This is a genomic window from Janthinobacterium sp. YR213 (assembly GCF_900099875.1).
GTDB classification, from domain to species: domain Bacteria; phylum Pseudomonadota; class Gammaproteobacteria; order Burkholderiales; family Burkholderiaceae_D; genus Janthinobacterium; species Janthinobacterium lividum.
Map to the genome: position 1 here is coordinate 1,719,261 of NZ_FNDA01000001.1, position 115,343 is coordinate 1,834,603.

Below are 115,343 nucleotides of genomic sequence, written 5' to 3' on the forward strand. Positions count from 1 at the left end.
GCGGCCGCTTCCGGACGGTCCACCGTCAGGCGCACCAACTCCGAACCGGCACGCGCCAGTTCCTTGATCTGGATCGCCGTGCCGATGGCGTCGGCCGTATCCGTGTTCGTCATCGACTGCACCACCACGGGGGCGTCGCCGCCCACCCAGATCTGGCGCTGGCCGTGCGCGATCAGCACCTTGCGGCTGTCGCGACGGCCGGATGGACCGGAGCCGATCGCTGTTTTCGAGGTAGCCATAATATTATCTTCTGAGTTTGCTTGAACGGTTACTGCAATTATTTGATGCTGACACGGGAAATCGTGCCGCCGGCAACGGTCGGCAGATCCAGCTTGGCGCCGCGCAAAGTTGCCTGCACGACACCCGGCTTGCCTACCACCAGGGTGGCCGGTCCCGTGATATCGAACGTTTCCGTGCTGCCCGCCTTGACCATGCGCGAAATCAGCGGCGTGCTGCCGGGGCGGCGGATTTCCACCCAGGAATCCTGCTCGACCTTCAGCACCAGCGCATTCGCGCCCACGGCAGCCGCAGCCGCGGGCGGCGTGACGGCAGGCGTCGCCGCTGGAGCGGGCGCGGGCACGGCGGCTGGCGGCACTACGGCAGCGGCCGGCGCCGAAGCGACGGCGGCCGGTGCGCCCGTCTGCGTATCGTTGCCTGGCGGCGGCGGCACGGAAATCAGGGGCACGGACGGCGACTGCACGGGCGTCAAGTCCTGGCCCGGCTTGATCAGGGTCGTTTCCACGGGGCCCACTTCCGCATGCGCCGTTTCTTTCCCGGCCTGCGAGGACAGCAGGCCGGCCGGCACATAACCGAGTTTATACGCGCCAAAGGCGGCCGCCACGACGACAGCCACGGCGCCGGCGATCCAGAGGGGAGTCTGGTTCGACGAGCGCTGCGTCATCGACGGGAAGCGCGATTCGGAAAACGTGGCGGAAATTTCACGCCGCACGGGCGCGGCCGGGTCCTGCTGCGTCGGCGCCGGATGGACTTCGATCATGGCCACCAGCGGCGCCGCGTCGAGACGCACCACCTTGGCGTAGGCGCGCACGAAACCGCGCACCACGGCCAGATTCGGCAAAGCCGCCATGTCGCCCTCTTCCAGCGCGATCACCTGGCGCGGCGCCAGCTTGAGCTGGTCGGCCACCTGCTCCACCGGCCAGCCCAGCGCTTCGCGCTGCGCTTTCAACTGTGCGCCTGCCAACGCAAGATTGCCCTGGGGCTGCTGCTGAGGCGTTTCTGCCCACTCTGAATTCATTGGTATCCCTGTCTCACTCATCAAACGCCCCATTTTGATAAGCAGCATATTCGGGGGAGCCGGAATGGTGGTTGCGCAACAGCGCCCCCAGGCCAGCTTCCGCACCCGCATCCCCGAGCTTATGCTGCACCTTGATCCCGAGCCACAGCACATCGGCCGTCTGGCCCTCCATTGTCGCTACTTTACCGAGCCGCTCAAGGTAATGAGCCGCTTGCCGGTAGTCTTGCTGTTGGTAATACACGCGCACCAGGCCGGCATAGGTAATTGCCGCGCCAGGTGCGATGCGCTCCGCCTTGAGCCAGTAGCCGGCGGCGCGCGAGTAATCTTTCATGACCAGGCTGCACGCCGCCGCATTATGCAGCGCCAGTTCAGGCGTGCCATAGGCGACATCTTGCAATGCGGCATCAAAATACGCCAACGACTGCGCCGCGCGCCCGGTCTGGCACAGAAACAGGCCATAATTATTGCTCAACTCGGGATTGTGGGGCGCAAGGCGCAATGCGTAAAGAAAATCTTTTTCAGCAGCCACGGGTTGGCGCATAGCAGCAAAAATCAGGGCGCGCATGCCGCGCACCTGGGCGTTGCCCGGTACCAGCTGCACCGCCTGCTCCGCTTCCGCCAACGCCACCACAAACTGGTCTTGCATATAATAGGCGCTGGCCAACTGCAAGCGCAAGGCGGCGCGCTGCTCGACAGATGCAGCCTGCTCCTTGTCTGCGGTGGAAGCACAGCCGGCCAGCAGCACGCCCAGGCTGACAACAGCCACGGCAAGTACGCCAGGATAAGCCATGCTTCCCCGCATCAGGAGCGGATCTCCACGATCTTGCCGAAATTGGCGCCAAATTTCTGTTGATACTCAGTCATCTTTTCCATGCGCTCCTGCACCCGGGTGCGGTCCTTGACTTCGCCGGCCAGCTGGCCGCAAGCCGCATCGATATCGTCGCCGCGCGTCTTGCGCACGGTGGTGATGATGCCGCCATCCATGAGCACCTGGGCAAACGCCTTGATGCGCGGATTTTTCGAGCGGAACAGGCCCGACTCGGGGAAAGGATTGAACGGGATCAGGTTGAACTTGCAGTTCACGCCGAACTCGCGGTCTTGCACCAGCGCCAGCAATTCGCGCGCATGCTCGTCGCTGTCGTTGACGCCGTCCAGCATGCAGTATTCGAAGGTGATGAAGTCGCGCGGGGCAAATTCCAGGTAGCGCTTGCAGGCCGCCATCAATTCCTTCAGCGGGTATTTCTTGTTCAGTGGAATCAGCCCGTCGCGCAAGGCGTCGTTCGAGGCGTGCAGCGAGACGGCCAGGGCCACCGGCACTTCCTGCGACAGCTTGTCCATCATCGGCACCACGCCCGACGTCGACAGGGTCACGCGGCGGCGCGACAGGCCGTAGGCGTTGTCGTCAAGCATCAATTTCAGGGCAGTGACGGTCGGCTCAAAGTTCAGCAGGGGCTCGCCCATGCCCATCATCACCACGTTGGTGATCTGGCGCTCGCCTTTCGGGCCCGGTTCGATGCCCTTGGTGCGGCGCAATTCGAACTCCGCCATCCACAGCTGGCCGATGATTTCGCCCACGGACAGGTTGCGGTTGAAGCCTTGCTTGCCCGTCGAGCAGAAACGGCAGTTCACGGCGCAGCCGGCCTGGGTCGAGATGCACAGGGTGCCGCGGTTTTCTTCCGGAATGAACACGGTTTCCACGGCATTGCCATTGCCCACGTCGACCAGCCACTTGCGCGTGCCATCCGTCGACGTGTGGTCGCTGATGATGGCCGGGGCGCGCACTTCGGCGCGCGTGGCCAGCTTGTCGCGCAGCGACTTGGCCAGGTCCGTCATGGCGTCGAAATCGGAAGCGCCGAACTGGTGTATCCAACGTTGCAATTGTTTCGCACGAAACGGTTTCTCTCCCAACTCGGCGCAGTAGGCGATGAGTTGCGCGGGATCGAGGTCCAGCAAGTTGGTGAGGGTCGTCGTATTCATGATCTTGTCTATTCTAAAAATCCGTCCCCGCGCGCATCCAGAGCGAAAACTCCACAGCGCAGCGGGAACAGGGGGGTGATAAGTTATTTCACAGATAACGCCAGGAAATAACGTTATCTAAGGCAATTAAGCCTTCAGTTCTGGGAAGAAGTAAGCGATTTCCACTTTAGCAGCTTCGACAGCGTCGGAACCGTGTACGGCGTTAGCGTCGATCGAATCGGCGAAATCGGCGCGGATCGTGCCTTTTTCTGCTTTCTTCGGATCGGTCGCGCCCATCAGGTCACGGTGGGCCAGAACGGCGTTTTCGCCTTCCAGGGCTTGGATCATGACTGGACCGGAAACCATGAAGTCGACCAGATCCTTGAAGAAGCCGCGTTCTTTGTGCGCTGCGTAGAAGCCTTCAGCTTGTTCGCGTGACAGTTGGGTCATGCGTGCTGCAACGATTTTCAGGCCAGCGTTTTCAAAACGGGAGTAGATTTGACCGATTACGTTTTTTGCAACTGCGTCTGGTTTGATGATCGACAGGGTGCGTTCGATTGCCATGTGTGAAAACTCCAATAAAAAGTAAGGTTTAAAACGGTAAATTGATAACTCAATCAACCTTTGATTTTACCATACTCCACCCCATATCACCCAGACAGGCAGGGGGCATCTTGCCACCCTGCCCCCGTTTAATGAAATCTTAAGCTGCTTTTTTGGCAAATTCCGGCCCTCATGCTATCCTTGGGTAAAGCAGTAATTTGAATTGACAACACGGAGGCACTATGAATCAGAACATGCAACGCACCTTTGACCTGTCGGGGGGCATGCAGCAAGTCCGCCATCAGGTCTTGCGCAACACTTACTGGCTGCTGGCGCTGTCCATGATCCCGACCGTGCTGGGCGCCTTCATCGGCGTGCAGATGCATTTGCCGATGCTGACCGGCGGCATGGGTTTCATCATCTTCATGGCCGTCGCTTTCGGCTTCATGTACGCGATTGAGAAGACCAAGAACTCGGGCCTCGGCGTCGCCGTCCTGCTCGGCTTTACCTTCTTCATGGGCCTGATGCTCACGCCTATCCTGACGCGCACGCTCGGCTACTCGAATGGCGGCATGCTGATCATGACGGCATTCGGCGGCACGGCCACCATCCTGGCCGTGATGGCCACGATCGCCACGGTTTCGAAGCGCGACTTCTCGGCCATGGGCAAATGGCTGTTCGCCGGCGTGATCGTGCTGATCCTGGCATCGGTAGCGAACATTTTCCTGGGCCTGTCGGCACTGTCGATCGTGATCTCCATGGTCGCCATCGCCATCTTCTCGGCCTACATCCTGTATGACGTGCAGCAAATCATCAACGGCGGCGAGACCAACTACATCTCGGCCACCCTGCGCATCTACCTGGACGTGTACAACATCTTCACCAGCCTGTTGTCGTTGTTAGGATTTGCAGGCGGCAGCCGCGACTAAGCATTGCGCTTATACGCATGAAAATAAAAGCCGACCCTCGGGTCGGCTTTTTTACGTCTGCAGCTTCACTTCACCTTTTCCGCCACCTCCAGCAGGCAGGCGCGGGCGCGGTCCAGCGTCGGGTTGTCGCGCTGAGCCGCATACACGGCGTAGGCGGAATGCGAGAATTCGGGCGCGTCGCGCACGCGGTGCAGCAAACCCGCATCGAGATAGGGTTGCGCGCTGCCGATACGGAAGTAACTGGCGCCGCCCACGTCCAGCAGATACACGAGGGCCAGCGGCCCCAGCGAGATCGAAACGGGCGGGCTGCTCAGCTCCGGGTAGGCCGCCTGGTGATTGGCCGCGAAGCTGGGGCCCCAGTCCACATACACATACGTGTCGGCATGCATCTGCCCATCAGCGCGCGTGGTCACCATCACCAGCTTTTCCTCGGCCAGCAATTCGCTGGCCAGGCCCGGGCGCTGCGGCGGGTTGTACAGCACGGCCAGGTCCAGCGAGCCGTCATGCACGGCGTCGAGCAGGCGCGCGGGGCTGTCGACTTCCGCGCGCAAGGCGATCTGGGGACAGTCGCGGCTCATGCGTATCAGCCAGTCGCCGAGCAGCGGCTGCCACAGGCTCAGCTCGCAGCCGATGCTGACGGCGTCGTCGCGCCCCGGCGGCAAGGCCACCTGGTGGCGCGCCCGCTCCCACACCTGCACCATGGTGGCCGCATGGCGCATGAAGCGCTCGCCGGCCGACGTCAGGCGCGCGCCCGCCTTGTTGCGCACGAAGAGCTGGCGCCCCAGTTGCTGCTCCAGCGAGCGGATGCGGGCGCTGACGGCCGTCTGCGTCACGTGCATGCGTTCAGCCGCCATGATGAAACTGCCGCAGGACGCCACTTCCAGGAAGGTACGCGCTTGATTGATATCCATCAATCCATCATATCAGTTGCCGCACATCTCAACTGACACGCTCGTAGCCGCCCAGCACGCCCTGCTTGGCCAGCACCCATTGCCACAGCTGCAGGTCGCGCGCGCGGAAGGCGCCGGCGCAGGACAGCAGATAGTAGGACCACATGCGGTGGAAGCGCTCGCCCAGCTGGGCGGCAAAGCGCGGCCACGCCTGCTCGAAATTCGCATGCCAGGCCATCAGGGTCCTGTCGTAGTCGGCGCCGAAGTTATGCAAGTCCTCGGCCACGAACAGATCATCGATGGCGTCGCCGATCTGGCCGAGCGACGGCAAGTCGCCATTCGGGAAGATGTATTTGTCGATCCACGGATCGCACGTGGAATGGCGCTTGTTCTTGCCGATCGTGTGCAGCAGGAACAGGCCGTCGTCTTCCAGGCAGCGGTGCGCCACTTCCATGAAGGTGCGGTGGTTCTTGTGCCCCACGTGCTCGAACATGCCGATGCTGACGATGCGGTCGAATTTTTCATCAGTGTCGCGGTAGTCCTGCAGGCGGAAGTCCAGGTGCTCGCCACCCGGCATGCCGCGCGCATACGCCGCCTGCTCCTTCGAGATCGTCACGCCCACGCACCGCACCTGGTATTTCTCCGCCGCATAGCGCATGAAGCTGCCCCAGCCGCAGCCGATATCGAGCACGCACATGCCCGGTTCCAGGCGCAGCTTGCGGCAGATCAGATCGAGCTTGGCTTCCTGCGCCTCGGCCAGGTTGCCGGCATTCTTCCAGTAGCCGCAGGTATACGTCATGCGCGGATCGAGCATGGCCGCATAGAAGGCATTGCCCAGGTCGTAGTGCTCCTTGCCCACCATCCAGGCGCGGCGCTCCGTCTGCAGGTTGAACAGGCGCGCAGTCAGCGCATGGAAGGCCAGGCGCATGGGGCGCACGTCGTCGGCCACCCTGGCGCGCAGCAAATGGCAAAAGAATTCGTCAAGCTGGTTCGCGTCCCAGTCGCCATCCATGTACGCTTCGCCGAGGCCCAGGTTACCGCTGGCGAAGGCGCGCTCCGGTACGCCCGGCTTGCGCAGCTGCATGTCCCAGGCGGCGCGACCATTCAAATGGATGTCGGCCTTCGCCAGCAGCTCGGCCGCTTCGCGCGTCAGCCGCGTGTCCACGGTGATTTTCGGTGTTTGCTGCAACTGCATTGCTGCTTGTGTCGTGTGCTGCGTGTTCATGCCCTGCCGCCTCCAGATGGTTGTCGGTGCTGGCGCGCCGGCAAGTCCACTCCGCGGCCCGGCGCCGCGCCAGCCATAAAATTATCCGCCCGCCATCGCCATCTGGATAATGAAACATCATGGCCATTCATATCAAAATATTTGCTGTGAAATGATTTGAATCAATTTTTTCATCGAAATATTTTTTGCACGAAACGCTCTGAAGCATGAAAAAAGCCGCCTGTTCGGCGGCTGTTCGCGGCAGCTTAGCCCACGATCAAAAGTCGTGATTCGGCGGATACTTGCTGTAAAAATCGTTATCCCATTTGAAATTGGTAAACGCCACCGTCATCGATATGTCGAGCGCTTCGACGAAATGCCAGCAGCCGACGGGCAGGAACAGGATATCGCCCGGCGCCAGCACGCATTCGCGCACCTGCACGTCCGCCATCAGCGGATAGCGCTGCAGGTCGATATCGCGCCCGTCGACGGGCGTAAAACAGTGGCGCTGGTTGTACACCCGCGCCACCTCGCAGGCGGCCATGATGCGCAGCCGCTTGCGCCCTTGCACCTGCGCCATGAAGTTGTTCGTCAGGTCGTGGTGGAATGGCGTCACCGTGCCGGCCGGGCCAAACCATAAAAACCCCGTGGGGCCGCCACTCTGCTCCAGGTATTCGGGCAGCTGGCCGATATCGTCCCACAGCTCGCGCAGCGCCTGCCGGTTCTGCGAATTGTTATTCGCCGTCATGTAGAAATCGTTGGTCGCGCCGCTGCCCTCGACCAGGCTGGCGTACTCGCCAAACGCCATCTTGCGCTTGTGGGCCACGCTGTTCATTTCGTACTGCGCATCCGCCTCGCGGCCGAACTGCACTTCCACTTCGCGCTGCGCGTAATGCTCGCGGAAATAGGCCGGGCTCCACTTGGCCATGGCGGGCCAGTCGTCCATCATGCCCGTGATGATCACGGGCTGGTTGGTGGAATAGAACTCCGTCAGGAACTCGTGCGCCGTCAGTTTCTCGCGGCGGGGAATCTCGGGTGGACGCAACTGGTTCAGCTTGCGCTGGATGTCGATCACCCAGTCGCGCTTGGCCAGCCGGTTCGACAGGCGCACGGCGCCGGCCAGGTAGGGACTCTGCAGCGCCAGCTCCACTTCGCGGCGCGCCAGGGGCTCCGTAATGCCTGCCTTTTGCAGCACCGGCATCAACGCCGACGGGTGGCTGCCCAGCATGAGGTTTTCCGCGATCCAGCTGCGCCATTCGCGGCTCAGCTCCTGTTCCGGCTGCTGTTCTTTCTGCTTGACTCCGAATGTCGATACCGCCGCCATCGCCCGTCTCCTGTTTTTTATGTGAACAAGCGGCCGGGCAGCGTATGCCGCCCGGCCGCCTCCTGCTCTAGCGCAGTATTACCGCACCTTCCACACCTCGGTTGCCAGCACGCCATTCGCGTCGCCATCGAGTTCCCACGAGAACGCGCCGCGCAAACCCTGGTCCTTCACATATTTCACCTTGGTGCCGATGACGGTCGGGTCATCATAGCTCCACCACTGGCCGCCCGCCCCCGTGTACAGGTACAGCTGCTTGGTCACGGGATGGTAGTAGCGCGTGCCAGCCTTGGCCACGAGGATTTTATAGTCCTCGATACCCGACTCGTACGTGCCCGGCGCCGTGCCCGTGGCAGCCTGGTACAGGCCATCGCCATTCGGCCCCGGCGCCACGCCCGTCCAGCCGCGGCCATAGAACGGTATGCCCAGCAGCAGCTTGTCTCGCGGCACGCCGGCGGCAATCATGTACTGCACCGCCTTGTCACCCACGTATTCACGCGCCATGCCCGTCGACGGATCGGCAGGGTCGGCAAACAGCTGGGCGTTGAAGTTGGTGCTGTTTTCCCAGCCGCCGTGGAAGTCGTAGGTCATCAGGTTGATCCAATCCATGTACTGCGAGTACAGGGCCGGCTCCGTGTTGTCGATCTTGTCCTTGCCGGCACCGACAGCGGCCGTCAACAGGTAGCGCTTGCCGTTGGCTGCACCGAGCGCATCGAGCTGGCTGCGGAATTCCGCCATCAGCAAGGTGAAGTTGCGCTTGTCGTTGGGGCTGACCGTGTTGTACGGCTGGCCGCCGCCGACCGGATATTCCCAGTCGATGTCGATGCCGTCAAAGATGTTGGCCGCCGCGCCCACGCCACCGCGACCGCCCTGCACCGGCAGGTTGCCCTTGATGTAGATATCGATGCAGGAACGCACCATCTGCTTGCGCAGCGCATCGGTGGCCGAACCGACGGAGAAGTTCTTCGACCAGCTCCAGCCGCCCAGCGAGATGAACAATTTCAGGTTCGGGTGCGCCGCCTTGAGTTTTCTCAGCTGCAGGAAGTTGCCCGACAACGGTGCATCCCAAGGAATCGCCTGGCCATCAACGGTGCGCTTCGGCGTGCGGATGTAGTCGGCCTCGGCATCGCCGCCCGTGCCCGCATCCGGCGAATTCGGATTCGTCGCCCCCGGCTCCGTCTTGGTGATCATGGCGCATTCATAGCCGCCGTTTTTCGGATAGATGTTGCCGAAGGCATAGTTGATGAAGGTCAGCTTGTCGGCCACGCCGCTCGTGTGCACGTTCGCCACTTCATAGTCGCGGCCATACACGCCCCACTGCGCAAAATAGGAGCCGACTTCGCGGCCCGTTGGCGTTGGCGTTGGTGTCGGAGTAGGTGTTGGAGTCGGCGTCGGCGTCGGTGTTGGAGTAGGCGTCGGCGTCGGCGTCGGCGTCGGCGTCGGCGTCGGGGTTGGAGTAGGTGTCGGCGTGGTACTGCAGATCTCCAGGCTGGTCCACGGCTTGCCCGTGCCGGCGGCGCCGCTGCTGGTCGACGGATTGTCGCCCTGCGTCCAGTAGTTGGCGCGGTAATTCGTGCCCGCATAGCTAACGGTGGCGCCCGCGCTGTAAGCCGTGCCGGCCACCCACGCCAGCGCGCAGGTGCCGCCGGTAGGCGTTGGCGTCGGAGTGGGCGTCGGGTTCGGCGTAGGCGCCGGGGTCGGGGTTGGCGTGGGAGTTGGAGTCGGCGTTGGGGTGGGAGTCGGCGTCGGCGTGGTGCCGCCGTCGCAGGTGCCGCCGGCGCTCCACAGGCTCGGCGTGGAAACAGGATTCCAACCCGAGCCCACGTGATCCGTCTGCGTCACCAGGGCCGTGTAATTGGCGCCCAGGTAGGTGACCACCGTGCCCGCGTTATACGTGCCGCCCTCTTGCCACGGCACGCAAGCGACCACCGTACTGGCCGCCAGCAATTGCGACCCAGCCGGAGCGCCGGCGTCACCGCCGCCACCGCCGCATGCCGCCAGCACGCCACCGCTGGCCAGACATACCATCATGTTCCTGATCGTTTTTTTGAGTATTAAATTTTCCACGTTGTCTCCTGTTCAGGTTTGCGGAAATACTACTTTGCTTCAATGAAGAGCTACCCTGTGATTTTGTTTTTTGCAGTTGCAAGAACAGCATGCTGCTGAAAAAATAGGCGGTCAAGTGGTTTTGAAGTGGCCTCAAAGTGGGCAATACCACTTTGCGCAAGAAGCGCAGCGGCGGAGGCAAATGGCGTGTTGTCCTACTGGACAATGAAAAAACGGCAGAGGAAGGATGTAAAAAGACGCTGGATCGGGAAAATACAGACCAGTTTTATAACACGCTGTAAGTGGTATGGGTGTGGAGGCAGGAGAAAAAGCGGAACCTGTGCCAGCGGCCGGGATACCCTCGGCGCGCCTGAAAAACGTTCAGAGCAAGGCGCCTTGCCGAAGACAGTACGAATAGTACGGCTAGGCAAGGCAACGCAGCTATGGACGTTTTATCAGGTGTGCCATCAGAGCAGATCAAAGACCGCCATGGACTCCACGTGGGAAGTGTGCGGGAACATGTTCACCACGCCCGCCTTGCTCAGCACATAGCCTGCTTCCAGCGCCAGGATGCCGGCGTCGCGCGCCAGGGTCGACGGGCTGCACGAGACGTAGACGATGCGTTTCGGCAGCAGATCCGGACGCACTTGCGACAGGCCGACCAGCGCCTGGCACAGGGCCATGGCGCCATCGCGCGGCGGGTCGACGAGGATGCGGTCGAACTTGCCCAGCGCGATCAGGTCGTCCGTCGTCACTTCGAACAGGTTGCGCGTCGAGAACGAGGTTTTTTCCGCCAGGCCATTGGCCAGCGCGTTTTCCAGCGCCCGCTCCGTCAGGGTGGTGCTGCCTTCGATACCGACCACTTCGCTGCCCTGCGTGGCCAGCGGCAAGGTGAAATTGCCCAGGCCGCAGAACAGGTCGGCCACGCGGTCTGTCGGCTGCACTTCCAGCAAACGCAGGGCTTTCGACACCAGCACGCGGTTGATGTGGTGGTTCACCTGCGTAAAATCGACGGGCTTGAACGGCATCTTGACGCCGAATTCCGGCAGCAGGTAATGCAATTGCTTGTCCAGCGGATAGAACGGCACGGCCGTTTCCGGCCCCTTGACTTGCAGCCACCATTGCACGCCATACTCGTCGGCAAAGGCCTTCAGTTTCGTTTCATCGTCCGCCGTCAAGGGCGCCATGATCCGCAAGACCATGGCGGTCACGTCTTCGCCCACGGCCAGTTCGATCTGCGGCATCTGGTCGAAGATCGACAGCGAAGCAATCAATCCGCGCAGCGGCAGCAGCATGGCCGAGATGTGTGGCGGCAAGATCTCGCAGCTATCCATGTCGGCAACGAAAGCCGATTTCTTTTCATGGAAGCCCACCAGCACGGCGTCCTTCTTCTTGACGTGGCGCACGGACAGGCGCGCGCGGTAGCGGTAGCCCCAGGTCGGGCCATACATGGGGCGCATGATGCTTTGCGGACGCACCTTGCCGATATGCCACAGATTATCTTCCAGCACGCGCTGCTTGATCGCCACCTGCGCCGACGGCTCCAGATGCTGCATCGAGCAACCGCCGCAATTGTCGAAATGCTTGCACTTGGGCGTCACGCGCATAGACGATTCGCGGTGCAGCGCCGTCATCCGGGCCATTTCCCAGTTCTTCTTTTTCTTGAACGTCACAAAGCTGACGCGCTCGCCCGGCAATGCGCCTTCGACAAACACGACCTTGCCCGGCGAGCCGTCTTCGTTCTCAATATGGCCAACGCCACGGGCGTCCATGTCGAGCGATTTGATTTCGATGATATTTTCTTGCATAGCGATCAATAGGTAAGAGTGGGCCAGGACGCAGGGCCGCGCTGGAACTTGAAAGAATGGGGAAAGGTCAGGCGCCGCGAGCGGGGCGTATGATAGCAGATGCGGCCCCGGAAATACCGGGACCGGACGCCTTAGAGCAGGGAGTCGCGCACGACGCCGCGTGCGGCCATAGCCCGTTTGAGCTTGATCAAGGCCTCTTGCTGGATCTGGCGCACGCGCTCGCGCGTCACGCCCATTTCCTCGGCCAGGGTTTCCAGGGTGGCCGGATCGTCGTTGTCGAGGCCGAAACGGCGCATGATGACCACGCGCTGCTTGTCGGGCAGCTTGGTCAGCCAGTCGCGCACCAGCACCGTCATTTCATGGTGCTCCGCGCGCGCGTCAGGACCGTCTTCGCTGGCGCCGGGCAACATGTCCATCAGCGACGATTGCGGGTCGTTGTCGAGCGGCGCGTCGAGCGAAGTGGCGTGCTCGGAAAGGGCCAGGATATCCTGCACCTCTTCCACGGGTCGGCCCACCAGGTGGGCGATGTCTTCCGCCGTGGCATCCTTGCCATCGTGGTGCTGGGCTTCCAGGTGGTACTTGCCGCGCAGAATTTGATTCAGTTCGCGCACCATGTGCACGGGCAGGCGCACCGTGCGCGCCTGGTTCATGATGGCGCGCTCGATGCTCTGGCGTATCCACCAGGTGGCGTAGGTGGAAAAACGGAAACCGCGCTCGGGCTCGAACTTGTCGATGGCCCGCATCAGGCCGATGTTGCCCTCCTCGATCATGTCGAGCAACACCACGCCGCGGTTGATGTAATGCTTGGCGATCGACACGACCAGGCGCAGGTTGTGCTCGATCATGGTTTGCCGGGCTTCGAAATTGCCCTGCTTGGCGAGGGTAGCGTAATGCACTTCTTGCGCCGCCGTCAGCAGGGGCCGCGTGCCGATCTGGTTCAGATAGTGCTGCGTGGTATCGGTCGACAGCTCGGCCGCCAGCACTTTTTTCAGTTCATCGACACTTTCGACCAGCACGCTGACGCTGGCCACCTCGCCGCCCTCGCCCGCGTCGACGGCGTCAATGCCGTCGAGTTCGCCGGCATCGTCCGTCACGACTTCGTCTGCCCCGTCTTCCGGGGGGTCCGGGTCATCGTCCAGCTGATCGTGCGGCGCGTGTGTCATTGCTTTACCTAACGGTTAGGCAGGAATTTCGAAGGGTCGACAGGCTTGCCCTGCTGGCGGATTTCAAAGTGCAGCTTCACGCGGTCGGCATCGGAATCACCCATTTCGGCGATGGCCTGGCCTTTGTTGACGTTCTGCCCTTCCTTCACCAGGATGCTGCGGTTATGCGCATACGCCGACAATAAACTATTACTGTGCTTCACGATGACAAGATTACCATAACCACGGATTCCGCTCCCGGCATACATGACTTTTCCCGCGCCGGCGGCCACCACCTGCTGGCCCGCCTTGCCGGCGATATCCACGCCCTTGTTCTTGCCTTCGTCGAAAGTGCCGATGACCTTGCCTTCGGAAGGCCACATCCAGCTGATTTTCTCGTCGCCGGGCGCCGATGCCGCAGGGGCTGCCGCGGCGGCGGCCGGTGCGGTGGCGACGGCTGCCGCCGGGGCCGGCGCAGGCTTGACGTCGCTGCTGCCGCCATCGGCGCGCAATTCGGCCAGGGTGGCGTCGGAATACGCGCGCTTCTCGCCGCGCGGACCGGTTTTCTTCGGCACGACAGGCGCGGCCGGCTTGACTTCCGTCACCGGCGGCATGACGATGGCCGACGTTTGCGCGCCGCCCGTGTCGCCATTTGGCGGCAACACGCGCAGCACCTGGTCGACCTTGATGTCGTTCGGGTTGCTCAAGTCATTCCAGGCCACCAGGTCGCGGTAATTCTGCCCGTGCTCGAGGGCGATACGCAACAGGGTGTCGCCACGCTTGACCGTGTAGTAAGCCGGGTCGCGGTCGCGCGGATCGCTGGCTGCGGCGCTGCTGCTCGATGGCTGGCGCTCCACGACGGGCGCCTGGACGCCCGTGGTGCCGCAACCGCTCAACAGCGCGGCCAAGGTGATGCTACATAGAAGTATGTTACTTTTCTTAATCATTCGCATGTAATTGTATGTCCTGCTTGCTAGCTGATCCGGGGATCATATGGTGCCCGGGCGCAAAGGTACGAAATGGCAATCTTCCAGGGTTTGGCTAGTCCATTCCATTTTCCCCACCCGGGTAATGAGTTGTAAGTGTTGCAATTTAGCCCCCACCGGCGCAACCAGACGCCCGCCGGGCGCCAGCTGTTCCAGCAGGGCTTGCGGGACTTCCAGGCCGGCTGCGGCAAGGATGATCCCGTCAAAGGGTGCCGCCTGCGGCAGGCCAAGCATACCATCTCCGTACTGCAAGCGCAGATTTGACACGCGCAGCGGACGCAGATTGGCCTTCGCCAGCTCGTGCAGGGGCCGGATGCGCTCGATCGAATACACCTCTTTCGCCACCAGCGACAGCACTGCCGCCTGGTAGCCGCAGCCCGTGCCGATTTCCAGCACGCGCTGCAGGCTGCAGCCCTGGCGCATCACTTCGATCATGCGCGCCACGATGTACGGCTGCGAAATGGTCTGGTGGTGGCCGATGGGCAAGGAGGCGTCGATATACGCCTGCGACGCCAGCGCCTCGTCCATGAACATATGGCGCGGCACGGCTTGCAGGGCGTCGAGCACCACCTGGTCCTTGACGCCCTGCTTCGCCACGCGGGCTACCATGGCCCGGCGCACGGCCTCCGAGACGAGCGGGTTTTGTCGCGGCGGCGATACCACCGCAGGCTGCGCCCGCTCATTGGCGATGGCCTGGGCGCGCGACGGCGCGATGGCCGCGTGCGTGCCGTACGGCTGCGCCACGCCCCGCGCCGCGTTTTGCGCCGCATTCTGCGTGGCCGTCTGCGGCGTGGCGATCCTGGACTGGGCCAGCGACTGTCCCCCGCCCTGCCTGGCGGGCTTGCCGGCCAGCGAATCGAGGGACAGGGGGAAGGTACGCGGCTTATCGGTCATAGTGAGCGGTCATGCCAGGCCTTTTGCCAGTGCATCGAGTTGAGTGGTATGGGTCAGGTCGATCTGCAGCGGCGTGATCGATACTTGTCCATGCTCAACGGCATGGAAGTCCGTGCCCGGACCGCCTTCCTTGGCCGCGCCGGCAGGACCGATCCAGAAGATTTCACGGCCACGGGGGTCGAGCGCGCGGATCACGGGCTCGGCCGAATGGCGCTTGCCCAGGCGCGTGGCCACCACGCCTTGCATTTGCTCGTAAGGGATGGCCGGGATGTTCACGTTCAGCAGATACGGTTTCTGCAGGGCGTCAAACTGGCGCTCGACGATTTCCCTGGCCACGCGGGCGGCCGCGTCCAGGTTGGCCCAGCCGAACTGCGACTGGGAAAAGGCGATGGCGGGAATGCCGAACAGATAGCCTTCCGTGGCGGCCGCCACGGTACCCGAATACAGGGTGTCGTCGCCCATGTTGGGGCCGTTGTTGATGCCGGAGACCACCAGGTCGGGGCGCTCGATGAGCATGCCCGTCAGCGCCACGTGCACGCAATCGGTGGGCGTGCCGTTGACGAAGTAAAAGCCGTTGGCGGCCTTGTGCACGGACAGGGGCCGGTCCAGGGACAGCGAATTGGATGCGCCCGAACGGTTGCTGTCGGGCGCCACCACGACGATGTCGGCAATGGGTGCGAGCGCGTCGGCCAGGGCCGCCAGGCCTGGCGCCAGGTAACCGTCGTCGTTACTGATAAGAATTCTCATAACGGGATTTTACCCGAAGCGATGCCAACACTGCGCATGCCGCACGCCGATAGACAGCATTATTTGTGCTGCCGCGCGGACATGGCGCGCCGCATCAGCGCTGCTCGATGCGCGCTTCCGACAACGCCCCTTCCAGCGCCTGCACTTCATCCTCCTGCAAGGCCAGCAAGGCATTCAGGTCGCCTTGCAATTTGTACATTCTTTTCAGCTGCGCCATGCCGCGCCTGCGCAGCTTGCCCGGTACGCCCGGGCGCAGCAGGCAGGACTTCAGATGTTCGGCCAGTTCGCCCGCCTGCGCATACTGTTCGCGTTCTATCATGCCTTGCAACATCGAGATCATGCTGGCCAGGGTATCCGGCTCGGCCCCTTCGTGCCCGTTGGCGCGGCCGGCCAGGATGGTTTCCTGCAAATGCCGCGCGCCGTCCAGCACGCTGTCCGCATGCCCCGTGACGGGCGCGTTCAAGAGCCGGTCGCTGCCGCTGAGCACGGCGTCTTCCAGCAGGCGCGCGGCCGCGCTGTCACCCTGCTGCTGCAGGGTGCCGGCCAATTGCGTCTTGCTGTGCAAGGTATCGAGGTGGTCTTCGCCCAGCAGGCGCGCATGCACTTCCAGCACCTGCTCCTGCACGCTGCGCGCCGCATCGAGTTCACCGCGCCGCAGCAGCGCCTCGGCCAGCTTGCGCTGGCTCATCAGGGTTTCCGGATGGTCGAGCCCGCGCGTGCGCTCGCGCGCCGCCACCTGGTCTTCATGCAACTGGCGCGCGCCGGCCCAGTCACCCTGCCCGGCCACGATATCGGCCAGCAAATCGCGCGTGGCCAGGGTCGCCGCATGGTCGCTGCCCAGGCGCCGCTCCTGCGCCTGCAGCACGGCAGCGAACAGGCGCCGCGCCCCTTCCAGGTCGCCTTCGCGCCCCAAGGCCTGCGCCAGGGCCAGCTTGCTGCGCAAGGTATCGCCATGCTCGGCGCCAAACAGGCGCTCGCGCGCCGCCACCACCGTGGACAGCACTTGCTGCGCCTGCGCCAGCCGGCCCATGCGCAGCAAGGTGGCGGCGCGGCCATCCATCGCTTCCAGGGTCAGCGGATGCTCGCCGCCCAGCTGGCGCGCATGGCTTGCCAGCACTGCATCCTGCAGCAGCAGCGCCGCCGCCAGCTCCCCCTGCAGCAACAGGGTTTTCGCCAGGCAGGCGCGGGCAGCCAAGGTGTCGGGATGCTCGCTGCCCAGCACGCGCTCGCGCACATCGAGCACGTCCTCTTCCAGGAAGCGGGCTTCATCGAGCTTGCCCAGCTGGCGCAGCAGGCGCGCCATGCCGCTCTTGCACGCCAGGCTGTCGGGATGCTCCTCGCCCAGCAGGCGCACGCGGATCTCGACGCTCTGGCGGAAGGCGTCGAGCGCCTGCCCGCTGCGTCCATCCTTGCGGTACAGCTCGCCCAGACGGGCCAGGTCGCGCGCCAGCGGCAGGGCCACGGCGCGGCCCGGTTCGGCCAGCAAGGCCTGGCGCGCTTCGCTGATGGCGCCCAGCAAGGCGATTTCACGGCTCGATTGCCAGGGGAAGTAGCCGCCCGTCAGCCAGTGCAAAAACGCTTCGAAGGTGCGCGTGAGGGAAAAGCGGTCGCCGCCCTGGTCGATGCGCACGGCCAGCTGCTCGCCGTAGGCAAAGGTTTTCGTCTGCTGCAGCTGGACTTCGTCGAAATAGCTGTCGAGGGCGATCTGCGGCAAGCCGTAGGAAGCGCGCAGCAGGCGCTCGAACATGGGCTGGAAGCCGGCGATGCCCTTGTGCGCGTCGCCGCGGCGCCACTCGGCGCGCTGCGCGCCATCGCCCATTTCTATGCGCGAGGGCAAGGGGTAGACGAGCAGCGGACGCTGTTCGTCTTCATGGCTGCGGCGGTACTCGATGGCCCGCGTGACGAGCGCATCGACGCCTTCCAGGCTTTGCCGGTTCGGCGTGAAGACCACCACGAGCTTTTTCGGCAGCAAGGTGGTGCAGATGCCGGCGCTGTCCGTGCGTCCCGTGCGCGAATCGACCAGCACATAGCGGAAATGCTGGGCCAGGGTATCGGCGAAGCAGCGGAACAGGGCCGGGCACGTGTCGAACAGCTGATCCCAGCGCATCTGCGCCAGGCGCTCGCTGTAGCTGGCGTCGAAGCGCCCCGCGCGCATCAGGTACAGCGGGCTGCCCTGGTCGACGCGCACCACGTACTGCTGCCAGTCGATGGCGTCGAGCACGCGCTGGGCCAGCGCCGCGTCCTCGCGCCCCCCATCTTCACGCCCCCTGGCCTGCCCGCCGGCGCGACCGCCCGCCGTTTCCAGGCTGATGCGCTCAAGCTGCTGGCGGCACGCTTCGAAGAACTCGAGCACGCCCGGCCGCTCCTCGTGCTGCTCGAAATAATGGTGCAGGCCCGGCGCTTCCATGTCCCAGTCCAGCATCAGCACGGGCACGCTGGCGTTCTCACGGCGCGCCAGCAGGACGGCGATGTTCGACAGGGCCATGGTGCGGCCGGTACCGCCCTTGTAGGAATAGAAGGTGACGACTTCGCCAGGGGCGCTCAAAGGCGGCAGGGAGAGGCGTTGGCATTCCATGACAGGACCTTTTACGTGATTAACGCGGAAAGTGGGGAGGTGGAATGGCGCGCCATTCCGGTGGAATATCGGGCAACACGAAACGGCTGCAATCGTGGCCGGGCGGTGTTGACCGCTTGAGCAAGTGGTAATGCGTGGCGATGCGCTGCACGATGCGTTCGATGTCGGGCAGGTATTGCGGATTCGATTTCAGGTCGCCGCTGGCCAGGGTGTAGCCGGAAAAATCGACGTACAGGCCCGACTCCGTGATTTGCGGCGGCAAGCCGTCCGGATGGCGCGTCATGATGATGGGGATGATCAAGTGGCTGGGCAGTTCATACCAGGCGCGCCGCTCCTGTTCGATCAGCTGCATGGCGGCAAATTCGCGCCGCGTATAGCCGTGCGCTTCATATTTGGGCGTGTACAGCACGATCATGCAGACGCTCTGGCACATGGCGCGCGCCACGCGCAGGTCGATATCGTCGCCGCCACCCAGCTGCTCGCTGTCGATGAACAGGACTTCCTCGCGGTCCAGGTGCGGCTCCAGATAGCACGCCAGCGCCTCGATGAGGTCATTCTTGAACTTGTTCATGAACGCATACTGGCCGTGCGCGTAGCTCAAGAAACAGCCGTAGCGGATCTCCATGGCATCCCCCTGTTCCCCGTGCGGCCTGCCATCGCCGCGCCTTGATCCTGCAAGGCATGAGCTCACTGTAGACCGCTCGGCAACAAGCCTGTTTGCGCTGGCACAAAGATGTGTCTGGCGTCCTGGACATGCAGAAAAAAGCCAGAAACTGGCATGATCGCGCCGATTTCTGGCATGCCAGGCGCGCAAGGCGGCGCCGCGCATAAAACGCTACTCGCTTGATAACAAAGGGAAATACGCCGGCGCGCGGACGGCGCCGGCAAGCAGAGCTTAAGCGAGGGCTTAAGCGAGGGCTTAAGCGCCCTTGGCGGGCAGGCTGCGGAAGAACTCCACCACTTCGGCGGTGTCGCGCGTGCGCTTGAACGGCGGCAGGCTTTGCCAGATGCGCTTGCCGTACGGCTTGGAAATGAGGCGCGGATCGCAGATCATCAGCACGCCACGGTCGCCCTCGTCGCGGATCAAACGGCCCGCGCCCTGCTTCAGGTTGATGATGGCCTCCGGCAGCGAGTGGTGCATGAATCCATTCTTGCCCTGTTTTTCCATCACTTCGATGCGCGCGGCCAGCACGGGATCGTCGGGCGGCGCGAACGGCAGCTTGTCGATGATCACCAGGGATAAGGCATCGCCGCGCACGTCGACGCCTTCCCAGAAGCTCTGGCTACCGATCAGCACGCCATTGCCGGCCGCGCGGAACTGGTCCAGCAATTCCGTGCGGCCCTTTTCTCCCTGTACGAACAGGGGGAAGTTCAGACCGCGCTGCTTGAATTCGTCGGCCAGGCGCTCGGCGGCCCGCTTGACGGCGCGCAAGGTGGTGCACAGGAAGAAGGTGCGCCCACCCGCCGCCTCGATGATGGGCAGCGCGCAGTCGATGACGGCATCCGTGTAGCCCAGCGAATTCGGTTGCGGCAGGTTTTGCGGCACGAACAGCAAGCCTTGCTGGCCATAGTCGAACGGACTCGGCCACGTGTGCGACGGTTCGCCCGTCAAACCCATCTGTTCGGAAAAATGCTTGAAATCGTTTTTCACGGCCAGGGTGGCGGACGTGAAAATCCAGCTGCGCGGCGTGCCTTCGCGCTGGTTATTGAAGATCGGCGCGATCGACAATGGCGTTTTATGCAACTGCAAGGAACTGGAAAACGCTTCCACCCAGAACACGGCTTCTTCGCCAGCCGCTACCTTGGCCTTCGGATCGAACTTCCAGCCGCTCAGCTGCTGCGCCAGTTCGACGCCGCGCACCCTGCACTGTTCCAGGGTTTCCGCCCGTTCCGCCTGGGTTTCCAGCACGGCCACCATGCCGTCAAGCTCATCCTTGAGGGTGTCGAGCGCGGGGAAGAAATCGCTCGACGGGGCGATCTGCGGCAGGGACAGGCGCACGATATCCTGCGGGAAGGTCAAACGCAGATCGCGCGCCGCCTTTTCCACCACCGTGACCGTCTTGGCCCAGTCGATGCCGCGCGCATGCGCCAACCCTTCGGCCAGCACGTCGCGGCACAGTTCCAGGATTTGCGAGGTCGATACCGTATTACCGAAGAACAAGGTTGCCGTATCGGGCAGCTGGTGCGCTTCATCGAAGATGATGGTGTTGGCCGATGGCAGCAATTCCGCCACGCCCGTGTCCTTCAGGGCCACGTCGGCAAAGAACAGGTGGTGGTTGACCACCACCACGTCGGCCTGCTGGGCTTCCTTGCGGGCCTTCATGACGAAACAATCCTGGTAATACTGGCACTCGGCGCCCATGCAGGTGTCGCGCGTGGACGTCACCAGGTTCCAGATCATGGCGTTTTCCGGCACCTTGGTCAGTTCCGCCTTGTCGCCCGAGCTGGTCATCTTGATGAAGCGCGAGATTTCGCGCAGATGGCCCACGTCGTCGCGCGACGTCATGCGGCCGTTTTGCAGGGTGCGTTCCAGGTGGTAATGGCAGACGTAGTTCGAGCGGCCTTTCAGCAAGGCGACGGAAACGGGGGCCTGCAGCGCGGCGCGCACGGTGGGTATATCGCGCAGGAATAATTGATCCTGCAAGTTCTTGGTACCGGTGGATACAATGGTCTTGCCGCCCCACATCAGGGCCGGCACCAGGTAGGCGAAGGTCTTGCCGGTGCCCGTGCCGGCCTCGGCGATCAGGGTCGTCTGGCTGTCGATGGCGCTGGCGATGGCTTTCGCCATCTCCGTTTGCGAACGGCGCGGCTTGTAGCTGCCCACCGCCGGACCGAGCGGGCCGCCGGCGCCAAACAGGCGCTCGATGTCGGCATCATGCTTGCCAGGCGCCGCCTGGGGTTCGGCTGGCAGACTGACTGGCAGATCGGCAGGCTGGCCATCTGGACTTGCGGGCAATAAATTGTGATCGGTCAAAATATACTTAGGTGAAGGCTGGACTGGACGCTACTGGCGCCCCTCAGGCGGGAACGTCGGGCACCAACTGCATTTTCAGCAAGGTGATGTGATCCTTCAATTGCAATTTGCGCTTTTTCAGGCGGCGCAGCTGCAGCTCGTCATGGTGGCCATCGAGTATCAGCAACTCGATGACGGCATCGAGGTCGCGGTGTTCCACGTTGAGTTCAATCAGGCGCCGCTCTATTTGCTGTGCATCGCTCATGTGTTGCGTTCCAGGCAGTGTTGGTAACAGTAATGGGAAACCGGCGCGCGCAGCGTACACAGGCAGCCATGGTGCGTAGTTTAACCTGCCGCGCGCGTTAGGGCACGCCATTTCCGGCATGCCCCCTGCGCGACAGGTCTTATTTGGCAGGCGGCACAGGCACAGCCACGGCCGGCGTGCTGGCAGCGGCGGCAGCCGCCTTCGCAGCCTTGGCCTGCGCTTCGGCCTGTCGCTCGGCCAGGCGTTGCGCCACGCGTTTCTGGCGTGCCACGGCATCCGCCTGTTTTTTCGCATACTGCGCTTCACGGGCCGCGCGGCGCGGCGCTTCGGCGGCATCGGCGGCAGCCTGTTTCGCCATCTTCGCCGCGTGCTCGGCTTCGCGTTCGGCCACGCTCTTGCCTTGCGCCTTCGGTGGCGCCGGCTCGGGTGCGACCACTTTCACGGGCTTGGGCACGGCCGCGGCGCGCTGCTCGGCATCGAGGCGCGCACTTTCCTGCGTCCGGGCCAGGTCGATATCGCGCAGGCGCACGGATTCGGCCCGCTTGAAGTAATTCGCTTCCGCGTCGACGGCACGCAGGCGCACGAGGATCAGGCGGCGCTTTTCCTTGGCCTGGTCCAGGCAGTTATTCACGAAAAACTTGTTGTAGCACTCGAGTTCGCGCGCGGCAAACTCATTTTCCGCCGCCTCGCGCTCGCTGGCCGACTGCTTCAGCTTGGCGTCCGCTTCTTCCACCGACAAGGTTGCGGGCACCTGCGGCGCGCCGACCTCATCCAATGCTGCGCTACCCTGATGCGCGCAGGCGGACAACGCCAAAGCAAGGCCCAGCGCCGCGCCCAGCTTGTATAGTGTATTTGCCATCATGTTCCTTATCCCTGCCTCAAACGATCGCGTCGGCCGCGCCGCGCTGTTCTTTTTCCATGTATTCGCGCGATTGCATCTCGATGATACGCGAAACGGTGCGGTGAAACTCATTGGCCAGCATGCCGTTCGTGTACAGCTCATCCGGCGGCACTTCGGCTGACATGATCAGCTTGACCTTCTGGTCATAAAACACGTCGATCAGCCAGGTAAAGCGGCGCGCTTCGGACGACTGCGCCGCCGACATGGCCGGTATGCCGGACAATATCACCGTATGGAAGCGGCTGGCGATTTCCAGGTAATCATTTTGCGAGCGGGGACCGCCGCACAGGGTGGCGAAATCGAACCAGATGATGCCGCCGGCGCGGCGCAGGCAATGGATTTCGCGGCTCTCGATGCGGATGCGCGCATCTTCGTCGGCCGTCTCGGCGATGCGCGTGTAAGCGTCGCGCAGGGCCTTGTCGGTATCCGCGCCGAGCGGCGTGTAGTAGCTTTCCACCTGTTCCAGCGCGCGGCCGCGGTAATCGACGCCGGCGTCCACGTTCATCACGTCGAGCTTGTCCTTGAGCAGCGCGATGGTCGGCAGCATGCGGTCGCGGTGCAGGCCGTCCGGATACAGCAGGTCCGGGTCGTAATTCGAGGTCATGATGAAGGACACGCCGTTGGCGAACAGGGCCGACAGCAGGTTGTACAGGATCATCGCGTCGGCGATGTCGGAGACGTGGAATTCATCGAAACAGATCAAACGGTATTTCTTGGCGATGCGCTTGGCCACCTCGTCGAGCGGGTCGGCCACGCCTTTCAATTCATCGAGCTGCTGGTGCACGCCGCGCATGAATTCGTGGAAGTGCAATCGCGTCTTGCGCACCAGGGGCACGACCGAGTAAAAACTGTCCATCAGGAACGATTTACCGCGCCCCACCCCACCCCACATATACACGCCTTTCGGCACGGCAGGACGGTTCAGCAGGCGCTTGAAGGTGCTCGAGCGCTGGCCCTTGTAGGCCACCCACTCGTCATAGCACAGCTGCAGGCGGTCGACCGCGCGCCGCTGGGCGGCATCGGCCTTGAAATCACGCTTCTGCAGCGCGTGCTGGTAAAACTCTTCTACGTTCATGGGATTCGCTTTAACGCACAAGGGCGCCGGCGGAAAAAATCCGCGAGCGCCCCTGTAGGACTAACTACAATTAAAAGTTCAACGTGCGCTTGTCAACCGCCAGTGCCGCTTCCTTGGTCGCTTCCGACAGGGATGGGTGAGCGTGGCAGATGCGCGCGATGTCTTCGGCCGAGGCCTTGAATTCCATCGCCACGACGGCTTCGGAAATCAGCTCGGACGCCATCGGGCCGACGATGTGCACGCCGAGGATTTCATCGGTGGTCGCATCGGCCAGGAATTTCACCATGCCCGAGGTGTCGCCCAGCGCGCGCGCACGGCCGTTGGCCATGAACGGGAAGGTGCCGGCCTTGTAGGCAATGCCTTCGGCCTTCAGGGTTTGCTCGGTCTTGCCGACCCACGCGATTTCCGGCGAGGTGTAGATCACCCAGGGAATCGTATTGAAGTTGGTGTGGCCATGCTGGCCGGCGATACGTTCGGCCACGGCAACGCCTTCTTCTTCCGCCTTGTGCGCCAGCATCGGGCCGCGCACGACGTCGCCCACTGCCCATACGTTCGGCAGGTTGGTCTTGCAGTCGCCGTCGACGGCGATGAAGCCGCGCTCGTCCAGCTGCAGGCCGACCTTGTCGGCACCCAGGCCATTCGTGTTCGGCGTGCGGCCGATCGAGATGATCAGTTTATCGAACACGGCTTTTTGCGCTTCGCCCTTGGCGTCCACGAATTCCACGGTGACGTCTTTCTTGCCCGGCGTGATCGCACCGATCTTGCAACCGAGGTTGATCTTCAAGCCTTGCTTGGTGAACAGCTTCGACGCTTCCTTGGCGATCTGCTCGTCCACGGCGCCCAGGAAGACCGGCAGGCCTTCCAGCACGGTGACGTCGGAACCCAGGCGGCGCCAGACGCTGCCCATTTCCAGGCCGATCACGCCGGCGCCGATGACGCCCAGCTTGGCTGGTACGGCGTCGATGGCCAGTGCGCCCGTGTTCGACAGGATCAGTTTCTCGTCGAATGGTGCGCCCGGCAGTTCGCGCGCGTTCGAACCCGTGGCGATGACCACGTGCTTGGCCGTCAGGGTTTCGTTGGCTTCGCCCGTCACGCTGATCTCGTACGTGCCAGCGGCGGCGGCAGCAAAAGCGGCGCGGCCGTGGAAGAAGGCGATCTTGTTCTTCTTGAACAGGTACAGGATGCCATCGTTGTTTTGCTTGACGACGGTGTCCTTGCGCTTGAGCATCTGGCCCAGGTTCAGCTTCAGGCCGGCGACATCGATGCCGTGCTCGGCGAAGCTGTGGCCCGCGTGTTCGAAATGCTCGGACGATTGCAGCAGCGCTTTCGACGGGATGCAGCCGACGTTGGTGCAGGTACCGCCAGGAGCGGCGCCGCCCTTGGCGTTCGACCATTCGTCGACGCAGGCGACGGAAAAGCCCAGCTGCGCTGCGCGGATGGCGGCGACGTAGCCGCCAGGGCCCGCACCGATGACAACTACGTCAAATTGTTTAGTACTCATGTTTTGTTATTCCAATCTCTTCGTCTGGTACGAAAATCCACAATAGAAGGTAAATCACCACGCCGAAGCCGAAGGTCAATGTAAACAGGACGAAGACGAGGCGCCAGATCCACGCTTCCATGCCGGAAGCGCGGCCCAGGCCGCCGCAGACGCCGCCAAGCCAGCGGTCGTTGCGCGAACGGCGCAGGCGGTTGAATTCCTGCACCAGGTCGTTCGCCGGGCCGGCCGCCGCATCGGCGCCGGCACCGGACGTGCTGTCCGGCTTGTCCAGGTTGATATTGCTCAGGAGCTTGGCTTTCGCTTGCGCGAATTCCGCGTCGCTCAGGGCGCCCGCCAGGTGCAACTCGTGCAGACGCTTGATTTCTTCAGAGACGTTCATGGGAATCCTCTTTCATTGAGATCAGCCAGCTGCGTCTTCTGGCAAGGGGTATCAGCTACATTGCCCCGGCGGCGACGCCGGGGGACTACGGTGCTTACAGGTCCAGCAGCAGGCGTGCAGGATCTTCCAGCGCTTCTTTCATCGCCACCAGGCCCAGGACGGCTTCGCGGCCGTCGATGATGCGGTGGTCGTAGGACATGGCCAGGTAGTTCATCGGACGTACCACGATCTGGCCGTTTTCCACGACAGCGCGGTCCTTGGTCGCATGCACGCCCAGGATGGCCGATTGTGGCGGGTTGATGATCGGGGTCGACAGCATGGAGCCGAAGGTGCCGCCGTTCGAGATCGAGAACGTGCCGCCCGTCAGGTCGTCCAGGGTCAGCTTGCCTTCCTTGGCTTTCGCGCCGAATTCACCGATTTTTTTCTCGATGTCGGCGATCGACAGCTGGTCCGCGTTGCGGATGATAGGCACGACCAGGCCGCGTGGCGAACCGACAGCGATACCGATGTCGAAGTAGCCGTGGTAGACGATGTCGTTGCCGTCAACGGAGGCATTGATGATCGGGTACTTTTTCAGGGCGGCGACGGCGGCCTTGACGAAGAAGGACATGAAGCCCAGCTTGACGCCGTGCTCTTTCTCGAACTTGTCCTTGTACTTGTTGCGCAGGTCGATGACCGGCTGCATGTTCACTTCATTGAACGTGGTCAGGATGGCGTTCGTCGATTGCGATTGCAGCAGGCGCTCGGCGATACGTGCGCGCAGGCGGCTCATCGGCACGCGCTCTTCAGGACGGTCGCCAAGGCTGGCGGCCGACGGCGTGGCAACTTGTTGCAGCGCTGGCTTGGCAGCGGCTGGCGCCAGTGGCGCGACAGCTGGCTTGGCGGAAGCGGCCAGGGCGTCGCCCTTGGTCACGCGGCCGTCTTTGCCGGAACCGGCGACGTCGCCAGCGGACAGGCCTTTTTCGGACAGTATCTTGGCAGCGGCAGGCATGGCGACATCGCCTTTGGTCGCAGCGGCTGGCGCCGTAGCGTTAGCGGTGTCTTGCGCTGCGGCAGCCAGGGCTGGCGCGGCAACGGCCGACACTTCCATCGGGCTGACCTTGGCCGAGCCGTCGGTGTCGATGATGGCGATGACTTCGCCGGCGACGACGGTAGCGCCGTTATCCTTGATGATCTGCACGATCACGCCAGCGGCAGGCGCCGGCAGTTCCAGCACCACTTTATCGGTTTCGATATCGATCATGTTTTCGTCGCGCGCAACTGGTTCGCCGACTTTCTTGTGCCATGCCAGCAGGGTCGCTTCTGCAACCGATTCCGACAACTGGGGAACTTTGACTTCGATTTGTGCCATGTAAAACTCCGTTTATTTTGTTATTGCGGCGCCGCCCCTGCTTAGCAAGGGCGGCGCTCCGTCACGATGTATGCGAACAGGCGCCATGCATGCGCATGGAACCCGCTATCCTGCCACTTACTTGGTCAGGATAAAACCCTTCAGCTTCGAGAATGCCGTTTCCAGCAGATCTTTTTGCTGGGCGTAGTGCTTGTCATAGTAACCGACAGCAGGCGACGCCGAAGCAGGACGGCCGGCGTAGGCCAGACGCTGACCCGATTCCAGGCCTTCGAAGATGTTGTGCTGGATCTGGAACCAGGCGCCCTGGTTTTGCGGCTCGTCCTGCGCCCAGACGACTTCGACCAGGTTCGGGAACTTCTTCAGTTCAGCAGCGAACGACTTGTGCGGGAACGGATACAGCTGTTCCAGGCGCACGATGGCCGTGTCGGTCTGGCCACGGGTCTTGCGTGCGTTGACCAGGTCGTAGTAGACCTTGCCCGAGCAGGCGACCACGCGCTTGACTTTCTTGGCGTCGATTTTGTCGTCGACTTCGCCGATGACGGTCTGGAAACCACCCTTGGCCAGGTCGGTCAGCGGCGAACCGGCATCCTTGTTGCGCAACAGCGACTTCGGCGTCAGGATGACCAGCGGCTTGCGGAACTGGCGCACCATCTGGCGGCGCAGCAAATGGAAGATCTGCGAAGCCGTCGTCGGCTGCACCACTTGCATGTTGTTGTCTGCGCACAGCTGCAGGAAGCGTTCCGGACGCGCGGACGAGTGCTCAGGACCCTGGCCTTCGTAACCGTGCGGCAGCATCATGACCAGGCCCGAAGCGCGGCCCCACTTCACTTCGCCGGAGCTGATGAATTGGTCGATCACCACTTGCGCGCCGTTGGCGAAGTCGCCGAACTGGGCTTCCCAGATCGTCAGGGTGTTCGGTTCAGCGGTCGAGTAGCCGTATTCGAAGGCCAGTACGGCTTCTTCGGACAGCACCGAGTCGATGACGGTGAACGGCGCCTGGTTGTCCGACACGTTTTGCAGCGGAATGTAGGTACCTGCATCCCAACGCTCGCGGTTCTGGTCATGCAAGACGGCGTGGCGGTGCACGAAGGTGCCGCGGCCGGCATCCTGGCCCGTCAGGCGGATGGCGTAGCCGGACGATACCAGCGATGCGTAGGCCAGGTGTTCGCCCATGCCCCAGTCCAGGTTCATTTCGCCACGGCCCATGGTGCCACGGTCGCCCAGCACTTTTTCCACCAGCGAGTGGACCTTGAAGTCTTCCGGCACGGTGGTGATGCGGGTGGCCAGGCGTTTCAGTTCCGTCATCGGCACGGCGGTATCGGCCGAATCGGTCCATTTCTTGTTCAGGAACGGCAGCCAGTCGACGGCGTACTTGTTCTTGAAGTTCGAGATGACCGGATCGACGGTATGCTTGCCGGCGTCCATGGCGTCGCGGAATGCGGCCACCATCTTGTCGCCGCCATCGGCAGGGATCACGCCTTGCGCTACCAGCTTGTCCGCGTACAGCTTGCGGGTGCCTGGATGCTGGCCGATCTTCTTGTACATCAGTGGCTGCGTCAGTGCCGGCGTATCCTGCTCGTTGTGGCCAAGCTTGCGGTAGCAGATGATGTCGAGGACGATGTCCTTCTTGAATTCCATGCGGTAGTCGAGCGCGATCTGCGTCGCCAGCACCACGGCTTCCGGATCATCGGCGTTGATGTGCAGGACCGGTGCTTCGATCATCTTGACGACGTCCGAGCAGTACAGGGTCGAGCGGGCATCGCGCGGATCCGAGGTGGTGAAACCGATCTGGTTGTTGATCACGATATGCACCGTGCCGCCCGTATGGTAGCCACGGGTTTGCGCCAGATTCAGCGTTTCCATGACCACGCCCTGGCCGGCGAAAGCTGCATCGCCGTGCACCAGGATAGGCAGCACTTGCGCGCCCTGCGCGTCGCCGCGGCGATCCATGCGGGCCTTGACGGAACCTTCGACCACAGGGTTGACGATTTCCAGGTGCGACGGGTTGAACGCCAGCGACAGGTGGACCGGGCCGCCCGCGGTGGAGATGTCCGACGAGAAGCCTTGATGGTACTTCACGTCGCCGGCAGGCAGGTCGTCGCCATGCTTGCCTTCGAATTCTTCGAACAGTTCCTGCGGCGCCTTGCCCAGGGTGTTCACCAGCACGTTCAGGCGGCCGCGGTGGGCCATGCCGATAACGATTTCCTGCACGCCTTTTTCGCCGGCGCGCTGGATGGTTTCATCCATCGAGGCGATGAAGGTTTCGCCGCCTTCCAGGGAGAAGCGCTTCTGGCCCACGTAGCGGGTGTGCAGATAGCGTTCCAGGCCTTCAGCCGCGGTCAGGCGGTCGAGGATGTGGATTTTTTTCTCTGGGGTGAAATTCGGGGTGGAGCGGATCGCTTCCAGTTTCTCTTGCAGCCAGCGCTTTTCGGCCGGGTCGGAGATGTACATGAATTCGGCGCCGATCGAACGCGTGTAGGTATCGCGCAGATAGTTCAGCAGATCGCGCAGGGTCGCGGTCTCGGGGCCAAAATAGGTATTGCTGATGTTGAACACGGTGTCCATGTCCGCGTCGGTGAAGCCGTAGAAGCTCGGTTCCAGTTCCGGGATCATCGGACGTTCCTGGCGTTGCAGCGGATCCAGGTTGGCCCAGTGCGAACCGAGGTAGCGGTAAGCGGCGATCAGCTGCGTGGCGGCGACGCGCTTGCGGCCCATTTCAGCATCGAAGGAAGCGGTCACTGTGCGGATAGGACCTGCTTTTGCGCGCTCGGCGAACGAGGCGACGACGGAGGCATGCGCCACGTCAGGCTTGTTGGTGCCATCGACGGCAGGCACGTGCTGCATTGCGTCGAAGTAGGAACGCCAGTTGTCGGGTACCGAGCCTGGATTGTTCAGATACGCCTCGTACAGGTCTTCCACGTACGGAGCATTCCCACCGAACAGGTAGGAGTTGGTCGTTAATTGCTGCATATATTGCTCACCTTTCTTCGCGCTTCGCGAGGAATTAGCGGGTTAATCTAACCTTCCGCGACACGGCCTGACCGGTTAGCGGATTGCACATCAAGTTGTGGGGAAGGGCTTTTTTATTGCACCAGCATTCTGCATACCGTCATTTAGAATAGCACGCGGTATTGTAACGCAACAACGCCTAGTTGAATTTTATTTGGCAAGCAAATGTAAGCTGTGTTGTTGATTTTCCCGGGCTTGCAAGCCTGTCACTGTTATGCTTACAACACATCGGCGGCCCTGCCGGCGTGCCGCTTGCGTCCAACTGGTCTGCCCGGCAACGGCGCCGCCGCGATGGCCGCCAGCCAATCGGGATCGCCGGCAAACCACTCCACCAGGAAGTCGAGCATGGTGCGCAGCAGGGGCGACATGTGCTGGCGCGAGGTGTAGACGCCGTAGATGCCCATGTCCTGCGGCTGGTACGCGGGCAAGAGCTCCACCAGCTGCCCGCTGGCGATCAGCGGCGTGGCCGAAAAGCGCGGCTGCATGGCGATGCCCGCCCCCGCCACCGTGGCCACCAGCAGGACCAGCGATTCATTCGCCGACAGGCGGCCGCTGACGGGGACAGTGAGCGCTTCCCCGTCATGCGTAAACTGCCACAGGCTCTTGCCGAAATACGTGTACGTCAGGCAGTTGTGCAGGGCCAGGTCTTGCGCCCGGCGCGGCGTGCCGTGCGCCGCCAGGTACGATGGTGCGGCGCACACCACCGAGGCGCAGCTGGCCAGCTGGCGCGCGATCAGGTTAGGCTCGAGCGCGTTGGTGATGCGGATCGCCAGGTCGATGCGCTGCTCCACCAGGTTGACGGCGCGGTTCTCCATCTGCAGGTCGACGGCGGCGCGCGGGTAGCGCCGCAGGTAAGCGGTTACTGCGCCAGCCAGCGCCGTCTGCGCCAGGGATTGCGAACAGGTGATGCGCAACAAGCCGTGCGGCGTATCGAGGCCCTCGGGCGAAGTGACGGCCATGGCGCCAGCCACTTCCAGCATCTGCCGGCAGCGCGCCAGGGTGGCATCGCCCGCATCCGTCAGGCTCAGCCGGCGCGTGGTGCGATGCAACAGCCGCGCGCCCGCCCATTGCTCCATTTCGGCCAAGTAGCGCGTCACCATGGCGCGCGACATGTCGAGCGCTTCGCTGGCGGCCACCATGCTGCCACGCTCGGCGATGGCGACGAATACTTGTGCGGCGGTGATGCGGTCCATGCGGTGCTCCCTTGATTCGTCCGATCCATGCAACTAAGTATTGCAATCTACCCTATTTCTCGCGCCTGGTCGAAAGGATAATATGCGACAAGAGCATCCAATGCAGAAAGAATAATATGTTTGCACGCGCCGCCCGCCCCTCCCGCACGCTGGAGACCTTCCGCCTGGATGTGCTGGGCCGCGCACCGTCCACTTCGCTGCTGCTGAGCGGCATGGCGGACGCCATCCTCGTCAACACCCAGTTCCTGCGCGGCGATGCGGCGCAGTTAGCGCACACCATCGCCGCCAGCGGCAAGCGCCTGACCACCATCTATATCAGCGCGGCCGAACCGCAAGCCTATTTCGGCCTGGGCGTGCTGCAGCAAGCCTTTCCGCAGGCCCGCATCCTCGCCAGCGGCGCCACGGTCGAGGCGATTCGCCGCCAGGCCGGCGCCAGGGTCGCCCACTGGGGCGGCATCCTCAAGCACAATACCCCGCACCGCATCGTCATGCCCCAGCCCTATGAAGGCGACAGCCTGCAACTGGAAGGCCGGCACGTCGCCCTGCGCCAGCTAGAAGCGGCCTTCAACTGACACGATGCAAGCCTGCCCTACAACGCACCCAGGAAGCGCTCGTATTCTTGCGCGCTGCGCGCCAGCCGCTCGGCATAGCCCGTTTCCTTCGGCCCGTCTTCCGCCCCATAGAAGGCAAAGAAGCGGCGGTTGTCGGCGCCGATATACGCCAGGGTGACATCGAACGGCGCCAGCAGCTGCGCCAGGGTGACGTTCCACCTGCCTTCCGGCGTGAAATCCTCCTCGCGGATGCCTGCCGTGACGGCCAGCGCCACTTTACGGCCCCTGAAGGCATCGCCGCCCATGCCGTAAGCCCAGCCATATGCCAGCACCTCGTCGAGCCACCGCTTCAGCAAGGGCGGGCAGTTGAACCAGTACATGGGGAATTGCAGGACCACATTGGCGTGCGCCTCCACCAGCGCCTGCTCGCGCGCCACATCGATGTTTCCATCCGGATAAGCCTGCTGTACGTCGTGGATGGTGTAGCGGTCCGGATACTGCGCCAGTTCCTGCAGCCAGCGCTTGTTGGCGACCGACGTGTCGATGGCGGGATGGAAGACGATAACGAGGGTTTTCATCATGCTGCTTTCCTGAAAATGGGATGGACGCACCAGCCCGCCTGCACAGGAAAGCAGGCAAGCCGGTACCCTGCCCCGTGGCACGCGGCATGTGGCCGCGCGCCTGCAGGGGCAAAAACAGCATAACCATGGCGAGTACTTTTCACAAGTACGCACATTGACTGCCCATACAGTATAAAAAGTAAGTTACTTGACCGCAGAAATACCCTTTGCCAGGCATTTCCGGATCAGGCAGGCTGGTGCCGTTCGCCCCACGCGCACAAGGTATGCAGCACGGGGATCAGCGAGGCGCCCTTGCTGGAAAGCGAATATTCCACCTTGGGCGGCACTTGCGGATATTCCTTGCGGACGATCAGCCCATCGGCTTCCAGCTCCTTCAGCACGACGCTGAGGGTCTTGAAAGCGATGCCACCGAGATGGCGCTTGAGTTCGTTATGCCGCAGCACGGTGTTTTCCGCCAGCGCATACAGGATCAGCATCTTGTATTTGCCGCCGATCAACGACAAGGTATAACCAAATGCCGTATCACCCAGGGCCACGCCACTGGGGGCGCAGATTTCTTCATTCATCGCGTTGTACTTCCTGTTGAACCAGGATCCGAGCATAACAGCACGGCGGCCCTGGATTGCATCGAACACGCACATAAAAAAACGGGCCGAAGCCCGTTTTTTGTCTGCTTGATACCGCTCTGGATTAACGCTTGTCCAGTGGCGGTACTTCGCGCGTGGTCGAACCGACGAACAGCTGGCGCGGACGGCCGATTTTTTGCTCTGGGTCGGCGATCATTTCGTTCCACTGGGCGATCCAGCCGATCGTACGGGCCATAGCGAAGATACCGGTGAACAGCGACACAGGGATGCCCAGCGCCGATTGCACGATGCCCGAGTAGAAGTCGACGTTCGGGTACAGTTTGCGCGAAACGAAGTATTCGTCGTTCAGTGCAATCTTTTCCAGTTCCATCGCCAGCTTGAACAGCGGATCGTCTTGCAGACCCAGTTCTTGCAGCACTTCGTAGCAGGTTTCACGCATCAGCTTGGCGCGTGGATCGAAGTTCTTGTACACGCGGTGGCCAAAGCCCATCAGCTTGACGCCGGAGTTCTTGTCCTTGACTTGCTCGATGAAGGCAGGGATGTTCTCGACGGTGCCGATTTCCTTCAGCATGTTGAGTGCCGCTTCGTTGGCGCCGCCGTGGGCAGGGCCCCACAGGCAGGCGATACCGGCAGCGATACAGGCGAACGGGTTGGCGCCCGACGAACCGGCCAGACGGACGGTCGATGTCGATGCGTTTTGCTCGTGGTCCGCGTGCAGGATCAGGATGCGGTCCAGGGCGCGCACCAGCACGTCGTTGACCTTGTACTCTTCGCACGGGTTGGCGAACATCATGTGCATGAAGTTGGCGCTGTACGACAGGTCGTTGCGTGGGTACACGAACGGCTGGCCGACCGAGTACTTGTAGGTCATGGCGACCAGGGTTGGCATCTTGGCGATCAGGCGGATGGCCGACACTTCGCGGTGACGCGGGTCGTTGATGTCCAGCGAGTCATGGTAGAACGATGCCAGCGCGCCGACGGTGCCCACCAGGACCGACATCGGATGCGCGTCGCGGCGGAAGCCACGGAAGAAGAATTGCATCTGTTCGTGCACCATCGTGTGCTTGGTGACGGTGTCGACGAACTTGGCTTTTTGCGCCGCGTTCGGCAATTCGCCGTTCAGCAGCAGGTAGCACGATTCCATGAAGTCGGCGTTGACGGCCAACTGTTCGATCGGGTAACCGCGGTACAGCAGCTCGCCCTTGTCGCCGTCGATGTAGGTGATCGACGAGTTGCAGGCGGCCGTCGACATAAAGCCTGGGTCGTAGGTGAACTTGCCGCTACCGGCGTACAGTTTGCGGATGTCGATGACGTCCGGGCCAACCGTGCCTTTGTAGATTGGAAATTCAAGCGATGGGCTGCCATCGGAGAACGACAGGGTAGCTTTTGTGTCAGAGATATTCATGGGCTCTTCCTTCTCGGGAGTGAGTCGAAATTAAAATCAAAAATTCTGGCTGCAATTCGCACCGCAATTCGGCAGTGCTACAGCGCGCCACTCGCACCGTTTGCAATATATCGCCCAGGCGTCTAGGCAATGCGCAGTCGTTGCAGCAGTGCGCGCACATGCGGCAGATCGACTTCGCCTTCCGGCTCTTTACGGGCCAGTACCAGATCCATTAACGCATTGTCCGATAAATCCAGCAAACGCGTCAGCGCGTCAACTTCTTCATCGGTCAATTCGGTTTCATACGCATCGAGAAAACGGGTCAGGATAATGTCGTTTTCCAGCAGGCCACGGCGTGAACGCCAGCGCAGGCGGGCGCGGTTGGCCGGGTCGGCCTGATGCGAGGACAAAATTGATTCTGTCATTTGGTTTACCACTTTACGTGTGCCTTGCGGCACGGTGCTGCTTTGCAGGCGCCGCCTGCAGGCAAGAGAGGATACCCTCTTCCCGCAAACGGCGCCCGGCGGACGCGATCAGGGGATCAGATCGCGCGGCGGACCATCAACTCCTTGATCTTGCCAATCGCCTTGTTCGGGTTCAACCCTTTCGGGCAGACGTCGACGCAGTTCATGATCGAATGGCAGCGGAACAGGCGGTACGGGTCTTCCAGGTTGTCCAGACGCGCACCGGTGGCTTCGTCGCGCGAATCGGCGATGAAGCGGTAGGCTTGCAGCAGGCCGGCCGGGCCGACGAACTTGTCCGGATTCCACCAGAACGACGGGCACGACGTGGAGCAGCATGCGCACAGGATGCACTCGTACAGGCCATCGAGTTCTTCGCGCTGTTCCGGCGACTGCAGGCGTTCTTTTTCAGGCGGGATCGAGTCGTTGATCAGGAAAGGCTTGATCGAATCGTACTGCTTGAAAAATTGCGTCATGTCGACGATCAGGTCGCGGATGACTGGCAAACCTGGCAACGGACGCAGCACGATAGGCTCCGACAGTTCGTTCAGGTTGGTGGTGCATGCCAGGCCGTTCTTGCCGTTGATGTTCATCGCGTCCGAACCGCACACGCCTTCGCGGCACGAGCGGCGCAGGGCCAGTGAGTCATCGACGTCCGACTTGATGCGCTGCAGTGCGTCGAGCAGCATCTTGTCGGTGTCTTTCAGTTCGACCGTCAGGTCTTGCATGTAAGGCTTGGCATCCTGGTCAGGATCGTAGCGGTAGATTTTGAATTTGAGAGTGCGTGCCATGTTCTGACCTTTAGAAAGTACGTGGTTTTGGCTTGAAGGTATCGACCGTCAGCGGTTTGGTCACGACTGGCTTGTATTCCAGGCGGTTGCCTTCCGAGTACCACAGCGTGTGCTTCATCCAGTTGTCGTCGTCGCGGGTCGGGTGATCATCCTGGGCGTGGGCGCCGCGCGATTCCTTGCGGGCCGCTGCCGAGACGATGGTCGCTTTCGCCGTTTCGATCAGGTTGTCCAGCTCCAGCGCTTCCACGCGGGCCGTGTTGAACACCATCGATTTATCCTTGAACGAGACGTGCTTGCGGCGCTCGTCAAGCTTCATGATTTCGATCACACCCTGGTCCAGCATCGCGTCGGTACGGAACACGCCACAGTACTTCTGCATGGTGGCGCGAATCTCGTTCGCCACGCCCTGCACGGTTTCCGTGCCGGTCGAGTTTTCCAGGCGCGCCAGGCGGTCCATGGCGAAATCGGCAGCGTCGGCTGGCAAAGGCTTGTTTTCCTTGGCTTTCAGGCCGCTGTTGACGATGTGGTTACCGGCCGCGCGGCCGAAGACCACCAGGTCGAGCAGCGAGTTCGTGCCCAGGCGGTTGGCGCCGTGCACGGAGACGCAGGCGCATTCGCCGATCGCGTACAGGCCGTTGACAACCTTGGCCGAATTGTCCGGACCGGTCGGGGTGACGACCTGGCCGTGGATGTTCGTTGGAATGCCGCCCATCTGATAGTGAATCGTCGGCACGACAGGAATCGGTTCCTTGGTGGCATCGACGTTGGCGAACTTGTGGCCGATTTCCAGGATCGACGGCAGGCGCTTGGCGATGGTGTCGGCGCCGATATGGCGCAGGTCCAGCATCACGTGGTCCTTGTTCGGACCGCAGCCGCGGCCTTCCTTGATTTCCTGGTCCATCGAACGCGAAACGAAGTCGCGCGGCGCCAGATCCTTCAAGGTTGGCGCATAGCGCTCCATGAAGCGTTCGCCTTCGCTATTGATCAGGATGCCGCCTTCGCCGCGCACGCCTTCGGTGATCAATACGCCCGCGCCGGCCACGCCGGTCGGGTGGAACTGCCAGAATTCCATGTCTTGCAGCGGCAGGCCGGCGCGTGCCGCCATGCCCATGCCGTCGCCGGTGTTGATGAAGGCATTCGTCGACGCGGCGAAGATACGGCCTGCGCCGCCCGTTGCCATGACCGTCGTTTTTGCTTCCAGGATCATGCATTCGCCGGTTTCCATTTCCAGCGCAACTACACCGATCACGTCGCCGTCGGCGTCACGGATCAGGTCGAGTGCCATCCATTCGACGAAGAAGTGCGTACGGGCGCGGACGTTGCGCTGGTACAGGGTGTGCAACAGGGCGTGACCGGTACGGTCGGCTGCCGCGCAAGCGCGCTGCACCGGCTTTTCGCCGAAGTGGGCCGTGTGGCCGCCGAAAGGACGCTGATAGATGGTGCCGTCAGGGTTGCGGTCGAATGGCATGCCGAAGTGTTCCAGCTCGTACACGACCTTCGGTGCTTCACGGCACATGAATTCGATGGCATCCTGGTCGCCCAGATAGTCGCCGCCCTTGACGGTGTCGAACATATGCCAGAACCAGTTGTCTTCGGCCATGTTGCCGAGCGACGCGCCGATACCGCCCTGCGCCGCAACGGTGTGCGAGCGGGTCGGGAAAACTTTCGACAGGACAGCGACGTTCAGACCGGCTTCAGCCAGCTGCAACGACGCGCGCATGCCGGAACCGCCGGCGCCAACGATTACCGCATCAAAGCGGCGGGTAGGGATTGCAGATTTATATGCTGCCACGATTACACACTCCAGAGTATCTGTACCGTCCAGCCGGCACAAGCGATCAACCACAGCATGGTGGCAATTTGCAGGGTCATGCGGAGGCCAACGCTTTTCACGTAGTCCATCCAGATATTGCGTACGCCGACCCATGCGTGGTAGAACAGGGCGACAAACGTCACCAGGCTGAATAATTTGAACCATTGCTGTGCAAACAATCCTGCCCAGCCTTCATAGCTGAAGTTGCTGCCGGTCAGGAAGGCGATCAGCAGGATGGCGACGTAGGCCACCATGACGAGGGCGGTGACGCGTTGCGCCAGCCAGTCGCGCAAGCCGTAATGGGCGCCGACGACGAGGCGTTTCGGTCCGATGTTATTGTTTGCCATTAAAATACTCCAAACAGTTTCAAAGCGACCAGAGCGGTCAGTACCAGGCTGATCACCAGAACGAACTTGGCGGTATTGCGCGCGGGCTCTTTCTCGGCGGCGACGTGCACGTCCATGAGCAAGTGGCGGATGCCGGCGCAGAAGTGATGCAGGAAGGCCCAGACCAGACCCAGCGTGATCAGCTTGACGAACCAGTGCGAGGCGATGCCCTGGAAGTAGGCGTAGGACATTTCGGAACGCAGGCTCAGTTCCAGCATGTACAGGATGCACGGCAGCAGGGCGAAAATGATGATGCCGCTGATACGATGCAGGATCGAGACGATGGCGCCGATCGCCATGCGGTAGTTCGACAATTCGGTAACATGGATGTTACGGAATTGCGGCCGTTCTTTTTTTGGTACTTCTCTTACGGCTTCAGACATAACAAAAACCTCCCCTTTGAATTTCAACTAAATATTGAAGCCGCGATTTTCGCCGATTTTCGCAACCCATACCAATATCTATTGTTACATATAACCAAAATGGTTTTTTACTACAAAATACCGCGCTACTTTCCGTAGTTCACGTAATTTAATTACAGAATCGCCGGCAAAACACGGCCCGCCGGGGCGGGCCATGCTATCGCTGCGCTTTCCGTTGTCTCCGTTGCCCGCCTTGCGGCAGGCATCTTGCAAGCGATGCACTTCAGCCTTGCTGCTTGTTCGGACGCCCACGGGCGCCCCGCCGCTTCAGCTGAGTTCATTCTGATAATGATGGCGACTGGTCAGGTACAGGCCCCGGCGCAGTTCGACCGGCTTGTCGCCGTAGGTAAACGACACGCGCTCGGAACTGAGCAGGGGCGTGCCGAGGTCGATATTTAACAATTGCGCGGCGCCCGCGTCGGCGCACACGGCGCGGATCTGTTCGGACGCGCGTATCATGCGCGTGCCAAATTCCGTTTCAAACAGGCCGTACATGGGGCCCTTGTATTCCACCAGGCGTTCGGCCGTCAGACCCTTGAAGATCAGGCCGGGCAGCCACAGCTCTTCGACGATGGTCGGCACGCCGTCGAAATACTGCACGCGCTTGATGAAGATGACGGCGTCGCCGGACTTCAGATCCATCAGGCGCGCCACGTCGGCTGGCGCGCGCACGCGCTTGACTTCGATAAACTTGCTTTCAGGATAATGCGGTACGCCTTCGTCCGGCACCAGGCGCAGGAAGCGGAAATGCGCGCGCGCCTCATGGTGGGTGGAAACGAAGGTGCCCTTGCCCTGGCGCCGCATGACGAGGTTTTCGGCGGCCAGCTCATCGATGGCCTTGCGCACCGTGCCCTGGCTGACCTTGAAGCGCCCTGCCAGCTCGACTTCGCTGGGAATGAGTTCGCCCGGCTTCCATTCGCCCGATTGCAGGCTTTGCGTGATGAGCGCCTTGATCTGCTGGTACAGGGGGCTGAAGGTGGGCGATGCAGTCGCGGCAGGCGCGGCCACGGCAGCAGTGGTATTCACGCTGGCAACAGGGGTGGCGGCAGTGCCGGCCGCTGCGGCAACGGGCGTGGCCGGGGTGCCCGCGGTCGGACTGACCGCCCCGCTTGCAGCAGTGGCATTGTTGGTCAGATTGGACGAGGCGGAATTCATAGTCCGACATTTCAACACAAATCACTGCCCGCGTCCAGTAAAAGACTCGTAGTTATCTGTCTTATATAAGACATAAGATATGATTGACAGATGCAGATCAGGGGCCTAAACTGCCCTCGATAAAACTTGTGAGCCAGCGTTTTATGTTGTCGGCCAGCCACTCTGGCCTCGTGCAGCACAAGCGTGACGGCAGCGTACACCAGCAATTCGGTGGCGCGGGCCGGTTTTGGTATCATTATAGTTTTTCCGGATAAGCGTAAGCCCAGCTTCAAGCCCGTTTTCTTTCCCATTTTTGGAGATTCATCATGGCTAAAACCCCAATGCGTGTTGCAGTGACCGGCGCCGCCGGCCAGATCGGCTACGCCCTGTTGTTCCGCATCGCCAATGGCGACATGCTCGGCAAAGACCAGCCTGTCATCTTGCAACTGCTTGAAATCCCGGACGAAAAAGCCCAGAAGGCGCTCAAGGGCGTGATGATGGAAATCGACGACTGCGCATTCCCGCTGCTGACGGAAATGACCGCCCACTCCGATCCGCTGACCGCATTCAAGGATGTCGACGTGGCCGTATTGGTTGGCGCGCGTCCGCGCGGCCCAGGCATGGAACGCAAGGACCTGCTGGAAGCGAACGCCCAGATCTTCACGGTACAAGGCAAGGCGCTCGACGCCGTCGCTTCGCGCAATGTCAAAGTGCTGGTGGTCGGCAACCCTGCCAATACCAACGCCTACATCGCCATGAAATCGGCGCCATCGCTGCCAGCGAAAAACTTCACCGCCATGCTGCGCCTGGACCACAACCGCGCGCTGTCGCAAGTCGCTGCCAAGACCGGCACCGCCGTGAAAGACATCGAGAAGCTGACCGTGTGGGGCAACCACTCGCCAACGATGTACGCCGACTACCGCTTCGCCACCGTGAACGGCAAGGCTGTCAAGGACCTGATCAACGACCAGGAATGGAACGCCAACACCTTCCTGCCAACCGTCGGCAAGCGCGGCGCCGCCATCATCGAAGCGCGCGGCCTGTCGTCGGCAGCGTCGGCAGCGAACGCCGCCATCGACCACATCCATGACTGGATGCTGGGCACCGCTGGCAAGTGGACCACCATGGGCGTTCCTTCGGATGGCTCGTATGGCATTCCTGAAGGCACCGTGTTCGGCTTCCCGGTCACCACCGACAACGGTGAGTACACCATCGTTCAAGGTCTGGAAATCGATGCATTCTCGCAAGAGCGCATCAACCTGACCCTGAAAGAACTGACGGAAGAGCGCGAAGGCGTGAAACACCTGCTGGCCTAAGTCCAGTTTTGGCGGCGCGGCAATGCGCCGCCCGCCAAAGAAGGCCGCCCTGCGAGATTCGCGGCGCGGCTGTTTTATCAAGTAGTTTTTACCTGCAGAAATGCCTTAAGCATGCACCCTTCCGAGGTTTTATTCCAAGGCAAACGCCAGCCGCTGTTGCTCGCCGCTTGCGACCACTACGCCGGCTCTGAAAAGCTGATGCGTAAATCGATTGCTTTGCAACAAGAGCTTGGCCCCCTGTTCGACATCACGTTCGACTGCGAAGACGGCGCCAGCGCCGGCAATGAAGAATCCCACGCTCTGATGATCGCCGGCCTGCTGGCCAGCGACGAGAACCAGTTCAACCGCATCGGCGTGCGCGTACACGACGTCGACAGCCCGTTTTTCGCGCGCGACGTGGAAATCATCTGCACCGCCGCCTCGCGTCTGGCCTACATCGCCGTGCCCAAGGTGGGCGGCGTGCAGGATGCCATGCTGGCCATCGACCTGATCAACCTGCACGCGCGCCGCGCCGGCCGCGACAACCTGCCCGTGCACATCCTGATCGAGACGCATGGCGCGCTGCGCGACGCCTATGCGATCGCCGCCCTGCCCCAGGTCGAATGCCTGTCCTTCGGCATCATGGATTTCGTTTCGGCCCATTACGGCGCCATTCCCGCCGCCGCCATGCGCACGCCGGGCCAGTTCACGCACCCGCTGGTGGTGCGCGCCAAGCTGGAAGTGGCGGCCGCCTGCCATGCGCACGGCAAGGTGCCGTCGCACAACGTGACGACGGACGTGCGCGATTCGGCCGTGGTGGCCAACGATGCCCAGCGCGCAACAGCCGAGTTCGGCTACACGCGCATGTGGAGCATCCACCCGGACCAGATCAAGCCCATCATCAAGGCCTTCACGCCGCGCCTGTCCGAAGTCAACGAGGCCAGCAACATCCTGAATGAAGCGCTGCGCGCCAACTGGGGACCGATTGCGCAAAATGGCCGCTTGCACGACCGCGCCAGCTACCGATATTATTGGACCGTTTTGCAACGCGCCAAACTGGCAGGCCTCGGCCTGCCCGAGGCGGCCGCTGCATTACTCAACGCCCCCTCTTCCAGCACCACTGAAAACTGACAGGAATTACACGATGTCCCTCTCCAAATTAGCAATTGCCTGCAGCGTCGCGCTGGGCGCCATGACCCTCACGCTGGCGCCAGCCAGCTTCGCCGCCACGGATACCAAGGAAGCGGCAAACGCCAAGGCGGTCAAAGCCAAGGCCAAGCCGAAAGCCAAGGCCACCAAGGCAAAGGCTGCCGCCAAGGAAGCGCATCCGCTGGCCATGTCCGTGGTCGACAAGGAAGAGTCCGACGAGCCGGACACCGCGGGTTCGGCCTCCACCGATTTCAATTGTGAACTTGGTAATAAAATTACCATCTACACCAATGCTACTGACGACAAACACATCGCCCTGCGCTGGAAGAAGCGCCTGCACCGCCTGAGCCGTGTTGGCACCACCACCGGCGCCAACCGCTTCGAGAACCGTTTATATGGTCTCGTCTGGATCGGCATCCCGGCCAAAGGCATGCTGCTCGATTCCAAGCAGGGCCGCCAGCTGGCCAATGAATGCAAGGATGCGGAGCAAGCCAAGCCGGCGGCAGTGGTGGAAGCCGCGCCATCGCTGGGCGTGCTGCCGGCCACCGGCGGCTGATGTGCGTAGCAAGGGCCTCTTCGGGGGCTCAGTCATGTTTTGTAATTTGAATAATCAATAAATAGACGATACCCAACAAGGAGAGGTCATGTCCCGCAACACTCTGAACACGCTCAAGGACTTTAATATTTCGGATAGCAAGAAGGGCAAGCTGTACTCCCTGCCTGCACTGGAAAAAAGCCTGGGCATCAATGTCTCCCGCCTGCCAGTGTCGATTCGCATCGTGCTCGAATCGGTATTGCGCAACTGCGACGGCAAAAAAGTCACCGAAGAACACGTCAAGCAATTGGCGAGCTGGGGCCCGACCGCCGAGCGCACCGACGAGATCCCGTTCGTAGTGGCGCGCGTCGTGCTGCAAGACTTCACCGGCGTACCGCTGCTGGCCGACCTGGCAGCCATGCGCAACGTGGCCGCCAAGATGGGCATCAACGCCAAGAAGATCGAACCACTGGTGCCAGTCGACCTGGTGGTCGACCACTCGGTGACCATCGATCACTACCGCGAAAAGAAAGCGCTGGACCTGAACATGAAACTGGAATTCTCGCGTAACAACGAGCGCTACCAGTTCATGAAATGGGGCATGCAGGCATTCGACACCTTCGGCGTCGTGCCACCAGGCTTCGGCATCGTCCACCAGGTCAACCTGGAATACCTGGCGCGCGGCGTGCACCACGCAGGCAAGAAAGCCGGCGACGTGTACTACCCTGACACCCTGGTCGGCACCGACTCGCACACCACCATGATCAACGGCATCGGCGTGGTCGGCTGGGGCGTGGGCGGCATCGAGGCGGAAGCCGGCATGCTGGGCCAACCGGTCTACTTCCTGACGCCTGACGTCATCGGCGTGAACCTGTCGGGCGCGCTGCGCGAAGGCTGCACCGCCACCGACCTGGTACTGACCATCACCGAATTGCTGCGCAAAGAAAAAGTCGTCGGCAAGTTCGTCGAATTCTTCGGCGAAGGCACCGAGTCGCTGACCCTGACCGACCGCGCGACGATCGCCAACATGGCACCGGAATACGGCGCGACCATGGGTTTCTTCCCGGTCGACGAAGCCACCATCGATTACTTCAAGGGCACCGGCCGCAGCAAGGCTGAAATCGCCGCGTTCGAAGGCTACTTCAAGGCGCAAAACCTGTTCGGCGTGCCAAAAGCCGGCGAGATCGACTACACCCGCGTGGTGGAACTGAACCTGGCCACGGTCGCTCCGTCGCTGGCCGGCCCGAAGCGCCCGCAAGACCGTATCGAAATCGGCAACGTGAAAGCGAACTTCGCCGAACTGTTCGCCAAGCCAACCACGGAAAACGGCTTCAACAAGAACCCGGCCGACCTGGCTGCCGTGTACGAAACGACGAACGGCGTGAAAGTGTCGAACGGCGACGTGCTGATCGCCGCGATCACCTCGTGCACCAACACCTCGAACCCGAGCGTGATGCTGGCTGCCGGCCTGCTGGCCAAGAAAGCCGTGGAAGCCGGCCTGAAAGTCGCTCCGCACATCAAGACCTCGCTGGCCCCCGGCTCGCGCGTCGTGACCGAGTACCTGACGGCTGCCGGCCTGCTGCCATACCTGGAAAAACTGGGCTTCGGCGTGACCGCCTACGGCTGCACCACCTGTATCGGCAATGCGGGCGACCTGACGCCTGAGCTGAACGCAGCCATTGCCACGCACGACATCGTCGCGTCGGCCGTACTGTCGGGCAACCGCAACTTCGAAGCGCGTATTCACCCGAACATCCGCTCGAACTTCCTGGCTTCGCCACCGCTGGTCGTCGCTTACGCCATCGCCGGCAACATGACGCGCGACCTGATGACGGAACCTGTCGGCAAGGGCAAGGGCGGCAAGGATATCTACCTGGGCGACATCTGGCCGACCTCGGCTGAAGTCTCGGCCATGATGAAGTTCGCCATGAATGCCAAGGTGTTCAAGGACAACTACGCCGACGTCAAGGGCGCACCAGGCAAGCTGTGGGAAAAAGTCACGACCGTGTCCGGTCAAGTCTACAACTGGCCGAAATCGACCTACATCGCGGAACCACCGTTCTTCGACAACTTCTCGATGACGCCAGCGGCAGTGGCCACCGGCATCGAAGGCGCGCGCGCACTGGGCGTGTTCGGCGATTCCATCACCACCGACCACATCTCGCCAGCCGGCTCGATCCAGGAAAACGGTCCTGCAGGCAAGTGGCTGAAGGAAAACGGCGTCCTGAAAGCGGACTTCAACTCCTACGGCTCGCGTCGCGGCAACCATGAAATCATGATGCGCGGCACGTTCGCCAACGTGCGTATCAAAAACCGCATGATCCCTGCCAAGGCGGACGGTTCGGCGGTCGAAGGCGGCATCACGATTCACCAGCCATCCGGCGAACAGATGTCGATCTACGACGCAGCGATGAAATATGTTGCTGAAGGCACGCCAACCATGGTCTTCGGCGGCGAAGAGTACGGTACGGGCTCGTCGCGCGACTGGGCGGCAAAAGGTACGCAACTGCTGGGCGTGAAAGCCGTGATCACCCGTTCGTTCGAGCGTATTCACCGCTCGAACCTGGTGGGCATGGGCGTGTTGCCGCTGCAATTCATCGGCGACGACAGCGTGCAAACCCTGGGCATCACCGGCAATGAAACCTTCGACCTGAAAGGCCTCGAAGGCGAAATCAAGCCACAGCAACTGGCCACCCTGGTGATCCACCGCGCCGACGGCACCAGCGTCGACGTGAAAGTGCTGCTGCGCATCGATACGCCGATCGAAGTCGATTACTACAAGCATGGCGGTATCCTGCCATTCGTGTTGCGTCAACTGCTGGCCGAGTAATCAGCCCAGCTGTGAGGCAAGATAAAAGCGCCGGTTCCGACCGGCGCTTTTTTTCGTCCCTGCGCCCCGTTCCGACTTGAAATTCCGACTATTGGCATGATCTGAGGATAGCTTACGTATTGCGTGCGGCTGAATCCTCTACAATACGGTTATAAGGGTTTATCATTGTTTGACTGATCCATTTTTTTCACTTTCCGAGACTCTTATCCCGCCATGCGTCGTCCTTCCAAAGATTCATCCCATAAACTGACTGCCGACAGCCAGCGCCTGGTCACCTTTGCCCAGGCGATCGTACAGGCAGCCAGCCGTCTCGAAGAGCGGTCCTGGGAACACAGCCTGGATACGCAGCTCCAGAAATTACTCAAAACCGGCCACCAGGACACCATCGACAACACCCTGGGCAGCCTGTTCAAGGAAGACTTGAACGCCTACGACGTGCTGATGGACTGCGTTGAAGCCGTCAGCGAATCGACCGTCATTACGCATGAAGACGTGCGCTACGACGCCCTGCTGGTCGCCGTGCCCATCCTCGCGTGGACGCGCTTTTCCATCGCCTCCGGCCCCATGGCCGGCGACGCGCACGGCGTGCTGTCGGCGCATTTCGCCGCCCACCTGCTGGCCGATGGCACGAAGATGGCCATGGCGCCCACCCTGTATTCGATCGACCAGCTGCCGCGCAGCCACGTCGAGACCTATGCCAAGACGCAGAAGCTGGCACTGGCCGCCCTGAAGGGCACGGCTGTCAAGCCGTCGGCCAAAGAGGCGGAAACGGCGCCCTTCCTGGCCGACACGCGCTACCTGCTGGTGGCCGTGGTGGCCCCTGCTGGCGCACCGCTGTTCCGCTGGCAGACGCCGTCGAGCCAGCTCGACTTCATCGCCGAGCGCAGCGCCGCCCTGGAACAATGGCGCACGCAGGCCACGCCGACGATTGCCCGCCTGCTGCCCGGCTGCGGTCTGGAATTGCTGCTGCCGGAAGCGTATTACGTGGCCTGCCGCGAAGCGGACAAGCTGATACGCCCCGTCTCCGTGCGCGCCGCCGTGCACTACCTGACGCACACGCTGGCCATCGAGCCGTCGGAACTGCGCGCCGTGATCGCCGGTTTCGGCGAGGAAGCGGCCGATGGCCAGGTGGACGAGTACCGCATCGCCTTCACCCTGCGCCAGGCGCCGGACGTGATCTACGGCATCGTCTGGCCTTTATATGGCCAGGAAGACGAGGATGGCACGCCGATCGAAGGCCTGATCCAGGTGGGCATCGCCGCGCTGGACAAGCAAAAGACGCCCGTCGATGAAATTATCGAGCACCTGAACGCCGCCGGAGTGACGCAGATCAAGCGCCACGCGGAACGCTTTGTCGGTGAATACTGCGACGATTGCGGCGCGCCCCTGTTTGCCGATCCCGTGGGCGAACTGGCGCATGCGGAAATGCCGGAAGATACCCCGCAAGGCACGGAACACTTCCATTGATGCTGTAACGGGGTTGTCGGATTACGCGCTGCGCGCTAATCCGACCTACGCTGCTGGCATAGGCCGTAGGTCGGATTAGCCGGTACGGCATAATCCGACAATACCCCTGATGCAAAAAAAGGCGGAACCGAGGTTCCGCCTTTTTCATTTCAACAAGCTTTTTGACGCCTGGTCACCACTGCGAAAACGGGTGGCGGATCAGGTTCGCGTTGTAGTAGCGCGCGTCGCCGGACACTTCCGCGCCGATCCAGTCGGGCTTCTCGAACGCCTGGTCTTCCGAGGCCAGTTCGATCTCGGCCACCACCAGGCCCGCATTCGCGCCCAGGAACTCGTCGACTTCCCACACCATGCCCGCATGTTCGATGCGGTGGCGGACCTTTTCGATCAGCGGCTGTTCGCACAGGCCGTCGAGCAGTTCGGCGGCATCGGCCAGCGGAATCGGATACTCCCACTCGCCGCGCGTCGCGCCCACGTTCGCGCCCTTGATGGTCAGCATCGCCTGCTCGCCTTCGATGCGCACGCGCACCACGCGCTCGCGCGCGGACGACAGATAGCCCTGGCGCAGCAGGACCGCCTGGCCCAGGCCGCGCCAGGCGTCGCCGGCAAGCAAAAATTTACGCTCGATCTCGATACCCATGAACAACGCCGTTCAATCCAGCGACAGCAGGATAGGCTGCAGCATGGCCGCGCCCAGGGCCGCGCTGCGCGCACCGTTCCAGCCGACGGCCGGATCCGGCAAGTCGGCGTTTTCCTTGAATGGCATTTCCAGCGTCAGCGCCAGGCAACCGAAGTGGTGGCCGATGTATTTCGACGCCAGGGTCAGCATGTCCGACTTGTACTTGCTGGCCGCATAGCCGAACTTGTCCTGGAAGTCGGGGCTGGCCTGCTTGTAGCGCTCGATGAAGGCTTTCTGGTGCGCCGCTTGCGCCGGCGTGAAGTTTTCCAGCATTTCATTGCCGGCCACGAAGTTGTACGGCAGCGCTTCATCGCCATGGATGTCGAAGAACATGTCGACGCCAGTTTCATGGATCTTGTTTTTCACGCACAGCACTTCCGGGCTCGATTCCAGCGAAGGCGTCATCCATTCGCGGTTCAGGTTGGCGCCTGCCGCATTCGTGCGCAGGTTGCCGCGAATGGAGCCGTCCGGGTTCATGTTCGGCACGATGTGGAACACGGCGCGCTGCAGCAGTTTGCGCGCGATCGGGTTGGCGTCGTCCAGCAGCGAGTCGATCAAGCCTTCGACGAACCATTCGGCCATCGATTCGCCCGGATGCTGGCGCGCGATGACCCAGATCTTCTTTTCCGCCTGCGGGTTGCCGATGGTCACCATGTTCATGTCGCGGCCGTCGACCGTGCTGCCCAGGTCGGACACGCGCGCCAGCGGATGCTCGGCCACTTCGCCCAGCAGGCGCAGATGGCGTTCCCACGAATACGGCTCGAAATAGGCGTAATACACGCTGTCGAGTTCCGGCGTGTGCGAGATCGTCATGACCTGGCCGTCGAACGAGGTCGGCACGCGGAACCAGTTTTCGCTGTCGTAGCTGGCCACGGCCTGGTAGTCTTCGTAGCCGGCCGGATAGGTGGCCTGGCCCGCGTTCAGGAAACGCATCGTGCATGCCTGGCCACGCGCGCCCTGCAGGCGGAAGTGGAACCACTGGTGGATGTCCGCGTGGCTATCCTTGCGCAAGTTCAGGTCGATGGCGCCGGCACTGGTGGCGCTCACCACGTCGATGGCGCCCGAGTCGAAGTTCTGGCTGATTTTAATGGTCATGTAATGATCCCGTCCGAATGTAAGTGTTCCGGCGTTGCCTCGTGGGCTGGCGCCGGCGCGCTAAGTAACCCCCAATAAATTCTTCTGATTTCTAGTCTCCACAATCGGCGCGCTGCTGTGTTGCCCACCGCTAGCAGTGCTCGCACTGCGTCGCGGCGAACGCCTTGCATCGCATCCGCTTCTGTTCGCTATAAATTCACAATAATTTCCCGGGGATTACTTAAAAACGCAGTGTAAGCTATCCCGCTATTTTCCGCCCTTTGGGCCCGTTCGCAAAGCCTGGCCAGGCGATTTGTGCACCAATCCGGGGCATCGATGGAAAAGTGACGGGCAAAAGCGCGAAAAATCGGTCAGCTGTTGCATCTACCGGACAAAAAACTGATTTGTAACAGCCGCTGACACATTGGCGCTCAATCGCCCCCCTATAATTCTTGCTTTCATAGAGTCGCCAGGAAAGAGTCGTGGACAAGAAGTTAACTAATATCCAGGAAAGAAAGTTACGCGAGGCTCAGGCGCGGCGCGAGCACATCATCGACGTCGTCAAAGATCTCATCAAGAAAGGAGGCGCGCGCGCCGTCTCCATCCGCAAGGTGGCCGAGGCGGCCGGCTTTTCCACCACCGTCGTGTACGCCCTGTTCCGCGACAAGGCCACCCTGATCGCCCAGGCCATGGACAAGGACTTGCTGGAACTGGTGCGCGCCATGCGCACGGCCTGCGCCGGCAGCACTGAGCCGTGGGAACGCATCCGCCTGGTCGGCCGCGCCTACATCGAGTACGGCTTCCAGCATCCCGACGAATATTCGCTGATCTTCATGGAGCTGCGTCCGCATGCGGAGCTCGACGCCGTCGAAGTCGAACACGGCAATATCGAGCAGGATCCGTACGCCTATGCGCTGCACCTGTTCGGCGAACTGGCGCAGGCGGGCCTGGTGCGCCAGGACGAGCCGGCGCTGCACACGATGACGCAAATCTTCTGGCAATCGCTGCACGGCCTCGTCTCGCTGCGCATCGTCATGGATGCGGGCGACCCATGGACGCCGCACCCGGAAATGAACGCGCATATCGACGACTTGCTGGCCGTCGTCACGGCAGGCATCCGTTTACGCTTTGCACCGGCTTCCTGACGTTTGATCCAGCGCAAACCGTCCCGACAGAAAAGGCGGACAGTGGAGTGAAGCCGCCTGCGCTGGTGCAGCGCGGCTCGCGCGAAGGAGGGCGAGATGAACGAAGCCTATGCCACGGACCAGCTTGACAAACAGCAAGGCGCGCACAATGCTGTACGCATGGAAGCGCGCCTGACAAAACTGGAAACGGACCGGGAACATGACCGGCAATGGTTCAAGACCCTGGAACAGCGTCTTGGCGACGGCCTCGACAATATACGTACGGAGTTGCGCGACGAATCGCAGTTGCTGCGCGCCGACCTGACGCAGTTTCGTGGCGACTTGCGCGGCGACTGCCACGCCTTGCGCACGGAACTGGGCGACATCCGCAAGCACATGCACACCCACTTCCTGTGGTTCATGGGGATACAGGCCACCACCACGTTTGCCCTGCTGGGCCTGGGCGCCAAGGCGCTGCATATGTACTGAGGAAAAAAAGGCGGGCGCGGTGCAGCACCGCCCTGCCCTGCCTGTGCTGAGGTTAGCGAAGCCTGCTACGCTGCCAGCATGCTCTGCGTTTCCTGGTAGCGCACATGCCACGACAGCGCCTGCTCCAGGATGTGCGGCGTATGGCCGCCGCGCTGGCATGCCGCGTCATAATAAGCACGCAGTTGCGCGCGGTAATCGGGATGCGTGCAGCGCTCGATGATCAGCGGCGCCCGTTCGCGCGGCGCCAGTCCGCGCAAGTCCGCAAAACCCCACTCCGTCACCAGCACGTCGACGTCATGCTCCGTATGGTCGACATGCGAGACCATCGGCACGACGCTGGAAATGCGCCCGCCCTTGGCCGCCGATTTCGACACGAACATCGACACTTGCCCATTGCGCGCAAAGTCGCCCGAGCCGCCGATGCCGTTCATCATGTGCGTGCCGCACACGTGCGTGGAATTGACGTTGCCGTAGATATCGAACTCGAGCGCCGTGTTCAGGGCGATGATGCCCAGACGGCGCACGATCTCGGGATGGTTGCTGATCTCTTGCGGGCGCAGCACGATCTTCGAGCGGTAATGGTCGATATTGTCCATCAGCTTCTGGTGCACGGCGGCCGACAGGGTGATCGACGAGGCCGAGGCAAACGCCAGCTGGCCCGAATCGAGCAGCTCGATGGCGCTGTCCTGCAGCACTTCCGAATACATCGTCATGTTCTGGAAGGGCGAGCCGATCAGGCCATGCAGCACGGCGTTGGCGATGGTGCCGATGCCCGCCTGCAGAGGCAGCAGTTCCGGCCCCATGCGCCCGGCCGCCACTTCGCCTTCGAGAAAAGCGATCACGTGGCCGGCGATGGCCTGCGTTTCCGCGTCAGGCGGCAAGGCGTTCGACGGGCTGTCGGGGCTGTCCGTGATGACGATGGCGGCGATGCGGGCCGGGTCGATGGCGATGGCCGTGCTGCCCAGGCGCTGGTCGACGCGCGTGAGCGGTATCGGCTCGCGGCCCGGCAGGGTTTGCGGTATATAAATGTCATGCAAGCCTTCCAGCGCCAGCGGCGTGGACAGGTTGATTTCGATGATGACTTGCGTGGCCTGCTGGGCGAACGCGGCGGAGTTGCCCACCGACATGGTCGGAATGACGGCGCCGGCGGCCGTGATGGCCGTCGCTTCGATGACCGCGATGTCGACGGCGGCCAGGTTGCCCGAACGCAGCTGCTCGGCCGTTTCCGACAGGTGCTGGTCGATGAACATGACTTCGCCGTTGTTGATCTTGCCGCGCAAGACGGGGTCGACCTGGAACGGCATGCGACGCGCCAGCACGCCCGCCTCGGCCATCAGGCCGTCGCTGCCATTGCCCAGCGAAGCGCCCGTGATCAGGGTCAGGCTCAATGGATCTTGCAGGGCACGTTCGGCCAGCGCGCGCGGCAAGGCCTTGGCGTCGCCGGCACGGGTAAAGCCGCTCATGCCGACACGCATGCCGTTGTGAAACAATTTGGCTGCCTCATCGGCGCTCATGATTTTGCTGAGCAAGCCTGGGTGGCGGATACGGTCCTCGTACATCGTGATGCTCCTGATATTCTTAATATTCTCAAACTGGATGGCTGTCATACACCAGCCCCATAAGTGGTTTCAGTATAAAATCCCGTCCACATGCATGGCATGAATTAATTTCGTCACATCCAGTCGATATTTTCATGCCCTGCCAACACTGAGCACTCCCTTGGATATCCGTTCCCTGCGCTATTTCGTCGAAACCGTGCGCCTGTCGAGCTTTACGCAGGCGGCCGAGTCGCTGCACCTGACCCAGTCGACCATCAGCAAGATGGTGCGCCAGCTGGAAGACGAGGTGGGCGCCCAGCTGCTGGTGCGCGACGGGCGCAAGCTGACCCTGACGGACACGGGCCGCATCGTCTACCAGCACGGCCAGGAGATGCTGGCCAATATGCGCCAGCTGACCCTGGAAGTGCGCGACACCCAGGCCTTGCAGCGCGGCAGCCTGGCGGTCGGCATCCCGCCCATGATCAACGTGCTGTTTACGCCCGTATTAAAAGCCTTTCGCGCGCGCCATCCGAACATCAGCCTGACCCTGCAGGAAGACACGGGCCAGCAGATCGAGCGCAAGGTGGCGGGGGGCGAGCTGGAAATCGGCATGACGGTGCTGCCGGCCGACCCGGAACTCGACCTCGTGGCGGTGGAAGTGGCCAACTACCCGATCTGGGCCCTGGCCGAGCCGGGCACGTTCCAGAAAAACCGCACGACACTGCCCTTCAAGGCGCTGGCCGAACTGCCGCTGGTGTTATTGAAGGATGATTTCGCGCTCACGCGCAGCCTGCGCCAGCATTTCGCGCAAGCGGGCTTCACGCCGACGATTGCGGCCCAGAGCGGGCAGTGGGACTGGCTGGTGGCGATGGCCTCGGCGGGCCTGGGGGTGGCCCTGCTGCCCGAGCCGTTCATCCACCGCCTGGCCGGCGAACGGCTGGAAGCGGTGCGCATCGTCGAACCGGAAGTGGCGTGGCAGGTGGCGCATGTCTGGAGCGGACGTTATCTGTCGCACGCGGCGCGCGCCTGGCTCGAGGTGTGCCAGGACGTGCTGGGTACGCAGTTCGCGCACTGACGTAAAAAAAGGGTGGCCGAGGCCACCCTTTTGATTGATCGCGCCACCTTGCTTATTTGGCGGCGTCGTCCTTGTACATGCTGGCGTATTTCCAGCCGAAGTACAGAATGAAGGTGTAGCACAGGGCCGGCACGAGGAAGGACAGCTGCAGGTTGATGTGGTCGGCCAGGAAGCCCTGGATGAACGGCACGATGGCGCCGCCGACGATGGCCATGCACAGGATGCCCGAACCTTGGCCCGTTTGCGCGCCCAGCTTGTTCAGGGCCATGCTGAAGATGGTCGGGAACATGATGGAGTTGAACAGGCCGACGGCGATCAGTGCCCACATGGCCGTGTGACCGCTGGAGAACACGGCGACGAGGATCAGCGCGATGACGACGGCGGCGTTGAAGGCCAGGGTCTTGCCCGGGCTGACATAGCGCATCACGGCAAAACCGACGAAACGGCCCAGCATGGCGCCACCCCAGTAATAGCTGACGAAATAGGCGGCATCGGCGTGGCTGAGGCCAGCGATATGGCTCTCGCCGAGGAAGTTGATCAGGAAGCTGCCGATGCTGACTTCACCGCCCACATACAGGAAGATGGCCAGCGCGCCCAGCACCAGGTGGCGGTGCGACCAGATCGAAACCTTGTGGCCATCCTGCGCCACGGCAGCCGCATCATCGGCGTGCGAAATCTTCGGCAATTTTGCCAGTGCGAACAGCACGGCCAGTATCACCAGGGTGGCGGCCAGCACCAGGTACGGGCCTTGCACCGAGGCCGCTTCCTTGGCGCGGTAAGCCAGCTGCTCGGCTGCCGGCAGCAGGTCGAACTGCTGCACCGTCAGCACGGTGCCCGACAAAATCAGCATGCCGCCCAGGGCCGGCGCCACGGTGGTGCCCAGCGCGTTGAACGCCTGCGTCAGGGTCAGGCGGCTCGACGCCGTCTGCGGGTCGCCCAGTTCCGTCACATACGGATTGGCCGCCACCTGCAGCACGGTGATGCCGGCCGCCAGGATGAAGAAGGACAAGAGGAACAGCGCATAGCTGCCGGTGGACGCCGGGTAGAACATGGCGCAGCCGGCGGCCGCGATCAGCAAGCCCGCGACGACGCCGCGCTGGTAGCCGATCTTCTTGATCAGCATGCCGGCCGGCAGCGAGACGATGGCGTAGGCGCCAAAGAAGCAGAACTGCACCAGCATCGCCTGGACATAGGTCAAGGTGTAGATCGAGCGCAGATGGGGAATCAGCACATCATTGAGCGATGTCAGCAATCCCCACATGAAAAACAGCACCGTGACAATGATCAGAGCGCCTGTATTGTTTTGCGTGCCGGCCCGTGCGGACGGTACGCCCTGGCCTTGCTTTACGTATTCCATACCTTCTCCATTTTTCAATTCCAAGTTGATCGCGCCAGGCATGGAAGCGTTTCCACCCGGGCAGCGCCAGGACGCGCAAGCGCCACGCAGATATCAGCGTGGGCCATGACTGCCATCAACGATAAAGGGGCAGGCATGGCACGTCTCGCGCGCGGCAGGCGCACGGCCGACCGTTTCTCGTCAGAACGATGTCTTGTGGGCGCGGCACGCCTGCGGGCTGCGTCTGAAAACAACATCCAAGATAAAAACGTCTTGTAGTAAAACTACGATGCTGCGCCGGCATTATGCCTTAAAGCCCCGTATTGCGCAGCTTTCCCGCCTGTTATTTAAAAAATGAATAGCTGACATTTGAAATCAAAAGTAGCCTTATAACTTGGAATCGCTATACTTATATTGCAGTGCAGCACAACGCGGCACGCCACACAAGGAGTCTGCCATGTCTACCGCATTTACTTACCACACCACGCAAAACAGCAATATCGTCGCCACCCTCGTACACGCCGCCAAGCGCGTGAGCGCCTGGCTGAACCAAAGCAGCGACCGCCGCGAGCGCGCTTACGAAGAAGCCTACCTGGCCGAATCGACCGACCGCTACGACCTGGAATACCGCATGCGCGAACTGGCCCGCGCCAACCCGCAGCCAAGCTGGATGAGTGGCCTGAGCCGTTAATCAGTACTGCAGCACGCAGCCCATCACCGGCTGTAGCAACAACGATAGCGCCATCCTGCTCGCCTTGCGCTTGAGCACAGGATGGGCTATACAGGCGGGATGCAAACGCCCATTACCATCCTCGCCATCGCCGGCAGCCTGCGCGCCGCCTCGCTGAACACCGCCCTGCTGCACGCCATCGCAAGGCTTGCCCCAGCGCCATTCGAGATCCGCATCTATCCCGGACTCGGTGAATTACCCCTGTTCAATCCCGACCTCGACGCCGACAGCTTGCCAGCCGTGACGGCCCTGCGCGACGCCATCCTGGCGGCCGACGTGCTGATGCTGGCCAGCCCCGAATATGCGCACGGCGTGAGCGGCCCCATGAAAAATGGGCTGGACTGGATGGTGGGAAATGAATCGTTCATCGACAAGCCGCTGGTGCTGCTGAACACCTCGCCGCGCGCCACGCATGCGCAGGCGGCCTTGCGCGAAACGGTACGTACCATGTCGGCGCGGCTGATCGACGAAGCCTGCATCAGCCTGCCCCTGCTGGGGTCGGGTCTCGATGCGGAGGGTATCGCCGCGGACCCGGCATTGCGCCGGACCATCCTCGATATGTTGCAGTGCATCAGGTCATTTTCATGACCTTCTGCACGTTTTACTATCATTTCATCTAGTTTTACTACGTACTTCTACGGATCGCTCAGTGCGGGATCATGCCGGTGAACACGTACGCCTGCAGCATGGTGATGATGCCGATGATCACGGCAAACAGCAGGCTGTGCTTCAAGGTAAAGCGGAACAGGTCCGATTCCTTGCCCACCAGGCCAGTGGCGGCGCAGGCGACGGCGATCGACTGGGGCGAAATCATCTTGCCCGTCACGCCACCCGTCGTATTGGCCGCCACCAGCAAGGTATCGGACACGCCGATCTGGTGCGCCGTGGTATTTTGCAGGGAGCAGAACAAGGCATTCGACGACGTATCGGACCCCGTCAGGAACACGCCCAGCCAGCCCAGGAACGGCGAGAAGAACGGGAAGGCGGCGCCGCTGCCAGCCAGCAGCAGGGCCAGGGTGGACGACATGCCAGAATAGTTGGCAACGAAGGCAAACGCCAGCACCAGGCCGATCGACAGCACGGGACGGCGCAATTCCACGAGCGTTTCCACGAAGGCCTTGATGCCATCGCGCGGCTTCATGCGCAGCATCCACATGGACAGCACGGCCGTCAGCAAGATCGCCGTGCCCACGGCCGACAGCAGGTCGAGCTTGAAGACGGCGTCATACGCTTTCGGCGCGGCGACGATGGGCATCGTCTTGATCACCAGCTGGTCCAGGTAAGGCACGTGGATCTTCACGACCAGGCTGGATAACGCGCCGCCGGCGGCGAACAGGGACTTGAAGCCGGGCAGGCTCCAGACGGTGACGATGGCCGTCAGCAGGCCGAACGGCGCCCAGGCGCGCGCCGTTTGCGCCAAGGTGTAGGGCGAAGCGGCGCGGCTGCCGCTGCCGCGCAAGTCCGCACTGCCTGCGCCGCCAAAACCGGACAGCGCAGCGGCGCCGCCGCCGACGGCGTTGACCACCTTGGCATTCTTCGGCTGCCATACTTTCAGGAACAGGGTCAGCGACACCAGGCTGACGAGGGCCGAAGTGATGTCCGGCAGCTCCGGCCCGATATGGTTGGACGTGAAATACTGGGTGATGGCAAAGCTGGCGCCCGTCACCAGGGCGGCCGGCCACACTTCGCGCACGCCGCGCACGCCATCCATCATGAACACCAGCCAGAATGGCACGGCCAGCGACAGCAACGGCAACTGGCGGCCCGCCATGGCGCCGATCAGGAAGGGGTCGATGCCCGTCACCTGGCCCGCCACGATGATGGGGATGCCCATGGCGCCAAAGGCCACGGGCGCCGTATTGGCGATCAGGCACAGGCCCGCCGCATACAGCGGGTTGAAGCCCAGGCCCACCAGCAGGGCCGAGGTGATGGCCACGGGCGCGCCGAAACCGGCCGCCCCTTCCAGGAAGGCGCCGAAGGCAAAGCCGATCAGCAGTACCTGCAAGCGCTGGTCATCCGTCACCGACAGCACGGAGGCGCGGATGATCTCGATCTGCCCCGTCTTGACGACGATCTTGTACAGGAAGACGGCCGTGACGATGATCCAGGCGATGGGCCACAAGCCATACGCGAAGCCGTAGCCGGCCGCCGCCAGCGCCTGCGGCACGGGCATGCCGTACGCAAAAATCGCCACGGCCAGCGCCAGCGCCAGGGTGACGGCGGCCGCCACATGGCCCTTGATGCGCAGCGCGGCCAGGGCGATGAAGAAGAAAATGATGGGAACGGCTGCCGCCAGCGACGACAGCCACAGGCTGCCGAGCGGTGTATAAAGTTGGGTCCAGGTTTGCATGTCGGGTCTCCTCCGGTGGATGCGGGTTAAGTGAAAAAACGGCTTTGCTGTATTTTTTTGCGGCGTATTTTTCTGTGGAAGCCGGCGCTACTCTTCCTGGCCCCGCGCATTGAGCAGGTCGGCCAGGCTGCGCGACGCCGGCGTCAAGGGCTTGCGATGCTGCGTCCAGCCCAGTTGCGCGCGCGGCGTCAGCATCCGCAGGCGCGTGGCCGCCCAGCGGAACAAACGGTAGCTGGCAGGGCGCGCGAAGGCGCCGCTCCAGAAGCGCCAGATCAGGCTTTCGCCGCGGCTGAACTTGGCGCCCTGCCCGCGCAGCGGATGCGCCACCTGCTCGCCGGGATTGCGATTGGCCTCCGTGCGCAGGCGCACCAGCAATTGAGGAATCGGGATGCGCACGGGGCACACTTCGCCGCAGGCGCCGCACAGGCTCGATGCGGTGGCCAGGTCCGCCGTCGCAGCTAGTCCCAGCAAGTGGGGCGAGATGATCTTGCCGATCGGCCCCGGATACGTGGTGCCGTAGGCGTGGCCGCCGATGCGCGTGTAGACGGGGCAGTGGTTCATGCAGGCGCCGCAGCGGATGCATTGCAGGGTGGCGCGCAGTTGCTCGTCCGCGTAAGCCTGGCTGCGGCCGTTGTCGAGCAAGACCAGGTGCACTTCGCGCGGCCCATCCTGTTCACCGGCGCGGCGCGGGCCGGAAATCAGGTTGAAATACGTGGTGACGGCCTGCCCCGTGGCAGAACGCGTCAGCAAGCTGGCCAGCGGCACGATATGTTCCAGCTTGGCCACCACTTTTTCCATGCCCATGATGGCGATGTGGATCTCCGGCACGGACGTCGTCAGCCGGCCATTGCCCTCGTTTTCCACCAGCCACAGGGTGCCCGTGTCGGCTGCCGCGAAGTTCACGCCGGACAGGCCGATGTCCGCCTCGACAAACGCCTGGCGCAGGGCGCGCCGCCCCGTCTGGATCAGGCTGTCGACGTCTTCCGTGTAGGGCGCGTCGGGAATATGCTCGGCGAACAGGCCGGCGATATCGGCTTTCGTCTTGTGAATCGCCGGCATGACGATGTGCGACGGCTTTTCGCCGGCCAGCTGCACGATGTACTCGCCCATGTCCGACTCCAGGCACGTCATGCCGCGCGCTTCCAGGTAGTGATTTAGCTCGATCTCCTCGCTGGCCATCGACTTGCCCTTGATGAAGCGCGTCGCCCGGTTCCTTTCCGCGATGGCGTGGATGATGGCGTTGGCCTGTTCGCCATCCTCGGCCCAGTGCACCTGCACGCCGGCCGCCGTCAGCTTGTCTTCCAGCTGCACCAGCAAATCGGGCAGGCGCGCCAGCGCGTGCTGGCGCACGGCTTCGCCGATGTCGCGCAGGCGTTCCAGTTCGTCGCCGTCGGGGAACTGGGCGCTGCGCTTGTCCTGTAAAAAATCCATGGCGCCGCGAAAGCTCTGGCGCAGCTTCGGGTCGTCCAGCGCGGCGCGGGCGCGCGCATGGAAGTCGGCCGGCTTGACGAATTGCAGTGGCTTGGCGTTCATGGCTGGCCTCTTTCCTGGGCTGGCAAGTCATCGATGATCAGCACCCACAGCCAGCGCGGACCGTGCGCGCCATAGGCGAGGGTTTGCTGGATGTCCGACGTTTTCGAAGGACCCGACACGAGCACCAGGTTGGCCGGCATACCGTCGGCCCAGCGCTCGGCGCGCGCCGCCGCATGCAAGTCCACGTGCAGGGTGCTGGCATACACGAGGCAGACATGCAGGGGCGGCGCCAGCGATACCGTGCGCGGCGTGGCCGCGTCGGGCGCGATGACCAGGGTACCCGTGGCGGCAATGCCGGAACGGGCGACGGTAAAACCGGCATCGACGGTATCGAACAATTCGCCCTTCCACTGCGCCAGCGGACGCTCGAAAGACAGCGCTTCCACGCCTTCCGGCAAGGCGGCGCGCAAGGCCCGCCCCTCGGCGCTGCCGGCATCGAGCAGCAAACGGCGTACGCCGTGCGCACAGAGGCGCTGCGCCAGCAGGGTGGGCCAGGCATCGCCGCTCACGCAGTCGACTTCCGCATGCGCGGCGCGCAGGGCTGCCTGCAGGGCGGCGATCCTGTCCCGTGCCGGCAGCGGTGCTGCGGCGCGGCGCGCCGAATAGTGCCTGTCGATGGCGGCATCGATGGCCTCCACCGCTTCGGGCGCGGAAGGCGCGGCGGCGCGCAGGCGTCCCAGCATGCGTTCGCGGGCCGTCAAGATCGCGCTCATGCCGCGCCTCCCGTGCGGCGCCACAAAAAGCTGGCCAGGTGTTCGACGGGCAGCGGCGCGCCCTGGTGCTGCGCGGCGTGGCCGATATTGAGCAGGCAGCCGCAGTCGGCCGAGACGAGCCGGTCGCAGCCCGTGGCGAAGGCCGAGGCGATCTTGTCGCTGACCATGGCGCCGGAAATGTCCGGGTGCTTCAATGAAAACGTGCCGCCAAAGCCGCAGCATTCCGATTCGCGCTGGTGTTCGATGCGCGTCACGCCGGGCAAGGCGTCAAGCAAGGCCACGCCGTGCACCCGCGTGCCCATTTCGCGGCGCGCACCGCACGAGGTATGCAGCACCACGTTTTCATCGGCCTGTCCGGGATTGGCCAGGGCCAGGCCGGCCAGGTCGAGCCGCAGCACGCAGACGAGAAATTCGCTCAGTTCATACACGCGCTCGGCCAGTTCGGCCGCCTTGGGACCGGCGACGGGGTCGTCCTGGAACAGCTGCGGCCAGTGGTGGCGCATCATGCCGGCGCAGGAGCCGGATGGCACGATCACGGGCCACGGCTGCGCAAACAGGTCGAGCTGGGCGCGGGCCACGGCGCGCGCCTGCTCCGGGTTGCCGCTGCTGTAGGCGGGCTGGCCGCAGCAGCTCTGGCCGCGCGGATAATGCACCAGCAAGCCCTCCCGCTCCAGCAGGCGCACCGCGTCGAGCCCCGCCTGCGGTACGAACAGGTCGACCAGGCAGGTGGCGAACAGGTACACCTGGAGCGGCGCATGTGGGTAGTGGCGTGGAGCGTGGCGCGGCTGGCGCGGGTCTGGCTGCATGAGTGTGTCTCCCCGGCGCTCTGTGTGTTGCTGCGGCGCCGCTGTGTGTTGTTAAGAATGACCGGTTCACGCATAATTCCAGCTTCCGCAAGCCACTTCAAATTGCTTGGACCACTTTAAAACAACACCGGAAGACAGCGATGGCGACAGGCATGCAAACGCGGGGCAGGGTCGAGATGGTGATGCGCAGGCTGGAAACGTCCCTGCTGGACGGCAGCTTGCCGGCGGGCGCGCAGCTGCCGGCAGAACGCCTGCTGGCGCTGCAATATGGGGTCTCGCGCAATACCGTGCGCGAAGCGGTGCAGCGGCTGGCGGCGCGGGGACTGGTGCGCAGCCGGCGCGGCGCGGGCGTGTTCGTGACGGATCAATTGCGCACGGGCATGGCTTCGCCGTGGAGCCAGCTGGTGGCCGACCACCCCGCCCTGCGCGACGACATCCTGGAATTTCGCCGCGTGCTGGAAGGGGCGACGGCCTACTTTGCGGCGCAGCGGGCCAGCGTGGACGAGCGCGCGCAAATCATGGCGCTGCTGGCCGAGCTGGAACAGGCGCGCGCCAGCGACGACAAGCACGGCGAGGCGCAGGCCGATGCACGGCTGCATGAAGTCATCGCGCAAGCGTCGCACAACACCATGTTTTTACACCTGCACACCAGCATCATCGGCATGCTGCGCGAACACATCACCATCAATGGCACGGGCTTGCGCCAGCAGGATGACGCCACGTCGCTGCACCTGCTGTCGCAGCACCGCACCCTGTGCGAGGCCATCTGCGCCAGCCAGCCCGAGGAAGCGCGCACGGCCATGCAAAGCCACATCGATTTCGTGCGCACGCGCGTCACCAGCGACGACGATTGATGCACTGGTAGGACCAGTACAGGAGCACGGCGGCCGCAAAAACTGCTACCATCGCGCGCCGCCACTCCTTTCGTCCGCCCATGACCGTCCTCAGCCACACTCATCCGCTGGTACTGCAGCTGGAAAACGACTTGCTGCCCCTGTTCCGCGCCGCCCTGCCGCCACTCGCGGCCGCCGTGCCCCGGGCGCTCGCCTCCGTCTTCGCCTTTTCCAGCGGTACGGCCAGCGCTTTCCAGGATTATCACTTCGGCATTTCCTGCCTGCTCGAGGACATGCCCGACGATGCCCCCGAGGAAGTCGCCCTGCTGGTCAGCGTCACGGGCCTCGGCGCCGGCGCCCGGCTGGGCGCACAGGTTGTCTGGGGCCAGCCATCGGGCCTGGTGGAAATGCAGGCCGAACTGCAGGCCGGCGACATGCCAGCCTTGCATGCGGCCCTGCCCTGCCTGCTGGCCAGCCTGCGACAGGCCGCCAGCCGGGGCAGGCCGGAAATGTGACAGGAGCATGAAAAAGTGCCAGGAAACAACAACTTACGCTTTCCGCAGCGCAACTTTGTTGACTTCCACTAGCCCCAGCCCCTATCCTTTCAGTTACGTTTGGTGAGAATGTGTGCATGTTCATGCGAGCATGCCCGCAAGCCGCCTTGCCCCCACAAAAGTCCATTCCGCATTTTTATTGCAACCATCAGGGCAACGCGCCTGGACGGCCGCTGCCAGCAAATACGGAGCTGACTGCCATGCCATCGCACCACCATTTCCCCGGATCATCCTTGCTGGGCTGCGCCTTCCTGCTGGCGGCCGCCCTGCCCGTGCAGGCCCAGACCACGGACGGCGCTGCCGCCACCTTCAGCGCCAATGCCAGCCTCACTTCGCAATACATTTCGCGCGGCTTTCGCCAGACCTGGGGCAAACCCGCCCTGCAGGCGGGTGCCGACTACGCGCACCCGAGCGGCTGGTCGCTGGGCACCTGGGCTTCCACCGTCAGCGACCGCTATATAGAGGATGCGACCATCGAATGGGACCTGTACGGCGGCTACAGCGGCACGGTGGGCGAGCTCGGCTACAGCGTGCTGGCCTACTATTACAAATACCCGGGCGCCGTGTACCGCGCCACGGGTGTCAAGTACGACTATGGCGAACTGTCGCTGGGCCTCAGCTACAAGATGCTGTATGCCAAATACAACCATACGGTCACGCGCGATTTCTTTGGCATCACGCATGCGCGCGGCACGGGTTACCTGGACGTGGGCGCGAATGTCGACCTGGGCAATGCCTGGACCTTGAACCTGCACGCCGGCAATGGCCGGGTGGCGGGCGCGGGCAATGCCATCTGGAACTGGCGCGACGCCAAGATCGGCGTCACCAGGGCCTTCGACGGCGGCTGGAGCGCCAGCGCCGCCATCACGCGCGCCTGGGGCGCCACCGATGCCTACGACCATTACACCCTGGGCATCCCGAATGCGGCCGGCCAGTTCGACACATCGAATCCCGCCGCGGCCACCGTCGTGCTGGCCGTCAGCAAGACCTTCTAGGCGCGCTACCCGCGACGCCCATGACATCGATATCCATCCCCATCAAGGAACAGCCTCATGCAACTCTCACTCAACATTAAAATCTGCGTCGCCGCCACCGCGCTCGCCGTCCTCAGCCTCGGCGTCACGGCGGCCGTGATCGGCTACAAGAGCAGCGCCAGCGCCGAAGCGGCCGCGCTGGACCTGGCGCGCACGTCGGCGCGCGAAGTGGCCGGCGCGCTGCAGGCGCGCATCGCCAGCAACCTGTCCAGCGTGTCCAGCCTGGCCGGCGCCATGCGCGGCACCAAAAGCGCAAATTTGCCCCTGCAGCGCGAGCAGATCAATGAGCTGACCAAGGCGACCCTGACCAGTTCGGAAGACTTGCTCGGTTCGGCCGTGACGTGGGAGCCGAACGCGCTCGACGGCAAGGATGCGGATTTCGCCAACCAGAAGCCGTACTACGACGCCAGCGGCCGCTTCATGCCCTACTGGACGCGCGGTGCCGGCGGCAAGCTGCAAGTCGAACCCATCGTCTTCGACCCGAAACCGGGCGCCAACGACTGGTACGACGTGCCCAAGCGCACCGGCAAGACGTTTTTCACGGAACCGTATATCTACCCCGTCGATGGCAAGAATGTGCTGATGGCTTCGCTGGTGGCGCCCATTATGATCGACGGCAGCTTCAAGGGCACGGCCAGTGCCGACTTCATGCTCACGCGCCTGGCGAAAATCCTGGCCGACCTGAAAGTGATCGAGGGCGGCAAGCTGGCCCTGATCTCGAATGGCGGCCTGTACGCGAGCCACCCGGTGCCTGAGCGCCTGGGCAAGAAGGCGGACGACGTGCCGGCTGCCGGCCTGGAGAAAGTGCGCCAGGGCCAGCCGTATGAATACGAGGACGACAAGGGCTACATCCACTTGCTGCAGCCGCTGCAGATCCACCCCGATATCGCCCCGTGGAGCGTGGAACTGAACTTCCCGAAAAGCGTGGCCACCGCTTCGGCGCGCGACCTGATGATCTACACCCTGATCGTCGCCCTGCTGTGCGCGGCGGCCACGGCCGGCATTTTGATCCTCGTCGTCAACCAGCTGACGCGTCCATTGCGCACCCTGGGCCGCACCATGACGGACCTTTCCAGCGGCGACGCCGACCTGCGCGTCAAGCTGGAAGTCAAGGGCACCGACGAGCTGGCCGTCATCGGCAAGGGTTTCAACGCCTTCGTGGAAAAGATCCACGCCGTGCTGCTGCAAGTGCAAGCCAGCGCCGACAACGTGGCCCGTGCCAGCGCGGAAATTGCGCAAGGCAATAACGACCTGTCGGCCCGCACGGAACAGCAAGCCAGTTCGCTGGAAGAGACGGCCGCCTCGGTGGAAGAGCTGACGGGCACCGTCAAGGAAAACGCCGACCATGCGCGCCAGGCGAATCAGCTGGCCGCCTCGGCGTCGGACGTGGCGCAAAAGAGCGGCGAAGTGGTCGGCAAGGTGATCGAAACGATGACCTCGATCAACGACTCGTCGAACAAGATCGTCGACATCATCAGCGTCATCGACGGCATCGCCTTCCAGACGAATATCCTGGCCCTGAACGCGGCCGTGGAAGCGGCGCGCGCGGGCGAACAGGGGCGCGGTTTCGCCGTCGTCGCCACGGAAGTGCGCAACCTGGCGCAGCGCTCCGCGGCGGCAGCGAAGGAAATCAAGCTGCTGATCGACGATTCCGTGGGCAAGGTGGCCGTCGGCAGCAAGCTTGTCGATGAGGCGGGCGCCACCATGGAGCAAGTGGTCGACAGCGTGCGCAAGGTGACAGCCATCATGGCCGACATCAGCGTCGCCACCACCGAGCAAAGCGACGGCATCGCGCAAGTGAACCAGGCGCTGGCGCAGATGGATGGCGTGACGCAGCAAAACGCGGCCCTCGTCGAGGAAGCGGCAGCGGCCGCCGAAAGCCTGCAAGACCAGGCCAGCCATTTGGCCGAGGTGGTCAGCGTGTTCAAGCTGGGCGCGCAGCAACAGGCGGCGGTGCCGGCAGTGAAGACAGTGGCTGCGCCGCGCACGCCGCCAGCCGTCAAGGCGCCGCCGCCAGGCAAGCGCCTCGCCTCGATCAAGCCGGCGCCAGCGGAAAGAACGCAAGCCAAGGCGCCGGCAGGCGATGACTGGGAAGAGTTTTAAGCCGGCCTTTCCTGCCGGCAGCGAGTTACTCTTGATTTAAATCAAGTCACGAATACATTCGGTGAGAATTGCCCCTCATCCATCCTTTTATACTGTTGCCGCGCTCACGGCACGCATGCTTGCCGGAATAAAAGGATGGGGCATGAAAAAAATAGTGGCAGTCTTATTGGCATCAAGCACCGCACTGCTGGCAGGTTGCGGCGGTGGCGGCGGCAGCGGTGGTGCAGGCAATTCCAATGCTGGATCGGCGCTGGCTCCCTATGTCGGTACCTGGCAAGCGCCATGCGATGGACACGAGCGCGAGATCATGGTCGTCGCAGCCAAAGCCGATGGCAGCGGCGCCATGGAACTCAGCTCCACCACCGAAACCTATCTCAAGACCGGCTGCGGCGGCACCTTGCTGGGGACGGAAACCATGACGGCAAAGATCAGCGCGACACCGGATGGCGTGGTCGACGTTCTGGTCAAACTGACGGAAAATGGTGCCGCGAGCAACGTGCGCATCGACAAGCTGAACCTGTCCATTCCCGCCTATGCATTCAACGTCACGGGCCCTGGCGTGCAATACGTGAAGAAAGATGGCAAACAGCAATGGTGCATCGAATATGAAGGCGGCTCCACCTGCCTGCTCGACGAAGGCATGCGCCCGGCGCAAACCATCAAAGGTGGCATCGTCTTGCGCGACAACAACCTCTACACCTTCTCGCATAACGGCACCGCTTATGAACCCGACATGCTATATGTAAAAAAATAAGCGCGTGACTTGCTGCGGAGCCCGTGGCCCCGCAGCTTCAGCGCCTCGGGTCCGTTAGCGAACATATGTGTAGAACCGAACATACATTGCGAAAATAGAAAGCTATTCTGTTGAAAAAACAGGAGCTTGCCATGTCGCCCACCGCCTTTACGCTGCCATCCCACGCCGAGCTGACCGCCTTGCTGCGGCCACACGACAGCACTTTCTCTCCCATCGAAGGCTTGCGCCGCTTGCGCGAGGCGGGACTGGACCAGCTGCCCCTGCCCGGCCACGGCGCCACTCTGCAGCGCTGGCAAATGCTGGCCGCCATCGCCGCCATCGACCTCTCCCTGCTCAAGCTGTATGAAGGCCATACCGATGCGCTCGCCATCCTGGCGGAAATCGATGGCCCCGGCGTGCCGGCCGGCAGCAGCTGGGGTGTCTGGTGTGCGGAAATGCCGGGCGCACGCGTCCGCTTGCAGCAGGCAGCCGATGGCCGCTATGTGCTCGATGGACGCAAGGCATGGTGTTCCGGCGCGAATGGCCTCAGCCACGCCTTGATCAGCTGCTGGAATGAGGACGGCCAGGCTTGCCTGGCCTCCGTGGCCCTGTCGCAGCCGGGTGTGCACGTCACGGACGAAGGCTGGCAAGCCGTCGGCATGCTCGCCTGCGCCAGCGTCGACGTGACCTTTTCCGCCGCGCGCGCCTTTCCCGTGGGTGCGCCGGGCGCGTATCTGCAGCGCCCCGGTTTCTGGCATGGCGGCGCCGGCATCGCGGCCGCCTGGTATGGCGCGGCATGCGCCGTCGCCAGCCACCTGCATGCGCGCGCGCAGCATGCCGCCCCCGATCCCGTCCGCCTGGCGCAACTGGGGAAAATCGATTGCGCGCTGCGCGCCGCCGGCGCCCTGCTGCGCGAAGGCGCCGCCGAAATCGACGCACAGCCGCAGCGCGACGTCATGGGCCTGGCGTTGCGCCTGCGCCTGGCGGTGGAAGATGCCGCCACCCTGGTCCTGCACCTGGCCACGCGCGCCCTCGGCGCCGGCCCCCTGTGCCGCGATGCCCGCTTCGCCCGCCTGGTGGCCGACTTGCCCGTCTTCCTGCGCCAAAGCCATGCGGAACGCGATCAGGCCGTGCTGGGCGGCATCGTCGCCGGTGCCGAAGACCATCCCTGGGCGCTCTGACATGCCCGCCCTTCCCGATACGCATGCGCGCCGCATCGAAGGCCGCGGCACGCCGGACGACGTCTGGCTATCCTGGCCGGGGCTGAACGATATCCCCGCCATCGGCGCCCACACACTGGTGCCGCCGGGATCGCGCGCCGTCATCGTCGCGCCCCATCCCGACGATGAAATCCTCGCCTGCGGCGGCTTGCTGCAGCTGCTGGCGGCGCAGGGCAGCGAACTGCTGTTCGTCGCCGTCACCGATGGCGATGCCAGCCACCCGGGCTCCCCACTCTGGCCGCAGGAACGCCTGCGCCGCGTGCGTCCGCAGGAATCCGCGCAGGCGCTGCAGGTACTGGGGCTAACGTCGCCCGCGTGGCTGCGCCTGCACCTGCCCGATGGCAGTGGAGAAGCCATGACGCCGCAGCTGAGCACGACCCTGGCAACGCAGCTGCGTCCCGGCGACACGGTGTTTACCACCTGGCGCCTGGATGGCCACCCGGACCATGAAGCCTGTGGCTGGTCCTGCGCTGCGGCATGCTCGGCCAGCGGCGCCACCCTGGTGGAAATGCCCGTCTGGGGCTGGCACTGGGCCGCGCCCGGCGATGCGCGCGTACCATGGCACCGCGCGCATCGCCTGCCATTGCCGGACCCGATCCTGCAGCGCAAGCGCGCCGCCCTGCGCTGCTTCGCCAGCCAGATGGATGCCGATCCGTCTACCGGCCGTCCCGCCATCGTGGCTGGCGATGCCTTGCAGCGCCTGCTGCATGCCTGCGAAGTGTATTTTCTATGAATGCCTCGTCCATGCCAGACGACCAGCGCGGCAGCTATTTCGAGCAGCTGTACCGCCAGGATGCCGACCCGTGGCTGGTGCGCCAGCGCTGGTACGAGGAACGCAAGCGGGCCCTGCTCCTGGCCAGCCTGCCGCAGCAGCGCTACCGCCACGCGTATGAACCGGGCTGCGGCAACGGCGAATTGACGGTCGAACTGGCACGGCGCTGCGAGCGCCTGCTGGCGGCCGATCTCTCGGCCGAAGCGTTGCGCCTGGCCCGCCAGCGCCTGCAGGACGCGGAACAGGATGCGCATGTCACCCTCGCACAGCACCGGCTGCCGCAGGACTGGCCGCGCATCCCGCCCGGCGCCGGGAAATTCGACCTGATCGTCTTCAGCGAGATCGCCTATTACATGGCGCCGGAAGAACTGGCGCGCGTGGTCGAACACAGCATCGCCAGCCTGGCGCCGGGCGGCAGCATCGTCGCCTGCCACTGGCGCGCGCCGTTTGCGCAGCGCATCATCTCGACCGTGCGCGTGCATGCGGTCTTCCAGGACGCGCACGGTCTGCACCGGGTGCTGCGCCACGAAGAAACCGACTTCCTGCTGGAGATCTGGTCCAACGATGCGCGCTCGGTGGCGCAACGCGAGGGCTTCGCATGATAGGCGTGGTCGTTCCCGTACATGACGAGGAAGCGTGCCTGGGCGACTGCCTGGCGGCGCTGCGCTTTGCCGCCACCTGCCCGCTGCTGTCTGGCGAAGCCGTCAGCATCGTCATCGTGCTCGACGCCTGCAGCGACCAGTCGCAGCGCATCGTGCTGGCGCACGCCATGCAGGCAGATCTGCGCTGGCGCCTCGACTGCATCGCCGTCAATGCCCATAACGTGGGCGCCGCACGCGCCGCCGGCGCGCAGCTGCTGCTGCAGCAAGGCGCACGCTGGCTGGCATTTACGGATGCGGACACGCGCGTCTCGCCCTCCTGGCTGAGCACCCAGCTGGGCTTGAACGCCGATGCCGTCTGCGGCACGGTGGCCGTGGACGACTGGTCGCCGCACGGGGCCAACGCCGATGCGCTGCGTGAACACTACGCCCGCACCTACACCGATGCCGACGGCCACCGCCACATCCATGGTGCCAACTTCGGCGTACGCGCCAGTGCCTACCTGCGCGCCGGCGGCTTCGCGCCATTGGCTTGCAGCGAAGACGTGGCCATGGTGGCGGCCCTGCAAGAATCCGGCGCGCACATCGCCTGGAGCGCCGCGCCGCGCGTCACGACCAGTGCCCGCCGCCATGCCAGGGCACGCGGCGGCTTTGGCGACACCTTGCTGCAGGTGGTGGCGGCGATGGAACAGTCCCCGCTCCTCACGCTGACATAGCCAAAAAAAATCGCCGGACCGGATGGACTCCGGACCGGCGATCAGGGCTGGCCTGAAAGCTAACTGATTACTTGAGCGGCATGGCAATGCCGAACATCACCGACTGGCTACGTCCGCTATCCATGTTCAGATTGCTGTTGTAGTCCAGGGTAATGGTCATGCCATTCGACAGCAGCAGCTTCACGCCCAGCCCCGCCGTCCAGTTGCCCGTCTGCTGCGGCACCGTGCGAATCACGTACACGGGGCCGTCGGCCGCCAGGTCGGCATACGCCAGGCGCGCATCATCGGCGCCCTGGAACTGGTGCCGGTACTCGAGCCGCGCCCGCGGGAACCACGTGCCCAGGCCACCCACATAGATGCCCTCGGCCCGCACGCCCAGCGCGCCGATGCGCGAACGCACCGTCTGCTTGAAGTAGCTCAGCGCGTTGATGCCCGCCGCCTTCTCCGTATACGGATCGAGCTTGGCCGACATCAGTTCCACCCGGCCATACGGCGACCACATCCACGTTTCCTGGCGCATCTCGATGCCGCCCACCAGCGCGCCGAACACTTGCTTGCCGTCGCGTTCACCCGTGGCGAAACCGCTGCCATCGGTGAGGTAGCGCGACGCATCGTATTGCAGGGTACCGTAGCCGAGCACGCCGTCAAGGAAGACGCCCTTGCTCGGACGCAGGCTGCCATACACGGCCGCCACGGCGCTGTCGGCCGTGCTACGGCTGCCGTTCTGGCCCACGTCGCTGCGGTCATGGCTGAAACCGGCGCCCACGCCCAGGGTCGCCAGGTCGCTGATGCGGTAATCGCCACCCACGCTCACGCCGTTGGTGCGGAAACGGAAGCCCGTGTCGCGGCCATTCACATCATGCTGGCCGAAGTCCACCGCGCCGCCAAGCCACAGCGCCAAGGCCTGCTTCTGCGTGTCCGGACGCTGCGGCATGTCCGGCAAGCCGTTCGTGGCGCCGCTGACATCCACCTGTTGCCGCTCGCTGCTGAAACCGGCATCGGGCTGGCGCAGGGAAGCCTTGCGCATGAACGGTTTCACGGCCGTGCCGAACACGCGGTCCGCTTCCTGCTCCTGCCAGCGCGCCAGCGCCGCCGTCGGGTTGCCGCTGTCGTTCGGCGGCGTCAGGCTCAGGCCAAAGCTGGAACGTCCCCAGCCGTCGCCATGCAGGCTTTCCAGGCGCTGCGTGAAGTTCGACAGCTGCGCGCTGGCGAAACGCCGCGCCGCATCGGCTTGCGCCGCCTGCAAGCCGATCACTTCCGGATCGACCGACGGATCGCGGCGCGCCGTCACGGTCACGTTGACCACGCCCGGCTTCGAGGTGGCAAAGGCATTGCTCAGGGTGTAGCTGACCACCGCTGCGCCGGCAAACTTGCCCGAGGCCGCAAAGCTCAGCTGGTACGACGGCTTGCCGGCCGTGCCCACGTCGCGCACCACCGCCTTGCCCGCCTCCGCCGGCGCCACGCTCAGTACATTCGCCGCCGTGAACGGACCGCCCGTGGCGCCCGCCGTCAAGTCCACATTGACCGTCAGGCCGGCCACCACCGTGGCGCTCTGGCTGGCCACCTGCGGCATCGGATTGACGGAAATCGTCGACGTCACCGGCGCCGAAGTGCCGAACACGTTCGACACGGTGTAGCCGATGCTGATCTGGCCACTGGTATTGATGCCTGGCGTGTAGACGATGTCCATGCCATTGACCACTGCCGTGCCGCTGGCCGGCTGCGTCGTGATGGCCACGGCCGTGAACGGGCCACCCGTGGCGCCTTGCGTCACGGGCAGGGTCACCGGCGTGCCCGCCAATACCGTGACCGTCTTGGCGACAGGTACCGGCACCGGCTGCGGCGCCACCGTCACACTGACCGTGGCGGGCGCGGACGTGCCGCCCGGCCCAGTCGCCGTGTAGCTGAAGGCGTCAGGACCGAAGTAGTTCGCATTCGGCACATACGTCACCTTGAAGGAGCGGCCGCTGCCGCCCCCCGCCGCGCCGCTCGCCACCACCGTGACGCGCCCATGCTGCGGCGGCGTGACGATGGTCACATCGGTGATCGGGCTGCCATCCGTGGAAGCGATGGTCAGGCTCACTTCCTGGTTGGCCGAGGTCGTCGCCGTTTCATTCGGCACCGGCGGCGGCGCCTGGTTCACTTGCAGGGTCAACGCCTGCTGCACCGTGAACTGGTGCGCGTCCTTCGCTTGCAAGGTGAAGTTGTAGCTGCCCGCCACCGTCGGCGTGCCGCTGACGATGCCGCTCGCAGCATTGAGCACCAGGCCCGTTGGCAAGGCGCCGCCGCTCACGGAGTACGCATACGGCGCGATGCCGCCAGCCGCCGTGAATGTCTGGCTATATGCGTCGCCGGCACGGATTGGCGCCAGGCTGGCCGGCGTCAGTGTCAGGACGGGTGCCGCCACTGCCAGGGTATAGCTGTTGCTCGCGCTGAATGGCGCGCCCACGCCCGTGCTGCTATCGGTGACCTTGATGCTGAACGGGAAGCTGCCCGCCACATTCGTCGTGCCGGACACTACGCCCGTGGCCCCGTTCAGGCTCAGGCCAGCAGGCAAGGTACCGCTGCTGACGCTGAAGGTGTACGGCGCCGTGCCTCCCGTCGCCGAGAGGGTCGCGCTGTAGGCCGCTTCCGCCGTCGGATTCGGCAAGGTCGCTGGCGTCAGGCTGACCGTCGCCGAAGACACCACCAGCGTATAGCTTTGCGTGCCGGTAAACAGATGCGCATCGGCCGCCTGCACGGTCAAGGTAAAACTGCCGGCTGCCGTTGGCGTGCCGCTCAGCAAGCCGCTGCTGCTCAAGGCGAGGCCAGCTGGCAGGCTGCCGCCCGACACCGTGTAGGCATAGGGAGCGACACCGCCGCTGGCCGACAGTGGCTGGCTGTACGCCGTGGCCACTGTCGCCGCCGGCAAGGTGGCTGGCGTGAGCGTGATCGTCGGCGCGGAAACGGCCACCGTATAACTCTTGCTCGCGCTGAACGGCGCACCCGCGCCCGTGCTGCTGTCGCTGGCGCGCAGGCTAAAGGTAAAGCTGCCGGACACATTCGTCGTGCCGGACAGCACACCCGTGGCAGTGTTCAGGCTCAAGCCGGCAGGCAGGCTGCCGCTGGTCACGCTGTAGGTGTAAGGCGCCATGCCGCCCGTCGCCATGACGCTGACGCTGTAGGGGGTTTCCGCCACGGGATTGGGCAAGGTGGCCGGCATCAAGCTGACCGTCGGCGCGCCCACGGTGACTGTCACGGTGGCCGGCGCCGAGGTGCCGCTGGCATTCGTGGCCGTATAGGTAAAGCTGTCGCTGCCGCCGTAGCCGGTCGTCGGCGTATACGTGATGCCGGTACCGCTGGCCGTCGCCGTGCCGTGAGCGGGTAGCGACGCCACTGCCACGGAGGCCGCCGCGCCGCCGCCCAGGTTCAATGGAACCGGGTTGGCGCTGCTGCCGTAGGCCACCGTCGTGGTGACGGCGCCGGCCACGGGCACGGCGATCGCCACCGTGCCGGAATAGGCATGCACGCCTGTATACGGTCCGCTGCCGGTGCTGCTGTCTGTGGCGGTGATGCTGAAGCTGTAGGCGCCCGCCACCGTCGGCGTGCCGGACACGGTACCGTCCGCCGCCAGGCTCAGGCCCGTCGGCAGGCTGCCAGCTGTCACGGCATAGCCATACGGCGCCGTGCCGCCCGTGGCGGTGACGCCCTGGCTGAAGGCGACGCCGGCCGTCATGGCCGGCAAGGCCGCCGGCGCGATGCTGATCGCCGGTACCGCCACCGTCAGCGAATAGGCGCGCGCGCCCGCATATGGACCGCTGCCCGTCGAACTGTCCGTGGCCCGCACGGTAAAGTTGAAGGTACCGCCGGCCGTTGGCGTGCCCGCCAGCAGACCGGCATTCGACAGGCTCACGCCGGCCGGCAAGGCACCGGCGCTGATCGCGTAGGCGTACGGTGCCAGGCCGTTCGCGGCCGTCAGGGTCTGGCTGTAGGCCGTGCCGACTGTTGCACCAGCTACGCTGGTTTGCACAATCGTCACGGTCGGCGTGCCCACCGTGATGCTCACGGTGGCCACCGCCGAGGTGCCGATGCCGTTGGTGGCCGTGTAGGTAAAGCTGTCTGGCCCGCCATAACCGGCCGTCGGCGTATATGTAATGCTGGTGCCGCTGGCCGTCGCCGTGCCATGCGAGGCGCCGGAGGACACGCTTACCGAGGTCGCCACACCGCCGCTCAGGCTCAAGGCGATCGGGTTGGCGCTGCTGCCGTAGGCCACCGTGGCGCTGACATTGCCGGCAATGGGAGCACCCGGTGCCACGCTGCCGAAATAGGCGCGTGAGCCCGAGAAGGGAGCACCTGCGCCGGTGCTGCTGTCGGTCGCGGTGACGGTAAAGCTGTACGCGCCCGCTGCTGCCGGCGTGCCGGACAAGGTGCCGTCCGCCGCCAGGCTCAGACCCGTCGGCAAACTGCCCGCAGTGACGGCATAGTTATATGCTGCCGTCCCGCCGGTGGCGGTAATGGCCTGGCTGAAAGCGACGCCGGCCGTCATTGCAGGCAAGGCAGGCGGCGCTACCGAGATCGTTGGCGCCGCCACCGTCAGCGAGTAGGCCTGCGTGCCGGCATACGGGCCGCTGCCCGTCGAACTATCCTGGGCGCGCACGGTGAAGTTGAAAGTGCCGGCAGCCGTTGGCGTGCCTGACAGTGTCCCGCCGCTGGACAGGCTGACGCCTGCCGGCAAGGCGCCTGCGCTGATCGTGTAGGTGTAAGGCGACGTGCCACCCGCGGCCGTCAGAGTCTGGCTGTATGCCGTGCCGACTGTTGCACCCGATACGCTGGTTTCCACGACAGTTACCGTTGCCACGCCCACCGTAATGGTCACGGTGGCCGGCGCCGAAGTACCGACGATATTGGTGGCCGTGTAGGTGAAGCTGTCAGGGCCGCCATAGCCGGCCGTCGGCGTGTAGGTGATGCTGGTGCCGCTGGCCGTCGCCGTGCCGTGCGAAGCGCCGGAGTCGATGGCCACCGAGGTCGCCGTGCCGCCGCCCAGTGACAAGGGGATCGGGGTGGCGCTGCTGCCGTACGCCACCGTGGCGCTGGAACCACCCGCAACTGGCGCACCGAAATAGGTGAATTGGTCCGCCGCGCTGGTGGCGCTGGTACCACCCGCCGTGGTCACGCGCACATCCACCGTGCCCGTGCCGCTTGGCGCCGTCGCCGTGATCTGCGTGGCGCCGTTGACGGTGAAGCCAGTGGCCGCCGTGGCGCCGAACGTCACGGCAGTCGCACCGCCCAAATTCGAGCCCGTGATGGTGACCGTGGTGCTGCCGGTAGCAGGACCCGTGGCAGGCGAAATGCTGCTCACCGCCGGTGCGGCCACATACGTAAACTGATCCGCTGCACTGGTGGCGCTGGTGCCGCCAGCGGTGGTGATGCGCACGTCCACGGTACCCGTGCCTGCGGGCGCCGTCGCCGTGATCTGTGTGGCGCTGTTGACGGTAAAGCCGGTGGCCGCCGTGGCGCCGAAGGTCACGGCTGTCGCGCCGCTGAAATTCGAACCGCTGATGGTGACCGTGGTACCGCCGGTAGCCGGACCGGCCGTCGGCGAAATGCTGCTGACCACCGGTGCCGCCACATAGGTATATTGATCGGCCGCGCTGGTGGCGCTGGTGCCGCCCGTCGTGGTGACGCGCACGTCCACCGTGCCCGTGCCGCTTGGCGCCGTCGCCGTGATCTGCGTGGCGCTGTTGACCGTAAAGCCACTCGCCGCCGTGGCGCCAAACGTCACCGCCGTGGTGCCGCTGAAGCCCGTACCCGTGATGATGACGCTCGTGCCGCCGGTGGCCGGGCCCGCTGTCGGCGAAATGCTGCTGACCGCAGGCAGCGTCACGTAGGTAAACTGATCGTTGGCACTGGTGTTGCTGGTGCCGCCCACCGAAGTGACGCGCACGTCCACCGTGCCAGCGCTGCCGGCCGGCGCCGTGGCCGTGATCTGCGTGGCGCTGTTGACGGTGTAGCCGGTGGCCGCCGTGGCGCCGAACGTCACGGCTGTCGTGCCGCTAAAATTCGAGCCGGTGATGATGACCGTGGCGCCGCCGGTAGTAGGTCCTGAAGTGGGCGAAATGCTGCTCACCACCGGCCGTGCCACATAGGTAAATTGATCGGCGGCGCTGGTGGCGCTGGTGCCGCCCGCCGTAGTGACGCGCACGTCGACCGTACCCGTGCCCGCTGGCGCCGTGGCCGTGATCTGCGTGGCGCTGTTGACCGTGTAGCCGGTGGCCGCCGTGGCGCCGAAGGTCACCGCCGTGGTGCTGCCAAAACCCGTGCCGGTGATGGTGACGGTGGTGCCGCCGGTGGCCGGGCCGGCCGTGGGCGAAATGCTCGTCACCGTCGGTACCGCCACAAAGGTGTACTGGTCCGCCCCGCTGGTGGCGCTGGTACCGCCCGTCGTGGTGACGCGCACGTCCACCGTGCCGGTACCGGCAGGCGCCGTGGCCGTGATCTGCGTGGCGCTGTTGACCGTGAAGCCGGTGGCTGCCGTGGCGCCGAAGGTCACCGCTGTAGCGCCGGTAAACCCCGTGCCCGTAATGGTGACGCTCGTGCCACCAGCGGCAGGACCTGCCGTGGGCGAAATGCTGGTGACCGTTGGCGCAGGAATATACGTGAACTGGTTGGCAGCGCCGGTGGCGCTGGTGCCGCCAGTCGCGGTGACGGTCACGTTCACGGTGCCAGCACTACCGGAAGGCGACGTGGCGGTTATGGTCGTGGCATTGACGACGGTGACGGAGACGCCATTATTGGCGCCAAACTTCAGCGCCGTAACGCCTGTAAAGCCGGTACCAGTAATGGTGACGGCCGTGCCGCCGGTCGCAGGGCCGGATGCAGGAGACACGCCGGTGATGGTCGGCGGCGGCTGGGCGTTGATCACCAGGGAATAGCTTCTGGACGTGTTGTACGGTCCATTGCCGCCCGTGACATCCGTCGACTTGATCACAAAGTTATAGGTGCCCAGGGCGCTCGACGTACCCGATAACAAGCCGCTGGAAGACAGGCTCAGGCCAGGCGGCAAACTGCCCGACTCCACCACATAGGTAAAGGGCGCAGTGCCATTCAAAGTGGACATCTGCTGGCTGTAGGGCGCCGACAGCCCGCCGGCTGCCAGGGTGGTGGGCGTGATGGACAAGGTAGGGATGGCGACCGTCACGGAATAATTCTTGATGACCACCTGCGGCGTGCCTGCCGTCGAATCGGTGACCTTGACGCCAAACGCAAAGGAGCCGGTAGCCGTCACGGTGCCGGAAATCACGCCGCTCGACGATACAGTGATGCCAGGTGGCAAGGTACCTGAATCAAACGCGTAGGTATAGGGGGCCACGCCGCCGCTCGCCGACATGCCCTGGCTGTAGGGCACACCAATCACGGGTGCCGTCAAACTGCCGGGCGCCACGGTGAAGGCAGCCGCCGCGGGCAAGACGGTCACCGTGAAAGTGATCTCTCCTTGCGACTCATCGAGCAGCACAAACGTATCGGACAGCGCGCCATCTCCATTATTGGTATAGGTCGCCTTGTTGTCCTGATTGTTGGTGAGGCCGGTAATCGTGCCGTGCAATGCCGTGGCGGCATTATCGTTCAGGCCAAAAGTATTGCAGCTCGACAGGTCGATGATGTACGAGGCACCCGAGGCAACTGTAAAACTCTGATTGGGAGGGCAGATAAGGCTCGGGCCCGCCGCCTGCGCGGGCGTGATGCCGAACGCCAGCATCAGCAGGCACAGCGAGGCAAGCCACTGCACGAAACGGCCGGATATTGGCGACCTTTCAGCGGCACTGTTTGGCATTCGCCCCTTGTTTCCGGCAAAAAAGGAAAGCAGGAAAGAAAGTGCCGGACGGGCGCCGATATCGTTGCAAGTGCGCAACATAATTTCTCCAATACAGTGTTTTTTAAACAAAAAATGCACATGAATTCAGGCTGCAAGCGATGCCTATCCAGGCTCTTCTACAGTGCCAACAGATGTTGACGCTTGCCATATGACAACGTATGCTAACCCGAGATTTCAATAAAGTAACTATAACAAAAAGGGTTTTTTAAAACGCAATATTGGTTGCAAATGGAAAATATTTCCCATTTGAAATTTAATTGCATTCAACCGTGGGAGAACGATGATGGCTGATGTGTATCTAGGACAAATCATGATGGGCGGCTTCAATTTTGCGCCGCGTGGATTTGCGGCATGTAACGGCCAATTGCTGCCCGTTGCGCAAAATCAGGCGCTGTTTGCACTGCTGGGTACCTACTACGGCGGCAATGGCACCACCACCTTTGGCTTGCCTAACTTGCAAGGCAGTACCCCTGTCGGTGCCGGTAGTTCTGTCGATGGCGCCTGGCAACCTTCCCCCTACCCGATCGGTACGCGGGCGGGGACCGAGGCTGTCACCTTGATATCGACACAGATGCCGCCGCACACGCATGCGGCCAATACGGTAACGACGCCCGGCACGTCGAAAAATCCCACCAATACCCTGTTTGGCGGCAGCGGCGCGGAATCCATCTATGGTTCGGCCGGACCGCAAGTTACCCTCTCCAACCAAACCCTGGCGTTGACCGGCGGCAACCAGTCGCATAACAATATGCAGCCGTTCTCGGTCATCAACTTCAATATCGCCTTGAGCGGTATCTTCCCGTCGCGCAACTAACGAATCAGCCATTTCTTACGGAGCATAGTCATGACCACACCCTATGTCGGCGAAATTCGCCTGTTTGCCTTTCCCCGCATTCCCACTGGATGGTTCGCCTGCGACGGCAGCCTGAAACCGATCGCCAATAATGAAGTACTGTTCACCCTGCTGGGCACCACCTACGGCGGCGACGGCGTCAACACTTTCGCCGTGCCCGACCTGCGCGGCCAGGTTCCCCTGCATATGGGCACCGGTCCCGGTCTGACCAACCGGCCCATCGGGCAACGAAGCGGCAGCGAATCGGTGACCTTGCTGGCAACCCAGCTTCCTTCGCATACGCACCCGTTCAATGTGAACAGCACCCTGGCGACGGCGAATGTGCCAGCAAACAATCTGCTGCTGACGGCCCCGTCGAATAACGACAAGATGTACACCAGCAATCTGACCGGTCTGACCGCCTATGCACTGGCAACCACCGCCACGGGCACAACAGGCGGTAACCTGCCGCACGAGAACACCATGCCAACCCTGACCGCCTCATTTTGCATCGCATGGGCAGGCATTTTCCCATCACAGCAATAACAGCCGGCACGCAAGCGCAGCCCCTAAAATCGATCAGGAGAACCTACCGTGACATCACCATACCTTGGCGAGATACAAGTCTTCGGCTTCAATTTCACACCCTACGGATGGGCCAGTTGCAATGGCGCCACCCTGCAAATCCGGCAATATACCGCCCTGTTTTCCTTGATCGGCACGCAGTATGGCGGCGATGGGGTTAACACCTTCCAGCTGCCCAACTTCACGGGACGCGCGCCCTGCAGCCAGGGCCAAGGCCCGGGCCTGACACCGCGCGTGATGGGCGAGACGTTCGGCAGCAACAGTGTCACGTTGAACGTGACGGAGATCCCGAACCACACCCATCAACTGAATGTGTACCGCCAGCCCACGGCCGCCCTGCAGCACAACACGCCGCTCGCTGGCGATGCCTTGATTGCGCTTGGCGGCACGTCCGCATTCGTGCCGACGACGCCACCCAATGTCACGCTATCGCCGACCGCGATCGGTGCTGCCGGTGGCGGCCAGCCGCACGAAAACCGCCAGCCGATGCTGGCGGTGAATTTCTGCATCGCCCTGCAAGGGGAATTCCCGTCGTTTGATTAAGTTTGATGCATCCAGGCAGGCGGCGCCATCGCGGCGCCCGCCTTGCCCTTCTCCCCGTACCGGCCTCAGTTAAACACTGCCTGGTACAGAAAGCCGTGGCTGTCACGCGCCACCGGCACCAAAAAGATACCCACTTCGCCAAACGCATCATGCTGCATCTGGAAAATTTTCTGGCTGAACAGGATGGGAGAGCTATTGTGAAACAGCAGGCTGAACGGCTTGCGCATCAAGCCCTCCAGGGTTGCTGACGGCAACGGGCGCACTTCCTTCAGGACAAAGGCGGCATTCCCGTCACCGGCCGCAATAAACGTCTCGTTGACGCGCGCGGCAAAATGTTCGAGGGTCAGGACATTCATCATTCCAGGTATTCCATTCCATAAGCAATGTGGTAAAGACGATGCCTGATTCTAATGGAATCATTGCCGCCCTGGCACGGCAATGACATGAAAAACCAGGCGTCATATGCACCGCGGGGCGGGAGCAAGCTGCTCCCGCCCCGCGGCGTCACCTCCTTGAACCGTAGCGCTACTTGAGCGGCATGGCAATGCCGAACATCACCGACTGGCTACGTCCGCTATCCATGTTCAGATTGCTGTTGTAGTCCAGCGTAATGGTCATGCCGTTCGACAGCAGCAGCTTCACGCCCAGCCCCGCCGTCCAGTTGCCCGTCTGCTGCGGCACCGTGCGGATCACGTACACGGGGCCGTCGGCCACCAGGTCGGCATAGGCCAGGCGCGCATCATCGGCGCCCTGGAACTGGTGCCGGTACTCGAGGCGCGCACGCGGGAACCACGTGCCCAGGCCGCCCACGTACAAGCCCTCGGCCCGCACGCCCAGCGCGCCGATGCGCGAACGCACCGTCTGCTTGAAGTAGCTCAGCGCGTTGATGCCCGCCGCTTTCTCCGTGTACGGATCGAGCTTGGCCGACATCAGTTCCACCCGGCCATACGGCGACCACATCCACGTTTCCTGACGCATCTCGATGCCGCCCACCAGCGCGCCGAACACTTGCTTGCCGTCGCGCTCACCCGTGGCGAAACCGCTGCCATCGGTAAGGTAGCGCGACGCATCGTATTGCAAGGTACCGTAGCCGAGCACGCCGTCAAGGAAGACGCCCTTGCTCGGACGCAGGCTGCCATACACGGCCGCCACGGCGCTGTCGGCCGTGCTGCGGCTGCCGTTCTGGCCCACGTCGCTGCGGTCATGGCTGAAGCCGGCGCCCACGCCCAGGGTCGCCAGGTCGCTGATGCGGTAATCGCCACCCACGCTCACGCCGTTGGTGCGGAAACGGAAGCCCGTGTCGCGGCCATTCACATAGTGCTGGCCGAAGTCCACCGCGCCGCCGAGCCACAGCGCCAGGGCCTGCTTCTGCGTGTCCGGACGCTGCGGCATGTCCGGCAAGCCGTTCGTGGCGCCGCTGACATCCACCTGTTGCCGCTCGCTGCTGAAACCGGTATCGGGCTGGCGCAGGGAAGCCTTGCGCATGAACGGTTTCACGGCCGTGCCGAACACGCGATCCGCTTCCTGCTCCTGCCAGCGCGCCAGCGCCGCCGTCGGGTTGCCGCTGTCGTTCGGCGGCGTCAGGCTCAGGCCAAAGCTGGAACGTCCCCAGCCGTCGCCATGCAGGCTTTCCAGGCGCTGCGTGAAGTTCGACAGTTGCGCGCTGGCGAAACGCCGCGCCGCATCGGCTTGCGCCGCCTGCAAGCCGATCACTTCCGGATCGACCGACGGATCGCGGCGCGCCGTCACGGTCACGTTGACCACGCCCGGCTTCGAGGTGGCAAAGGCATTGCTCAGGGTGTAGCTGACCACCGCTGCGCCGGCAAACTTGCCCGAGGCCGCAAAGCTCAGCTGGTACGACGGCTTGCCGGCCGTGCCCACGTCGCGCACCACCGCCTTGCCCGCCTCCGCCGGCGCCACGCTCAGTACATTCGCCGCCGTGAACGGACCGCCCGTGGCGCCCGCCGTCAAGTCCACATTGACCGTCAGGCCGGCCACCACCGTGGCGCTCTGGCTGGCCACCTGCGGCATCGGATTGACGGAAATCGTCGACGTCACCGGCGCCGAAGTGCCGAACACGTTCGACACGGTGTAGCCGATGCTGATCTGGCCGCTGGTATTGATGCCTGGCGTGTAAACGATGTCCATGCCGCTGACCACCGCCGTGCCGCTGGCCGGCTGCGTCGTGATGGCCACTGCCGTGAACGGGCCGCCCGTGGCGCCTTGCGTCACGGGCAGGGTCACCGGCGTGCCCGCCAATACCGTGACCGTCTTGGCGACAGGTACCGGCACCGGCTGCGGCGCCACCGTCACACTGACCGTGGCGGGCGCGGACGTGCCGCCCGGCCCAGTCGCCGTGTAGCTGAAGGCGTCAGGACCGAAGTAGTTCGCATTCGGCACATACGTCACCTTGAAGGAGCGGCCGCTGCCGCCCCCCGCCGCGCCGCTCGCCACCACCGTGACGCGCCCATGCTGCGGCGGCGTGACGATGGTCACATCGGTGATCGGGCTGCCATCCGTGGATGCGATGGTCAGGCTCACTTCCTGGTTGGCCGAGGTCGTCGCCGTTTCATTCGGCACCGGCGGCGGCGCCTGGTTCACCTGCAGGGTCAACGCTTGCTGCACCGTGAACTGGTGCGCGTCCTTCGCTTGCAAGGTGAAGTTGTAGCTGCCCGCCACCGTTGGCGTGCCGCTGACGATGCCGGTCGCCGCATTGAGCACCAGGCCCGTTGGCAAGGCGCCGCCGCTCACGGAGTACGCATACGGCGCGATGCCGCCAGCCGCCGTGAATGTCTGGCTGTAGGCGTCGCCGGCACGGATTGGCGCCAGGCTGGCCGGCGTCAGCGTCAGGACCGGTGCCGCCACTGCCAGGGTATAGCTGTTGCTCGCGCTGAATGGCGCGCCCACGCCCGTGCTGCTGTCGGTGACCTTGATGCTGAACGGGAAGCTGCCCGCCACATTCGTCGTGCCGGACAGTACGCCCGTGGCCCCGTTCAGGCTCAGGCCAGCGGGCAAAGTACCCACCACGGCATAGCTGTATGGCGCCGTGCCACCCGTCGCCGAGAGGGTCGCGCTGTAGGCCGCTTCCGCCGTTGGATTCGGCAAGGTCGCTGGCGTCAGGCTGACCGTCGCCGAAGACACCACCAGGGTATAGCTTTGCGTGCCGGTGAACTGGTGCGCATCGGCCGCCTGCACGGTCAAGGTAAAACTGCCGGCTGCCGTTGGCGTGCCGCTCAGCAAGCCGCTGCTGCTCAAGGTGAGGCCAGCTGGCAGGCTGCCGCCCGACACCGTGTAGGCATAGGGAGCCACGCCGCCGCTGGCCGACAGTGGCTGGCTGTACGCCGTGGCCACTGTCGCCGCCGGCAAGGTGGCCGGCGTAACCGTGATCGTCGGCGCGCCGACGGTCAAGGTATAACTGTTGGTGGCGCTGAACGGCGCACCCGTGCCCGTGCTGCTGTCCGTGACCTTGATACTGAACGGGAAACTGCCCGCCACATTCGTCGTGCCGGACAATACGCCCGTGGCCGCATTCAGGCTCAGGCCAGCGGGCAAGGCACCGCTGCTGACGCTGAAGGTGTACGGCGCCGTGCCGCCCGCTGCCGTCAGCGTCGTAGTGTAGACCGCTTCCGCCGTTGGATTCGGCAAGGTAGCCGGCGTCAGGCTGACCGTGGCCGAGGACACCACCAGGGTATAGCTTTGCGTGCCGGTGAACTGGTGCGCATCGGCCGCCTGTACGGTCACGGTGAAATTGCCGCCCGCCGTTGGGGTACCGCTGAGCAGACCACTGCTGCTCAGTGTCAGGCCCGCAGGCAGGCTGCCGGCCGACACCGTGTAGGCATAGGGAGCGACGCCACCGCTGGCCGACAATTGCTGGCTATACGCCGTGGCCACTTTCGGCGCCGCCAGCGAACCTGGCGTCACCGAGATTACGGGGGCAACCACTATCAAGGTATAGCTGTTGCTGGCGCTGAACGGTGCCCCCGCGCCGGTGCTGCTGTCCGCGACCTTGATGCTGAAAGGGAAGCTGCCGGCCACATTGGTCGTACCGGACAACACGCCGGTGGCCGCATTCAGGCTCAGGCCGACAGGCAAGGTGCCGCTGGTCACGCTGTAGGTATACGGCGCCGTGCCGCCCGCCGCCGCCAGGGTCGCAGTGTAGGCTGCCTCCGCCGTCGGATTGGGCAAGGCGGCCGGTGTCAGGCTGACGCTAGGATTGCCTACTGTGACCGTCACTGTGGCTGACGCAGACGTGCCGCCGGCATTGCTGGCCGTATAGGTAAAACTGTCTGGCCCGGCATAGCCTGCCGTCGGCGTGTAGGTGATGCTGGTGCCGCTGACCGTCGCCGTGCCGTGGCCGGCGGCGGAGGCCACCGCCACCGACGTAGCCGTACCGCCGCTCAGGTTCAGGGTGATCGGATTGGCGCTGCTGCCATATGCCACGCTGGCGCTGACGGCGCCGGCAATGGGCACGCTGGGCGTTACCGTGATCGTCACGACGGCAGCCGCCGACGTGCCGCCACCATTGCTGGCCGTGTAAGAGAAGCTGTCCGGCCCGGAATAACCTGCCGCCGGCGTGTAAGTGATGCTGGTGCCGCTGACCGTCGCCGTGCCGTGGCCGGCGGCGGAGGCTACCGCCACCGACGTCGCCGCGCCGCCGCTCAGGTTCAGGGTGATCGGATTGGCGCTGCTGCCATACGCCACCGTCGCGCTGACGGCGCCGGCAACGGGCACGCTGGGCGTTACCGTGATCGTCACGATGGCTTCCGCCGACGTGCCGCCACCATTGCTGGCCGTGTAGGAGAAGCTGTCCGGCCCGGAATAACCTGCCGCCGGCGTGTAAGTAATGCTGGTGCCGCTGACCGTCGCCGTGCCGTGGCCGGCAGCGGAAGCCACCGCCACCGACGTCGCCGCGCCGCCGCTCAGGTTCAGGGTGATCGGATTGGCGCTGCTGCCATACGCCACCGTCGCACTGACGGCGCCGGCCACCGGGGGCGCCACCACCACCGTGACGGAATAGGCGCGCGACCCCGTGTAAGGTCCGCTGCCACTGCTGCTGTCGGTGGCGGTGACGGTGAAGTTATATGGCCCCGCTGCCGTCGGCGTGCCGGACAAGGTGCCGTCCGCCGCCAGGCTCAGGCCCGTCGGCACGCTGCCGCCGGTGATGGCATAGCTATACGGGGCCGTGCCGCCGCCGGCGGCAATGCCCTGGCTGTAGGCGACGCCGGCTGTCATCGCCGGCATCACCGTCGGCGTGATGCTGATCGTTGGTGCTGCCACCGCCATCGAGTAGGCGCGCGCGCCGGAATACGGGCCGCTGCCCGTCGAACTGTCCGTGGCCCGCACGGTAAAGTTGAAGACGCCGCCCGCCGTCGGCGTGCCCGACAGTACGCCGGTGGCAGCATTCAAGGTCAGGCCGGCCGGCAAGGTGCCGGCACTGATGGCGTAGGTGTATGGCGCGCCACCGTTCGCGGCCGTCACGCTCTGGCTGTATGCGCTACCCACGGCTGCCGCAGGCACGGTGCTTGGCGCAATCGTGATGGTGGGACCGCCGACCGTGATCGTCACGGTGGCCGGCGCCGAGGTGCCCACGCCGTTGGATGCCGTGTAGGTGAAGCTGTCCGGCCCGCCGTAACCGGCCGTCGGCGTGTAGGTGATGCTGGTGCCGCTGGCCGTCGCCGTGCCGTGCGAAGCAGCGGAGGCCACGGCCACCGACGTCGCCGCGCCGCCGCTCAGGTTCAGCGTGATCGGGGTGGCGCTGCTGCCATAGGCCACGCTGGTGCTGACATTGCCGGCCACGGGAGCGCCGGCCGCTACGGTGACGGAATACGCGCGCGAACCCGTGTAGGGGCCGCTGCCGGTGCTGCTGTCGGTCGCGGTGACGGTGAAATTGAATGGTCCCGCCGCCGTCGGCGTGCCCGACAGAGTGCCATCCGGAGCCAGGCTCAGGCCCGTCGGCACGCTGCCGCCGGTGATGGCATAGCTATACGTGGCCGTGCCGCCGGCGGCGCTGATGGACTGGCTGTAGGCGACGCCGGCCGTCATCGCCGGCATGACCGTCGGCGTGATGCTGATCGTTGGTGCTGCCACCGTCATCGAGTAGGCGCGCGCGCCGGAGTATGGGCCGCTGCCCGTCGAACTGTCCGTGGCGCGCACGGTGAAGTTGAAGCTGCCGCCCGCCGTTGGCGTGCCCGACAGCACGCCGGTGGAGGCATTCAAGGTCAGGCCGGCCGGCAAGGCGCCGGCGCTGATCGCATATCCGTACGGCGCGAAACCGTTTGCAGCCGTCACGTTCTGGCTGTAGGCCGCCCCAACGCTTGCTGCTGGCACGGTGCTTGGCGCAATCGTGATGGTGGGACCGGCGACCGTGATCGTCACGGTGGCGGGTGCCGAGGTGCCGATGCCGTTGCTGGCCGTGTAGGTGAAGCTGTCCGGTCCGCCGTAACCGGCCGTCGGCGTGTAGGTGATGCTGGTACCGCTGGCCGTCGCCGTGCCGTGCGAGGCAGCGGAAGCCACGGCCACCGATGTCGCCGCGCCGCCGCTCAGGTTCAGGGTGATCGGGTTGGCGCTGCTGCCATAGGCCACGGTGGCGCTGACGGCGCCGGCCACGGGCGCACCGGCCGCCACGGTGACGGAATACGCGCGCGACCCCGTGTAGGGGCCGCTGCCGCCGCTGCTGTCGGTCGCGCTGACGGTAAAGTTATACGGTCCCGCCGCCGTGGGCGTGCCGGACAGGGTGCCGTTCGCGGCCAGGCTCAAGCCCGTGGGCAGGCTGCCGCCGGTGATAGCATAGGTATAGGTGGCCGTGCCGTTCGCCGCAGTGATGCCCTGGCTATAGGCAAGACCGACTGTCATTGCCGGCATGACCGTCGGCGCGACGGTGATGGTTGGCGCATTGACCGTCAGCGCATAAGCGCGCGTGCCATTGGCAGCCAGCGAGTCCGTGGCCCGCACGGTGAAATTGAACGTGCCTCCCGCCGTCGGCGTGCCAGACAGACTACCGGCGCCGGACAGGCTCATGCCTGCAGGCAGGCTGCCAGCCGTCACCGCGTAGGTGTAGGGCGCCGCGCCGCCCGTCGCGCTCAAGGCCGTCACCGGATAAGCCTGGGCCACCGTCGCAGTTGGCACGGTGGCAGGCGACAGCACGATGGCGGAAGTGATCGTGACGTTGTACACGATGGGCTGCGCCACATCGTCCTTGACGGTGAAGGTATCGGAGGTCGCGCTGAGATTCGTATTCCTGTAGCGCACGGCATTCGTCTGGTTCGAATCCTCCAGCGTGCCATGTTGCGGCGGCACCAGGGTGCCCGTCAGGCCGAAGGGGGAACAAGCCGAATTGGAATAATCCTCGTAATACTCTTGCCCCGCCACCACGCTGATGTTGCGCGGACTCGGGCAGGCACTGGCGGCGGAAGCCTGGCTGGAAAAGAGGGATAGCAAGACAAACAGCAGGGTTCCCGCCAGGCGCATCAGCCACGATGGCAGCAAGCCTTGGACAGGCTGCGCGCCATGGGCCCTGGCAATGAAGCCATCAACACTCCGGACAGGCGTGGATAGCCATCCAAATTTCGTGAAATTTAGAAACATTTGTCTTCCCTCAATACATTTATCTTGGCGCTGGAGCTATTGCAGATAACGGTCAAGGCAAACCTGCACGCCGATGACAACTACCGTCAACAGGACTCAAGGTGGCTTCCCAGCATGATTAAACCTTGCTTTAAGTCAATCTATGCTACTACGACTTACAAAGAAAGCAACTATAAAATATTATCAAATAGGGAAGTTTTTTAATAAAAATCAATTGCTATTAAAATAGTGTATTTATTCAACAACAATTATGGAAAAGAAACCCGCGTGGGAGGCTATATTGACCTGCTCGCCGTAAGCCATGCGGACGTGGCATCAGGCTAGTCTGCATGGGCAACAGCAAGGGCTTGCCGCCCATTTTCCCTGTCGAGTACGCTCGGTGCGCCAACAGGAAGACGGCTTTGCATGGGGAAATTCTGGCGGCGCATGCTTGCCGCTGCAGCAGCAGCGACCGCATCGAATACGGCCTCGCGTACCCTGCCCTCAGTTGCTCGCACGCCACGCCCGAGGCTGTCACCTTGCAAGCCACCCGCGCAGAAATTCTTGCCAGCGGGCAGCATGGCCTGCCCGGCATGTTGCCCGGCAGGCCATGGCACCTGCTGTCAGCTTTACTGCAGTGCTTGCTTCAAGCCCGGCGCAAACTCCGCGCCATGCTTGACCTGCGCGGTGGACGCCTTCAGGGTGGCGCCGATGGGCTCGGCGCGGCCAGCCAGGCATTGCCCCAGGAAGTTTTCCGTCACCGCATTGAAAGCGATGTTGTTCACGGGCCGGGCAAAACCATGGCCCTCGTCGGGGAACAGCACATACGTGACGGGGATGTTCTTGGCCGCCATGGCCGCCACGATCTGGTCCGATTCAGCCACGTTGACGCGCGGGTCGTTCGCGCCCTGGCCGATCAGCAGCGGGCGCTGGATATTCTGCGCAAAATTCAGCGGCGAACGCTCCTTCAGCAGCGCCTTGCCCTCTTCCGTGGTCGGGTCGCCCATGCGCTTGTAGAACTGCTGCTTGCCCGCTTCCCAATACGGCGGTATGGTTTGCAGCAAGGTAAACAGGTTAGACGGGCCGACGATGTCGACGCCGCAGGCAAACGTCGTCGGCGTGAACGCCATGCCGGCCAAGGTGGCATAACCGCCATACGAGCCGCCCATGATGGCCACATTGTCGGCCGTGGTCACGCCGCTTTTCACCGCCCATTGCACCGCGTCGAGCAAGTCGTCATGCATCTTGCGGCCCCACTGCAGGTCCCCGGCCGAGATGAATTGCTTGCCGAAGCCCGTCGAGCCGCGGAAGTTCACCGACAGCACGGCGTAGCCGCGGTTGGCCAGCCACTGGTGATAGCCATTGTAGCCATACGTATCGCGCGCCCACGGGCCGCCGTGCACCAGCAGCACCATCGGCACCGCCTGCGATGGCGTGCCGCCGGCGCTCGCCTTCGATGCTTGCGGCAGGGTCAGATACGACACCAGGTTCAGACCGTCGCGCGCCTTGATTTGCTGCGGATACATGGGCACCAGCGGCGCGCCTTCCAGTTCCGGACGCGTCACGTACAGCCGTGTGAGCTTCCTGGTCTTGCGTTCGTACAGCCAGCTCGATGGCGGCGCCGTGACGGCATCGACGGCCACCAGCCATTTATCGTCGGCATCCGTGCGCGACGTTACCGTGAACTGGCCCTGGGTATTTTTTTTCAGAAAGGCCAGGTCGGCTTTCAGGTCGTCCGTCAGCGGCAGATACTCCTGCTGCAGAAAATTGACCGTGTAGGCCTGCACGCGGCCCGTGCGCGTGTCGTACAGCGCGTCGGCAATATCCGTGCGCGGGTCTTGCGCCACCACCGTACTCTTGCCGCTGGCCACGTCCTGCGCCAGCAGCGCCGAGGTATTGCGGCCGCGCGAATCGTTCCAGTACAGGGTCTTGCCATCGACCGTGAACGCCAGCGGCGACGTGGTCTGCGCATCTTCCAGGCCCACTTCGGCCAGCGGCGTGCTCTCGACCTTGCCATCGACCAGGCGGAAATACGTCATGCCGCCATCGGCGCGCGCCTTGCTGGCAATGCGCAAGTTGAGCAGTTCATCGGCGACATAGCCGCCATAGCCATCATTCTGCTGCACCAGGGTCAGCTTGCCGCTGGCCAGGTCCAGGCTGTACACGTCGTGCCAGCGCGCATCGCGGTTATTGATGCCGACGAGGATGCGGTCCTTCACCTTGCTGCTGATCTGGACTATCCGCACGCGGGTCTTCTCGAACGGCGTGTAGTTGATCTGCTTGCCGCTCGCCACGTTCACGCCGTACAGCAGGAAGTTTTCATCGCCGCCCTTGTCCTGGATGAACAGCAGGGTTTTCGAATCGGGCGACCAGAAGCTGCTGCGGATGGGCCGCACCTTTTCTTCCGTCAGCGGGCGAGCTTGCGCCGGGTCGCTGGCCGGCGCCACCCACACATTGAGCACGCCGTCGCGCGGCGCGATCCACGACAGCCACTTGCCATCCGGGCTGATGCGCCCGCCGGACTTGCTGGGATTGCCAAAAATCTTCGCCCGCTCGATCAATGGCGTGTCATTGGCAGGGGCTTGGGCGTGCGCCGGCAGGGCGGCGGCAAACAACAGGGCAGGCAGGGCATAGCGGATCATGGACACCTCATGGTTGATGAATGAAGGGAAACTTCACACGTGCATGTGCCAGGCCATCATAGGCCAAACGGCTGTTGCCAGGCTGATCACAATGACCAAATCAGGAAACGGGGGAACAGAATGCCTGTAGCGGGGAATGAAATGCGGGAGGCGAGAATTGAGCAAGCGCAAGACGCTGGCGCGATGGCGCGATGGCGCGACCCGAGCGCACGTAGCACGCTTGCCAATTCTTGCAAAACCATACACTATCTGCGTGCAGTAATTCAGCCCTGACATGGAGAGCACTCATGAGCACATGTGACCATATCGTCCGAATGGCCGCCTACAATGAAGTAATGAACGAGAAACTGTATAGTGCAGCTGGGCAACTATCTCAGGAGGAGCTCTTTGCCGACCGCAAGGCATTTTTTGGCTCCCTCTTCGGCACGATGAACCACCTTGTCGTCGCCGATACGATCTGGCTCAAGCGTTTCTGCGGACATCCGGCACGCCAGCCGGCGCTCGACGCCATCCGCGCGGCGGCCGCCCCGGCGGCGCTGAACCAGCCGCAGGCCGAAGACCTGACGGGCCTGCTCAGGCTGCGCCATACGCTGGACCAGACCATACAGCGCTGGGCCGCCGACCTGACGCCAGGCGACCTGGAACAGCCGCTCGGCTACGCCAACATGAAAGGCATGGTGTCGCGCAAGCGCTATTCGAGCCTGATCATGCATTTTTTCAATCACCAGACGCATCACCGGGGCCAGGCCACCACCCTGCTGTCGCAAAGCAGCATCGACATCGGCGTCACCGACCTGCTGATGCTGATTCCCAACGAAGACTGACGAGCGCAGGCACGGGCGGCAGCACGCCCCCGGCCGCCAGCCTTCCCGCGTCAGTCCGCGGCCAGCTTGCCGCGTCTGGCGCGGTCGCAGCGCCGCACCTCCATATGGTAGGCCGCCCGGATATCATAAAATTTCTCGTGGAATCCCGGATCTAGCACTTCATACGTCTCTTCGCGCCCCGTGCAAAGTTGCCGCACGATTAAGTCGCCTGCCTCGATCACCACCAGATCCTGCTGGGTCAAGATACTGTTTTTCTTGACCAGTGCACGCAAGCCATCGACACGCACACCGTTCGACTTCAAAACGGAAATTCTATCCGTCATCGCTTCTGGAAATTTCATCGGCATTACTCTTTTCTGATCACGGCGCCAGCAGGCGTGGCGCCACAACACCTTGTTGCTACTCGCAGATGCCAGCCGTTGCTTCCTGGGCCAGTGTCATGACACGTCTATTGTCGGACAGACACCTGTTGGAACCTACAGTATCAGTTAACTACAGTCAATGTTTATATGGAAGCATTATCAAATTTGAATGGAGAGCGAACCATGGTCATCACTGTCAGCGCCTGTACACGCGACAACATGAAACCCGAAGACACCCATGCCATGTACCGGCTGCGCCACATGGTGTTCTGCGAACGGCTGCACTGGGACGTGCATACGGCGGACGGCATGGAATCGGACGAATACGATGATTTGTTCCCCGTGTACATGCTGGCGCGCGATATCAGCGGCAAACTGTTCGGCTGCGCGCGCCTGCTGCCGACGACCGGCGACTACATGCTCAAATCCGTTTTCCCGCAATTGCTGCAAGGCAACCCCATTCCGAACGCCGAAGATACCTGGGAGCTCAGCCGGTTCGCCTTCGAGCAGTCGAAAGGCGGCGAACACCGCTTCTCGCTGGCCAGTTCGCACATGGTGGTCGAGGCACTGGAATTCGCCCTGGACAACAACATCACGTGCTACGTCGGCGTCACGACCGTCGCCTTTGAAAAACTGCTGCGCAAGATCGGCTTGCACGTCAAGCGCTTCGGCCCGCCGATGATGGTCGGGCACGAGCGCTCGGTGGCGTTCTCGATCGACGTCACGACGGCGCAACTGGCGGCGGCACGTTCGAGCCTGTTGCTTGCCGCCCAGCATGTGGCACCGCCGGCACGCGCCAGCCAGCCGGCGCGGGTAGTGCAATAGACGCGGCGCCATCTCAGGCAGCGGCGCAGGCACGCGCCACGGCATCACCCATCGCCTCGGTACCGACCAAAGTCGTGCCCGCTTCATGGATGTCGGCCGTGCGCAGGCCCTGCGCCAGCACTTGCTTGACAGCAGCCTCGATGCGGCTTGCCTGCTCTTCGCGGTTGAGCGAATAGCGCAGCATCATGGCGGCCGACAGGATCGTCGCCAGCGGATTGGCGATGCCCTTGCCCGCGATATCGGGCGCCGAGCCGTGCGACGGCTCATACAGGCCCTTGTTGTTGGCGTCCAGCGAGGCCGACGGCAGCATGCCGATCGAGCCCGTCAGCATGGCGGCCGCATCCGACAGAATGTCGCCGAACATGTTGCCGGTCACCATGACGTCGAATTTCTTCGGCGCCCGCACCAGCTGCATGGCCGCGTTGTCGACATACATGTGATCGAGCGCCACATCCGGGTATTCCTTGTGCACGTCGGTGACGATATCTTTCCAGAACTGGAAGGTTTCCAGCACGTTCGCCTTGTCCACGCTGGTGAGGCGCTTGTCGCGCTTTTGCGCGGCCTGGAAAGCCACGTGGGCGATGCGGCGGATTTCCCCTTCCGCATAGCGCATGGTGTCAAAACCTTCGCGCTGGCCCTTGAACGGACCGTCCGGGCACTCGCGCACGCCGCGGGGCTGGCCGAAATAGATGTCGCCCGTCAGTTCACGGATGATCAAAATGTCCAGGCCGGACACCACTTCCGGCTTCAGGGTCGAGGCGCCCGCCAGTTCCGGATACAGAATGGCCGGACGCAGGTTGGCGAACAGGCCCAGGTTCTTGCGCAAGCCCAAAATCGCCTGCTCGGGACGGAACTGGCGCTCCAGATTGTCGTACTGGTAGTCGCCGACAGCGCCGAACAGCACGGCATCGGCCGCTTTCGCCAGGGCCAGGGTGCCTTCCGGCAAAGGGTGGCCATGGGCCGCATAGCCGGCGCCGCCCACGGGCGCCGTTTCCAGCTCGAACGATTCGCCCAGCACATTCAAGACCTTGACGGCTTGCGCGACGATTTCAGGACCGATGCCGTCGCCGGGCAGGATTGCAATTTTCATGGAATGATCTTTACATTACGTTGGCCAACCAGGGATTTTTCGTCAAATGGCGTTCTTCAAAGCGGCGGATGGCATCGGCACGGCGCAAGGTCAGGCTGATATCGTCGAAGCCATTCAGCAGGCAATACTTCGTGAACGCGGAGATGAAGAAGGAACAGGCGAAGCTGCCATCGGTGGCGGCAACGCGCTGGCGCGCCAGGTCGACTTCCAGCCGGAAGCCCGGTTCGGCGCCGACCGCCTTGAACAGGTAATGGACTTGCGCTTCACCCAGCACGATGGGCAGCAAGCCGTTCTTGCAGCAGTTATTGAAGAAAATGTCGGCAAACGATGGAGCGATGATGACGCGAAAGCCGTATTGGCCCAGCGCCCAGGGCGCATGCTCGCGCGACGAGCCGCAGCCAAAATTGGCGCGCGCCAGCAGTATCGAGGCGCCCTGGTAGCGCGCCTCGTTGAGCACGAAGTCGGGATTCAGCGGACGACGGCTGTTATCCTGGCCCGGCACGCCGGTGTCCAGATAGCGCCACTGGTCGAACAGATTGGGACCGAAACCGGTGCGGTGGATCGCCGTCAGAAACTGCTTGGGCAAGATCGCGTCGGTGTCGACGTTGGCGCGGTCGAGCGGTACGACCAGGCCGGTATGCTGTGTGAATTTTTCCATGCTTTGAGCCTCCCCTGGAGAGCGCGCCGGCCGGATGTCCAGCCGGCGCCGCGTTGATATGCAAGCGGCGTATGCCGGCCTTAACTCATCTTGCGCACATCGACGAAGCAACCGGCAATGGCTGCCGCGGCGGCCATCGCCGGTGAGACGAGATGCGTGCGTCCGCCCGCGCCCTGGCGCCCCTCGAAGTTGCGGTTCGAGGTCGAGGCGCAGCGTTCGCCCGGTTCCAGGCGGTCGGCATTCATGGCCAGGCACATCGAGCAGCCAGGCTCGCGCCATTCGAAGCCGGCCTCCCTGAAGACGCGATCCAGCCCCTCGCGCTCGGCCTGCGCCTTCACCAGGCCCGAGCCGGGCACCACCATGGCCAGCTTGACGCTGGCGGCGCGCCGCTTGCCGCGCACGACCTCGGCCGCCGAGCGCAGATCCTCGATGCGCGCATTGGTGCAGGAGCCGATGAACACCTTGTCGATGCGGATGTCGGCGATCAGGGTGTCGGGCGCCAGATCCATATAGGCCAGCGCCTTGCTCATGGCCTCGCGGCGCGCCGCATCCTGCTCCGCGCCGGGATCCGGCACGCGGCCGTCGACGGCCACGACCATTTCCGGCGAGGTGCCCCAGGTCACTTGCGGGCTGATGCCAGCGGCATCGAGCAGTACCACGCGGTCGAAACTGGCGCCCGCATCCGTGTGCAGCGTCTTCCAATACGCGACGGCTTTTTTCCACTGCGCGCCCGCCGGCGCATACGGCCGCCCCTTGACATAGGCGATCGTCGTCTCGTCCACCGCGATCATGCCGGCGCGCGCCCCCGCCTCGATCGCCATGTTACAGAGCGTCATGCGCCCTTCCATCGACAGCGCGCGGATGGCCGGACCGGCAAACTCGATGGCGTAGCCAGTGCCGCCGGCCGTGCCGATCCGCCCGATCACTTCCAGGGCGATATCCTTGGCCGTGACGCCGGATGCGAGCAGGCCGTCGATATGCACCAGCATGGCCTTCGATTTGCGGTCCAGCAGGGTCTGGGTAGCCAGCACATGCTCGACTTCGGAAGTGCCGATGCCGAAGGCCAGGCAGCCAAAGGCGCCATGCGTCGAGGTGTGCGAATCGCCGCAGACGACCGTCATGCCCGGCAGGGTCGCCCCCTGCTCCGGCCCGACCACGTGCGCTATGCCTTGGCGCCTGTCGTGCATGTCGAAATAGGTCAGGCCGTAGAAGCGGGCGTTGGTATCGAGGGTCTGGACCTGGCGCCGCGCGACCGGGTCGGCGATGCCGCCGGCGCGGTCGCCCGTCGGCACGTTGTGATCGGCCACCGCCAGGTTGGCGCCAACGCGCCACGGCTTGCGTCCGGCCGCGCGCAAGCCCTCGAAGGCTTGCGGACTGGTGACTTCATGCAGCAGGTGCCGGTCGATATACAGCATGGCGGTGCCATCCTCGTCTACTTGCACCGCGTGGGATTCCCATAATTTATCGTAGAGCGTTTTCATCGTGTCAGGGCGGCAAGGCCGCGTTAAGGGTCAGGTAGACAGGCGCCGCCTCAAAAGAAGTGGCGGATGCCGGCATTGAACAGGCGGTCGGTGTCGCCGTTGCGCGCGGCGTTGTATTTGGCGGCGCGGCCGTTGTGCGTCTGCGAGTACGAGGTATACAGATTGGTCCGCCGCGACAGCGCATAGCTGTAGCCAAGGGCGAACTGGCCGGCATTGCCGCCAGCCTTGCCGCTATCCCATTTGCGGATGTAATCGGCCAGCAGCAACGAGGCGCCGAACGGCACGCTCACGCCGAGCAGCAGGTCGCGCGTGTCCAGGCCGGCGCTATCGGTGTTGCGCGCCGCGCCCGCGTGCAGCTTCAGCGCGCCCGCGTCGTACACGCCGCCCAGCATGATGGTGCTGGCACTGGCGCGCGTGCTGGCGCTGTCCTGGTCGACATAGGCCAGCGCCAGCGCCAACGGGCCACGCGCGTAGCTGGCGCTGGCGCCAAGCTGGCGGCCGGCCGCCAGGCTGCCGGGCTGTTCGCCGAATCCCCACGACAGCTGCGCGCTCATGCCACCCAGCTCCGGCGTCGTGTAGCTGAGATTGTTGTTGACGCGCTTGCCACTCACATTGAACAGACGGCTGGCGTCGCCCGCCATATTGATGTGGAAGGGATCAAAACTGTCGAGCACCTCGGCGCTGACCGTGTATTTCCTGCCCAGCTTGAGCATGCCGAAATCGCCCCCCAGGGCGACCCAGGACTGGCGCCCGAAGAGTACCCCGCCCTGGTCGATGCCGCCGGTATCGGCCAGAATACCGTTCTCAAGCACAAAGCTGGCGACCAGGCCGCCGCCGAGCGCTTCGCTGCCCTTGATGCCGATGCGGCTGCTGCTCTGGCCGCCGCTGCTCAGGCGCGTGACGGTTCCTCCCCCGCTACCATCATTTTCCAGATTCAGGCCCATGTCCATGAGGCCGTAGAGTTTCAGTTCGCCGCTGGTGGCGGCGCTGTGCCAGCCCAGCGCCGCCACCAGCGCCAGCAGGATGCCTGTCTTTTTTTTCATGAAATCGTTACCAGTCCTATGTAATGAATCGATCAGATCACCGCCTGTGCAGCTCTTCAGCGCCAGCGCAGCAAATACTCCTGCACCTGGTGGATCAGCCCCGACAACATGACGCCGATCAGTACCAGCACGCTCAGCGTCGCCATCATGGCGGCCGCGTCGCCCCGTCCCTGCGCCTCGATGATCAGGCGTCCCAGTCCCCGTTCGGAACCGATGAATTCGCCCACGATGACGCCGATCAGCGCAAACGACACGCTGGGCACCAGCGAGGCGAAGACCCATTCCAGCGTGGACGGAATGACAGTGCGGGTCATCACCTGCCAGTTCGTCGCGCCCAGCACGCGCGCCACATGGACCAGGTCGCGCTGCACCTGCCGCGCGCCGCCGAAGGTATTAAAGAACACCACGAAGAAGACGATCAGCCAGGCCGTGAGGATCTTGGATGCATCGCCCAGGCCAAAAATGAGCACGATCAGCGGCACCAGCGCGATGCGCGGCACCGAGTTGAAGCCGACGATGTAAGGGTCGAAGACGCTGGCCCAGAAAGGCGAGCGGCCCAGCAGCAGGCCGACGACGAATCCCGTGCTCACGCCCAGCGCAAAGCCCCAGAAGGTATTGCGCAGCGTGGCGGAAATGGCGGCCAGCAGATTATTGTCGGTAGCGCTGAAGCAGGCCGCCACCGCCCCGGCACGCCCCAGCAGCAGCTGGCCTTCCTCGTCCGTCATGCACGCCATGTGGCTCAGCTTGTCCAGCACGCCCGTGGGCGTGGAAATGAAGTAGGGATCGATGAAGCTGGGCACCAGCCACGGCAGCTTCGGCTGCAGGCTGAAGCCCCACTGCCACACTGTCAGCAGGATCAGCAGCACGGCAATGCGCCAGAACCAGACGGAATGCCAGGTATAGCGGCTCAGTGTCATGTCGCCTCTCCCTTGTTGAATTCCTCGCCCAGCGAATGCCAGATGCGTGCGAACAGGGCGCTGTATTCCGGCAATTCGCGCACCGATAGCGCGTCGCGCGGGCGTGGCAGCCTGACGTCGAAGATTTCCTTGATGCGGCCGGGCCGCGCCGACAGCACGACGATACGGTCCGACAGCGTAATGGCCTCGCCCAGATCATGCGTGATGAAAACCACCGTCTGCTGCTCGGCTTGCCAAAGTTCGAGCAGCAGCTTGTGCATCTCGAACTTGGTATGCGTATCGAGCGCGCCAAATGGCTCGTCCATGAGGAGGATGCTGGGGCGCATGATCAGCGTACGCATCAGGGACACGCGCTGGCGCATGCCGCCCGACAGCATCTTGGGAAAGGCGCGTTCAAATCCCTGCAGGCCGATGCGTTCGATGGCCTCGGCCACGCGCCTGCGCCGTTCCGGCTTGGGAATGCCGGCCAGTTCCAGACCCAGGCCGATATTGTCGGCGACGCTGCGCCAGGGGTAGCAGTTATCGCTCTGGAAGACATAGCCCAGCTCGCGCATCATGTCGCTCGACGACAGGCTGACACCGTCGACCAGCACGTCGCCTGCCGTCCGCTCGAGCACGCCCGACAGCATGTTCAGGATGGTGCTTTTGCCCGAGCCGGACGGGCCGATCAGCGAGACGAACTCGCCCTTGGCGATCGATAGCGAGAGGTTGTCGACGACGCGCACGGGCCGCGCGTTGAGGGTGAAGTCGCGCGTCAGTCCGCGCAATTCCAGGCGCGGCTGCGCCGTTTCGGGCACCAGCCGCAACTGCGGTCCGGGCAGCGCTTCATGCAGGGGTTGTAATGTGCTAGCCATATTTGCGCCTACTCAGGTGAAGGAAAGACAGGTCGGTGACGTCCGCGTAGCGGATCGGCTTGATGCCAGTGCCTGGACGGAACCAGATGGGCGCGCCGTTGGCAAAGGCGGCGGCATCGGTTTCACCGTCGTAGCTGGCCGTGCGCTTGAAGGCATCGAGTTCCAGCACGGCCGTATCGGCGCGCGTTTCACGCAGCTGCCTGACGCCGACTTCCTGCCATATCTGCGCGCTGCTGCTGCGGCGTATCCAGTGCAGCGCCCGCACCATGCCATTGACATATGCCTGCACCAGTTGCGGATACCGGTCGATCGTCGATTGCAGCGCATAGGCGCATGTCACCGGCAGGGGGCCGCCGAAATAGCGGTTCCAGCTGGCGTCGTCGGACACGTCAAAGATGGTCTTGCCAAAACCGCCGCGCTCGGCCTCGATCTGCCAGGCGGCCGGCGCGACGATGGCGTCGAACTGGCCGCTGCGCAGGCCACCGAGCATGGTCAGCGTGACGCCGCCGGACACCAGGTTCAGCTTGTTGGCGGCGCCGATCTGCTCGAACAGGTAGCTGGCATACACATACTGGCCGCCACCCAGGGTCGCCACGGCCACGATGGGTCGCGCGCGGTCCGGCCGGCGGTAGTCGGCCAGCGCCTGCAAGGTGGTGATGCCTTTCTCGTACAGGTCGCTGCGCACCACCACGTTGGTATACGGACAGCGGCGGTCGATCGCCAGCAGTATCTTGGCCGGGCGGCCCCGGTTGGCCAGCTGGATCGGATGCGTGCTGTCGCCCAGGCCGAAGCTGACCTGACCACCGGCGACGATGTCGCGCAGCTTGGTCCCGCCATCGGACGACATGAGGCGGAAATCGAGGCCCTCCTCGCGCATGTACTGCTGGGTCAAGGCGACCATGTGCGGCAGGTAGTTCACGATGTAGGCGGGGTGCCCGGCCAGCACGGGGGCCAGCGGCGCCGCCGCGGCCGTGCGCGCCGGCCAGGCGGCGGCACCGCCTGCCAACAGGCCCAGCCGGGCAAGCATAGTTCGTCGGTTCATCATGCGAAAGTCCTTCTCTGAAATTGGGGGGGACGCCGCCTACGCGGCCAGCAGCGCCATGGAACTCGTGTCGAGCATGACCGTGACCGGCATGCCCGGCGCCAGGCCGGCTTGCGGCGCCGCATGCACCAGCCACGGGCCGAACGCGGTGCGCAATTCGATCTCCAGCAAGCCACCGAGAAAGGTGACGCTGGTGATCTCGGCAGCCACGCCACCCGCCTGGCCCGCGCCCGCAAGACGCAGCGCCTGCGGCCGCATGGCCAGTTGCACCGGCCCCGGCGCCTGGCCGCAATGGGGCAGGCGCAGCTCCAGGCCGCCCATGCAGACTCTTCCCAGCGCACCTTCGATGGCCATCAGGCGACCCGGCGCAAGGTTGCAGTCGCCCAGGAAGGTGGCGACGAAAGCGTCGCGCGGCGCGCGGTAGATGCCCTGCGGCGTGCTGGCCTGCGCCACCTTGCCGCGATGCATCAGCACCACCTGGTCCGAAATGGCCAGCGCCTCGGCCTGATCGTGGGTGACGTACACCACGGTCAGCTGCAAGCGCTGCTGCAATTCACGGATTTCCTTGCGCAGCATGCGGCGCAGCTGCGTATCCAGATTCGACAGCGGTTCGTCGAACAGCAGCACCTCCGGCTCGAGCACCAGCGCGCGGGCGATGGCCACGCGCTGCTGCTGGCCGCCGGACAGCTCGGACGGCCAGCGCCGCGCATACGCATCGAGTCCCGTCAGCGCCAGGCCGGCCATGGCGCGCTCCTGCACCTCGGCCTTGGGACGCCCCGCCAGGCGCAAGCCGTAGGCGACGTTGTCGAACACGCTCATGTGCGGGAACAGGGCGTAGCTCTGGAACACCATGGTGACGTTGCGCCCGGCCGCGCCGACATGCGTGACATCGCGGCCACCGATGAGAATCCGGCCTGCCGAGGCGAGTTCCAGCCCCGCCAGCATGCGCAGCATCGTGGTCTTGCCGCAGCCCGATGGCCCCAGCAAGGTCGTCAGCGATCCGGCCTCGATCGTCAACGACACGTCATCCACGGCGGTGACCGTGCCGTAGCGCTTCGAGACGCCCTGCAATTGAATCTGTGCTGCTGCCATCGTGCTGCTCCTCAGGAAACATGGATAGGGATACCACCGGGGCCGGCAGCCGGCCCCGCGCGGCGGCGGCCGGCCAGGCGCTGCACCACGGCCACGACCACCAGGCTGAGTCCGATCAGCAGCGTGCTGTAGGCCACCGCCAGTCCGTAATCGCCATTGATGACGCGATTGATGATGAACGTGGTCGCCAGCTCGTGGCCGGCCGAGACCAGGAAAATGACGGCCGTGATGGTGGTCATGGCGCGCACGAAGCCATAGATCAGGCTGCCGGTGAGCGCCTGGCGCAGCAGGGGCAGCTCGATGCGCAGCAGGGTCTGCCAATTGCTGGCGCCGAGGGTCAGCGACGCCTCGCCCAGGCTGCGTTCGACCTGCGCCAGTGCCGCCACCGTGGTCTGCACCAGCACGGGCAGGTTGCGGCACAGCAGGCAGATGACGATGATGGCCGCGCCGCCCGTCAGCTCCAGGGGCGGGCCGTTAAAGCTCAGCACATACGCCACGCCGATCACCGTGCCCGGCACCGCCAGCGGCAGGAAACTGAATGCCTCGAACAGGCGCTTGCCGGGAAACTGCTGGCGGCTGATGACCCAGCCGGCCAGCAGGCCCAGCACCGCGCCCAGCGGTGCCACCAGCAACGCCATGCCCAGCGTGCCGAGCAAGCTTTCCCAGGCCACGCCCGTCAGGGGATCGGCCGCGCCAGGGGTCACGCCGAACGCGTTCAGGTAATGCACCATGCTGGGCCGGTAGTCGCGCCCCCAGTTGACGACAAAACCGCCCACCAGCACCAGCATGAAAACCAGCAGCGTCAGCGCGCTCCACAGGATGGCCGCGCTCCCGCAGGCCCGTTGCAGGCTCACCGGTAGCGGCGCATGGCGCGTGGCGGCGCCCTTGCCGCCGATGGTGGCGTAGGAAGCCTTGCCCAGCACGCGCCGCTGCAGCCACAGCGCCACCAGCGTCAACCCCAGGAGCAATGCCGACAGGCTGGCCGCGCGGCCGACATCCTGCTGCGCGCCAACGATGGCAAAAAAGATATCGGTGGCCAACACTTCAGTATTGCCGCCAAGCAGGATGGGATTGCCGAAATCGGTCAGCGATTCGACGAAGCAGATCAGGAAGGCGCTGGTCAGACCCGGCTTGGCCAGCGGCAAGGTAATGCTGAAGAAGCGCTGATACGGCCCCGCCCGCAAGGTCTGCGCCGCCTCGTCGAGCGCCGGCGAAATACCCTCGACCACGCCGCGCAGGACCAGGCAGGCAACCGGCGTGAACGTGAACAACTGTGCCAGCAAGATGCCCTGTACGCCATAGATCCAGCGCCCGGGCACGATGCCGAACCAGCTTTCCAGCAGGGTGTTGAACAGCCCGGAACGGCCAAACAGCAGGATGAATGCCAGGCCGACCACGAAAGGCGGGGCGATCAGCGGCAGGACCGACAGCCATTGCACCACGCGCGCCAGCGGTCCGCGCACGCGGGCCATCTGCAGCGCCAGCGCGAAGCCGACAAGCGTACACAGCAGTGCAGACACGGCGGCGATGAACAGCGTGGTCCAGACCGTGCCGCAGCGTCCCGCGCCGGTCAGGCAGGCGCCGCTCCACAGATAGCCGCTGTAGAGCAGTCGCAGCGGCGCGGTCCAGGTATGCCCGCCACGGCCATCATCGAATGCATGCGAGAGCATGGCGGCGGTCGGCACCAGCGTAAACACCCCTACGAGCAGGCTGATCGACAATACCGTGCCGGCCACGAACGCGTCGCCGCCGAAATAGCCGCGCTGGCTCAGGCCCAGCGCCAGGCAGGACAGCAGACTGGCCGCGCACGCCAGCTGGCCAGGCCCCATGCTGGCCCCGCTGGCGGCAAAAGCGCACAGGCCAAGCCACAGCAAGCCGGCAGCGCCCGCCAACAGCAGTGCCACGGCGGGCGGACGACGGCGCCACGCGGCCCAGCCCAGCAGCAATGGCAGCAGCAGCGGCGGCAGCGCGCCGCCATCACGCGACTGCAACAGCAGCACCGCGCCGGCCATGCTGGCCGGCTCGCCCAACAGCAAGGCCGGGGGTAGCAGCCAGCGTCCATCGGCCTGCGCATGCCAGGGCAACAGACAGGCACCTAGCAGACCGAGCAGAACCCAGTACCAGCAGGACGCAATGCGGTGCCGGCCGGCGCCGCCGGCCGTGGCGCTCGCCGTGTTCACATCAGAAACAGCCATGGCGCGATATCCTGTCATTGGGCACTGGCAACATCTTTATTCCAGCGTCCCAGCAGCAAGGCATGCTGTTCGCGGGAGCCGAATTTGGCGTAGTCGTAGTCGAGGAACTTCGCCTTGGCCAGGTCCGGCATCCCGGGTGGCAGCTTGATGCCACGGTTGGCTGGCAGTGGATACTGCCTGAGCGAATATGGCAGGGCCTGCGCCTCCGCCCCCAGGGCCCAGTCATAGAACAGCCTGGCATTTGCCAGGTTGCGCGCATTGCGCAGGATCGCCATGGAGCCCGCCTCGGCCCCCGTGCCCTCGCAGGGCAGCGTATAGGCGACGGGAAAGCCGTTTTCGCGTTCCGTCATGACGCCGTGCAGCATCGCCACGCCGATGCTGGCCTCGCCGCGCGCGACAGCCTTCAGCGGACCGGCACCGCTGCGCGAATAGCTGGTGACCGAAGGATGCAGCTGCTGCAGGTAGCGAAAGGCGCCGTCTTCGCCGAACAGTTGGGCCATCGTGGCCAGCATCATGTAGGCCGTGCCGGACGAGGCGGGATTGGAAAGTTCGATTTCCCCCTTGTAGATGGGGTCGACCAGGTTCCTCCAGCACTGCGGCGGCGCGAGTTTTTTCTTCTTCAGCAATTCGGTGTTATACGCCAGCACCATCACGGCGCGGTACACGCCGACGCTGCGGTAGGCCGACTGCTCCGCCTGGATCAGGGACCAGGCGGCCAGCTGCGCGAGCTGCGGCGAGCGGTAGGTTTCCAGCAAGCCGTCCTGCGCCGCCTGCAGGAAGGAATCGCCTGAGCCGCCCCACCACAGGTCGCCCTTGGGATTGCCGGCCTCGCCCTTAATCTGCGCATACAGCTCGCCGGTGGGCTTTTGCACCACGCTCACCTTGACGCCGTGGCGCGCGCTGAAACCATTCGCCAGCGCCTGGCACATGGCCGCGTCCGGGTAGGCGCAATACAGGTTCAGCTGCCCTGCCGCCTGCGCGACCGCCGGCAGCGCCCACGCCATGCATGCCGCCAGCGCCATTGCCGCCGCGCCCAGTACGCGGCGCAGGCGCGCCGCCCGGCTTACTGCCAAGTTCGGAAATATCATTGCAATTGCCTCGCTAAGATAGGTGAATGGAAATGCATGCGCGACGCGGCGCGTCACACCAGCAGGCGCTCGACGACGCGGTGATGGATCAGGTGTTCATCGATGATCTCGTCAATGTCGCTGGCATCGAGATAGGTGTACCAGGTCGCTTCCGGATAAATCACCAGCACCGGGCCCAGCTCGCAGCGGTCCAGGCAACCGGCCTGGTTGATGCGCACCTGCTCCTGGCCCAGCATGCCCAGCGCGGCCAGGCGCTCCTTGGCATGCTGGCGCAGTTGGTCAGCGCCGTGGTTGGCGCAGCAATCGCGCCCGCCGTCGCGCTGGTTACAGCAGAAAAAGACGTGGTGGCGAAAATGGCTCATGTCGCCTCCTGCGCCAGCGCGTCGGCCACGCACGCCTCACCCTGCTCCCAGCCCGGCTCGTACACCCATGGCCGGCGCGTCCGGTCGGCGGCGGCGAAACGGGCGATGGCGCCCGCATGCACGAGCGTTTCGGCGATTTCATCGGTCCCGCGCAGCAGGCGCGCCGCATCGTCCGGCTCGATGTCGAAGGTCAGCGAAAATTGCGCGCAGTTGATGCGCTGATGGTGCAGGTCTATGCTCAAGCGCAAGCCGCCGCCTGCCAGCCGTGCCGCCTCTGCCAGGCGCGCATAGCCGTCCGCGCTGACACGCGCCGGCAAGATGCCGTTGCGCACGCAGTTGCGCTGGAATATTTCGCCAAACCCGGGCGCCACGACGGCGCGGATGCCGAAGTCGGCCAGGGCCCAGGCCGCATGCTCGCGCGAGCTGCCGCAGCCGAAATTATCGGCGGCGATCAGGAACGTGGCATGGCGGTGCTGCGGCTGGTTCAGCACGAAGGCAGGGTCCGGCACGCGCCCCTCCAGGTAGCGCCAGCGGGCGAACAGGCCCTGACCCAGGCCACGCCGGGAAGTGGTCACCAGTTCGGTTTGCGGAATGATGATGTCGGTGTCGATATTCGGCACCGCCAGCAGGGCGGCATGTCCGGATTCGATCAGAAAGCTGCGGTTCATCGATGCTCCTTTTCTCAGAAATTGATGCGGCTGCCGATGCCCAGCAACGCGCTCTTGTCGGCCAGGCCGGCGTAATCGCGGCTGGACTTTCCCAGACGCACATACATGTCCTGACGGCGGCTCAGCTCATAAATCATGTCCATCTCGGCCGTGACGACGGCCAGCCCGGAAAAGTGGTAGCTGCGCACGACGCCACGCGCCACCAGCTGCGGCGTGAAACGCTTGGAAAAACGCATGAACGTGTCGTAGCGGCCAAAATCCTCGTTGCCATGCAGGGGAAACACCTGCACGAACAATTCCGCCTGATGGCGCTTGAACCAGGCATTCCACGGCGCGATGCGGTGCAGCGTCAGCTGTGCGCCCAGGCGCGCGTCAGCCAAGTGGTCATGCGCCCCGCCTGCGGGCGCGCCCAGTTTCAGGTAGTCGAGGCGCGCCACCCAGCCCAGCAGCTGAGGCGCCTCGCGCAGCGGTACCGGCCCGCCGACGAAGACCTGCAGCCGCGCCGTTTCCAGCGCATGCCGGCCCAGCTTGTAGTTGTAGTCGAACGCTTCGAGCAGGAACAGCTGCGACGGCCAGGCGACGAAATGCGATTGCGAGGCGCGCGCGACACCGCCGTCAAGGTAGGCCAGCTGCACCCGTCCCACGGATGGCGGCGTGGCATCGGCGGCAGTGGCCTCGGGCGCGTTGCCGCCCAGCGCCAGCAGCAGCATGGCCCAGGCGGCCACACGGCCAAGTGGCCCCAGCTGGCGCGGATCCGTCACCTTGCCCGTCAGCGCCGAAGCGGCGGCAACCGCCGGACTCACCAGGTGCGTGCGTGCGCCGGCGCCCTGGCGGCCGATGAAATTGCGGTTGGAGGTCGACAGGCAGCGCTGTCCGGCGCCGACGAATTCCTGGTTCACGCTGGCGCACATCGAGCAGCCGGGCTGGCCCCAGCGAAAACCGGCCGCGCTCAGGATCGCATCGAGTCCCTCGCGCTCGGCGGCACGGCGCACCTGCTGAGAGCCGGGCACCACAAAGGCGCGCACGCCGGGTGCCACCTGGCGTCCCCTGGCCAGCTCGGCCACCACGCGCAAGTCCGACAGGCGGCCATTCGTGCAGGAGCCGATGAACACCACATCGACCGGACGCGCCAGCAGGCGTTCGCCCGCCTGCAAGCCCATGTAGTCGAAGGCCACGCCGGCGCGCGCCGAATCGTCGGCGCCGATCACCGCGCCGATGTCGATCACCTGATCCGGATTGGTGCCCCAGGTGATCTGCGGCTGCAGGTCCGACACGTCGAGCAGCAGCTCGCGCTCGAAATGCGCCCCCGCATCGCTGGACAGCGCCGACCATTGCGCCAGCGCCGCCGCCAGGGCGGCATCGCCTGCGGGCCGGCCCAGCGCCGTGCGCACATACTCGAAGGTGATGCCGTCCGGTGCGATCAGGCCGATGCGCGCGCCCATCTCGATGGCCATATTGCACAGGGTGAAGCGTCCATCCATCGGCAATTGCCGCACGAAGCCGCCTGCAAATTCGATCGCGTGGCCGGTGGCGCCGCTGACCGTCAGCAGCTGGCACAGCTTGAGGATCACATCCTTCGCATACACTCCCGGCGCCAGCGCCCCTTCGAGCACCACCCGCAGATTGGCAGGCTTTTTCTGCACCAGGCTCTGTGTCGCCATCACGTGCTCGACTTCGCTCGTGCCGATGCCAAAGGCGACGCATCCGAGCGCGCCCAGGGTACAGGTATGCGAATCACCGCACACGGCCGTCATGCCGGGCAGCACCAGCCCCTGTTCCGGCGCCATCACATGCACGATGCCCTGGCGCGCATGGTCGACGGGGAAATGGCGCACGCCGAAGTGGCGGGTATTGGTCCGCGCATGCTCGAGCAGCTGCTGGCCCTGCGCAAAGCTGGCGCCGCTGCGCTCCGGCGCCGTCGAGACCACGTGGTCCTCGGTCGACACGGTCAGCTGGGGAAACGGCATGCCGCGCTGCTGCTCCAGCAGGCTGCTGAAGGCCTGCGGGCTGGTCACCTCGTGCAGCAGGTGGCGGTCGATGAACAGCAGGTCGTTGCCATCGTCGAAATGGGTGATCACGTGGCGCGCCCATATCTTGTCGAACAAAGTCAGGCTCATATGCGTTCTTCCTTGGTGAGGCGTGCGGCGCTGAAGGCCGGCGCCAGGTGGTGGCGGGCGCGCCGGCTGGCCCACAGCGTCGCCAGGCAAAGCACGGCCACGGCGGCCCAGCCCAGTGCCGGCAGGTACGCATACAGCGCGGGCAGCAGGAAGGCCGGCGGCAGGGACAGCAGCTCGGTGGCAAAGGCCATCGATCCCATGACCCTGGCGCGCTCGGGATGGTCCTCGACGGCGGTGCTGAACAAGGCCATGGCTGGCGGCAGCATCAGCGCGAAAGCCACCGTTTCAAGCACGAACAGCGCGGCAAAGCCGAGCGGCGCTTGCACCAGGCCCATCAGCAGAAGCGCAGCGCCCATGAACCACAGGCCGCCGTCGATCAGCGCGGCCTGGCCGACGCGCTGGCTGACATGGCCGGCCAGCGGCATCAGCAGCGTGGTCAGTACCGCCGAGACCGCGAAAAACATGCCGACCCGCGACGCTTCCATCCCCAGCGCACCCGTCACATGCAAAGGCAGCAGAATCATCAGCGAGAAAAACAACACGCGCCGCAGGCTTTGCGGGCTGTACAGGGCCAGCAGCATACCCAGCGCCGGACGTGGCCCGGCATGGCCCGCACGTGCCGCCACCGGCGCCAGCGCCACGCCGGCCAGCAGCATGGCAAGCAGCCCGACCAGCGCACCGGCGACGAAGATCGCCTGCAAGCCCAGCCAGTGCGCGATGGCGGCGCCGGCCAGCGGCCCAAGCAGAAAACCCAGGCCGAAGGCCGAACCGAAGCGCCCCATCAGCCGCACCCGCTGCTGCGAATCGACGCCCCGCGCATAGCCTATCGCCAGGTCGTTCAGGGCGATCGCCAGCACGCCCTCGACCAGGCCCTCGATGAAGCGCAGCACGCCGAACTGCGCCAGCGAGCCAGCCCCCAGGTAGGCGGCGAACACCAGCGCGTACAGCAGAAAGGCGGCCATCACCGCGCGCCGGTGCCCCCAGCGCATGATCGCCGCCGGGCTGAAGGCGCGCGAGCACAGCCGCCCCAGCACCAGCGTGGCGTACGGCACGCTGAGGGCGGCGACGCTGACGTCGTACTGCTTGAAGTAGATGGGCAGCACCGGCATGACGATGCCCATGCCGATGTTGGCCAGTACCGTCAGCAGCAGCAGCGCGGGAAAGCGCCATGCCTCCTTGTGCAGGTTCATGCGGCGCGTTCCCCGCGCTCGGCCACGCGCTGCGCCAGCACCTGCTGGTAGCGCGCCGTATCCGTCACCAGGTCGGGGAAGTACGGCTTTACCTTGTCGAGCCCCACCCAGCCGGCCCGCACCAGGTAGGGGCGGTCGAACGTGAGGTCGATGATGGTGTTGACGCGGTCCCCGCTGCCGGCCAGCTCCGCGGCCGTCGGCCCGGCATCGATGATCAGGTCGACCAGATGGCCGATGTCCTCGATGGCCTTGGCCAGGGGCACGAAGATATTGCCCTGCCCGGACAGATTGGCCGAGGTGGCCGCGATGGGTCCGTCGATCCCCTGCGTCAGCATGCGGAAGATCGGATGCGTGGTGCAGCTGATGGCCACACTGTGCAAGCCACAGGTAAGCTGGTCCGGAAACGGATACTTCTGCTTGAAGACGAATGAGATCTCCCCCGGCAGCAAGTCGTCGAGCACGGCGTGGTTGAACCACTCGGGCAATTCGACATAGCGGCCCGCCACGGCAGGATGCGGCAGGCTCACCGGCAGCGGGCCGAACTTGACACGCTGCTTGACGGCGAAGATACGACTGACGGCAGCGGCGTTGGTGGCGTCGCAGATCAGGTTATAGTTGGTCGTCGTTGGCGAAATCACCAGCCCGCCGCGCTTGAGCACTTCGATGGCGCGCGGCAGGAAGTCTTCGTCCGACTTGACGATGGGAGCGATCATGGCAGTCTCCAGTGACGGGCTTAGCGGACCGCGCTGCGGTTGAGCAGCGAGGCATAGTAGTCATGCAGCTGCAGCCAGGCATCGCAGATACGCTCGGTCACGGCCAGCGCGCGCTGGTCAAAACCGGCTACCTGCGGCGCATACTTGCGCACCAGCCGCACGCCTTCCTCGGCATGGTCGTCATCGGCATCGCTGTGCACGGTGAACCATTCGAGCTCGGCTTCGCTGTAGCCATATGCTTCGCGCAGCGCGGCCAGCATCTTGCCCACGCTCTCGCCCGACTGCGACTCAATGGCGTAGATCGCCAGCAGGCCGACGGCGAAATGCTCGTCGCGCATGATGCCGAGCAGTGTGTCGACGTAGCGCCGCACGGGTTCGGCCTGCGTGGCCGGGCCGAACTGGTCGGCGCCGACGCCGGAAGCCTCGGCAAAGCGGCGCATCAGGTTGTAATGGCTGTCGCTGCCGCAATTAATGCCCGTTTCCTCGGCCACCAGCTGTTCGATCATGAAATGGCGCACATCCTCGAACTGGGTCTTCGAATGAATAATGCTGAAGATCAAGTTCTGCGTGTAGACCTGGTGGTATTTCTGCAGCGCCCAGGCGGCCAGCGCCGCCCTGTCCGGCAAGCCGCGCTGCACGCTGCCGACGAACTGGTGGCGGCTGTAGCGTTTTTCATGCACGATCTGATTGCATTGCGCGATGACATCTTCGACCGGCAGCGGGGGGCGCACCCCGCTGTGGCCGGCGTTTGCGTGCAAGTCCATATCAATCCTTGAGGCCATAGAAGGCGGCGGCGTTGTCGTGCAATACCTGGCGCTTTTGCAGCAAGCTCAGGCCCACGTGGTCACGCATGAAATCGAATGACTGGCTCAGGCTCGCTTCGCCGTAATGCGTGTGGGGGAAGTCGAAGGCGCCGAGCACGCGGTCATCGCCGACGAGCTTCATAAATTCCGGCATGTAGTCGTAATCGCCCTCGAAGCCGAAATACACGGCATGTTCGCGCAGCACCGCCTCGGGCGACTTCTTGCCGGGCCATGGCTTGCATGCGGCCGTCGGCCACCAGTGCATCGCCCGCTCCAGAAACAGGCTGAAAAAGCGGGCATCGTGTTCGACGAACGATACTTTCAGGCGCGGGAAGCGGTCATAGATGCCGCCCGTAAAGATACTGATATACGCCCACCAGACGGACAGGTCGAAGGCGCCGAGGAAAATGCTGGACGGCGTCGTGCACTCGAAGGTCTGGCGAGGATTGGGCCAGCCGATATGCACGCAGACCGGCATGTTCATGTTTTGCGCTTCGCTCCAGAACGGGTCGAACAGCGGATCGTGCAGCATGCGTTCGCCGGCCGTCGGCAAGATCATCACCGCCGTGGCGCCCTTCTCCTTGGCATGGCGCATTTCCTGCACCGCCAGCTCGGGCGAGCGGATCGGCACCAGGGCGGCGAATTCGATCATGTCCGGCGCCTTCGAGCGCATTTCCGCCATCCAGTCATTCCAGGCACGCATCAGCGCCGCCTCGTAGACCAGGTCGTCGGTCAGGGTTTCCAGGAACAGCGTGGAAAACAGCACGGTGCGGTCCAGGCCCTGGTCGCGCATCAACTGCGCGCGCGCCACCGGGTCGGTGCAAGCCTGGATCGGCACGGGCACCGGCTTGCGCTTGGCAAAGTCCATCTCGGCCGGTGTGCTCATGACGACGCCGCCATTGCCCTGGTTCTTCGGCACCAGGCGCCCGTCGATATACCAGGTCTTGTTGCGGCTCGGGCGCAGCGACACATGGGGATTGTCGATCACATGCGGGCGCCGGTGAGCAAACTCCTCTGGCAGGTAGAGCTCCCAGCTGTCACCCACTTCCTGCACGTGGGAATCGGAATCGAATTGCTTGAAATCGAAGGGCGAGGTGTATTTCTTCCATTGCTGCTGCGCTGGCGCGGCGGCGGAGGGAAGCGGATGTGGACTGTTCAGTATCGTGCTCATGTACGGCTCCAAAGGGTTGAGTGGGATTTAAGACTGTGCTTGCAGGGCCAGGAAACCGGGTTCGATAGCTTCCCAGTTCACGCCGCGCCGCTTGAGCGACCAGTTGGTGAAGTTGACGATGGTGGTGGCGTTGCGCTCCGGATTGGCGTACTTGGAACGGCCATGGTCGATGGCGAAGTCGGCCGCCTCGCGCAATGTGGCGGGAATGTCCTCGAACTGGTAGATATTGCCTTGCGACGAGGGATTGGCCGACGACCCCACCACCAGCAAACCGGCCGTGCGCAGGCGGGCAATCACGTCTTCCAGGAAGGGCCCGACGTTGAGGAACACGGCAATGGTGCCGTTGGTAACAGTCTGGCCGTAGACCCACGGCGACAGCTTGCCCAGCAGCTTGCTGTGCGGATTGACGGGCAACACCACCGCCAGCGTCGTCTCGGCGGCGGTGGCGGCGATCCAGTCGCCGATGACGTCGTTGGGTACCAGGGCGACTTCGCGCAGGATGTCGAGGTTGCCGATGACGATGCAGGGATTGGTGTGGACCCTGCCCTTGGCTTCGTACATCTTGCGGATGGCGCGCTCCGAGTGGCCCAGCAGGCCGTAGCCGATGTCGCCCTTGAGCAAGACCAGGCTGCCGGCGGCAAAGGCATCGCAGCTGGCCCGCACGTCGTGCTCGGTGTGGGCCGTGCCGCTGTCTTCATAGTGCATGGAATGTGCATTCATGGTGTGGAGGATTTCGCTAGGAGGCTGCCGGCTTACAGCACGGCCAGCGGGGATTCGGCGTCGCTGCGCTCGCCACCACGGGGGGCCGGGCGGGTGGACACTTCGGACAGCAGCCGGTATTTCTCCACCAGCAGCTGGGCGTCGTTGTAGCTGGCCACGTCGTCTTCGCTCATGATGGCCGTGTACACCGCGTCGAGCACCGCCGAACTGACCTGCTTGACACCGGCGCGCATCAGGCGCTGGCGCAGGATATTGCGGCCGCTGTGGCGGCCGATCACGGTCTTCGACTCGGCGCCGAAGTTCTCCGCGCGCATGAATTCATACGTGAAGCGGTACTTCATCACGCCTTGCTGGTGCATGCCGGCCTCCGTGGCGAAGGCGTTGCGGCCGATGATGGGCTTGTGCAGCGGCACGCTCAACTGCAGGTAGTCGGCCACCAGCAGGCAGCTGTCGAGCAGGCGGTGGGTGACGATATCGTGGGTACAGTGCAGCTGGTCGCTCTTGTAGGTCAGCGCGGCGACCAGTTCTTCCATGCTGGCATTGCCGGCGCGTTCGCCGATGCCGCACATGGTCGTTTGCACCTCGTCGGCGCCCGCTTCGATGCCGGCCAGGGAGTTGGCGACGGCCAGGCCCAGATCATTGTGGCAATGCGATGAAATGCGCAGGTCCGGACCGACAAATTCGCGCAGCTGGCGCACCAGCGCATAGTATTCCGCCGGCAGGCAGCAGCCGACGGTGTCGGGCACGGCGATGGCCGTGATGCCGTGCGCAATGCCTTCGCTGATCAGCTGCTTCATGAAGGCCATGTCGCCGCGGGTGGCGTCTTCCAGCGCCAGCGAGATGTCGCGGAAGCCGACGGCCTTCGCATGTTCGATGGCCTCGATCGCTTCACGGATGATCTGTTCGCGGGTGACGCCGCGCTTGTACTTGATATGAATATCCGAACCGACCGAGGCCAGTTCGATCTGCGGATGGCTGGCATCGCTCATCGACTTGGCGCAGGCATCGATATCTTCCTTGACGGCCCGCGCAAAGCCGCACGGCGTGGCCCGCGACAGGATGCGGCAGATCTCGCGGGTCGCTTCGAAATCGACCGGCGACGAGGCCGGGAAGCCCGTCTCGATGGTATTGACGCCCAGGTGCTCGCTCGCTTCGGCGATCTTGATCTTCTGGTCGATCGCCAGGGCGTAGCCCGGCGCCTGTTCACCGTCGCGCAGCGTGGTGTCGAAAATGTTCACATGCCTTAATAGATTCATGTCCATCGTCTGTCCTATGAAAAAACACTAAGGGTGGCGCTGCCTCTCGGGGACCGCCGCCTTGGCTGTCGGCCAGGGCACACCAGCGAGCTTGCAAGACCGTTCTGCGGGAAGCGCGACGCCTGGATTTGACCTGGCACAAACGTTTCCTTGCGATAAAGACTACCGGAATCATGCAGGCGCGAAACCTGTCCGCCTCCTCACCTGTGGGCGCCCGCAGCTGTTGAGAGGAACAGCTAGTGTCGGCGCCTGCCGCTTGCTAAGGTGGCATGGCTGACTGAGGTCAACAGCGCAACGCGGGCGGCAGGAAGCGCTTTCGCACGAGGCCGGCGAGACCGGTAATTCTTAACAAGGGAGCGATATGGAGCTGCACATAGGATTGGAAAACATCGCGATTGCCAACAGCGCAATCAGCTATGCGAACGGTGAAAAGGGTGAATTGATCTACCGCGGCTACTGGGCCGGCGAACTGGCACTGGATAAATCGTATGAAGAAGTGCTGCACCTGATACTGTTCGGTACCCTGCCGGATGCCGCCGAGCTGGCGCAGCTGCGCGCCAGGCTCGAAGCGCTGCGCGTGCTCGACAGTGCTACGACTGCGATGATCGCGGCCCTGCCGGCGCAGGCCAGCGACATGGCCGCCCTGCGCGCCGTGCTGTCCTGCCAGCCCATTGCCGGCGCCGACTGGCCGCCGACGCTGGACCAGGCGCTGGCCATCTTTGCCATCGCGCCGACGGTGATCGCGCACCGCTACCGCCTGAGCCAGAAGCTGGCGCCGGTGGCCCCGCGCGCCGGCCTGTCGCACATTGAAAACTATTTGTACATGCTGAGCGGCAAAGTACCGGATCCGGACTTCGCGCGCGCGCTGTCCGCCTATCTGATCCTGTGCATCGACCACGACACCAACGCGTCCACCTTCGCGGCGCGGGTGGTGGCCTCGACCCAGGCCGATATCGTCTCGGCGGTCTGCGCCGCGATCGGTGCGCTGATTGGCCCGCTACATGGCGGCGCGCCGTCCAAGGTCGACGACCTGCTCGACGAGATCGGCAGCGCGGACCAGGCGCAGCGGGTGATCAGCGGCAAGCTGGAAAGAGGCGAACGCCTGATGGGTTTCGGACACCGCGTCTACAAGACCTGGGATCCGCGCGCGGCGGTGCTGAAGAAAGTGGCCACCAGCCTGCACGGCAAGGACCCCCTGCTCGACCTGAGCCTGGCCGTGGAAAAGACCGCCGTGGCCCTGCTGGAACAGCACAAGCCGGGGCGCAACCTGTACCCGAACGTGGAGTTCTGGGCCGCCGCCGTGCTGCGCGCCGTCGGCGTGCCGAAGACCCTGTACACGCCGACCTTTTGCTGTACCCGCATCGCCGGCTGGTGCGCGCATGTGCTGGAACAGGCGCAGGACAACCGCCTGATCCGGCCCAAAGCCGTCTACATTGGCGGACGTCCGGCCGCACCGGCGCAGCTGGACTGAGGCAGCCGCGGCGACATGGCGGTGCGGCGCACCGCCATGTGCGGCCTTAACGGCTATAGCTGGTGCGTAAGACAGCCGTGCCAAGACGATTGGCGCCAAGCATGAAACCGATCATGGCCGGCGAGGCATCGGCGGGCACGCCCAGTTTGTCCGTCTTCAAGGCATGCAGCGTGAAAATGTACTGGTGCGGCTTGTCGCCTGGTGGCGGGCAGGCGCCGCCGAAATCGTTGCTGCCGAAATCGTTGCGGGCCTGCTTACTGCCGTCGGCCAGGCTCGCCTGCTTGCCGATGCCAGCCGGCAAGCCTGTCGCGCCAGCCGGAATGTCGTAGATGACCCAGTGCCACCAGCCGCTGCCGGTCGGCGCATCGGGATCAAAAACGGTGACGGCAAAGCTCTTGGTGCCTGCTGGCGCGTCGGCCCAGGACAGTTCCGGCGAGCGGTTGCCGCCGCTACAGCCGAAACCGGCGTAAACCTGGGCATTGCCGAGCGGTGCGCCGGCCTGCAAGTCCCGGCTTTTCAACTCGAATGCCTGCGTGCCCGAACACACACCTGCGGAGAACAACATCATGAATAGCAGCTTGCGCATCTTACCTCCGGTTATGTTAAACAACGCAGGAAGTGTAGGCCAGGCCAGCAAGCCGAAACGCTCGATATGCATCGCCAATCGCTCAGGCGCCCGCCACGGCGGAAGGGTCGACGCCGAAACGCCTGGCGAAGGCGCGCGAAAAGCTGGGCACGGAACGATAGCCGCAGGCGCCCGCCACTGCCTTGACGGGCCGGCGCGTGGTCTGCAGCAGCGCCAGGCCCGCATGCAGGCGCACATCGAGCAGCAGCGCGCGGAACGAGGTGCCTTCCTCGTGCAAATGGCGCCGCAAGGTGGCACTGCTCATCTGCAGCTGCTGTTCCACGTGTGCCGACTTCCAGTCCTGCGCGGGAGCCGCGGCGATCATCAGGCGCACGCGCGCGGCGGTGGACGGATCGTGGGCCATGAGAAAAGCCCTGTGGCCCAGGCGCGCCAGCGCCACCAGCAGGCCCAGCGCCAGGTAATCGGTCATCAGCGGGTCTTGCGCATCCGCTTCCAGATAGGCGCGCAGGGGCATCACGATGGCTTCGAGCGCGCCGACCGAGATGCTGGCGGCGTGCGCGGGCCCGCTACCGGCGCCGGAGTGCGGACCGAGCAGGCTGCGCGCCAGTTCCACCACATGCCAGGGAAACGCCAATGCCAGGGCGCGGTAGGGGCCATCGCGATCCGGCGTGTTTTCCACGTCAAATTGCAAGGCGCGGTGGACCAGCAGGAAATCGCCGGCTCCGCAGTCGAGCTGCACATCGCCGCAGCGCAGGCCTTTTTTGCCTTGCAGCGGCACCAGCAGCAACGGCATGTCGCACGCCACGGCCTGCAGGCGGTAGGCATGCGCCGCCACGATGGTGACCGTAGCACTGGCAGCGCCGTCAAAACGCGCCGCCAGGGGATCGAGGGGCTGCGATAACAGCCAGGACAGATCGGAATGCACGTGCCTCCCTGATGAAATATGCGGGCGATTTCCCCGGCGGGAATGCGCACCATCGGAAATGCGCCGCCATTGCATGCATTGCAATTTACACGAAATATCACAATAAGGAAATATTATCCCTATATACACCACGGCCAGCCGCTGCGCAAATTGGTATTAGTCGATGCCGCCTATTATATTGCCAGCCTCGCAGGGAAAGATATTCGCGCACAGCCACATGCGCCACTCCAGCAGAAACTGAAATAAATACAGTGTTTTATTTAATAACATAAATTCCGATACAAAATATTGAATTTTTAAAAGAACAACATCTAAAATTTGATAAATTACAGCAAGATAAATCAGAAGCACAGCGGCGCCACGCTTTTGAACAATATCGTTGCGTATCAAATACAGCAAATGGATGTCAAGATAGTTAATAATTAAATATTATATTTATTGAGAAAGAGTTTCTATATGCTTCAGCCTCTGAGTAAATTTGAAAATTTGTTGCAATGCAAAAGCTTTGCCGATTTACACAAGAAAACCTCGGGTATCGTGCAAGAACTGGGATTTGAGCATTTTCTGTTTGGCTTGCGCATGGAAATAGTCGGACAGCCAACGGAAGACTTCGTGCTGAGCGGCTACCCCGAGCGGTGGTGGGAAGCCTACCAGGAGCATGATTTCGACCGCATCGATCCCATCGTCGCGCACTGTAAGACCAGCCACCGCCCGTTACTGTGGGAACGCGAACAGTATTCGAATGCGTATGCGGCGGCCATGTTTGAAGAAGCCGCCATGTTTGGCATCCGCAGCGGCGTCAGCGTGCCTTTGCACGGCAGCGTGCGCCGCGAATTCGGCCTGCTCAGCCTGGCTTCCGACGATGCCTGCATCGATGGCTACACGGAACAGATCCTGGGCCAAAGCCAGCTGCTGGCCAGCTTCCTGTACGAAGCCGTACAAAAAATTGCCGCAAAACAGCTCAACGTCCTCTCCCCCACCCTCACGCCGCGCGAGCATGAATGCATACGCTGGGCCGCAGCTGGCAAATCGACGTGGGAAATCTCATGCATCCTGAAGACGTCGGAACGCACCATCTACTTCCACATCTGCAATGTGATGGCCAAATTGAATGTCGTCAATCGGCAACAGGCGATCGCCAAAGGTATGGCGCTGGGACTGATCTGAGCCATCGCTCACGGGCCGGCATGGTGCAGCGCGCCGGCAACGTGATCCCCCTCGCCATGCGGCGAGCGGAACGGCAGGTCCGCTGTTAACAAGAGCTCCCCTACACTTTCACTTCAAGGCGCGTATGAATTTTCAAGTACATCTCCAGCCCAGCGGCCAGCACTTTCCTTGCGAAGCAGAGGAAACCATTCTGGAGGCGGCACTGCGTGCGGGTGTCGGCCTGCCTTACAGCTGCAGAAATGGCAGCTGCGGCGCCTGCGCGGCAACTATCGCGGGCGGAACCGTAGCGTACCCGGGCGCGGCACCGCGCGCGCTGACGCCGGAGCAGGCCGCGCGCGGCATCTGCCTGCCCTGCTGCGCCATTGCCTGCACCGATGTGCAGCTTGAGG

98 protein-coding genes (2 of these 98 cut by a window edge) are annotated in these 115,343 nt (G+C 63.8%); 30 read left to right on the forward strand and 68 right to left on the reverse strand.

The window, feature by feature from the left end; genetic code table 11:
• The 5 genes from ispG to ndk all read right to left on the reverse strand — a co-directional run.
• On the reverse strand, positions 1-239 hold the 5' end (the start) of the coding sequence (gene ispG / locus BLT98_RS07650) for a flavodoxin-dependent (E)-4-hydroxy-3-methylbut-2-enyl-diphosphate synthase (protein ID WP_034789045.1). Its footprint begins 1,036 nt before the window's first position; only the first 239 of its 1,275 coding nucleotides appear in the window; the start codon lies at positions 237-239; the stop codon falls past the left edge of the window.
• 38 nt (positions 240-277) lie between these two features.
• The gene (locus tag BLT98_RS07655; RefSeq protein ID WP_347568017.1) at positions 278-1,186 is read right to left on the reverse strand and encodes a helix-turn-helix domain-containing protein; all 909 of its coding nucleotides are present in this window, start codon (positions 1,184-1,186) and stop codon (positions 278-280) included.
• Between the two features lie 82 nt (positions 1,187-1,268).
• Positions 1,269-2,045, reverse strand: coding sequence for a type IV pilus biogenesis/stability protein PilW (pilW, locus tag BLT98_RS07660; RefSeq protein WP_244517418.1), 777 nt, complete (start codon positions 2,043-2,045; stop codon positions 1,269-1,271).
• 11 nt (positions 2,046-2,056) lie between these two features.
• Positions 2,057-3,232: a dual-specificity RNA methyltransferase RlmN gene (gene rlmN, locus BLT98_RS07665; protein ID WP_034752035.1), complete on the reverse strand. Its 1,176-nt coding sequence runs from the start codon at positions 3,230-3,232 to the stop codon at positions 2,057-2,059.
• 126 nt (positions 3,233-3,358) lie between these two features.
• Positions 3,359-3,775, reverse strand: coding sequence for a nucleoside-diphosphate kinase (gene ndk / locus BLT98_RS07670; protein ID WP_034752036.1), 417 nt, complete (start codon positions 3,773-3,775; stop codon positions 3,359-3,361).
• A 221-nt stretch (positions 3,776-3,996) separates the two neighbouring features.
• Between ndk and BLT98_RS07675 the strand changes: the two genes are divergently transcribed.
• Positions 3,997-4,683, forward strand: a complete 687-nt coding sequence (locus BLT98_RS07675) for a Bax inhibitor-1/YccA family protein (RefSeq protein ID WP_034752039.1) — start codon at positions 3,997-3,999, stop codon at positions 4,681-4,683.
• Positions 4,684-4,748: 65 nt separating this feature from the next.
• Here BLT98_RS07675 and BLT98_RS07680 read toward each other — a convergent pair whose 3' ends face one another.
• From BLT98_RS07680 to BLT98_RS07775, 20 genes are all read right to left on the reverse strand, one after another.
• Positions 4,749-5,594 (reverse strand): LysR family transcriptional regulator, encoded by an 846-nt coding sequence (locus BLT98_RS07680; RefSeq protein WP_092606279.1) that lies wholly within the window; start codon positions 5,592-5,594, stop codon positions 4,749-4,751.
• A 28-nt stretch (positions 5,595-5,622) separates the two neighbouring features.
• Positions 5,623-6,768, reverse strand: coding sequence for a cyclopropane fatty acyl phospholipid synthase (gene cfa / locus BLT98_RS07685; RefSeq protein WP_092606281.1), 1,146 nt, complete (start codon positions 6,766-6,768; stop codon positions 5,623-5,625).
• A 286-nt stretch (positions 6,769-7,054) separates the two neighbouring features.
• Positions 7,055-8,101 (reverse strand): cupin-like domain-containing protein, encoded by a 1,047-nt coding sequence (locus tag BLT98_RS07690; protein WP_092606283.1) that lies wholly within the window; start codon positions 8,099-8,101, stop codon positions 7,055-7,057.
• A gap of 78 nt (positions 8,102-8,179) precedes the next feature.
• Positions 8,180-10,129 (reverse strand): glycosyl hydrolase family 18 protein, encoded by a 1,950-nt coding sequence (locus BLT98_RS07695; RefSeq protein WP_280141167.1) that lies wholly within the window; start codon positions 10,127-10,129, stop codon positions 8,180-8,182.
• Between the two features lie 482 nt (positions 10,130-10,611).
• On the reverse strand, positions 10,612-11,952 hold the full coding sequence (gene rlmD / locus BLT98_RS07700) for a 23S rRNA (uracil(1939)-C(5))-methyltransferase RlmD (protein WP_034789062.1): 1,341 nt from the start codon (positions 11,950-11,952) through the stop codon (positions 10,612-10,614).
• Between the two features lie 131 nt (positions 11,953-12,083).
• The gene (rpoS, locus tag BLT98_RS07705; protein WP_092606285.1) at positions 12,084-13,115 is read right to left on the reverse strand and encodes an RNA polymerase sigma factor RpoS; all 1,032 of its coding nucleotides are present in this window, start codon (positions 13,113-13,115) and stop codon (positions 12,084-12,086) included.
• Positions 13,116-13,123: 8 nt separating this feature from the next.
• Complete coding sequence (locus BLT98_RS07710) at positions 13,124-14,041, reverse strand: peptidoglycan DD-metalloendopeptidase family protein (RefSeq protein WP_034789067.1); 918 nt, start codon at positions 14,039-14,041, stop codon at positions 13,124-13,126.
• A gap of 42 nt (positions 14,042-14,083) precedes the next feature.
• The gene (locus tag BLT98_RS07715) at positions 14,084-14,974 is read right to left on the reverse strand and encodes a protein-L-isoaspartate(D-aspartate) O-methyltransferase (protein ID WP_092606288.1); all 891 of its coding nucleotides are present in this window, start codon (positions 14,972-14,974) and stop codon (positions 14,084-14,086) included.
• 9 nt (positions 14,975-14,983) lie between these two features.
• Positions 14,984-15,721, reverse strand: coding sequence for a 5'/3'-nucleotidase SurE (gene surE / locus BLT98_RS07720; protein WP_034789072.1), 738 nt, complete (start codon positions 15,719-15,721; stop codon positions 14,984-14,986).
• 94 nt (positions 15,722-15,815) lie between these two features.
• Entirely contained in the window at positions 15,816-18,296 is a 2,481-nt protein-coding gene (locus BLT98_RS07725) for a tetratricopeptide repeat protein (RefSeq protein ID WP_092606290.1), read from the reverse strand.
• Positions 18,297-18,315: 19 nt separating this feature from the next.
• Positions 18,316-18,921: a toll/interleukin-1 receptor domain-containing protein gene (locus tag BLT98_RS07730; protein WP_034752049.1), complete on the reverse strand. Its 606-nt coding sequence runs from the start codon at positions 18,919-18,921 to the stop codon at positions 18,316-18,318.
• 294 nt (positions 18,922-19,215) lie between these two features.
• Positions 19,216-21,162, reverse strand: coding sequence for a DNA repair helicase YoaA (locus BLT98_RS07735; RefSeq protein ID WP_230522201.1), 1,947 nt, complete (start codon positions 21,160-21,162; stop codon positions 19,216-19,218).
• A 151-nt stretch (positions 21,163-21,313) separates the two neighbouring features.
• Positions 21,314-21,514, reverse strand: coding sequence for a YdcH family protein (locus tag BLT98_RS07740; protein ID WP_034752051.1), 201 nt, complete (start codon positions 21,512-21,514; stop codon positions 21,314-21,316).
• A gap of 139 nt (positions 21,515-21,653) precedes the next feature.
• Positions 21,654-22,373 carry a hypothetical protein gene (locus BLT98_RS07745; RefSeq protein ID WP_225317386.1) on the reverse strand — a complete coding sequence of 240 codons (720 nt, stop codon included), beginning with the start codon at positions 22,371-22,373 and terminating at the stop codon, positions 21,654-21,656.
• A gap of 19 nt (positions 22,374-22,392) precedes the next feature.
• A complete protein-coding gene (zapE, locus tag BLT98_RS07750; RefSeq protein ID WP_034789077.1) occupies positions 22,393-23,490 on the reverse strand; it encodes a cell division protein ZapE in 1,098 nt (365 codons plus the stop codon).
• A gap of 70 nt (positions 23,491-23,560) precedes the next feature.
• Positions 23,561-24,991: a dihydrolipoyl dehydrogenase gene (gene lpdA, locus BLT98_RS07755; RefSeq protein ID WP_092606292.1), complete on the reverse strand. Its 1,431-nt coding sequence runs from the start codon at positions 24,989-24,991 to the stop codon at positions 23,561-23,563.
• Positions 24,981-25,370, reverse strand: coding sequence for a PspC domain-containing protein (locus BLT98_RS07760; protein WP_070282087.1), 390 nt, complete (start codon positions 25,368-25,370; stop codon positions 24,981-24,983). The genes lpdA and BLT98_RS07760 overlap by 11 nt, the downstream gene beginning before the upstream one ends.
• Before the next feature lie 94 nt (positions 25,371-25,464).
• Entirely contained in the window at positions 25,465-26,721 is a 1,257-nt protein-coding gene (odhB, locus tag BLT98_RS07765; RefSeq protein ID WP_034789085.1) for a 2-oxoglutarate dehydrogenase complex dihydrolipoyllysine-residue succinyltransferase, read from the reverse strand.
• A gap of 117 nt (positions 26,722-26,838) precedes the next feature.
• Complete coding sequence (locus tag BLT98_RS07770; protein ID WP_034789088.1) at positions 26,839-29,691, reverse strand: 2-oxoglutarate dehydrogenase E1 component; 2,853 nt, start codon at positions 29,689-29,691, stop codon at positions 26,839-26,841.
• Positions 29,692-29,948: 257 nt separating this feature from the next.
• Complete coding sequence (locus BLT98_RS07775; RefSeq protein ID WP_034789090.1) at positions 29,949-30,923, reverse strand: LysR family transcriptional regulator; 975 nt, start codon at positions 30,921-30,923, stop codon at positions 29,949-29,951.
• 116 nt (positions 30,924-31,039) lie between these two features.
• On the opposite strand from BLT98_RS07775, the gene BLT98_RS07780 reads away from it, so the two are divergent.
• Complete coding sequence (locus BLT98_RS07780; protein ID WP_092606294.1) at positions 31,040-31,495, forward strand: MBL fold metallo-hydrolase; 456 nt, start codon at positions 31,040-31,042, stop codon at positions 31,493-31,495.
• A gap of 17 nt (positions 31,496-31,512) precedes the next feature.
• Here BLT98_RS07780 and BLT98_RS07785 read toward each other — a convergent pair whose 3' ends face one another.
• The 9 genes from BLT98_RS07785 to BLT98_RS07825 form a co-directional block, all read right to left on the reverse strand.
• Complete coding sequence (locus tag BLT98_RS07785; protein WP_092606296.1) at positions 31,513-32,055, reverse strand: NAD(P)H-dependent oxidoreductase; 543 nt, start codon at positions 32,053-32,055, stop codon at positions 31,513-31,515.
• Between the two features lie 224 nt (positions 32,056-32,279).
• On the reverse strand, positions 32,280-32,621 hold the full coding sequence (locus tag BLT98_RS07790; protein ID WP_070254087.1) for a winged helix-turn-helix transcriptional regulator: 342 nt from the start codon (positions 32,619-32,621) through the stop codon (positions 32,280-32,282).
• Positions 32,622-32,745: 124 nt separating this feature from the next.
• A complete protein-coding gene (gene gltA / locus BLT98_RS07795; protein WP_034789096.1) occupies positions 32,746-34,047 on the reverse strand; it encodes a citrate synthase in 1,302 nt (433 codons plus the stop codon).
• 122 nt (positions 34,048-34,169) lie between these two features.
• Positions 34,170-34,451 (reverse strand): FAD assembly factor SdhE, encoded by a 282-nt coding sequence (locus tag BLT98_RS07800; protein ID WP_034752073.1) that lies wholly within the window; start codon positions 34,449-34,451, stop codon positions 34,170-34,172.
• A gap of 116 nt (positions 34,452-34,567) precedes the next feature.
• Positions 34,568-35,278 carry a succinate dehydrogenase iron-sulfur subunit gene (locus BLT98_RS07805; protein ID WP_034789099.1) on the reverse strand — a complete coding sequence of 237 codons (711 nt, stop codon included), beginning with the start codon at positions 35,276-35,278 and terminating at the stop codon, positions 34,568-34,570.
• Positions 35,279-35,288: 10 nt separating this feature from the next.
• Complete coding sequence (sdhA, locus tag BLT98_RS07810) at positions 35,289-37,070, reverse strand: succinate dehydrogenase flavoprotein subunit (RefSeq protein ID WP_092606298.1); 1,782 nt, start codon at positions 37,068-37,070, stop codon at positions 35,289-35,291.
• Positions 37,071-37,072: 2 nt separating this feature from the next.
• The gene (sdhD, locus tag BLT98_RS07815) at positions 37,073-37,438 is read right to left on the reverse strand and encodes a succinate dehydrogenase, hydrophobic membrane anchor protein (RefSeq protein ID WP_034789102.1); all 366 of its coding nucleotides are present in this window, start codon (positions 37,436-37,438) and stop codon (positions 37,073-37,075) included.
• A complete protein-coding gene (gene sdhC / locus BLT98_RS07820; protein WP_034789105.1) occupies positions 37,438-37,860 on the reverse strand; it encodes a succinate dehydrogenase, cytochrome b556 subunit in 423 nt (140 codons plus the stop codon). Before sdhC ends, sdhD begins: the two co-directional genes overlap by 1 nt.
• A gap of 306 nt (positions 37,861-38,166) precedes the next feature.
• On the reverse strand, positions 38,167-39,054 hold the full coding sequence (locus tag BLT98_RS07825; RefSeq protein WP_081345455.1) for a GntR family transcriptional regulator: 888 nt from the start codon (positions 39,052-39,054) through the stop codon (positions 38,167-38,169).
• 305 nt (positions 39,055-39,359) lie between these two features.
• Here BLT98_RS07825 and BLT98_RS07830 point away from each other — a divergent pair, with 305 nt between their 5' ends.
• The 5 genes from BLT98_RS07830 (at position 39,360) to BLT98_RS07850 (ending at position 46,309) form a co-directional block, all read left to right on the forward strand.
• Complete coding sequence (locus BLT98_RS07830) at positions 39,360-40,349, forward strand: malate dehydrogenase (RefSeq protein WP_034789110.1); 990 nt, start codon at positions 39,360-39,362, stop codon at positions 40,347-40,349.
• Positions 40,350-40,460: 111 nt separating this feature from the next.
• Positions 40,461-41,459: an HpcH/HpaI aldolase/citrate lyase family protein gene (locus tag BLT98_RS07835; RefSeq protein WP_034789112.1), complete on the forward strand. Its 999-nt coding sequence runs from the start codon at positions 40,461-40,463 to the stop codon at positions 41,457-41,459.
• 13 nt (positions 41,460-41,472) lie between these two features.
• A complete protein-coding gene (locus tag BLT98_RS07840) occupies positions 41,473-42,033 on the forward strand; it encodes a hypothetical protein (protein WP_092606300.1) in 561 nt (186 codons plus the stop codon).
• An 88-nt stretch (positions 42,034-42,121) separates the two neighbouring features.
• Positions 42,122-44,842, forward strand: a complete 2,721-nt coding sequence (acnA, locus tag BLT98_RS07845; RefSeq protein WP_070254090.1) for an aconitate hydratase AcnA — start codon at positions 42,122-42,124, stop codon at positions 44,840-44,842.
• 213 nt (positions 44,843-45,055) lie between these two features.
• Positions 45,056-46,309, forward strand: a complete 1,254-nt coding sequence (locus BLT98_RS07850) for a DUF2863 family protein (RefSeq protein ID WP_092606302.1) — start codon at positions 45,056-45,058, stop codon at positions 46,307-46,309.
• 172 nt (positions 46,310-46,481) lie between these two features.
• Here the strand turns inward: BLT98_RS07850 and BLT98_RS07855 are convergent, their stop codons facing one another.
• Both BLT98_RS07855 and BLT98_RS07860 read right to left on the reverse strand, forming a co-directional pair.
• Complete coding sequence (locus tag BLT98_RS07855) at positions 46,482-46,946, reverse strand: CYTH domain-containing protein (RefSeq protein WP_092607042.1); 465 nt, start codon at positions 46,944-46,946, stop codon at positions 46,482-46,484.
• A gap of 12 nt (positions 46,947-46,958) precedes the next feature.
• Entirely contained in the window at positions 46,959-48,080 is a 1,122-nt protein-coding gene (locus tag BLT98_RS07860; RefSeq protein WP_034789119.1) for a M14 family metallopeptidase, read from the reverse strand.
• 461 nt (positions 48,081-48,541) lie between these two features.
• Between BLT98_RS07860 and BLT98_RS07865 the strand changes: the two genes are divergently transcribed.
• Together BLT98_RS07865 and BLT98_RS07870 are read left to right on the forward strand one after the other, a co-directional pair.
• Positions 48,542-49,204, forward strand: a complete 663-nt coding sequence (locus BLT98_RS07865; RefSeq protein WP_092606304.1) for a TetR/AcrR family transcriptional regulator — start codon at positions 48,542-48,544, stop codon at positions 49,202-49,204.
• Positions 49,205-49,300: 96 nt separating this feature from the next.
• A complete protein-coding gene (locus BLT98_RS07870; protein ID WP_092606306.1) occupies positions 49,301-49,672 on the forward strand; it encodes a hypothetical protein in 372 nt (123 codons plus the stop codon).
• A 65-nt stretch (positions 49,673-49,737) separates the two neighbouring features.
• Here the strand turns inward: BLT98_RS07870 and BLT98_RS07875 are convergent, their stop codons facing one another.
• Positions 49,738-51,231, reverse strand: a complete 1,494-nt coding sequence (locus BLT98_RS07875) for an acetyl-CoA hydrolase/transferase family protein (RefSeq protein WP_092607045.1) — start codon at positions 51,229-51,231, stop codon at positions 49,738-49,740.
• 160 nt (positions 51,232-51,391) lie between these two features.
• Between BLT98_RS07875 and BLT98_RS07880 the strand changes: the two genes are divergently transcribed.
• Complete coding sequence (locus BLT98_RS07880; protein ID WP_092606308.1) at positions 51,392-52,285, forward strand: LysR substrate-binding domain-containing protein; 894 nt, start codon at positions 51,392-51,394, stop codon at positions 52,283-52,285.
• A 52-nt stretch (positions 52,286-52,337) separates the two neighbouring features.
• Here the strand turns inward: BLT98_RS07880 and fucP are convergent, their stop codons facing one another.
• Positions 52,338-53,642 carry an L-fucose:H+ symporter permease gene (gene fucP, locus BLT98_RS07885; protein WP_092607048.1) on the reverse strand — a complete coding sequence of 435 codons (1,305 nt, stop codon included), beginning with the start codon at positions 53,640-53,642 and terminating at the stop codon, positions 52,338-52,340.
• 436 nt (positions 53,643-54,078) lie between these two features.
• Between fucP and BLT98_RS07890 the strand changes: the two genes are divergently transcribed.
• Together BLT98_RS07890 and BLT98_RS07895 are read left to right on the forward strand one after the other, a co-directional pair.
• Complete coding sequence (locus BLT98_RS07890) at positions 54,079-54,312, forward strand: DUF3563 family protein (protein ID WP_092606310.1); 234 nt, start codon at positions 54,079-54,081, stop codon at positions 54,310-54,312.
• A 99-nt stretch (positions 54,313-54,411) separates the two neighbouring features.
• Positions 54,412-54,939: an NADPH-dependent FMN reductase gene (locus tag BLT98_RS07895; RefSeq protein WP_092606312.1), complete on the forward strand. Its 528-nt coding sequence runs from the start codon at positions 54,412-54,414 to the stop codon at positions 54,937-54,939.
• A gap of 58 nt (positions 54,940-54,997) precedes the next feature.
• Here BLT98_RS07895 and BLT98_RS07900 read toward each other — a convergent pair whose 3' ends face one another.
• The 4 genes from BLT98_RS07900 to BLT98_RS07915 form a co-directional block, all read right to left on the reverse strand.
• Positions 54,998-56,701, reverse strand: a complete 1,704-nt coding sequence (locus BLT98_RS07900) for a lactate permease LctP family transporter (protein ID WP_092606314.1) — start codon at positions 56,699-56,701, stop codon at positions 54,998-55,000.
• Positions 56,702-56,788: 87 nt separating this feature from the next.
• Positions 56,789-58,234, reverse strand: coding sequence for a LutB/LldF family L-lactate oxidation iron-sulfur protein (locus BLT98_RS07905; RefSeq protein ID WP_092606316.1), 1,446 nt, complete (start codon positions 58,232-58,234; stop codon positions 56,789-56,791).
• On the reverse strand, positions 58,231-58,947 hold the full coding sequence (locus BLT98_RS07910; RefSeq protein WP_092606318.1) for a LutC/YkgG family protein: 717 nt from the start codon (positions 58,945-58,947) through the stop codon (positions 58,231-58,233). The genes BLT98_RS07905 and BLT98_RS07910 overlap by 4 nt, the downstream gene beginning before the upstream one ends.
• Positions 58,944-59,753 (reverse strand): (Fe-S)-binding protein, encoded by an 810-nt coding sequence (locus BLT98_RS07915; protein WP_092606321.1) that lies wholly within the window; start codon positions 59,751-59,753, stop codon positions 58,944-58,946. Before BLT98_RS07915 ends, BLT98_RS07910 begins: the two co-directional genes overlap by 4 nt.
• Positions 59,754-59,905: 152 nt before the next feature.
• Between BLT98_RS07915 and BLT98_RS07920 the strand changes: the two genes are divergently transcribed.
• The 9 genes from BLT98_RS07920 (at position 59,906) to BLT98_RS07960 (ending at position 68,317) form a co-directional block, all read left to right on the forward strand.
• On the forward strand, positions 59,906-60,607 hold the full coding sequence (locus tag BLT98_RS07920; protein WP_244517419.1) for a FadR/GntR family transcriptional regulator: 702 nt from the start codon (positions 59,906-59,908) through the stop codon (positions 60,605-60,607).
• A gap of 80 nt (positions 60,608-60,687) precedes the next feature.
• Complete coding sequence (locus BLT98_RS07925; protein ID WP_092606323.1) at positions 60,688-61,101, forward strand: hypothetical protein; 414 nt, start codon at positions 60,688-60,690, stop codon at positions 61,099-61,101.
• Between the two features lie 239 nt (positions 61,102-61,340).
• Entirely contained in the window at positions 61,341-62,135 is a 795-nt protein-coding gene (locus BLT98_RS07930; protein WP_170846315.1) for a TorF family putative porin, read from the forward strand.
• 57 nt (positions 62,136-62,192) lie between these two features.
• Positions 62,193-64,277 carry a methyl-accepting chemotaxis protein gene (locus tag BLT98_RS07935; protein WP_092606327.1) on the forward strand — a complete coding sequence of 695 codons (2,085 nt, stop codon included), beginning with the start codon at positions 62,193-62,195 and terminating at the stop codon, positions 64,275-64,277.
• Between the two features lie 61 nt (positions 64,278-64,338).
• Positions 64,339-65,031: a hypothetical protein gene (locus BLT98_RS07940; protein WP_139179154.1), complete on the forward strand. Its 693-nt coding sequence runs from the start codon at positions 64,339-64,341 to the stop codon at positions 65,029-65,031.
• Between the two features lie 131 nt (positions 65,032-65,162).
• A complete protein-coding gene (locus BLT98_RS07945; protein WP_092606331.1) occupies positions 65,163-66,191 on the forward strand; it encodes an acyl-CoA dehydrogenase family protein in 1,029 nt (342 codons plus the stop codon).
• Position 66,192: 1 nt separating this feature from the next.
• Entirely contained in the window at positions 66,193-66,963 is a 771-nt protein-coding gene (locus BLT98_RS07950) for a PIG-L deacetylase family protein (protein WP_092606333.1), read from the forward strand.
• An 11-nt stretch (positions 66,964-66,974) separates the two neighbouring features.
• A complete protein-coding gene (locus BLT98_RS07955) occupies positions 66,975-67,604 on the forward strand; it encodes a class I SAM-dependent DNA methyltransferase (protein WP_092607054.1) in 630 nt (209 codons plus the stop codon).
• A complete protein-coding gene (locus BLT98_RS07960; protein ID WP_034789143.1) occupies positions 67,601-68,317 on the forward strand; it encodes a glycosyltransferase family 2 protein in 717 nt (238 codons plus the stop codon). The genes BLT98_RS07955 and BLT98_RS07960 overlap by 4 nt, the downstream gene beginning before the upstream one ends.
• Positions 68,318-68,384: 67 nt before the next feature.
• On the opposite strand, the gene BLT98_RS07965 is transcribed toward BLT98_RS07960, so the two are convergent.
• Positions 68,385-76,082 carry a putative Ig domain-containing protein gene (locus BLT98_RS07965; RefSeq protein WP_092606335.1) on the reverse strand — a complete coding sequence of 2,566 codons (7,698 nt, stop codon included), beginning with the start codon at positions 76,080-76,082 and terminating at the stop codon, positions 68,385-68,387.
• A 397-nt stretch (positions 76,083-76,479) separates the two neighbouring features.
• On the opposite strand from BLT98_RS07965, the gene BLT98_RS07970 reads away from it, so the two are divergent.
• From BLT98_RS07970 to BLT98_RS07980, 3 genes are read left to right on the forward strand one after another with little or no spacing between them, the layout of a single operon-like run.
• Positions 76,480-76,983 (forward strand): phage tail protein, encoded by a 504-nt coding sequence (locus tag BLT98_RS07970; RefSeq protein ID WP_244517420.1) that lies wholly within the window; start codon positions 76,480-76,482, stop codon positions 76,981-76,983.
• Positions 76,984-77,013: 30 nt separating this feature from the next.
• A complete protein-coding gene (locus tag BLT98_RS07975) occupies positions 77,014-77,547 on the forward strand; it encodes a phage tail protein (protein WP_092606337.1) in 534 nt (177 codons plus the stop codon).
• A gap of 48 nt (positions 77,548-77,595) precedes the next feature.
• The gene (locus BLT98_RS07980) at positions 77,596-78,129 is read left to right on the forward strand and encodes a phage tail protein (RefSeq protein ID WP_034785964.1); all 534 of its coding nucleotides are present in this window, start codon (positions 77,596-77,598) and stop codon (positions 78,127-78,129) included.
• A gap of 65 nt (positions 78,130-78,194) precedes the next feature.
• Here BLT98_RS07980 and BLT98_RS07985 read toward each other — a convergent pair whose 3' ends face one another.
• The 3 genes from BLT98_RS07985 to BLT98_RS07995 form a co-directional block, all read right to left on the reverse strand.
• Complete coding sequence (locus tag BLT98_RS07985) at positions 78,195-78,488, reverse strand: DUF6916 family protein (protein ID WP_240317700.1); 294 nt, start codon at positions 78,486-78,488, stop codon at positions 78,195-78,197.
• A gap of 166 nt (positions 78,489-78,654) precedes the next feature.
• Positions 78,655-85,713, reverse strand: a complete 7,059-nt coding sequence (locus tag BLT98_RS07990) for a putative Ig domain-containing protein (RefSeq protein WP_092606339.1) — start codon at positions 85,711-85,713, stop codon at positions 78,655-78,657.
• Positions 85,714-86,321: 608 nt separating this feature from the next.
• Positions 86,322-88,334: a S9 family peptidase gene (locus BLT98_RS07995; RefSeq protein WP_092606341.1), complete on the reverse strand. Its 2,013-nt coding sequence runs from the start codon at positions 88,332-88,334 to the stop codon at positions 86,322-86,324.
• A gap of 287 nt (positions 88,335-88,621) precedes the next feature.
• On the opposite strand from BLT98_RS07995, the gene BLT98_RS08000 reads away from it, so the two are divergent.
• On the forward strand, positions 88,622-89,158 hold the full coding sequence (locus tag BLT98_RS08000) for a DinB family protein (RefSeq protein WP_070260282.1): 537 nt from the start codon (positions 88,622-88,624) through the stop codon (positions 89,156-89,158).
• A 50-nt stretch (positions 89,159-89,208) separates the two neighbouring features.
• Here the strand turns inward: BLT98_RS08000 and BLT98_RS08005 are convergent, their stop codons facing one another.
• Positions 89,209-89,499, reverse strand: a complete 291-nt coding sequence (locus BLT98_RS08005; protein WP_131386913.1) for a hypothetical protein — start codon at positions 89,497-89,499, stop codon at positions 89,209-89,211.
• A 204-nt stretch (positions 89,500-89,703) separates the two neighbouring features.
• Between BLT98_RS08005 and BLT98_RS08010 the strand changes: the two genes are divergently transcribed.
• Complete coding sequence (locus BLT98_RS08010; RefSeq protein WP_170846316.1) at positions 89,704-90,345, forward strand: acyl-homoserine-lactone synthase; 642 nt, start codon at positions 89,704-89,706, stop codon at positions 90,343-90,345.
• 13 nt (positions 90,346-90,358) lie between these two features.
• On the opposite strand, the gene leuB is transcribed toward BLT98_RS08010, so the two are convergent.
• The 19 genes from leuB to BLT98_RS08105 form a co-directional block, all read right to left on the reverse strand.
• The gene (gene leuB, locus BLT98_RS08015; RefSeq protein ID WP_092606347.1) at positions 90,359-91,435 is read right to left on the reverse strand and encodes a 3-isopropylmalate dehydrogenase; all 1,077 of its coding nucleotides are present in this window, start codon (positions 91,433-91,435) and stop codon (positions 90,359-90,361) included.
• Between the two features lie 10 nt (positions 91,436-91,445).
• On the reverse strand, positions 91,446-92,093 hold the full coding sequence (leuD, locus tag BLT98_RS08020) for a 3-isopropylmalate dehydratase small subunit (RefSeq protein WP_070260626.1): 648 nt from the start codon (positions 92,091-92,093) through the stop codon (positions 91,446-91,448).
• 80 nt (positions 92,094-92,173) lie between these two features.
• Positions 92,174-93,574: a 3-isopropylmalate dehydratase large subunit gene (gene leuC / locus BLT98_RS08025; RefSeq protein WP_092606349.1), complete on the reverse strand. Its 1,401-nt coding sequence runs from the start codon at positions 93,572-93,574 to the stop codon at positions 92,174-92,176.
• Between the two features lie 50 nt (positions 93,575-93,624).
• Positions 93,625-94,617, reverse strand: a complete 993-nt coding sequence (locus tag BLT98_RS08030; protein ID WP_092606351.1) for a porin — start codon at positions 94,615-94,617, stop codon at positions 93,625-93,627.
• Positions 94,618-94,673: 56 nt separating this feature from the next.
• On the reverse strand, positions 94,674-95,534 hold the full coding sequence (locus tag BLT98_RS08035; protein WP_070260619.1) for an ABC transporter permease: 861 nt from the start codon (positions 95,532-95,534) through the stop codon (positions 94,674-94,676).
• Entirely contained in the window at positions 95,531-96,388 is an 858-nt protein-coding gene (locus BLT98_RS08040; RefSeq protein WP_092606353.1) for an ABC transporter ATP-binding protein, read from the reverse strand. Before BLT98_RS08040 ends, BLT98_RS08035 begins: the two co-directional genes overlap by 4 nt.
• A complete protein-coding gene (locus BLT98_RS08045; RefSeq protein WP_081345932.1) occupies positions 96,381-97,433 on the reverse strand; it encodes an ABC transporter substrate-binding protein in 1,053 nt (350 codons plus the stop codon). The genes BLT98_RS08040 and BLT98_RS08045 overlap by 8 nt, the downstream gene beginning before the upstream one ends.
• 36 nt (positions 97,434-97,469) lie before the next feature.
• Entirely contained in the window at positions 97,470-98,522 is a 1,053-nt protein-coding gene (locus tag BLT98_RS08050) for an ABC transporter ATP-binding protein (protein WP_070260613.1), read from the reverse strand.
• Positions 98,523-98,533: 11 nt separating this feature from the next.
• On the reverse strand, positions 98,534-100,717 hold the full coding sequence (locus BLT98_RS08055) for an ABC transporter permease (RefSeq protein WP_170846317.1): 2,184 nt from the start codon (positions 100,715-100,717) through the stop codon (positions 98,534-98,536).
• Positions 100,718-100,731: 14 nt separating this feature from the next.
• Positions 100,732-101,805, reverse strand: a complete 1,074-nt coding sequence (locus tag BLT98_RS08060; RefSeq protein WP_211614840.1) for an ABC transporter substrate-binding protein — start codon at positions 101,803-101,805, stop codon at positions 100,732-100,734.
• A 53-nt stretch (positions 101,806-101,858) separates the two neighbouring features.
• Positions 101,859-102,167, reverse strand: coding sequence for a (2Fe-2S) ferredoxin domain-containing protein (locus BLT98_RS08065; protein ID WP_070260607.1), 309 nt, complete (start codon positions 102,165-102,167; stop codon positions 101,859-101,861).
• Positions 102,164-102,835, reverse strand: a complete 672-nt coding sequence (leuD, locus tag BLT98_RS08070) for a 3-isopropylmalate dehydratase small subunit (protein ID WP_092606357.1) — start codon at positions 102,833-102,835, stop codon at positions 102,164-102,166. The genes BLT98_RS08065 and leuD (BLT98_RS08070) overlap by 4 nt, the downstream gene beginning before the upstream one ends.
• A gap of 14 nt (positions 102,836-102,849) precedes the next feature.
• Positions 102,850-104,952, reverse strand: a complete 2,103-nt coding sequence (locus BLT98_RS08075; protein ID WP_092606359.1) for a 3-isopropylmalate dehydratase large subunit — start codon at positions 104,950-104,952, stop codon at positions 102,850-102,852.
• Positions 104,949-106,142 (reverse strand): MFS transporter, encoded by a 1,194-nt coding sequence (locus BLT98_RS08080; RefSeq protein WP_092606361.1) that lies wholly within the window; start codon positions 106,140-106,142, stop codon positions 104,949-104,951. The genes BLT98_RS08075 and BLT98_RS08080 overlap by 4 nt, the downstream gene beginning before the upstream one ends.
• The gene (locus tag BLT98_RS08085) at positions 106,139-106,855 is read right to left on the reverse strand and encodes an L-threonylcarbamoyladenylate synthase (protein ID WP_070260599.1); all 717 of its coding nucleotides are present in this window, start codon (positions 106,853-106,855) and stop codon (positions 106,139-106,141) included. The genes BLT98_RS08080 and BLT98_RS08085 overlap by 4 nt, the downstream gene beginning before the upstream one ends.
• Before the next feature lie 20 nt (positions 106,856-106,875).
• Positions 106,876-107,619 carry an iron-containing redox enzyme family protein gene (locus tag BLT98_RS08090; protein ID WP_170846318.1) on the reverse strand — a complete coding sequence of 248 codons (744 nt, stop codon included), beginning with the start codon at positions 107,617-107,619 and terminating at the stop codon, positions 106,876-106,878.
• A 1-nt stretch (position 107,620) separates the two neighbouring features.
• Positions 107,621-108,829: an amidohydrolase family protein gene (locus BLT98_RS08095; protein ID WP_070260595.1), complete on the reverse strand. Its 1,209-nt coding sequence runs from the start codon at positions 108,827-108,829 to the stop codon at positions 107,621-107,623.
• Between the two features lie 27 nt (positions 108,830-108,856).
• Positions 108,857-109,534: a Sua5/YciO/YrdC/YwlC family protein gene (locus tag BLT98_RS08100; RefSeq protein ID WP_170846319.1), complete on the reverse strand. Its 678-nt coding sequence runs from the start codon at positions 109,532-109,534 to the stop codon at positions 108,857-108,859.
• A gap of 47 nt (positions 109,535-109,581) precedes the next feature.
• Positions 109,582-110,805 (reverse strand): homocitrate synthase/isopropylmalate synthase family protein, encoded by a 1,224-nt coding sequence (locus BLT98_RS08105; protein WP_167468690.1) that lies wholly within the window; start codon positions 110,803-110,805, stop codon positions 109,582-109,584.
• A gap of 361 nt (positions 110,806-111,166) precedes the next feature.
• Between BLT98_RS08105 and BLT98_RS08110 the strand changes: the two genes are divergently transcribed.
• A complete protein-coding gene (locus BLT98_RS08110; RefSeq protein WP_070260588.1) occupies positions 111,167-112,276 on the forward strand; it encodes a citrate/2-methylcitrate synthase in 1,110 nt (369 codons plus the stop codon).
• A gap of 46 nt (positions 112,277-112,322) precedes the next feature.
• Here the strand turns inward: BLT98_RS08110 and BLT98_RS08115 are convergent, their stop codons facing one another.
• Positions 112,323-112,862: a YbhB/YbcL family Raf kinase inhibitor-like protein gene (locus tag BLT98_RS08115; protein ID WP_070260586.1), complete on the reverse strand. Its 540-nt coding sequence runs from the start codon at positions 112,860-112,862 to the stop codon at positions 112,323-112,325.
• Between the two features lie 82 nt (positions 112,863-112,944).
• Positions 112,945-113,787 carry a helix-turn-helix transcriptional regulator gene (locus BLT98_RS08120; RefSeq protein ID WP_170846320.1) on the reverse strand — a complete coding sequence of 281 codons (843 nt, stop codon included), beginning with the start codon at positions 113,785-113,787 and terminating at the stop codon, positions 112,945-112,947.
• A 42-nt stretch (positions 113,788-113,829) separates the two neighbouring features.
• Between BLT98_RS08120 and BLT98_RS29135 the strand changes: the two genes are divergently transcribed.
• The 3 genes from BLT98_RS29135 to BLT98_RS08135 all read left to right on the forward strand — a co-directional run.
• Positions 113,830-114,033, forward strand: a complete 204-nt coding sequence (locus tag BLT98_RS29135) for a hypothetical protein (protein ID WP_170846321.1) — start codon at positions 113,830-113,832, stop codon at positions 114,031-114,033.
• Between the two features lie 210 nt (positions 114,034-114,243).
• Positions 114,244-114,954: a LuxR family transcriptional regulator gene (locus BLT98_RS08130; protein ID WP_070260582.1), complete on the forward strand. Its 711-nt coding sequence runs from the start codon at positions 114,244-114,246 to the stop codon at positions 114,952-114,954.
• A gap of 124 nt (positions 114,955-115,078) precedes the next feature.
• On the forward strand, positions 115,079-115,343 hold the 5' end (the start) of the coding sequence (locus tag BLT98_RS08135) for a CDP-6-deoxy-delta-3,4-glucoseen reductase (protein WP_092606373.1). The gene runs 782 nt beyond the window's last position; the window shows 265 of its 1,047 coding nt (coding positions 1-265); it begins with the start codon at positions 115,079-115,081; the stop codon falls past the right edge of the window.

Coding starts and splice junctions, on each gene's coding strand:
- BLT98_RS07955 (WP_092607054.1), top strand. CDS start 66,975: ATGCCAGACGACCAGCGCGGCAGCTATTTCGAGCAGCTGTACCGCCAG.
- BLT98_RS07875 (WP_092607045.1), bottom strand. CDS start 51,231: ATGTACGAGGACCGTATCCGCCACCCAGGCTTGCTCAGCAAAATCATG.
- BLT98_RS07675 (WP_034752039.1), top strand. CDS start 3,997: ATGAATCAGAACATGCAACGCACCTTTGACCTGTCGGGGGGCATGCAG.
- BLT98_RS07985 (WP_240317700.1), bottom strand. CDS start 78,488: ATGATGAATGTCCTGACCCTCGAACATTTTGCCGCGCGCGTCAACGAG.
- BLT98_RS07775 (WP_034789090.1), bottom strand. CDS start 30,923: ATGGACCGCATCACCGCCGCACAAGTATTCGTCGCCATCGCCGAGCGT.
- sdhC (WP_034789105.1), bottom strand. CDS start 37,860: ATGTCTGAAGCCGTAAGAGAAGTACCAAAAAAAGAACGGCCGCAATTC.
- BLT98_RS07680 (WP_092606279.1), bottom strand. CDS start 5,594: ATGGATATCAATCAAGCGCGTACCTTCCTGGAAGTGGCGTCCTGCGGC.
- BLT98_RS07825 (WP_081345455.1), bottom strand. CDS start 39,054: ATGAATTCCGCCTCGTCCAATCTGACCAACAATGCCACTGCTGCAAGC.
- BLT98_RS07860 (WP_034789119.1), bottom strand. CDS start 48,080: ATGACCATTAAAATCAGCCAGAACTTCGACTCGGGCGCCATCGACGTG.
- BLT98_RS08105 (WP_167468690.1), bottom strand. CDS start 110,805: ATGAATCTATTAAGGCATGTGAACATTTTCGACACCACGCTGCGCGAC.
- BLT98_RS07805 (WP_034789099.1), bottom strand. CDS start 35,278: ATGGCACGCACTCTCAAATTCAAAATCTACCGCTACGATCCTGACCAG.
- BLT98_RS08095 (WP_070260595.1), bottom strand. CDS start 108,829: ATGAGCACGATACTGAACAGTCCACATCCGCTTCCCTCCGCCGCCGCG.
- BLT98_RS07730 (WP_034752049.1), bottom strand. CDS start 18,921: ATGGAGATCCGCTACGGCTGTTTCTTGAGCTACGCGCACGGCCAGTAT.
- ndk (WP_034752036.1), bottom strand. CDS start 3,775: ATGGCAATCGAACGCACCCTGTCGATCATCAAACCAGACGCAGTTGCA.
- BLT98_RS07710 (WP_034789067.1), bottom strand. CDS start 14,041: ATGATTAAGAAAAGTAACATACTTCTATGTAGCATCACCTTGGCCGCG.
- BLT98_RS07945 (WP_092606331.1), top strand. CDS start 65,163: ATGTCGCCCACCGCCTTTACGCTGCCATCCCACGCCGAGCTGACCGCC.
- BLT98_RS08045 (WP_081345932.1), bottom strand. CDS start 97,433: ATGATGAACCGACGAACTATGCTTGCCCGGCTGGGCCTGTTGGCAGGC.
- BLT98_RS07780 (WP_092606294.1), top strand. CDS start 31,040: ATGTTTGCACGCGCCGCCCGCCCCTCCCGCACGCTGGAGACCTTCCGC.
- BLT98_RS08100 (WP_170846319.1), bottom strand. CDS start 109,534: ATGCACTATGAAGACAGCGGCACGGCCCACACCGAGCACGACGTGCGG.
- BLT98_RS07950 (WP_092606333.1), top strand. CDS start 66,193: ATGCCCGCCCTTCCCGATACGCATGCGCGCCGCATCGAAGGCCGCGGC.
- BLT98_RS08030 (WP_092606351.1), bottom strand. CDS start 94,617: ATGAAAAAAAAGACAGGCATCCTGCTGGCGCTGGTGGCGGCGCTGGGC.
- BLT98_RS07995 (WP_092606341.1), bottom strand. CDS start 88,334: ATGATCCGCTATGCCCTGCCTGCCCTGTTGTTTGCCGCCGCCCTGCCG.
- pilW (WP_244517418.1), bottom strand. CDS start 2,045: ATGGCTTATCCTGGCGTACTTGCCGTGGCTGTTGTCAGCCTGGGCGTG.
- BLT98_RS08055 (WP_170846317.1), bottom strand. CDS start 100,717: ATGGCTGTTTCTGATGTGAACACGGCGAGCGCCACGGCCGGCGGCGCC.
- BLT98_RS07850 (WP_092606302.1), top strand. CDS start 45,056: ATGCGTCGTCCTTCCAAAGATTCATCCCATAAACTGACTGCCGACAGC.
- leuC (WP_092606349.1), bottom strand. CDS start 93,574: ATGAAAACGCTCTACGATAAATTATGGGAATCCCACGCGGTGCAAGTA.
- BLT98_RS08110 (WP_070260588.1), top strand. CDS start 111,167: ATGGAGCTGCACATAGGATTGGAAAACATCGCGATTGCCAACAGCGCA.
- BLT98_RS07890 (WP_092606310.1), top strand. CDS start 54,079: ATGTCTACCGCATTTACTTACCACACCACGCAAAACAGCAATATCGTC.
- BLT98_RS07695 (WP_280141167.1), bottom strand. CDS start 10,129: ATGATGGTATGTCTGGCCAGCGGTGGCGTGCTGGCGGCATGCGGCGGT.
- BLT98_RS07870 (WP_092606306.1), top strand. CDS start 49,301: ATGAACGAAGCCTATGCCACGGACCAGCTTGACAAACAGCAAGGCGCG.
- BLT98_RS07915 (WP_092606321.1), bottom strand. CDS start 59,753: ATGCAGCCAGACCCGCGCCAGCCGCGCCACGCTCCACGCCACTACCCA.
- rlmN (WP_034752035.1), bottom strand. CDS start 3,232: ATGAATACGACGACCCTCACCAACTTGCTGGACCTCGATCCCGCGCAA.
- BLT98_RS07770 (WP_034789088.1), bottom strand. CDS start 29,691: ATGCAGCAATTAACGACCAACTCCTACCTGTTCGGTGGGAATGCTCCG.
- zapE (WP_034789077.1), bottom strand. CDS start 23,490: ATGAACGTAGAAGAGTTTTACCAGCACGCGCTGCAGAAGCGTGATTTC.
- BLT98_RS07925 (WP_092606323.1), top strand. CDS start 60,688: ATGACCGTCCTCAGCCACACTCATCCGCTGGTACTGCAGCTGGAAAAC.
- BLT98_RS07920 (WP_244517419.1), top strand. CDS start 59,906: ATGCAAACGCGGGGCAGGGTCGAGATGGTGATGCGCAGGCTGGAAACG.
- BLT98_RS07910 (WP_092606318.1), bottom strand. CDS start 58,947: ATGAGCGCGATCTTGACGGCCCGCGAACGCATGCTGGGACGCCTGCGC.
- sdhD (WP_034789102.1), bottom strand. CDS start 37,438: ATGGCAAACAATAACATCGGACCGAAACGCCTCGTCGTCGGCGCCCAT.
- BLT98_RS07690 (WP_092606283.1), bottom strand. CDS start 8,101: ATGGCGGCGGTATCGACATTCGGAGTCAAGCAGAAAGAACAGCAGCCG.
- BLT98_RS07935 (WP_092606327.1), top strand. CDS start 62,193: ATGCAACTCTCACTCAACATTAAAATCTGCGTCGCCGCCACCGCGCTC.
- acnA (WP_070254090.1), top strand. CDS start 42,122: ATGTCCCGCAACACTCTGAACACGCTCAAGGACTTTAATATTTCGGAT.
- BLT98_RS07930 (WP_170846315.1), top strand. CDS start 61,341: ATGCCATCGCACCACCATTTCCCCGGATCATCCTTGCTGGGCTGCGCC.
- BLT98_RS08075 (WP_092606359.1), bottom strand. CDS start 104,952: ATGAGCCTGACTTTGTTCGACAAGATATGGGCGCGCCACGTGATCACC.
- BLT98_RS07830 (WP_034789110.1), top strand. CDS start 39,360: ATGGCTAAAACCCCAATGCGTGTTGCAGTGACCGGCGCCGCCGGCCAG.
- rlmD (WP_034789062.1), bottom strand. CDS start 11,952: ATGCAAGAAAATATCATCGAAATCAAATCGCTCGACATGGACGCCCGT.
- BLT98_RS07900 (WP_092606314.1), bottom strand. CDS start 56,701: ATGCAAACCTGGACCCAACTTTATACACCGCTCGGCAGCCTGTGGCTG.
- BLT98_RS07745 (WP_225317386.1), bottom strand. CDS start 22,373: ATGGCAAATACACTATACAAGCTGGGCGCGGCGCTGGGCCTTGCTTTG.
- BLT98_RS07905 (WP_092606316.1), bottom strand. CDS start 58,234: ATGAACGCCAAGCCACTGCAATTCGTCAAGCCGGCCGACTTCCATGCG.
- gltA (WP_034789096.1), bottom strand. CDS start 34,047: ATGAATATCTCTGACACAAAAGCTACCCTGTCGTTCTCCGATGGCAGC.
- BLT98_RS29135 (WP_170846321.1), top strand. CDS start 113,830: ATGCGCACCATCGGAAATGCGCCGCCATTGCATGCATTGCAATTTACA.
- BLT98_RS07725 (WP_092606290.1), bottom strand. CDS start 18,296: ATGGAATGCCAACGCCTCTCCCTGCCGCCTTTGAGCGCCCCTGGCGAA.
- BLT98_RS07855 (WP_092607042.1), bottom strand. CDS start 46,946: ATGGGTATCGAGATCGAGCGTAAATTTTTGCTTGCCGGCGACGCCTGG.
- BLT98_RS08060 (WP_211614840.1), bottom strand. CDS start 101,805: ATGATATTTCCGAACTTGGCAGTAAGCCGGGCGGCGCGCCTGCGCCGC.
- BLT98_RS07975 (WP_092606337.1), top strand. CDS start 77,014: ATGACCACACCCTATGTCGGCGAAATTCGCCTGTTTGCCTTTCCCCGC.
- BLT98_RS08005 (WP_131386913.1), bottom strand. CDS start 89,499: ATGAAATTTCCAGAAGCGATGACGGATAGAATTTCCGTTTTGAAGTCG.
- BLT98_RS07970 (WP_244517420.1), top strand. CDS start 76,480: ATGATGGGCGGCTTCAATTTTGCGCCGCGTGGATTTGCGGCATGTAAC.
- odhB (WP_034789085.1), bottom strand. CDS start 26,721: ATGGCACAAATCGAAGTCAAAGTTCCCCAGTTGTCGGAATCGGTTGCA.
- BLT98_RS07990 (WP_092606339.1), bottom strand. CDS start 85,713: ATGTTTCTAAATTTCACGAAATTTGGATGGCTATCCACGCCTGTCCGG.
- surE (WP_034789072.1), bottom strand. CDS start 15,721: ATGAGAATTCTTATCAGTAACGACGACGGTTACCTGGCGCCAGGCCTG.
- BLT98_RS08085 (WP_070260599.1), bottom strand. CDS start 106,855: ATGATCGCTCCCATCGTCAAGTCGGACGAAGACTTCCTGCCGCGCGCC.
- BLT98_RS08000 (WP_070260282.1), top strand. CDS start 88,622: ATGAGCACATGTGACCATATCGTCCGAATGGCCGCCTACAATGAAGTA.
- lpdA (WP_092606292.1), bottom strand. CDS start 24,991: ATGAGTACTAAACAATTTGACGTAGTTGTCATCGGTGCGGGCCCTGGC.
- BLT98_RS08035 (WP_070260619.1), bottom strand. CDS start 95,534: ATGACACTGAGCCGCTATACCTGGCATTCCGTCTGGTTCTGGCGCATT.
- BLT98_RS08130 (WP_070260582.1), top strand. CDS start 114,244: ATGCTTCAGCCTCTGAGTAAATTTGAAAATTTGTTGCAATGCAAAAGC.
- BLT98_RS07790 (WP_070254087.1), bottom strand. CDS start 32,621: ATGAATGAAGAAATCTGCGCCCCCAGTGGCGTGGCCCTGGGTGATACG.
- BLT98_RS07740 (WP_034752051.1), bottom strand. CDS start 21,514: ATGAGCGATGCACAGCAAATAGAGCGGCGCCTGATTGAACTCAACGTG.
- BLT98_RS07960 (WP_034789143.1), top strand. CDS start 67,601: ATGATAGGCGTGGTCGTTCCCGTACATGACGAGGAAGCGTGCCTGGGC.
- BLT98_RS07785 (WP_092606296.1), bottom strand. CDS start 32,055: ATGATGAAAACCCTCGTTATCGTCTTCCATCCCGCCATCGACACGTCG.
- BLT98_RS08080 (WP_092606361.1), bottom strand. CDS start 106,142: ATGAACCTGCACAAGGAGGCATGGCGCTTTCCCGCGCTGCTGCTGCTG.
- BLT98_RS08090 (WP_170846318.1), bottom strand. CDS start 107,619: ATGGACTTGCACGCAAACGCCGGCCACAGCGGGGTGCGCCCCCCGCTG.
- BLT98_RS07760 (WP_070282087.1), bottom strand. CDS start 25,370: ATGAACGTCTCTGAAGAAATCAAGCGTCTGCACGAGTTGCACCTGGCG.
- BLT98_RS08115 (WP_070260586.1), bottom strand. CDS start 112,862: ATGCGCAAGCTGCTATTCATGATGTTGTTCTCCGCAGGTGTGTGTTCG.
- BLT98_RS08065 (WP_070260607.1), bottom strand. CDS start 102,167: ATGAGCCATTTTCGCCACCACGTCTTTTTCTGCTGTAACCAGCGCGAC.
- BLT98_RS08050 (WP_070260613.1), bottom strand. CDS start 98,522: ATGGCAGCAGCACAGATTCAATTGCAGGGCGTCTCGAAGCGCTACGGC.
- BLT98_RS07715 (WP_092606288.1), bottom strand. CDS start 14,974: ATGACCGATAAGCCGCGTACCTTCCCCCTGTCCCTCGATTCGCTGGCC.
- leuD (WP_092606357.1), bottom strand. CDS start 102,835: ATGAACCGCAGCTTTCTGATCGAATCCGGACATGCCGCCCTGCTGGCG.
- BLT98_RS08040 (WP_092606353.1), bottom strand. CDS start 96,388: ATGGCTAGCACATTACAACCCCTGCATGAAGCGCTGCCCGGACCGCAG.
- BLT98_RS07835 (WP_034789112.1), top strand. CDS start 40,461: ATGCACCCTTCCGAGGTTTTATTCCAAGGCAAACGCCAGCCGCTGTTG.
- leuD (WP_070260626.1), bottom strand. CDS start 92,093: ATGGAAAAATTCACACAGCATACCGGCCTGGTCGTACCGCTCGACCGC.
- BLT98_RS07840 (WP_092606300.1), top strand. CDS start 41,473: ATGTCCCTCTCCAAATTAGCAATTGCCTGCAGCGTCGCGCTGGGCGCC.
- BLT98_RS07800 (WP_034752073.1), bottom strand. CDS start 34,451: ATGACAGAATCAATTTTGTCCTCGCATCAGGCCGACCCGGCCAACCGC.
- rpoS (WP_092606285.1), bottom strand. CDS start 13,115: ATGACACACGCGCCGCACGATCAGCTGGACGATGACCCGGACCCCCCG.
- leuB (WP_092606347.1), bottom strand. CDS start 91,435: ATGAAAATTGCAATCCTGCCCGGCGACGGCATCGGTCCTGAAATCGTC.
- cfa (WP_092606281.1), bottom strand. CDS start 6,768: ATGCAGTTGCAGCAAACACCGAAAATCACCGTGGACACGCGGCTGACG.
- fucP (WP_092607048.1), bottom strand. CDS start 53,642: ATGGAATACGTAAAGCAAGGCCAGGGCGTACCGTCCGCACGGGCCGGC.
- BLT98_RS07895 (WP_092606312.1), top strand. CDS start 54,412: ATGCAAACGCCCATTACCATCCTCGCCATCGCCGGCAGCCTGCGCGCC.
- BLT98_RS08010 (WP_170846316.1), top strand. CDS start 89,704: ATGGTCATCACTGTCAGCGCCTGTACACGCGACAACATGAAACCCGAA.